109 protein-coding genes, 4 pseudogenes and 1 riboswitch (2 of these 114 only partly in view) are annotated in these 114,279 nt (G+C 55.1%); of the genes and pseudogenes, 62 read left to right on the forward strand and 51 right to left on the reverse strand.

All coding sequences use genetic code 11. The annotated features are described in order from the left end of the window. A protein-coding gene (hppD, locus tag ACZ1HV_RS15535) for a 4-hydroxyphenylpyruvate dioxygenase (RefSeq protein WP_472715673.1) crosses the window boundary here: on the forward strand, positions 1-431 show its final stretch. It extends 682 nt beyond the left edge of the window; 431 of the gene's 1,113 nt are visible here — the last part of the coding sequence; the start codon falls outside the window, past its left edge; it ends in the stop codon at positions 429-431. A 395-nt stretch (positions 432-826) separates the two neighbouring features. On the opposite strand, the gene gshB is transcribed toward hppD, so the two are convergent. The 3 genes from gshB to rsmI form a co-directional block, all read right to left on the reverse strand. Then, positions 827-1,771 carry a glutathione synthase gene (gshB, locus tag ACZ1HV_RS15540; protein WP_298812266.1) on the reverse strand — a complete coding sequence of 315 codons (945 nt, stop codon included), beginning with the start codon at positions 1,769-1,771 and terminating at the stop codon, positions 827-829. Between the two features lie 176 nt (positions 1,772-1,947). After that, on the reverse strand, positions 1,948-2,364 hold the full coding sequence (locus ACZ1HV_RS15545) for a YraN family protein (RefSeq protein WP_298984132.1): 417 nt from the start codon (positions 2,362-2,364) through the stop codon (positions 1,948-1,950). Then, on the reverse strand, positions 2,364-3,278 hold the full coding sequence (gene rsmI, locus ACZ1HV_RS15550) for a 16S rRNA (cytidine(1402)-2'-O)-methyltransferase (protein ID WP_472715674.1): 915 nt from the start codon (positions 3,276-3,278) through the stop codon (positions 2,364-2,366). The genes ACZ1HV_RS15545 and rsmI overlap by 1 nt, the downstream gene beginning before the upstream one ends. A gap of 86 nt (positions 3,279-3,364) precedes the next feature. Here rsmI and ACZ1HV_RS15555 point away from each other — a divergent pair, with 86 nt between their 5' ends. Beyond that, positions 3,365-4,699 (forward strand): penicillin-binding protein activator, encoded by a 1,335-nt coding sequence (locus tag ACZ1HV_RS15555; RefSeq protein WP_472715675.1) that lies wholly within the window; start codon positions 3,365-3,367, stop codon positions 4,697-4,699. Positions 4,700-4,753: 54 nt separating this feature from the next. Next, positions 4,754-5,977, forward strand: a complete 1,224-nt coding sequence (coaBC, locus tag ACZ1HV_RS15560) for a bifunctional phosphopantothenoylcysteine decarboxylase/phosphopantothenate--cysteine ligase CoaBC (protein ID WP_472715676.1) — start codon at positions 4,754-4,756, stop codon at positions 5,975-5,977. Between the two features lie 24 nt (positions 5,978-6,001). Here the strand turns inward: coaBC and ACZ1HV_RS15565 are convergent, their stop codons facing one another. The 3 genes from ACZ1HV_RS15565 to ACZ1HV_RS15575 are packed head-to-tail and all read right to left on the reverse strand — an operon-like array spanning position 6,002 to position 7,964. Then, positions 6,002-6,892 (reverse strand): DODA-type extradiol aromatic ring-opening family dioxygenase, encoded by an 891-nt coding sequence (locus tag ACZ1HV_RS15565; RefSeq protein WP_472715677.1) that lies wholly within the window; start codon positions 6,890-6,892, stop codon positions 6,002-6,004. Between the two features lie 53 nt (positions 6,893-6,945). Beyond that, positions 6,946-7,527, reverse strand: a complete 582-nt coding sequence (locus ACZ1HV_RS15570) for an OmpA family protein (RefSeq protein ID WP_298812280.1) — start codon at positions 7,525-7,527, stop codon at positions 6,946-6,948. Between the two features lie 20 nt (positions 7,528-7,547). Next, the gene (locus ACZ1HV_RS15575; protein WP_298812282.1) at positions 7,548-7,964 is read right to left on the reverse strand and encodes a hypothetical protein; all 417 of its coding nucleotides are present in this window, start codon (positions 7,962-7,964) and stop codon (positions 7,548-7,550) included. A 204-nt stretch (positions 7,965-8,168) separates the two neighbouring features. Here ACZ1HV_RS15575 and dut point away from each other — a divergent pair, with 204 nt between their 5' ends. The 3 genes from dut to cysK all read left to right on the forward strand — a co-directional run bounded on the left by dut (position 8,169) and on the right by cysK (position 10,401). Then, a complete protein-coding gene (dut, locus tag ACZ1HV_RS15580; RefSeq protein ID WP_472715678.1) occupies positions 8,169-8,618 on the forward strand; it encodes a dUTP diphosphatase in 450 nt (149 codons plus the stop codon). Between the two features lie 20 nt (positions 8,619-8,638). Continuing rightward, entirely contained in the window at positions 8,639-9,298 is a 660-nt protein-coding gene (locus ACZ1HV_RS15585; protein ID WP_472715679.1) for an HAD family hydrolase, read from the forward strand. A 143-nt stretch (positions 9,299-9,441) separates the two neighbouring features. Continuing rightward, positions 9,442-10,401: a cysteine synthase A gene (gene cysK, locus ACZ1HV_RS15590; protein ID WP_298812286.1), complete on the forward strand. Its 960-nt coding sequence runs from the start codon at positions 9,442-9,444 to the stop codon at positions 10,399-10,401. Positions 10,402-10,451: 50 nt separating this feature from the next. Here the strand turns inward: cysK and ACZ1HV_RS15595 are convergent, their stop codons facing one another. Beyond that, positions 10,452-11,042, reverse strand: a complete 591-nt coding sequence (locus ACZ1HV_RS15595) for a GNAT family N-acetyltransferase (protein ID WP_472715680.1) — start codon at positions 11,040-11,042, stop codon at positions 10,452-10,454. A gap of 8 nt (positions 11,043-11,050) precedes the next feature. Beyond that, positions 11,051-11,368, reverse strand: coding sequence for a heavy metal-binding domain-containing protein (locus ACZ1HV_RS15600; protein ID WP_298812290.1), 318 nt, complete (start codon positions 11,366-11,368; stop codon positions 11,051-11,053). Positions 11,369-11,593: 225 nt separating this feature from the next. Here ACZ1HV_RS15600 and ACZ1HV_RS15605 point away from each other — a divergent pair, with 225 nt between their 5' ends. Continuing rightward, the gene (locus ACZ1HV_RS15605; protein WP_472715681.1) at positions 11,594-12,634 is read left to right on the forward strand and encodes a zinc-dependent alcohol dehydrogenase family protein; all 1,041 of its coding nucleotides are present in this window, start codon (positions 11,594-11,596) and stop codon (positions 12,632-12,634) included. A 38-nt stretch (positions 12,635-12,672) separates the two neighbouring features. On the opposite strand, the gene ACZ1HV_RS15610 is transcribed toward ACZ1HV_RS15605, so the two are convergent. From ACZ1HV_RS15610 to ACZ1HV_RS15625, 4 genes are all read right to left on the reverse strand, one after another. Further along, on the reverse strand, positions 12,673-14,199 hold the full coding sequence (locus ACZ1HV_RS15610; RefSeq protein WP_472715682.1) for a YifB family Mg chelatase-like AAA ATPase: 1,527 nt from the start codon (positions 14,197-14,199) through the stop codon (positions 12,673-12,675). 88 nt (positions 14,200-14,287) lie between these two features. Beyond that, complete coding sequence (locus ACZ1HV_RS15615) at positions 14,288-14,518, reverse strand: hypothetical protein (RefSeq protein ID WP_298984144.1); 231 nt, start codon at positions 14,516-14,518, stop codon at positions 14,288-14,290. Between the two features lie 114 nt (positions 14,519-14,632). Continuing rightward, a complete protein-coding gene (locus ACZ1HV_RS15620) occupies positions 14,633-15,832 on the reverse strand; it encodes an MFS transporter (RefSeq protein WP_472715683.1) in 1,200 nt (399 codons plus the stop codon). After that, positions 15,792-16,850 carry a hypothetical protein gene (locus ACZ1HV_RS15625; protein ID WP_472715684.1) on the reverse strand — a complete coding sequence of 353 codons (1,059 nt, stop codon included), beginning with the start codon at positions 16,848-16,850 and terminating at the stop codon, positions 15,792-15,794. The genes ACZ1HV_RS15620 and ACZ1HV_RS15625 overlap by 41 nt, the downstream gene beginning before the upstream one ends. Before the next feature lie 84 nt (positions 16,851-16,934). Between ACZ1HV_RS15625 and ACZ1HV_RS15630 the strand changes: the two genes are divergently transcribed. After that, positions 16,935-17,918, forward strand: coding sequence for a LysR family transcriptional regulator (locus ACZ1HV_RS15630; protein ID WP_472715685.1), 984 nt, complete (start codon positions 16,935-16,937; stop codon positions 17,916-17,918). A 56-nt stretch (positions 17,919-17,974) separates the two neighbouring features. On the opposite strand, the gene ACZ1HV_RS15635 is transcribed toward ACZ1HV_RS15630, so the two are convergent. After that, a complete protein-coding gene (locus ACZ1HV_RS15635) occupies positions 17,975-18,754 on the reverse strand; it encodes a LytTR family DNA-binding domain-containing protein (protein ID WP_472715686.1) in 780 nt (259 codons plus the stop codon). Between the two features lie 41 nt (positions 18,755-18,795). Between ACZ1HV_RS15635 and ACZ1HV_RS15640 the strand changes: the two genes are divergently transcribed. Together ACZ1HV_RS15640 and ACZ1HV_RS15645 are read left to right on the forward strand one after the other, a co-directional pair. Next, complete coding sequence (locus ACZ1HV_RS15640) at positions 18,796-19,941, forward strand: linear amide C-N hydrolase (protein ID WP_472715687.1); 1,146 nt, start codon at positions 18,796-18,798, stop codon at positions 19,939-19,941. A gap of 71 nt (positions 19,942-20,012) precedes the next feature. After that, positions 20,013-20,834 (forward strand): cyclase family protein, encoded by an 822-nt coding sequence (locus ACZ1HV_RS15645; RefSeq protein ID WP_472715688.1) that lies wholly within the window; start codon positions 20,013-20,015, stop codon positions 20,832-20,834. A 33-nt stretch (positions 20,835-20,867) separates the two neighbouring features. Here the strand turns inward: ACZ1HV_RS15645 and polA are convergent, their stop codons facing one another. After that, positions 20,868-23,840: a DNA polymerase I gene (gene polA, locus ACZ1HV_RS15650; RefSeq protein ID WP_472715689.1), complete on the reverse strand. Its 2,973-nt coding sequence runs from the start codon at positions 23,838-23,840 to the stop codon at positions 20,868-20,870. 161 nt (positions 23,841-24,001) lie between these two features. Continuing rightward, positions 24,002-24,228, forward strand: a riboswitch (cobalamin riboswitch). A 33-nt stretch (positions 24,229-24,261) separates the two neighbouring features. Here polA and ACZ1HV_RS15655 point away from each other — a divergent pair. The 3 genes from ACZ1HV_RS15655 (at position 24,262) to ACZ1HV_RS15665 (ending at position 25,735) form a co-directional block, all read left to right on the forward strand. Beyond that, a complete protein-coding gene (locus ACZ1HV_RS15655; RefSeq protein WP_298812315.1) occupies positions 24,262-24,432 on the forward strand; it encodes a CbtB domain-containing protein in 171 nt (56 codons plus the stop codon). A 1-nt stretch (position 24,433) separates the two neighbouring features. Further along, a complete protein-coding gene (locus tag ACZ1HV_RS15660; RefSeq protein ID WP_298812318.1) occupies positions 24,434-25,132 on the forward strand; it encodes a CbtA family protein in 699 nt (232 codons plus the stop codon). Between the two features lie 78 nt (positions 25,133-25,210). Then, positions 25,211-25,735 (forward strand): hypothetical protein, encoded by a 525-nt coding sequence (locus ACZ1HV_RS15665; protein WP_298812321.1) that lies wholly within the window; start codon positions 25,211-25,213, stop codon positions 25,733-25,735. Here ACZ1HV_RS15665 and ACZ1HV_RS15670 read toward each other — a convergent pair. The 3 genes from ACZ1HV_RS15670 to ACZ1HV_RS15680 all read right to left on the reverse strand — a co-directional run bounded on the left by ACZ1HV_RS15670 (position 25,732) and on the right by ACZ1HV_RS15680 (position 27,745). Next, positions 25,732-26,076: a DUF1636 family protein gene (locus ACZ1HV_RS15670; RefSeq protein WP_298812324.1), complete on the reverse strand. Its 345-nt coding sequence runs from the start codon at positions 26,074-26,076 to the stop codon at positions 25,732-25,734. The two genes, ACZ1HV_RS15665 and ACZ1HV_RS15670, sit on opposite strands and share 4 nt — an antisense overlap. Beyond that, positions 26,073-27,104, reverse strand: a complete 1,032-nt coding sequence (locus tag ACZ1HV_RS15675; protein WP_472715690.1) for an acyltransferase family protein — start codon at positions 27,102-27,104, stop codon at positions 26,073-26,075. The genes ACZ1HV_RS15670 and ACZ1HV_RS15675 overlap by 4 nt, the downstream gene beginning before the upstream one ends. A gap of 119 nt (positions 27,105-27,223) precedes the next feature. After that, a complete protein-coding gene (locus ACZ1HV_RS15680) occupies positions 27,224-27,745 on the reverse strand; it encodes an FxsA family protein (RefSeq protein ID WP_472715691.1) in 522 nt (173 codons plus the stop codon). 238 nt (positions 27,746-27,983) lie between these two features. Between ACZ1HV_RS15680 and ACZ1HV_RS15685 the strand changes: the two genes are divergently transcribed. From ACZ1HV_RS15685 to ACZ1HV_RS15735, 11 genes are all read left to right on the forward strand, one after another. Continuing rightward, complete coding sequence (locus ACZ1HV_RS15685) at positions 27,984-28,715, forward strand: Tim44/TimA family putative adaptor protein (protein WP_298812333.1); 732 nt, start codon at positions 27,984-27,986, stop codon at positions 28,713-28,715. Between the two features lie 62 nt (positions 28,716-28,777). Further along, positions 28,778-29,905 carry a murein transglycosylase A gene (gene mltA / locus ACZ1HV_RS15690; RefSeq protein WP_472718457.1) on the forward strand — a complete coding sequence of 376 codons (1,128 nt, stop codon included), beginning with the start codon at positions 28,778-28,780 and terminating at the stop codon, positions 29,903-29,905. Positions 29,906-29,908: 3 nt separating this feature from the next. Further along, the gene (locus tag ACZ1HV_RS15695; RefSeq protein ID WP_298964321.1) at positions 29,909-30,478 is read left to right on the forward strand and encodes a Smr/MutS family protein; all 570 of its coding nucleotides are present in this window, start codon (positions 29,909-29,911) and stop codon (positions 30,476-30,478) included. Between the two features lie 3 nt (positions 30,479-30,481). Next, positions 30,482-30,853 (forward strand): helix-turn-helix domain-containing protein, encoded by a 372-nt coding sequence (locus ACZ1HV_RS15700; RefSeq protein ID WP_152499120.1) that lies wholly within the window; start codon positions 30,482-30,484, stop codon positions 30,851-30,853. Between the two features lie 183 nt (positions 30,854-31,036). Then, positions 31,037-33,871 carry a [protein-PII] uridylyltransferase gene (locus tag ACZ1HV_RS15705; protein ID WP_472715692.1) on the forward strand — a complete coding sequence of 945 codons (2,835 nt, stop codon included), beginning with the start codon at positions 31,037-31,039 and terminating at the stop codon, positions 33,869-33,871. Between the two features lie 33 nt (positions 33,872-33,904). Continuing rightward, positions 33,905-35,467 carry a murein biosynthesis integral membrane protein MurJ gene (gene murJ / locus ACZ1HV_RS15710; protein ID WP_472715693.1) on the forward strand — a complete coding sequence of 521 codons (1,563 nt, stop codon included), beginning with the start codon at positions 33,905-33,907 and terminating at the stop codon, positions 35,465-35,467. Between the two features lie 120 nt (positions 35,468-35,587). Continuing rightward, positions 35,588-36,667 carry a tryptophan--tRNA ligase gene (trpS, locus tag ACZ1HV_RS15715; protein WP_298984170.1) on the forward strand — a complete coding sequence of 360 codons (1,080 nt, stop codon included), beginning with the start codon at positions 35,588-35,590 and terminating at the stop codon, positions 36,665-36,667. 40 nt (positions 36,668-36,707) lie between these two features. Beyond that, on the forward strand, positions 36,708-37,187 hold the full coding sequence (locus ACZ1HV_RS15720) for a hypothetical protein (RefSeq protein WP_472715694.1): 480 nt from the start codon (positions 36,708-36,710) through the stop codon (positions 37,185-37,187). Between the two features lie 90 nt (positions 37,188-37,277). Continuing rightward, complete coding sequence (locus tag ACZ1HV_RS15725; RefSeq protein ID WP_472715695.1) at positions 37,278-39,692, forward strand: ATP-binding protein; 2,415 nt, start codon at positions 37,278-37,280, stop codon at positions 39,690-39,692. 401 nt (positions 39,693-40,093) lie between these two features. After that, on the forward strand, positions 40,094-40,924 hold the full coding sequence (gene olsB / locus ACZ1HV_RS15730) for a l-ornithine N(alpha)-acyltransferase (RefSeq protein ID WP_472718458.1): 831 nt from the start codon (positions 40,094-40,096) through the stop codon (positions 40,922-40,924). Positions 40,925-41,437: 513 nt separating this feature from the next. Continuing rightward, entirely contained in the window at positions 41,438-43,354 is a 1,917-nt protein-coding gene (locus ACZ1HV_RS15735) for a transglycosylase domain-containing protein (RefSeq protein ID WP_472715696.1), read from the forward strand. 57 nt (positions 43,355-43,411) lie between these two features. Here the strand turns inward: ACZ1HV_RS15735 and ACZ1HV_RS15740 are convergent, their stop codons facing one another. From ACZ1HV_RS15740 to rph, 9 genes and pseudogenes are all read right to left on the reverse strand, one after another. Next, positions 43,412-43,846: a hypothetical protein gene (locus ACZ1HV_RS15740; protein ID WP_472715697.1), complete on the reverse strand. Its 435-nt coding sequence runs from the start codon at positions 43,844-43,846 to the stop codon at positions 43,412-43,414. Positions 43,847-43,909: 63 nt separating this feature from the next. Further along, positions 43,910-44,646: pseudogene (locus ACZ1HV_RS15745) on the reverse strand (M48 family metallopeptidase). Positions 44,647-44,855: 209 nt separating this feature from the next. Continuing rightward, positions 44,856-45,266 carry a DUF2852 domain-containing protein gene (locus ACZ1HV_RS15750; protein ID WP_472715698.1) on the reverse strand — a complete coding sequence of 137 codons (411 nt, stop codon included), beginning with the start codon at positions 45,264-45,266 and terminating at the stop codon, positions 44,856-44,858. A 178-nt stretch (positions 45,267-45,444) separates the two neighbouring features. Beyond that, positions 45,445-46,140, reverse strand: coding sequence for a glycosyltransferase (locus tag ACZ1HV_RS15755; protein WP_298816533.1), 696 nt, complete (start codon positions 46,138-46,140; stop codon positions 45,445-45,447). A 143-nt stretch (positions 46,141-46,283) separates the two neighbouring features. Next, positions 46,284-46,508, reverse strand: a complete 225-nt coding sequence (locus ACZ1HV_RS15760; RefSeq protein ID WP_472715699.1) for a hypothetical protein — start codon at positions 46,506-46,508, stop codon at positions 46,284-46,286. Beyond that, entirely contained in the window at positions 46,505-47,842 is a 1,338-nt protein-coding gene (locus ACZ1HV_RS15765; protein ID WP_472715700.1) for a polyhydroxyalkanoate depolymerase, read from the reverse strand. Before ACZ1HV_RS15765 ends, ACZ1HV_RS15760 begins: the two co-directional genes overlap by 4 nt. Positions 47,843-48,125: 283 nt before the next feature. Continuing rightward, positions 48,126-49,280 carry a radical SAM family heme chaperone HemW gene (gene hemW, locus ACZ1HV_RS15770; RefSeq protein ID WP_472718459.1) on the reverse strand — a complete coding sequence of 385 codons (1,155 nt, stop codon included), beginning with the start codon at positions 49,278-49,280 and terminating at the stop codon, positions 48,126-48,128. A 15-nt stretch (positions 49,281-49,295) separates the two neighbouring features. Then, complete coding sequence (rdgB, locus tag ACZ1HV_RS15775) at positions 49,296-49,934, reverse strand: RdgB/HAM1 family non-canonical purine NTP pyrophosphatase (protein ID WP_298816537.1); 639 nt, start codon at positions 49,932-49,934, stop codon at positions 49,296-49,298. 21 nt (positions 49,935-49,955) lie between these two features. Next, complete coding sequence (gene rph, locus ACZ1HV_RS15780; protein WP_298816539.1) at positions 49,956-50,669, reverse strand: ribonuclease PH; 714 nt, start codon at positions 50,667-50,669, stop codon at positions 49,956-49,958. A 176-nt stretch (positions 50,670-50,845) separates the two neighbouring features. Here rph and hrcA point away from each other — a divergent pair, with 176 nt between their 5' ends. Both hrcA and ACZ1HV_RS15790 read left to right on the forward strand, forming a co-directional pair. Further along, positions 50,846-51,895: a heat-inducible transcriptional repressor HrcA gene (hrcA, locus tag ACZ1HV_RS15785; protein WP_298964341.1), complete on the forward strand. Its 1,050-nt coding sequence runs from the start codon at positions 50,846-50,848 to the stop codon at positions 51,893-51,895. Between the two features lie 58 nt (positions 51,896-51,953). Then, positions 51,954-52,756, forward strand: a pseudogene (locus tag ACZ1HV_RS15790) (HesA/MoeB/ThiF family protein). A 19-nt stretch (positions 52,757-52,775) separates the two neighbouring features. Here ACZ1HV_RS15790 and ACZ1HV_RS15795 read toward each other — a convergent pair. The 8 genes from ACZ1HV_RS15795 to ACZ1HV_RS15830 all read right to left on the reverse strand — a co-directional run bounded on the left by ACZ1HV_RS15795 (position 52,776) and on the right by ACZ1HV_RS15830 (position 65,293). Beyond that, entirely contained in the window at positions 52,776-54,572 is a 1,797-nt protein-coding gene (locus ACZ1HV_RS15795; RefSeq protein ID WP_298816545.1) for an IlvD/Edd family dehydratase, read from the reverse strand. A 109-nt stretch (positions 54,573-54,681) separates the two neighbouring features. Next, the gene (locus tag ACZ1HV_RS15800) at positions 54,682-56,247 is read right to left on the reverse strand and encodes an HAD family hydrolase (RefSeq protein ID WP_472715701.1); all 1,566 of its coding nucleotides are present in this window, start codon (positions 56,245-56,247) and stop codon (positions 54,682-54,684) included. Positions 56,248-56,908: 661 nt separating this feature from the next. Then, positions 56,909-58,630, reverse strand: coding sequence for an ABC transporter ATP-binding protein (locus tag ACZ1HV_RS15805; RefSeq protein ID WP_298816548.1), 1,722 nt, complete (start codon positions 58,628-58,630; stop codon positions 56,909-56,911). Between the two features lie 7 nt (positions 58,631-58,637). Next, positions 58,638-59,615, reverse strand: coding sequence for an ABC transporter permease (locus ACZ1HV_RS15810; protein WP_298816550.1), 978 nt, complete (start codon positions 59,613-59,615; stop codon positions 58,638-58,640). A gap of 15 nt (positions 59,616-59,630) precedes the next feature. Then, the gene (locus ACZ1HV_RS15815; protein WP_298816551.1) at positions 59,631-60,605 is read right to left on the reverse strand and encodes an ABC transporter permease; all 975 of its coding nucleotides are present in this window, start codon (positions 60,603-60,605) and stop codon (positions 59,631-59,633) included. A 71-nt stretch (positions 60,606-60,676) separates the two neighbouring features. Further along, the gene (locus tag ACZ1HV_RS15820) at positions 60,677-62,260 is read right to left on the reverse strand and encodes an ABC transporter substrate-binding protein (protein ID WP_472715702.1); all 1,584 of its coding nucleotides are present in this window, start codon (positions 62,258-62,260) and stop codon (positions 60,677-60,679) included. A 132-nt stretch (positions 62,261-62,392) separates the two neighbouring features. Continuing rightward, positions 62,393-63,550 carry an acetylornithine deacetylase gene (gene argE / locus ACZ1HV_RS15825; protein ID WP_472715703.1) on the reverse strand — a complete coding sequence of 386 codons (1,158 nt, stop codon included), beginning with the start codon at positions 63,548-63,550 and terminating at the stop codon, positions 62,393-62,395. Between the two features lie 18 nt (positions 63,551-63,568). Then, the gene (locus ACZ1HV_RS15830) at positions 63,569-65,293 is read right to left on the reverse strand and encodes an adenylate/guanylate cyclase domain-containing protein (protein ID WP_472715704.1); all 1,725 of its coding nucleotides are present in this window, start codon (positions 65,291-65,293) and stop codon (positions 63,569-63,571) included. Between the two features lie 211 nt (positions 65,294-65,504). Between ACZ1HV_RS15830 and ACZ1HV_RS15835 the strand changes: the two genes are divergently transcribed. Then, on the forward strand, positions 65,505-65,864 hold the full coding sequence (locus tag ACZ1HV_RS15835; protein WP_298816560.1) for an ArsC family reductase: 360 nt from the start codon (positions 65,505-65,507) through the stop codon (positions 65,862-65,864). Between the two features lie 9 nt (positions 65,865-65,873). Here the strand turns inward: ACZ1HV_RS15835 and ACZ1HV_RS15840 are convergent, their stop codons facing one another. Then, on the reverse strand, positions 65,874-66,290 hold the full coding sequence (locus tag ACZ1HV_RS15840; RefSeq protein WP_472715705.1) for a YcbK family protein: 417 nt from the start codon (positions 66,288-66,290) through the stop codon (positions 65,874-65,876). Between the two features lie 193 nt (positions 66,291-66,483). Between ACZ1HV_RS15840 and ACZ1HV_RS15845 the strand changes: the two genes are divergently transcribed. Next, positions 66,484-67,800: an aspartate aminotransferase family protein gene (locus ACZ1HV_RS15845; RefSeq protein WP_472715706.1), complete on the forward strand. Its 1,317-nt coding sequence runs from the start codon at positions 66,484-66,486 to the stop codon at positions 67,798-67,800. A gap of 9 nt (positions 67,801-67,809) precedes the next feature. Next, on the forward strand, positions 67,810-68,655 hold the full coding sequence (locus tag ACZ1HV_RS15850; RefSeq protein WP_472715707.1) for a beta-keto acid cleavage family enzyme: 846 nt from the start codon (positions 67,810-67,812) through the stop codon (positions 68,653-68,655). On the opposite strand, the gene ACZ1HV_RS15855 is transcribed toward ACZ1HV_RS15850, so the two are convergent. Beyond that, on the reverse strand, positions 68,648-70,897 hold the full coding sequence (locus tag ACZ1HV_RS15855; protein WP_472718460.1) for an NADP-dependent malic enzyme: 2,250 nt from the start codon (positions 70,895-70,897) through the stop codon (positions 68,648-68,650). The two genes, ACZ1HV_RS15850 and ACZ1HV_RS15855, sit on opposite strands and share 8 nt — an antisense overlap. A 192-nt stretch (positions 70,898-71,089) precedes the next feature. On the opposite strand from ACZ1HV_RS15855, the gene mutS reads away from it, so the two are divergent. After that, positions 71,090-73,819 (forward strand): DNA mismatch repair protein MutS, encoded by a 2,730-nt coding sequence (gene mutS, locus ACZ1HV_RS15860; RefSeq protein WP_472715708.1) that lies wholly within the window; start codon positions 71,090-71,092, stop codon positions 73,817-73,819. Between the two features lie 88 nt (positions 73,820-73,907). Further along, positions 73,908-75,095: an MFS transporter gene (locus ACZ1HV_RS15865; protein WP_298964365.1), complete on the forward strand. Its 1,188-nt coding sequence runs from the start codon at positions 73,908-73,910 to the stop codon at positions 75,093-75,095. A gap of 8 nt (positions 75,096-75,103) precedes the next feature. Here the strand turns inward: ACZ1HV_RS15865 and ACZ1HV_RS15870 are convergent, their stop codons facing one another. Further along, positions 75,104-75,625 (reverse strand): DUF2244 domain-containing protein, encoded by a 522-nt coding sequence (locus tag ACZ1HV_RS15870; RefSeq protein WP_298816573.1) that lies wholly within the window; start codon positions 75,623-75,625, stop codon positions 75,104-75,106. Between the two features lie 22 nt (positions 75,626-75,647). On the opposite strand from ACZ1HV_RS15870, the gene nth reads away from it, so the two are divergent. Both nth and ACZ1HV_RS15880 read left to right on the forward strand, forming a co-directional pair. Continuing rightward, positions 75,648-76,463, forward strand: a complete 816-nt coding sequence (nth, locus tag ACZ1HV_RS15875) for an endonuclease III (protein WP_472715709.1) — start codon at positions 75,648-75,650, stop codon at positions 76,461-76,463. Further along, positions 76,460-77,008, forward strand: a complete 549-nt coding sequence (locus ACZ1HV_RS15880) for a GNAT family N-acetyltransferase (RefSeq protein ID WP_472715710.1) — start codon at positions 76,460-76,462, stop codon at positions 77,006-77,008. The genes nth and ACZ1HV_RS15880 overlap by 4 nt, the downstream gene beginning before the upstream one ends. Here the strand turns inward: ACZ1HV_RS15880 and irrA are convergent, their stop codons facing one another. Further along, complete coding sequence (gene irrA / locus ACZ1HV_RS15885; protein WP_298816579.1) at positions 77,009-77,440, reverse strand: iron response transcriptional regulator IrrA; 432 nt, start codon at positions 77,438-77,440, stop codon at positions 77,009-77,011. Between the two features lie 340 nt (positions 77,441-77,780). Here irrA and fabA point away from each other — a divergent pair, with 340 nt between their 5' ends. The 3 genes from fabA (at position 77,781) to fabI (ending at position 80,472) form a co-directional block, all read left to right on the forward strand. Continuing rightward, positions 77,781-78,287: a 3-hydroxyacyl-[acyl-carrier-protein] dehydratase FabA gene (gene fabA / locus ACZ1HV_RS15890; protein ID WP_152499150.1), complete on the forward strand. Its 507-nt coding sequence runs from the start codon at positions 77,781-77,783 to the stop codon at positions 78,285-78,287. 138 nt (positions 78,288-78,425) lie between these two features. Beyond that, a complete protein-coding gene (gene fabB / locus ACZ1HV_RS15895) occupies positions 78,426-79,649 on the forward strand; it encodes a beta-ketoacyl-ACP synthase I (protein ID WP_472715711.1) in 1,224 nt (407 codons plus the stop codon). A gap of 10 nt (positions 79,650-79,659) precedes the next feature. Next, positions 79,660-80,472, forward strand: a complete 813-nt coding sequence (gene fabI / locus ACZ1HV_RS15900) for an enoyl-ACP reductase FabI (protein WP_152499152.1) — start codon at positions 79,660-79,662, stop codon at positions 80,470-80,472. 97 nt (positions 80,473-80,569) lie between these two features. Here the strand turns inward: fabI and ACZ1HV_RS15905 are convergent, their stop codons facing one another. After that, a complete protein-coding gene (locus ACZ1HV_RS15905; protein WP_472715712.1) occupies positions 80,570-81,109 on the reverse strand; it encodes an SH3 domain-containing protein in 540 nt (179 codons plus the stop codon). A gap of 247 nt (positions 81,110-81,356) precedes the next feature. Between ACZ1HV_RS15905 and ACZ1HV_RS15910 the strand changes: the two genes are divergently transcribed. Beyond that, positions 81,357-82,343 (forward strand): 2-hydroxyacid dehydrogenase, encoded by a 987-nt coding sequence (locus ACZ1HV_RS15910; RefSeq protein WP_152499154.1) that lies wholly within the window; start codon positions 81,357-81,359, stop codon positions 82,341-82,343. Positions 82,344-82,364: 21 nt separating this feature from the next. Then, entirely contained in the window at positions 82,365-83,246 is an 882-nt protein-coding gene (locus ACZ1HV_RS15915) for an aminoglycoside phosphotransferase family protein (RefSeq protein WP_472715713.1), read from the forward strand. 161 nt (positions 83,247-83,407) lie between these two features. Here the strand turns inward: ACZ1HV_RS15915 and dnaQ are convergent, their stop codons facing one another. Further along, entirely contained in the window at positions 83,408-84,121 is a 714-nt protein-coding gene (dnaQ, locus tag ACZ1HV_RS15920; RefSeq protein ID WP_472715714.1) for a DNA polymerase III subunit epsilon, read from the reverse strand. 64 nt (positions 84,122-84,185) lie between these two features. On the opposite strand from dnaQ, the gene ACZ1HV_RS15925 reads away from it, so the two are divergent. Then, the gene (locus tag ACZ1HV_RS15925; protein WP_472715715.1) at positions 84,186-84,626 is read left to right on the forward strand and encodes a hypothetical protein; all 441 of its coding nucleotides are present in this window, start codon (positions 84,186-84,188) and stop codon (positions 84,624-84,626) included. Between the two features lie 6 nt (positions 84,627-84,632). On the opposite strand, the gene coaE is transcribed toward ACZ1HV_RS15925, so the two are convergent. The 4 genes from coaE to ACZ1HV_RS15945 are packed head-to-tail and all read right to left on the reverse strand — an operon-like array spanning position 84,633 to position 87,572. Then, entirely contained in the window at positions 84,633-85,220 is a 588-nt protein-coding gene (coaE, locus tag ACZ1HV_RS15930) for a dephospho-CoA kinase (protein WP_472715716.1), read from the reverse strand. Further along, positions 85,217-86,065, reverse strand: a complete 849-nt coding sequence (locus ACZ1HV_RS15935) for a shikimate dehydrogenase (RefSeq protein WP_472715717.1) — start codon at positions 86,063-86,065, stop codon at positions 85,217-85,219. Before ACZ1HV_RS15935 ends, coaE begins: the two co-directional genes overlap by 4 nt. Further along, positions 86,062-86,655, reverse strand: coding sequence for a Maf-like protein (locus ACZ1HV_RS15940; protein ID WP_472715718.1), 594 nt, complete (start codon positions 86,653-86,655; stop codon positions 86,062-86,064). Before ACZ1HV_RS15940 ends, ACZ1HV_RS15935 begins: the two co-directional genes overlap by 4 nt. Positions 86,656-86,681: 26 nt before the next feature. After that, entirely contained in the window at positions 86,682-87,572 is an 891-nt protein-coding gene (locus ACZ1HV_RS15945; protein WP_472715719.1) for a pyruvate, water dikinase regulatory protein, read from the reverse strand. A 382-nt stretch (positions 87,573-87,954) separates the two neighbouring features. Between ACZ1HV_RS15945 and hemE the strand changes: the two are divergent. The 18 genes and pseudogenes from hemE to ACZ1HV_RS16035 all read left to right on the forward strand — a co-directional run bounded on the left by hemE (position 87,955) and on the right by ACZ1HV_RS16035 (position 104,902). Then, positions 87,955-88,982 (forward strand): annotated as a pseudogene (gene hemE, locus ACZ1HV_RS15950) (uroporphyrinogen decarboxylase). Positions 88,983-88,985: 3 nt separating this feature from the next. Next, complete coding sequence (gene hemJ / locus ACZ1HV_RS15955) at positions 88,986-89,414, forward strand: protoporphyrinogen oxidase HemJ (RefSeq protein ID WP_298816606.1); 429 nt, start codon at positions 88,986-88,988, stop codon at positions 89,412-89,414. A gap of 296 nt (positions 89,415-89,710) precedes the next feature. Beyond that, positions 89,711-90,976 (forward strand): transcription termination factor Rho, encoded by a 1,266-nt coding sequence (gene rho, locus ACZ1HV_RS15960; protein ID WP_152499163.1) that lies wholly within the window; start codon positions 89,711-89,713, stop codon positions 90,974-90,976. A 115-nt stretch (positions 90,977-91,091) separates the two neighbouring features. Then, positions 91,092-91,664, forward strand: coding sequence for a GNAT family N-acetyltransferase (locus tag ACZ1HV_RS15965; protein WP_298984220.1), 573 nt, complete (start codon positions 91,092-91,094; stop codon positions 91,662-91,664). A gap of 422 nt (positions 91,665-92,086) precedes the next feature. After that, on the forward strand, positions 92,087-93,436 hold the full coding sequence (gene mnmE, locus ACZ1HV_RS15970; protein WP_472715720.1) for a tRNA uridine-5-carboxymethylaminomethyl(34) synthesis GTPase MnmE: 1,350 nt from the start codon (positions 92,087-92,089) through the stop codon (positions 93,434-93,436). Between the two features lie 298 nt (positions 93,437-93,734). After that, on the forward strand, positions 93,735-95,624 hold the full coding sequence (mnmG, locus tag ACZ1HV_RS15975; RefSeq protein ID WP_472715721.1) for a tRNA uridine-5-carboxymethylaminomethyl(34) synthesis enzyme MnmG: 1,890 nt from the start codon (positions 93,735-93,737) through the stop codon (positions 95,622-95,624). Beyond that, positions 95,624-96,280 carry a 16S rRNA (guanine(527)-N(7))-methyltransferase RsmG gene (rsmG, locus tag ACZ1HV_RS15980; protein WP_472715722.1) on the forward strand — a complete coding sequence of 219 codons (657 nt, stop codon included), beginning with the start codon at positions 95,624-95,626 and terminating at the stop codon, positions 96,278-96,280. Before mnmG ends, rsmG begins: the two co-directional genes overlap by 1 nt. Positions 96,281-96,300: 20 nt before the next feature. Next, complete coding sequence (locus ACZ1HV_RS15985) at positions 96,301-97,125, forward strand: ParA family protein (RefSeq protein ID WP_298816617.1); 825 nt, start codon at positions 96,301-96,303, stop codon at positions 97,123-97,125. Positions 97,126-97,220: 95 nt separating this feature from the next. Then, positions 97,221-98,126, forward strand: a complete 906-nt coding sequence (locus tag ACZ1HV_RS15990) for a ParB/RepB/Spo0J family partition protein (protein WP_298816619.1) — start codon at positions 97,221-97,223, stop codon at positions 98,124-98,126. A 179-nt stretch (positions 98,127-98,305) separates the two neighbouring features. Then, the gene (ccmA, locus tag ACZ1HV_RS15995) at positions 98,306-98,995 is read left to right on the forward strand and encodes a heme ABC exporter ATP-binding protein CcmA (RefSeq protein WP_472715723.1); all 690 of its coding nucleotides are present in this window, start codon (positions 98,306-98,308) and stop codon (positions 98,993-98,995) included. Then, on the forward strand, positions 98,995-99,666 hold the full coding sequence (ccmB, locus tag ACZ1HV_RS16000) for a heme exporter protein CcmB (RefSeq protein ID WP_472715724.1): 672 nt from the start codon (positions 98,995-98,997) through the stop codon (positions 99,664-99,666). The genes ccmA and ccmB overlap by 1 nt, the downstream gene beginning before the upstream one ends. Before the next feature lie 104 nt (positions 99,667-99,770). Further along, positions 99,771-100,538 carry a heme ABC transporter permease gene (locus tag ACZ1HV_RS16005; protein ID WP_298964401.1) on the forward strand — a complete coding sequence of 256 codons (768 nt, stop codon included), beginning with the start codon at positions 99,771-99,773 and terminating at the stop codon, positions 100,536-100,538. A gap of 4 nt (positions 100,539-100,542) precedes the next feature. Beyond that, on the forward strand, positions 100,543-100,716 hold the full coding sequence (ccmD, locus tag ACZ1HV_RS16010) for a heme exporter protein CcmD (RefSeq protein WP_298816628.1): 174 nt from the start codon (positions 100,543-100,545) through the stop codon (positions 100,714-100,716). Positions 100,717-100,720: 4 nt separating this feature from the next. Continuing rightward, a pseudogene (locus ACZ1HV_RS16015) lies at positions 100,721-101,308 on the forward strand (DsbE family thiol:disulfide interchange protein); the annotation flags it as partial. Between the two features lie 193 nt (positions 101,309-101,501). After that, a complete protein-coding gene (locus tag ACZ1HV_RS16020; RefSeq protein ID WP_298816633.1) occupies positions 101,502-102,275 on the forward strand; it encodes a DUF1223 domain-containing protein in 774 nt (257 codons plus the stop codon). Positions 102,276-102,436: 161 nt separating this feature from the next. Then, positions 102,437-103,324 (forward strand): cation diffusion facilitator family transporter, encoded by an 888-nt coding sequence (locus ACZ1HV_RS16025; protein ID WP_298964486.1) that lies wholly within the window; start codon positions 102,437-102,439, stop codon positions 103,322-103,324. A 45-nt stretch (positions 103,325-103,369) separates the two neighbouring features. Continuing rightward, positions 103,370-104,197 (forward strand): ABC transporter permease subunit, encoded by an 828-nt coding sequence (locus ACZ1HV_RS16030; RefSeq protein WP_472715725.1) that lies wholly within the window; start codon positions 103,370-103,372, stop codon positions 104,195-104,197. 24 nt (positions 104,198-104,221) lie between these two features. Next, positions 104,222-104,902 (forward strand): HAD family hydrolase, encoded by a 681-nt coding sequence (locus ACZ1HV_RS16035; protein WP_472715726.1) that lies wholly within the window; start codon positions 104,222-104,224, stop codon positions 104,900-104,902. A 50-nt stretch (positions 104,903-104,952) separates the two neighbouring features. On the opposite strand, the gene ACZ1HV_RS16040 is transcribed toward ACZ1HV_RS16035, so the two are convergent. Beyond that, positions 104,953-106,173 (reverse strand): ammonium transporter, encoded by a 1,221-nt coding sequence (locus ACZ1HV_RS16040; protein ID WP_472715727.1) that lies wholly within the window; start codon positions 106,171-106,173, stop codon positions 104,953-104,955. Positions 106,174-106,459: 286 nt separating this feature from the next. Here ACZ1HV_RS16040 and ACZ1HV_RS16045 point away from each other — a divergent pair, with 286 nt between their 5' ends. Beyond that, positions 106,460-107,575, forward strand: a complete 1,116-nt coding sequence (locus tag ACZ1HV_RS16045) for a methyl-accepting chemotaxis protein (protein WP_472715728.1) — start codon at positions 106,460-106,462, stop codon at positions 107,573-107,575. A gap of 111 nt (positions 107,576-107,686) precedes the next feature. Here the strand turns inward: ACZ1HV_RS16045 and ACZ1HV_RS16050 are convergent, their stop codons facing one another. The 3 genes from ACZ1HV_RS16050 to ACZ1HV_RS16060 form a co-directional block, all read right to left on the reverse strand. Next, complete coding sequence (locus ACZ1HV_RS16050; protein WP_298816642.1) at positions 107,687-109,021, reverse strand: ammonium transporter; 1,335 nt, start codon at positions 109,019-109,021, stop codon at positions 107,687-107,689. A 20-nt stretch (positions 109,022-109,041) separates the two neighbouring features. Next, complete coding sequence (locus ACZ1HV_RS16055) at positions 109,042-109,380, reverse strand: P-II family nitrogen regulator (RefSeq protein WP_173005836.1); 339 nt, start codon at positions 109,378-109,380, stop codon at positions 109,042-109,044. Between the two features lie 428 nt (positions 109,381-109,808). Next, positions 109,809-110,360 (reverse strand): DUF924 family protein, encoded by a 552-nt coding sequence (locus tag ACZ1HV_RS16060; RefSeq protein ID WP_472715729.1) that lies wholly within the window; start codon positions 110,358-110,360, stop codon positions 109,809-109,811. Positions 110,361-110,510: 150 nt separating this feature from the next. Between ACZ1HV_RS16060 and ACZ1HV_RS16065 the strand changes: the two genes are divergently transcribed. Beyond that, positions 110,511-110,738, forward strand: a complete 228-nt coding sequence (locus ACZ1HV_RS16065) for a sulfurtransferase TusA family protein (RefSeq protein WP_298816647.1) — start codon at positions 110,511-110,513, stop codon at positions 110,736-110,738. Between the two features lie 229 nt (positions 110,739-110,967). Here the strand turns inward: ACZ1HV_RS16065 and ACZ1HV_RS16070 are convergent, their stop codons facing one another. Further along, the gene (locus tag ACZ1HV_RS16070; protein ID WP_472715730.1) at positions 110,968-111,264 is read right to left on the reverse strand and encodes a 4a-hydroxytetrahydrobiopterin dehydratase; all 297 of its coding nucleotides are present in this window, start codon (positions 111,262-111,264) and stop codon (positions 110,968-110,970) included. 160 nt (positions 111,265-111,424) lie between these two features. Here ACZ1HV_RS16070 and ACZ1HV_RS16075 point away from each other — a divergent pair, with 160 nt between their 5' ends. Then, a complete protein-coding gene (locus ACZ1HV_RS16075) occupies positions 111,425-111,886 on the forward strand; it encodes a low molecular weight protein-tyrosine-phosphatase (RefSeq protein ID WP_472715731.1) in 462 nt (153 codons plus the stop codon). A 96-nt stretch (positions 111,887-111,982) separates the two neighbouring features. Beyond that, positions 111,983-112,240 carry a hypothetical protein gene (locus tag ACZ1HV_RS16080; RefSeq protein ID WP_298816657.1) on the forward strand — a complete coding sequence of 86 codons (258 nt, stop codon included), beginning with the start codon at positions 111,983-111,985 and terminating at the stop codon, positions 112,238-112,240. A 27-nt stretch (positions 112,241-112,267) separates the two neighbouring features. Here ACZ1HV_RS16080 and ACZ1HV_RS16085 read toward each other — a convergent pair whose 3' ends face one another. Next, entirely contained in the window at positions 112,268-113,125 is an 858-nt protein-coding gene (locus ACZ1HV_RS16085; protein ID WP_472715732.1) for a phosphatase PAP2 family protein, read from the reverse strand. A 75-nt stretch (positions 113,126-113,200) separates the two neighbouring features. On the opposite strand from ACZ1HV_RS16085, the gene ACZ1HV_RS16090 reads away from it, so the two are divergent. Next, complete coding sequence (locus ACZ1HV_RS16090) at positions 113,201-113,875, forward strand: DsbA family protein (RefSeq protein WP_472715733.1); 675 nt, start codon at positions 113,201-113,203, stop codon at positions 113,873-113,875. On the opposite strand, the gene ACZ1HV_RS16095 is transcribed toward ACZ1HV_RS16090, so the two are convergent. Beyond that, a protein-coding gene (locus ACZ1HV_RS16095) for an ATP-binding response regulator (protein ID WP_472715734.1) crosses the window boundary here: on the reverse strand, positions 113,859-114,279 show its final stretch. The gene runs 743 nt beyond the window's last position; the window shows 421 of its 1,164 coding nt (coding positions 744-1,164); the start codon falls outside the window, past its right edge — the gene reads right to left on this strand; it ends in the stop codon at positions 113,859-113,861. The genes ACZ1HV_RS16090 and ACZ1HV_RS16095 overlap by 17 nt on opposite strands.

Consider the following 114,279-nt stretch of genomic DNA (forward strand, 5'->3'; position numbering starts at 1 on the left):
AGGACGATACCAGTCAGATCGAGGAATACCTGAAAAAATATAATGGCGAAGGCATCCAGCACATCGCTGTAGGAACCGACGACATTTACGACAGCACGGACCAGCTTGCCGCAAACGAGCTGAAATTCATGCCCGGTCCTCCCGACACCTATTACGAACGATCTTCCGAGCGCGTTCAGGGTCATGAAGAGCCGATCGGCCGTATGAAGAAACATGGCATTCTGATCGATGGCGAAGGGGTGATCGATGGCGGGACCACCAAGATCCTGCTGCAGATTTTTTCAAAGACCGTAATCGGTCCGATATTCTTCGAATTTATCCAGAGAAAGGGCGACGAGGGTTTCGGCGAAGGTAATTTTCGCGCGCTCTTTGAGTCCATCGAAGAAGATCAGATCCGCCGAGGTGTGATTAAGACCGAAGCCGCCGAGTAATCCCACTTGCCGGTCGCTTTGGAAGGCCGCTTTCTCCTGACGAGAGAGCGGCCTTTTTCGATGCAGGCCTTCTTTAGAAAGCTCCACCAAGTCCTTCCTGAAACAGCAACTTTCGGTATATCTCGGGGGCGAGTTTACGGTTATCAGTTTTTTTGCCGATTTTTTTGCAAAAAAATTTTACATCATAACTTGCTGAGAAATATACGTTTTTTCAGACAACTTCAGCCTTCGGAGACATTCTCAAGACATTTTTCGAAAAAGTTCGGGAACAAGCCCGTTTCAGACGGGTTTTACTGTCAGAGGCTGCCGAGTAGGCCCTCTGTTGCATTGTCTAAGCACAAACTTCTAATACCTCTGCGCATTGCGTAGAGGTTTTTTTTGCTCGTGCAGTTTTCCTATGATTTGACCTTTGCTTCGAGCACGTCCCAGACCTTGGCCGCGACATCAGGACCGCCAAGATTGCGGATTGCCCTGATGCCCGTGGGCGCCGTGACGTTGATCTCTGTCAGCAAGCCGTCAATGACGTCGATACCGACCAGAATGAGACCTTTCTCGCGCAGGGACGGGCCGAGACGCGCGCAGATTTCGCGCTCGCGATCCGTCAAGTCACTGTCGGTCGGTGCACCGCCACGAACCATGTTGGATCTGAGATCACCCTCCGCCGGAACGCGATTGACGGCTCCTGCGAATTCACCATTGACCAGCAGGATACGCTTGTCGCCGTGTTTTACATTCGGCAGGAATTGCTGGATCACCCAGGGCTCCCTAAATGTCGCATCGAAAAAATCATAGAGGGAGCCGTAGTTGAGGTCGTCGTTGGTGATGCGGAACACTGCTGCGCCCCCATGGCCAAACAGCGGCTTCATGACGATGTCACCATACTCCTGGCGGAACAGGTCTATTTCCGCCCGGTCCTTGGTGATCAGCGTCGGTGGCATAAGGTCCGCAAATTCGGTGACAAACAGTTTTTCAGGTGCGTTGCGCACTTCCCTGGGATCATTGACGACCAGCGTAGAAGGATGGATTTTTTCAAGAATGTGCGTTGCCGCGATATAAGACAGATCAAATGGCGGGTCCTGACGCATCAGCACAACGTCCATGTCGCGCATGTCGACGCGCCGCCGTTCTCCAAGTGTAAAGTGATTTCCCTTCTGATCGCGAACCTCGACATGTTCCAGCGCGCAGAAAACCTCATCACCCCGCAATGCCAGCCGTTCAGGCGTATAGTGGTAAAGCTCATGACCCCTGGACTGAGCCTCAAGCATCAGTGCAAAAGCACTGTCCCCTGCAATATTGATGGTCGAGATATGGTCCATCTGGACCGCAACTTTCAGAGCCATGAGATAACTTCCGGCGGGCGCGCTTCAGCGCGAAGGGATTTTAGATCGGGTGGTCCAGATATGCGTTCGGTTTACGGCTTTGTCCAGAGGGGGTCTCGTTTGCGACGACGCTCCACCGAGATGAAGGTTATCGGAACCGGATGGACAGCGTTCGGTCAGCGTCGCCAGGGCGTCGGTCAATCCCGAGCTTCAAACGCGTTTTCAATCCGCTCCGGCAAGGCCCACGGACGAACAACGACAACATCGAAGCGGAGCGTAAAAAATCCTGCCTTGGGATGTTTCGAGACAAAAATCCTTGCTGCCTTGGCAATACGCCTCTGGCTGGCCGGGGTCACGGCTTCCAGCGCCGCATCGCGGGTCTTGCGCGCTTTGACCTCAATGAAGGCAACCGTCTTGCGTTTCTTGGCAATCAGATCGATCTCGCCTGCCTTTGTCTTGTAACGACGCTTCAGGATTCGCCATCCCGTCAGGCGCAAATACCAGGCAGCCCAGGTCTCGGCTGCCAATCCGCGCTTGTGCGCCTTTTGCCGCTTTGCCGTTTCGCTCTTTTGGCTCTTTTGGCTCTTTTGGCTCTTTTGGCTGGGGGCAGCCATCAGTTGCCGGTCTCCTTCAGTTCAAGTGCGCGCTTGTAAACATCGCTGCGCTCAAGACCGGTCGCCTTGGCAATTTTCTTTGCTGCAGCGCTTACCGGCATTTCAACGAGTGCTTCGCTCAAGAGTGCGTCCAGATCGTCAGCGTCTTCTTCTGGCGCCGCTTCCGGTGGGCCGACAAGGATAACAATCTCTCCCTTGAAGACCGTATCCTCAAACCTTTCGGCAAGCTCACCAAGTGTTCCGCGCTCAAATGTTTCGAAGCGTTTGGTCAATTCGCGCGCGACCACAGCGTCACGTCCCTGTCCCAAAGAGGCTGCCATCGATTGCAATGTGGCACCGGTCCGGTGTGGAGACTCAAAAAAGATCAACGTCGCCGGGATCTTCGCCAGTTCTTCCAGTCTCCTGGATTTTGGCCCGCCCTTTTGCGGTAAAAACCCGGCAAAAAGCACCGTGTCGCTTGGCAGGCCAGAGGCTACCAGCCCACTGAGCGGCGCGGAAGCTCCAGGGATAGGAATGACCTTGTGTCCGGCAGCGACAACGTCACGAACCAATCTGTATCCAGGGTCTGAAACAAGTGGCGTTCCGGCGTCGGAAACAAGCGCCACCGCCTTCCCGCTTTCCAATGTGCCCATGATCTTGGGACGCTGTTTGTCAGCGTTGTGCTCGTGATAGGGCATCAACGGTGTTTTCAAACCGAATTTCTGAGTAAGCGTGGACGTAACACGCGTGTCTTCACAAGCGATGACGCTGCTCGCGGCCAGGGTTTCCAGTGCTCGGACGGTAATGTCACCCAAATTGCCGATCGGCGTTGAAACGATATAAAGCGCCGGTTCCAGATTGGGGGCGGAAAAGACGTGTTCGGAGAGGCTGTAGCGGTTTTTGTCCCCGGACGGAGCAGGTAAATCTGTCGCCATGGCAGGTCCTTTCCTTCCGGCAGCACGGGGAAGGGTCCTGCCGCTGGAATGATTCATATCCTTGCGCTATCGCCTGAGCGCACCCGATGCAAGGCAAATCCACCGTTGATCAGATGGATATGCTGTTGAAACGCCATCAAAACTGGACAGGTTCGAAACGAATACGTAAGTCTTTCCCAAAGGGTGGATTGACAGATATGGCAAGCGGAATGCGGGGCGACGACGCGCAACAGCGCAGACGGTTATTCTTGAAAACGGCACTGGCCGGTACCGGCACGATGCTGCTTGGCGGGTGCGTGGGCTCGAACCTCGGATCTTATCCAGGCAATCAGATACAACCTGAAGCACAGCCACAGATCTCAGGCGAGGTGATCGGGTCCGGCTCGGTCCGCATCGGTCTTTTGTTGCCGCTGGCAAGTACCAGCACCGACGCATCTGTCGGCACAGTCTTTAAAAATGCTGCCGCTCTGGCCCTTCAGAATTTTCCAAGTGCCGATCTGCAGCTGCTGGTCAAAGACACGGGCGGAACGGCCACGGGAGGACGCGCTGCTGCCCAGGCTGCCATTTCCGAAGGTGCAGAACTCATCCTCGGCCCCGTGTTTTCTGCCGCGGTTTCAGGGGCCGCGCAGGCAGCTAGATCCAGTGGCGTTCCAGTGATCGCGTTTTCAACCGACACGTCCGTTGCTTCACGAGGCATCTATCTGCTGAGCTTCTTGCCTGAAGGCAACGTCAAGCGCATCATCGGATACGCCAACAGCCAGCGAAAAAGCTCTTATGCAGCCCTCATTCCGGAGAGCCCCTACGGTGCCGTGGTCGAAGCAGCATTCCGCCAGGAAGTCGGCCGAGGTTCGGGACGGATCGCCACAATCCAACGATACAAGCAAACCGGCTCGGATACCTCCGATCTGGTCGCCAAGACGTCGGCCTTGACATCGGTCCTCAACAATATCGATGCGTTGTTCGTGCCCGCTGGAGGGTCTGCACCAAGCACTGTCGTTCAGACACTCGTTGGGCAAGGCGCTGATTTCGGCAGGATCAAACTGCTGGGAACCGGACAATGGGACGTTGGCCAGATCAAAAGCAATCCAGCTCTCGCCGGCGCATGGTTCGCCGGCCCTGAAGATCAGAACTTCACCACTTTCGCGCAGCAATACCAGAAGACCTACGGCTCCGGACCGCCACGCAACGCCAGCCTTGCATATGATGGTGTGACGCTGTGCGCAGGTCTCGTGCGTGCGGCAGGCCAGCAGCGTTTTCAGCAGAATATTCTGACCAACCGCGACGGATTCATCGGTATTGACGGGCTGTTCCGCTTTCAGTCCAATGGCCTCAATCAGCGTGGACTCGCCGTCTTCCAGCTCACCGGCGCGGGTGTACAGGTGATATCGCCAGCGCCAAGGGACTTCAGGTCCGGCTTCTAGCGTGCTGCACACGTTCAGAACACGCCGCGCATTCGTCGGGGGTAGAAAGTCAAGATGCTGAGCGGCAAACAAATCGTATTGATCATCAGCGGTGGTATAGCCGCCTACAAGTCACTCGATCTAATCCGGCGCCTTAAAGAACGCGGGGCGCGTGTCGTTCCGGTCATGACAAGAGGCGCACAGGAATTCATCACACCTCTCTCCGTCGGAGCTCTGTCAGCCGAAAAGGTGTTCACCAGCCTTTTTGACCGGGAAGACGAACACGACGTTGGTCACATCCGGCTTGCCCGCGATCACGACATGATCCTGATTGCGCCAGCCACTGCCGATCTCATGGCAAAAATGGCGCATGGTATTGCCGACGACCTGGCAACTGCAGTTCTTTTGGCAACAGATGCACCCGTTCTGGTCGCTCCGGCAATGAACCCCAAGATGTGGCAGAACACTGCAACCCAGCGAAATTTCAAGACGCTGAAACAGCGTGGCTTGACCTTTTGCGGTCCTGCGTCGGGCGAGATGGCTGAAAGAGGAGAGGCCGGCGTCGGGCGAATGAGCGAACCGCTTGAGATCGTTGCGGCCGCAGAGGTTCTGCTGCGGGACATGGACGCCAAGGCCGGGAACCTGCCACTTACCGGCAAGCATGTTTTGATCACTTCCGGGCCGACCCATGAACCGATCGACCCCGTACGCTATATCGCCAACCGTTCATCCGGCAAGCAAGGTCACGCTCTGGCGAAGGCCGCCTTTGCAGCAGGTGCACGCGTCACGCTTGTGTCCGGACCTGTGACATTGCCCGATCCGGACAACATTGAAATACACCATGTTGAGAGCGCTGCGGAGATGCTGGAGGCCGTCAAGGCCAGCCTTCCCGCCGACATTGCGATCATGGCGGCCGCTGTCGCTGATTGGCGCGTGACATCCGAAGGCAAGCAGAAGATCAAGAAAGATGGGAGCGGCAGGCCTCCCATGCTGGATCTTGCCGAGAACCCCGACATCCTTAAAACCATCGGGCACCATTCTGACATGCGGCCCAGGCTGTTGATCGGCTTTGCCGCCGAAACGCAGGACCTTGTTGCCAATGCGCGAGCCAAACTGGAGCGCAAGAATGCCGACTGGATCGTTGCCAATGACGTCAGTCCCGAAACCGGCATCATGGGCGGTGATGCCAACACGATCCGGCTTGTCAGCAAGGACGGAGTGGAGGACTGGCCGCAAATGAGCAAGTCGGACGTTGCAGCCAGGATCATCGCACGCGCCGGCGCCGCCTTGACCTCCTGAGCTCGTTCTGAACTTGCGCTTCTGTTATGCGTCGAAGTTCATATAGCTCATGCTGATCGACCCATATTCATAACTCCGATGCAACAATTTGGGCCTAGCATTGGGCTCACCGGCCCCAAAGGCAAAGAAGAGCGGTAGAAGGTGTTCCTCGGTGGGATGGTTCCTGCGGAAGTCAGGCGCGGCTTCCAGATCTTCAAAATATTCGATGGAGCCTGTTTCCAGTCCCTGGTCCAGCCATCTGTCGAAGCCGGACACCCAATCGGGTGCCGGAGATCCCTGAGGCGCGATGTGGCGCAGATTGTGGGTCGTGCTGCCGGAACCGATTATCAGATACCCTTTTGTCTTTAACGGAGCGAGGCCTCTGCCAAGCTGAAAGAGCGAGGCTGGTGTGCTTCCGAAGGGCAAAGACAGCGCGATGACGGGAATATCCGCTTTGGGATAGGCAAGGGACAGCGGCACCCAAGCTCCATGGTCGAGACCCCATTCGCTGTCGAGGACGACGTCGTGACCTTGATTTTCAAGCAGACGAGCAACTTCGTCTACCTGATCCTCATCTGCAAATGCGGGATAGTCGATGCCGTAAAGCGGCTTCGGGAAGCCTTGAAAATCACGGTAAGTTCGCAGGCGGCCCGGAGCAGAAAGCTTCAAGCCTTGCGTTTCCCAGTGAGCCGACAGGATGATAATGGCTTCCGGAGTGGGCATGTCATCCGCGAATGACTTCAAAAATCGGCTGGCCGCCGTATCTTCCAGAGCAAGGGTCGGTGCGCCATGTGCGAAAAACACTGACGGCGTCTTGATCTCCTGCATCTCACACGCTCCGCTCATCCGTTCAGTTTGTTCAAGATGAACATAGGCGCAGTAGGCATCTTCATTAATGCCCTGATCGGAGAAGGCCTGTTCCCGGATCGTGAACAATAAAAAACCGCCTCCGGATGACCGGAAGCGGCAATTTTGCAATGCGATGATTGTTATCTGTAGCCGACATTGATCAGCTGAACACGGCGGTTGATCGCCGCATCCGGCTTGGATGGCTCGCGAAGCTGCTCTTCGCCCATACCCACGGCGAACAGATACTGGCTGGGAACCTGGAAAGTGGTGACAAGCGCTTCCCGTACTGCCTTTGCACGCCTGATGGAGAGTTCGAGATTATACTCGCGATCGCCCTTGGCATCGGTGTGCCCGACGATAAAGAAGGTCTGGCCTTGCAGATATGGCGTGTGCAATGCGTCCGCGATCAAACCGACTGTCTCATAGGACTCAGGTTTAATGCGCGCAGAATCAAAGTCGAAGGTAATTTCGATGTTGAACTGCCGCAAGGAAGCCAACTTGTCCCAAAGAGGCACGCCTTGTGGCGAGTTGGCGCCTGGATACTTCTGGATGTTTTCAAATGCTGCCTTTTGCAACGCATCTGCGCTGACATCTACTTTTTGCTGAGCACCCTGAAGTGAGTTGATGATCTCGTTCCGGTTCAGTTGTGTCTGCGCCGATGAACCCACGACCGCTGTCGTCATAACGGCGGCCGAAAGACCTGCCAAAAGAAGCTTTTTCATTTTAGTCTCCCAATCCGGTCTTAGCGGTAGCCAGCAAGATCAATTGCTGTGTTGCATTTTTCGCCGACAGAACGCTGTGCCTTCAAAAGGCAGCGCAAGACATGACCTGCGCCTTCCTTGACACCCTTGCACAGACGGCGGGCGTCATTGGTGCAGATCTTGGGAGCTGCGGCCTGTGCAGCAAGACGTTCCTGAATGAGGGATGCGACCACTGCGCGGTCGGCATTGCATTTTTGTGAGACTTTTGCCTCGTTTTGAGCAAGGCATTGACCGATGCCGTTATCCGCGAGCGTGGCACTCTTGCAGTATTTATCGATGTCCGCTCCGCAGCTTGCAGATAGTATTTTAATAGCTTCCGCAAAGCCGACGGTTTGGGCGGCAGCAGGAGCGTTCGCCATCAATAGCGTGGCCGTCAATGCAAAAATCAAACGTTTCATGTTGTGAATCTCCCAACCAGGGGCAAAAGGGAAACGACCGCTCACCCCAGACAACATTCCGACACGCCAGAGTGTTTCAGGAGATTTCTGCGACCGCAAGTATATCTTTGATTTTTCTGGTTAATGAGCTTTTCACCATTGCCAATCTTGACAGCGCTTTGCGAATGTCGTCCCTCGGCACAAATCAACATCCGGAACCTAATGATGCCCGTTACGTTGGAACTCAAGCGCCTGGACCATGGGTTGGACCTGCCCTTACCCTCCTATCAATCAGAACTTGCCGCCGGCCTCGACCTTTTGGCGGCGGTTGATGACCCTGTCACCCTGGCACCGGGTGAACGTATGCTCGTGCCGACAGGACTTTCCATGGCGCTGCCGGCAGGTTTCGAGGCGCAGGTCCGACCACGCTCGGGCCTTGCTGCAAAACATGGAGTTACGGTCCTCAATACGCCGGGTACCATCGACGCGGATTATCGCGGCGAAGTGAAGGTCATTCTGATCAACTTTGGCCAGGAGCCCTTTCAAATTTCCCGCGCCGATCGGATCGCGCAGATGGTTATCGCACCGGTGTTGCAGGCCGCGATTACGGAAGTTGATATTCTGTCTGAAACAAATCGTGGAACCGGCGGCTTCGGTTCAACGGGCCGCAGCTAAGAACCGGGAATGACAAGCGCATGACCCCCAGTCTCGTAATTTTCGATTGCGATGGTGTTCTGGTCGACACCGAACGCATGACCAATCAGAACATGGCAGATCTGGTCTCCGCACTTGGATTTGAAATCAGCGGCGCGGAATGTCAGCGCCGCTTCATGGGTCGTACGCTGGAGAACGTGAAGGAGATGGTCGAAGATCTGATCGGGCACAAGCTGCCTGACGACTGGCCAGATCAGGTTCGCATGCGTGACCTTGAAAGCTTCAAGTCCGGTGTTCCAGCCATCGAAGGCATCGAAGGCGTTCTGGATGAGCTGGACAGACGCGGGGTCCCCTACTGCGTCGGGTCTTCGGGAAAGTATGAAAAGATGCACGCAACGCTTGGCAGTTCCGGCTTGCTGCCTCGCGTCAAAGACCGTCTTTTCTCCGCACAGGACTGCGAACGTGGCAAACCTTCACCGGATGTCTTTTTGCTCGCCGCGAAAACAATGGGGCACCCGCCTGAAACCTGCGTCGTCATTGAAGACAGCCTGCCCGGCGTCCGGGCTGCCGTCGCTGCCGGAATGACCGTTTTTGCGTTTGCGGAAGATCCAGCGTCTGACAAAGAGGCACTGCGCTCGGCCGGTGCTGTTCTCTTTGAAGAAATGGCCGACCTTCCCGATCTTCTCTTTTCCAATACTTAGGTAATTCCTAGAAAATGGTTCCGCGGTCCACCGCGGATAGGCGATCTGCACCCCTTATATCTTTGCTGGGCGCATACTATCTTATCGCACCAGACCAAGGATACTGCCGGAAACGCGAATGCCCGGCAAACAGGGAGATTGCCATGTCCATGACGACCAGCGGCCGCGGAAAGATCTATTCCTCGATTACCGAAACCATTGGCGATACACCGATCGTGCGGCTCAACCGGCTTGCCCAGGCTCACGGCGTCAAAGGCAACCTTCTGGCGAAACTTGAGTTCTTCAATCCGATCGCAAGCGTCAAGGACCGCATTGGCGTTGCCATGATCGAAGCGATGGAAAAAGACGGCAAGATCGCTCCAGGCAAGACCACACTTGTCGAGCCGACCTCCGGCAACACAGGCATTGCATTGGCCTTTGTCGCAGCGGCCAAGGGATACCGACTCATTTTGGTGATGCCTGAGACCATGTCTGTCGAACGCCGTAAGATGTTCAAGATCCTTGGCGCCGAACTGGAACTGACAGAGGGTCCAAAAGGCATGAAGGGCGCAATTGCGCGCGCAGAAGAACTGCTTGGCGAAATCGACGGTGCCGTTATGCCCCAACAATTCGAGAACCCCGCCAACCCCGAAATTCACCGCAACACGACTGCGCAGGAGATCTGGAACGACACCGATGGCAAAATCGATGTGTTTGTTTCAGGAATTGGAACCGGCGGTACAATTACAGGCGTAAGTCAGGTTCTGAAGGAGCGCAAACCGGACCTTCACGTGGTTGCCGTCGAGCCGTCAGACAGTCCGATCCTGTCGGGTGGCAATCCTGGCCCGCATAAAATCCAGGGCATTGGAGCGGGCTTCGTCCCGGGTGTCCTTGAAACATCGATCTATGACGAAGTTCAAACCGTCGAGAATGACGACGCTTTTGCGATGGCCCGCGAAGTTGCCAAGCTTGAAGGCGTGCCCGTCGGTATTTCCTCCGGAGCTGCGCTGACCGCGGCCATTCGTGTTGGGAAACGTGACGGGATGGAAGACAAGAACATTGTCGTGATCATCCCGTCTTTTGCGGAACGCTACCTGTCGACAGCGCTCTTTGACGACGTCTGATAACATCCGTCCCGCGGCAACCGCCGTGGGGCGGCCTGCCGGGAAGAACGTCAGACCTGCCTCTCCATTCTGGTTGCTGAGGAAAACCCGAACACATATTTGAGCGGTCCTGTTTCCTCGCGGCTCAATGGCATGAACCCCTGCCTTTCGTAAAGAGCACGCGCGCGGGGATTTGTGTCGATCACGTCAAGGCGCACCCGAGACAGTTGCTGTCTTTGTGCTTCAATGCAAACTGCGTCCAGCAGCTTTGTGCCGATGCCCTGACCTCGCGCCCGCTCGCTGACGAAAATACCATCCATCAACAAGATCCCTGGCTCCACGTCACGCTCGAGCACATCAAGCACCATACCACGCCAGAAGCCCCCGAAGGGGCCGAATACGGCCGTCATGTCCGACAGCTCACCGGCAACCAGAGCTCCTTTGGCGGTCTTGAAACCGGCGAGACCAAGCAAGTCTCCCTCTCGGCCGAGTGCGCTGATGGCAAAGTCCGGATCCAGGATCCTCTCGATCAACTGCATCGCTTTGCGTTCAGGTGACAGGACCTTGCCGAGCTTTCCCCTGAAGGCCTGCCAGAAAAGGCCTGCTGCAACAGGCCGCTGGTCTTCCGGAAACCCCGGAACAATTGTTATGCCATCCGACATAAACAGGCCTAACGAACGATGACAGCTGTTCCCGTTGCGCTGACCATGAGCATCGATCCGTTCTGGCCAACCGTTTCGTAGTCAAGATCAACCCCGATGACGGCATTTGCACCAAGTGCCTGGGCTTGTTGACACATTTCATCAACGGCAATCTTGCGCGCCTTGGCAAGTTCTTCCTCGTATGCACCGGAGCGACCACCGACAATATCTCTGATGCCTGCGAAGAGATCCTTGAACAGGTTGGCTCCCAAAATCGCCTCGCCTGTCACGAGACCCTTGTAGTCCAGGTCCCGGCCTTGAATTGTGTTGGTGGTGGTGACAAGCATCCTGTTTCTCCGTTTACGGCATCCGCGCAATGACATGGGTTGGCCGATCGAGCATTGCAAGGAAATCGGGCAATTGCCAGATGCCGTTGGTTGTCCCTCTGGGCACGGGAATACATTTGAAGATCCTAGGCCTGATCAAGACCAAACAATTCTTCAAGTCTTTTCCGATGAAAAATGTAGTCTGGCACAAAGCCGTCAATTCCTCATTCCTCAAAAGGAAACGCCATGAAGGCCGTGTTCTTTGAAGCCTTTGCCCGGACACCGAAACTCGCCACCCTCCCGGATCCGGCACCGGAGGCACACGGTGCTGTTTTGAAAGTTGAGGCGACAGGTGTCTGCCGAAGCGACTGGCACGGCTGGATGGGCCACGATCCGGATATCGTTTTACCGCATGTTCCGGGCCATGAACTTGCCGGCATCGTTATGGAGGTTGGAAAGGACGTCCGCCGATGGAAGCCGGGTGACCGGGTAACGGTGCCCTTTGTCGGCGGATGCGGCACTTGTTCCGAATGTCACGCAGGTCATCAACAAGTTTGCGAGAACCAGTTTCAGCCAGGGTTTACACACTGGGGGTCATTTGCGGAATACGTGTCCATTCACAACGCCGACCTCAATCTCGTTGCTCTGCCCGATGACATGGCTTTCGCAACGGCCGCAAGTCTTGGATGCCGCTTTGCCACGTCATTTCGCGCTGTCGTTGATCAGGCAAGAACATCTGCTGGAGAATGGGTTGCCGTTCATGGGTGCGGCGGTGTCGGTCTCTCGGCTGTCATGATCGCAAATGCCATTGGCGCTAACGTTGTGGCAATCGATATCGCGGATGAGAAACTTTCCCTTGCCCGAGATCTTGGCGCCGTTGCCACGATCAACGGCGCTTTGGAACCAGATGTCGCCGGCGCGGTCATTGAGCTCACGCGCGGCGGCGCTCACGTCTCGGTCGACGCCCTTGGCCATCCAACGACCTGTTTCAATTCCATACAGAACCTGAGGCGCCGAGGACGGCATGTCCAAGTCGGCCTGATGCTGGGCGACCAGAGCACCCCGCAGGTTCCGATGGCGAAGGTGATCGGGCAGGAACTGGAAATTTTGGGCAGCCACGGCATGCAGGCTCATCGATATGACGCCATGCTGGACATGGTAACAACCGGAAAACTGCACCCCTCCCGCTTGGTTGGCGAGGAGATCAGCCTCGAACAGTCAATTGCGGCACTCACGTCGATGGACCGCTTTCAATCCGTCGGCGCGACTGTCGTGACTCAGTTCTGATCTTTGGAAGCACAGCCGCTTGAGCGCGCTATTCCTGCTCAGGCCGCACGGCGCGACATGTCCTGGCCACGATAACTGAGGGCTTCCGCAAGATGGATACGGCCAACGCTGTCCATGCCGTCCAGATCGGCCAGCGTACGGGCCAGCTTGAGAACGCGATGATAGCCGCGTGCACTTAGATGCAGCCGTTCGGCGATTTCGTGCAGGAAAGCCAACCCTTTGCTGTCAGTTTGGGCGATTGTCTCAACGGCAGAAGCCGGAGCCTGGGCGTTGGTCCGGCAGGGCAATCCCAATGCCAGAAACCTCTGCTCCTGTATCCGGCGCGCCTCTGCCACCCTTGCTGCAACTGCCGACGACGCCTCACTTACGGCGGGACCAATCAGATCAGACGCAGTAACGGCCGGCACGTCGATCCGCAGATCAATCCGATCAAGCAGCGGCCCGCTGACCCTGGCCTGATAGTCGGTCACACACCGCTCGCCGCGCCGGCACTGGTGGCCGGGCTCCCCAGCATGCCCGCAGCGGCACGGGTTCATCGCGGCAACCAGCTGAATGCGGGCAGGATAGGTAACCCGGTGGTTGGCCCTGGCAATGACGGCTTCACCGGATTCAAGCGGCTGGCGCAAACTGTCGAGGACCTGGGGATTGAACTCCGGCAACTCATCCAGAAAGAGCACACCATTATGCGCCAGAGACACTTCTCCGGGTTTTGCCTTCAGGCCGCCACCCACAAGTGCGGCCATGGACGCTGAATGGTGCGGTGACCGGAAAGGCCGCCTGTCGGTCAGTTTCCCTTCCGCAAGCTCTCCGGCCAAAGACGCGATCATCGAGACCTCCAGCAGTTCGCGCGGTGTCAACGCGGGCAGTATGGAGGGCAGACGACTGGCCAGCATGGATTTGCCGGAACCGGGCGGGCCGGTCATCAGCAGGTTGTGGCCCCCGGCAGCTGCAATTTCCAAGGCCCGGCGTGCACTTTCCTGACCTTTGACTTCGGCAAGGTCAGGCATGATGCCTGCATTGCTGTGCAGCTTTGCGGTCGGTCGGGACAGAACCTGGGTTCCCTTGAAGTGATTGGCCAGCTGAATGAGCGATCTGGGTGCAAGAACATCCATGTCCTTGTCCGCCCATGCGGCCTCACCTCCGCTTGCCTCGGGACAGATAAGACCCTTGCCCAGTGCATTAGCGCCCATCGCGGCAGGCAATACGCCCGTGACCGGTGCTAGGGTTCCGTCGAGCCCAAGCTCACCAAGTACGACATAACTTTCCAGGAATTCTGCCGGTATCGCACCAATTGCCGCCATGATCCCAAGGGCGATGGGAAGGTCATAATGTGATCCTTCCTTGGGCAAGTCCGCAGGCGCCAGGTTGACCGTCACCCGCTTTGCCGGCAGTGCAAGACCGGAGGCGCTGAGCGCTGCCCGCACGCGTTCCCTGCTTTCAGCAACTGCCTTGTCCGGAAGACCGACAATATTGAACATCACCGCGCCCGGTCCGACATGCACTTGCACATCCACCGTCACTGCATCGATGCCCTGAAACGCGACTGTCGCTATCCGGCTGACCATAACCTGCTCACTACCTTAAGATGCAACGCATCGAAGCATATCCGTGATCAGGATTCAAGAACAGAAGAAGAACAAATTATCCTGACAGTCAGCAAACCATTGCAGGCCGTCCAGGATAATAGTTGCAGGGCCGCTCCACGCCGGAGAGAACGTCCTGCAAATAGGGCGGAACGCAATAGTGTTCATCCAAAGTCAGACGGTTCGCCTCAAGCCATTGAGAGACAAGCTCGATCAGCATTTCCGGGTCTTTTTCAAACATCGCCCGGCACACTTCCATCTCGAGCTGCGCACTTGTCTTCACCGCCTGTGTAATAATCATTGGCCCAATCACTGTTCTTTATTATCAATTTATACGTGCTTATATCGTGCCTGCAATTTTAGGAGTTTTCCAGCAAATAGCAGTTATGCGCACATCCGGCGCCATAACTGAGTGTTATGCATGCGGTGGCATCACGGCTTTGCCGCGAACGGCAATCACGGCGAGACTGCAACAGAGTAGACCGGCTGCCATAAACAGGCTTGAATGACCGGTTGCCGGGATAAGGAACCCGCTGATGACCGGCCCGATACCTTGTCCTAGCGAGATCAAAAAGAAGGTGAAGCCGAAGCCTATTGACGGAGTTTCGAAAAAGATACGCATGCTCCACATGCCAAATAGCGCCGTCATCACGATAAAGCCTGCACCGAAACACGCCGCAGACACATAGATACCGACCTTTGTCCCGATCAAAAGCGGCAGCGTTCCGACCGCAGCGCCGACGATCAGAGACAGCATCACGTAGGTTTGGCGAAGGCCCCAACGGTTCACCAGTCCGCCTGCAAAGCAGCCCGTAACGCCAGCTATGCCAAGCACGATCCAGAACAGCACTGCATCGCGCGGGTTGCCGGTGAGCATGTAAAGAAGTTCAACAGCGTAGGTCCAGTAGACCGCAGTGATGATGCCGAACAGAAATGCGGCTATGAATAGCGGCCGGGCGGTCCGTTCCCCGAGCAGTCTGAAAGAGACCGTCAATGCTGCGGGTTTTGTCTGCGCGCTGCGCTGTGGCAATGCCAGCAAATTCCAGACCGTGATAAGCAATGCCAGTGCTGCAAAGGCCATCCAGGCAAGCCGCCAGTCTTCCCCGGCATAAAGGGCAAGAGGCCCCGCAATGGCGACACCGAACCCGGTTCCGGAGTTGATCCAGGCATATACCGTGTTCTGACGGCCGGGTGCGGTGTGACGGACAATGACATCGGAGAACGGCGGATAAGCAAGACCCGGGCTGGTGCCGGCCACAAAGACCCCGAAGGCCAGCGTCCAGGGGTCCGGCGCCAAGGCGATGATCGCCATGCCGAGAGCCGCTGCAAGGCCGCCAAGCAAGATGGGAAGGCGTGGCTCGACAAAGGTCGACAACCAAGATCCGGCGAAGGTCGCCGCCAGATACCCCAGATAGGAAGCACCGGCGATCAGCCCGATAGTCTCGGGAGAGAGGCCGAATTCCTGGCGAATGTCGGGGAGAAATAATCCGAAGCAGTACCTGGCCAGTCCGTAAGTGACGGCAACAATGGCTAGTCCCGCGGCGGTCAGGCCACGGGTTTGTGCTGCGGACACCTCACACCCGGCGGGAGAGCTGGAAATGAAGTGTCTGGTCATCGGTCATGGTCTCACCGGTGATTTCGAAATGACCGCCAAGCTGTCTGTAGTGGCGATACTGCTCAAGTGTAAGTTTCAGGCAGAAGTTGGAAACATGCAAGATTCTTCCATTGATTGCATCCTCAAACTCCTCACCCAGAATGGCGACGAAGGCACTTTCCCCATCATGAAACGCCACGGGCAGCAGAAAGAACCGATTCAAGCTTGGCAAATCCCTATGGACGGCCCGCTCAAAAGCAATCCTCGAAAAGCGCTGCATGGCGGCATGGGCATAAAACCCCGGGATCTTTTCAATCTGTCCGGCAGCATAAAGCTGGCTCTCGGACAGAAGAAGATCACCCGAACGCGCAATCGATCTGAGCCACTTGTTCACCACATATGGGTCGTCATTGCCTTCCTGAAAGCCGAGCATGGTAACCAGTGCCGTAGGCGCGCCCGGTTCCAGAATGTCCGTGAGTCGAAAGGCTTCAAACGGTGCTGTGATGAATTGCATCGGCAGATGAGGCAGCATCTGTTTCAATACCGACCGCATCGGGGCTGCCGACATAGGGTTTATATCGACGGCAACATAGCGATCGATTTCAACTCCGAGCTCGGTCAAGGTGCTCAGAATAAATGCGGTTTTGACCGGTTCCGGACCCAGTTCGACATAAACGAGACTGTTGCCGTTCAGCGACGAGACAACAAGGTTCAGGCATTGCCGCAATGCCAGTTTGAACGACATGCCGTCGTCGTGCAGGCGACCCAGGTCGTCGGAACCGACGCCAAATTGGTTAAGCTGGCGCATAAGCTGGAACACTTCGTCGAGATGTTCGGTTGCTGTCTCCGCACTACCGGCATTTGTGTACTTGACCCGATTGTCCTGGGTGAGGATGCGCTCGGGGCCAAATTCCGTATGGGAGGCGATGGACTGATGAACTCTGTGCTGCAACGTCAGCGTCTGGCCCTCAAAATTCAATAGATCAGGCTGGCTTTCCGCCTGTCGGCCTGGAGTGTCGATCGAAAAGGCAAAGGTCATGGAAGTTACTCGAATTGACTGTACCATTTCCCGGATTACGGGATATTGAAGCGCTTTCTAAATTTATAATTGAACAAACTCATAATGAAACGTTATGATTGTCCTGCGCTGGAAGAGAGGCTTGGAGAACGGGTTCCGCGCGAAAACGGAGGCAGGGACGTGACCATCGGCCGATTTAATATCGAGTTGCTGGAGGCCTTTGTGGCGGTTGCCGAGGCCGGCAACGTGACCCATGCGGGATCGAAGCTGAACCGGACGCAGCCCTGTGTCAGCACCCAGTTGCGACGTCTAGAGGACCGTGTTGGCAAACCTTTGATCGAGCGCACGGCCCGCACAATGAACCTGACACCCGCCGGACGCATTCTCTACCAGCATGCCACTGAAATTCTGCGGTCACACGAAGAAGCCCGCCTTCGCCTGTCAGCACCTGAATTGACCGGAACTGTGCATGTTGGCTTGCCCGAATGGTTTGCGACCGGTCAGCTACAGTCGATTTTCTGCAATTTTGTGCGCATTCACCCCAACGTCAAACTCGAGATGACCGTTGCCGACAGCGCAACGTTGCACGATATGCTGTCAGCCAACGAGATCAATCTGGCCATCGCATTGGTATCGCCTGTGAAACCTTCACCGAACGGCTTGGTTGAAGAACCTCTTTATTGGGCCGTCAGTGAAACCTGCGCATTGGCCGACCCTTTGCCGTTGATCCTGTTTCCAGAACCCTGTCCTTTCCGCGAGCTTGCCTTCAGCGCATTGGCGCGGGCCGGCCGGCAATGGTATGAGCGCATTACCACGACCAGCGTTGCCGCGGCACAGGTTGCCGTGCGATCCGGCGCAGGTCTTTGCTGTTTTCCCGCAGGAGCAATTGTCGACGGGATCAAGATACTGAGAGAGCAGGACGGCTTTCCAGATCTGCCTGCGAGCCAACTGGCGATCTATACACCTTCCAAAACACAGTCTCCTATTGTCGACTATCTGGAAGAGCATCTGACCGCTCTGCTTCAAAACGCGATTTCGCCAGGGTCCGCCCTGGCGGGCAAGATGCAACCGGACCTAAGAGTGGTGTGAGTCCTTTGTTCCTGACAGGATCAGGAACTTGTCGGCTCTAGCAACGATGGCCAGCATCATTTTCGGGGCGTTCGATTTTCGACAGCAGCCCTGAACGTCCGTCCAACCGGCACTTCGTGGCCATTCTTCAACAACAACACAGTCCTGCCGTTCAGCCGGCTGCGTCCCGTCACGGCGTGCAAAGCCACCCAGTGAGATCTATGTGTCTGGACACCTTTTTCGCCTGCCGCCTCTGAAACGGCATCCCGAAAACGCATAGCAAGAAGTGCGGAACCCCTCTCGGTTTCAACCTCGACATAGTGGTCTCGTGCCGTCAAACGCAGGAGACGACCGCGAGTGTGCAGCGGCAATCTGTCCAAAAGCTTTGGACGGGACCACTCTTTGGTGGTGATCACAGGTGCTGCGAAAATATGAAAAAAGACGGTCAGGCATCCAATCGCGAGAACGCAATGCCCATAAAGTGGCAACAAGTGGCCATTGAGCGGGTTGGTGCCGAAAAGTGCCCACACCAGGGAAACCACAAGACAAACGGGTATCGCGGTCAACGCTGAAACGGCAAAAATCTCCACGAAAACCGGAACATTCCTGCACCTTAGAAATCTTTCGATTGCCGTTGCGGTCGCGTGTCCGATCGAAGCGGTTCCGATGACGATCATACCCCAATAAAGCAACCGCATGGCTGGTGCATATGCGCCATAGGTCCCAAACGGGCCAATCAACGCGAGAAATACCGCCACCGTGACCAGGAGCGCCAGTGTCTGCCTCGAAACAAACGGCGCCGCGCAATCGCGCGCGAAGTGGCGCAACAAGGCGTCGTTCGCGAAATCTGGCTGCATCTGGCGAAATCCTCCTTGTTACAAGCTTTCTGGCGCGGTCAATGACGAAACAGGAAGTTTACTTCAGAAGCGAGAGAGAGGCCATGTTCCCGATCCGTTCGAAGCCGTTTATGGCGATGATTTTGCCGGTATTTTTTTGTTTGACCAGCCTTTCCTTAACCGAAGGCGCTCCAGCCTGCTCGACCGTTGCCTTTGAAAGCGCTCAACGTCCGATGCTCGCCTACAATTTTGATTTTGAAGCCACCGGCGCAGGTTTTCTGACCGTCAACTCCTCAGGCAGCAGAAGGCAATCCATTACCGAAGGCCGTCCTGCAAGCTGGACAGCCGAATATGACAGTTTGACCATTAATCAGGTTGGCCCGGGCATGCCCGCCGCCGGGATGAATACGGCAGGACTTGTCGTTACCTTGATGTGGAACAAAGAAGCCGTTTTCGGAGGGCCGGAAGACCTGCCTTCGGTCAGCGAACTGGAATTCATTCAGCGCTTGCTTGATCTTTCAGGATCCGTGGAAGACGCTCTGCAGCACGCAAACGACGTTCGGATCGACGGACTTGTGCCGATCCATTATTTCCTTTTTGACCGGACAGGAGAAGCTGCCGTTCTCACCCCTGGAAAATCCGGTTTGCTTGTTCATCAGGGCGTCGACCTGCCTGTACCTGCATTGACCAACACGCCTTATCCGGAAGCTCTCCTTCATCTGGGTCAATCGAGAGGATACGGCGGCACATTACCGGTTCCTCAGAACCAAAGCCTGGGCACCCAAAATAGCCTTGACCGCTTTGCAATCGCGGCCAATGCGGCACGTCAGTCCAAAGGTCGGACAAGCACAGACGAAGCCTTTAACCTGCTGAACAAACTGGCCAACTCGGAAACACGCTGGCAAATGGTGTTCGATCCGAAGGGCCAAAAGATCTGGCTGCGCATTACAGGCTCATCACTGGAACACCTGCTTGATCTCTCAAAGCTGGACTTTGCTTGCCAGGTACCGCCCCTTGCTATCGATTTGCGTCAGTTGAGCCCGGAGTTTAAGGCGAGGAACCTGTCGCCAATTCAGCCAGATACTCTCGGCGAAAGTCTCGCCGAAGTGCTTTCCTCCATGCGTCAGACGGCGCATCTTGGCCGCGCGGAAATTGCCGGCGCGATCGCAACCGGTTTGATTTTCTCATCAAGCTGCACCGCAAAGTGATTCCTGCTAAAGTTGACGTTGCGTAGGGTCAGCGCGCTGCCCAGCGCTGCGTCAACCGGAGGGGACTAGCCATGTGCGATTTCTGCGTTATCAATTCCGTCAAACAGCGCATGCTGTCCCGACGCGACTTCTTCAAGACGACTGCCGCCGGCGCCGGTGTTGCAGCCGCGACGGCCCTTTCCGGCGCTATGCCGGCCATGGCGCAAACGCCGACAACCATTTCAGACATGACCCACGAGCTGCACCCAGCCTTTCCGACTTTCGGCGGCGAGCCGCAATTCGAACTGAACCGGATCTTCGACTTTGCAAAGGACGGCTACAATTTGTTCGAGATGCGCGTCAACGAGCATACCGGTACCCATCTGGATGCACCGCTGCATTTTTCCGCGGACGGACAGTCGGTTGCCGAAATCCCTGTCGAAAACCTGGTCGCACCACTTTGCATCGTCGATATTCGAGCCAAAGCGGCAGAAAATCCCGACGCGCAAGTGACGCCGGACGATCTCAAGGCCTGGATGTCCTCGAATGGCGATATTCCGCAAGGGGCTTGCGTCGCAATGAATTCCGGCTGGGCCGCCCATGTCGATAGTGACAGGTTTCGCAATGCCGATGCCGATGGGGTCATGCATTTTCCCGGCTTTCATGTTGAAGCCACCAAAATGCTGATGGAAGAAGCCGATGTGGTCGGCATCGCGGTTGACAGTCTGTCGCTTGACCACGGCATCTCAAAAGATTTCGCCGTCCACTACGATTGGCTGCCGAGCAATCGCTGGGGCCTGGAATGCATCGCCAACCTCGATGCGCTTCCCGCCACGGGAGCGACACTGATCGTTGGTGCGCCCAAAAATCGGGGAGGGACCGGTGGACCCTCGCGCGTTATGGCGATGGTGTAACGGCTCCTAAGCTCCGAGTTACAATGACAGCGTTTAGTGCGCATCGTCCCAGTTGTCGGCCGCGCGGGCGTCGACCTGCAGCGGTATGGAGAGAGTGAGCGCTGGATCGCAGGCATTTTCCATGACGTCCCTGATCACCGGGATCGTCTCGTCAACCTGCGCATCCGGGACCTCAAAAATCAGTTCATCATGCACTTGCAGCAGCATTTGAGCATCCAGCTTGGCGCCATTCAGTGTGTCTTCCATGCGCACCATCGCGCGGCGCAGAATGTCGGCGGCTGAACCCTGGATCGGAGCATTGATGGCCGCGCGTTCATAGAAGGCTCGCATGTTGGGGTTCTTGGTGTTCACTTCAGGATAATGCGCCTTGCGGCCGAATATCGTCGCCACATAACCATCTGCATGAACCTTCTTTTTGGTCGCTTCCATATAGTCCCGGATGCCCGGGAACCGCTCAAAATAGGTTTTGATGTAGTCACCGGCTTCGCCACGCGATATGCCCAGCTGATTGGCAAGACCAAAGGCAGAGATACCGTAAATAATGCCGAAATTGATGGCCTTTGCCTGACGGCGAACCATCGGGTCCATGCCCTCAATCGGCGTGCCGAACATCTCGCTGGCCGTCATGGCGTGAATATCGAGCCCGTCTTCAAAAGCCTTCTTGAGCTGAGGGATATCTGCAATATGGGCGAGAACCCGCAGTTCGATCTGGCTGTAATCGGCCGAAACCAATTTATGTCCTGCTTCAGAGACAAACGCCTGGCGGATCTTTCGCCCCGCCTCGGTCCGCACCGGAATATTCTGAAGGTTCGGTTCAGAGGAGGACAGCCGGCCCGTTGTGGTCGACGCGAGCGCGTAAGACGTATGCACCCGTTTGGTCTCGGGATTGATGTAACCCGGCAATGCATCGGAATAGGTCGACTTCAGCTTTGACAGCTGGCGCCATGCGACAATTTTCGACGGCAGTTCGTGCCCTTCGGTAGCCAGGTCCTCAAGGACCTGAGCCGAGGTTGACCAGGCACCCGTTTTAGTTTTCTTGCCACCGGGCAATCCCATCTTGCCGAACAGAATGTCGCCCAGCTGCTTGGGTGAGCCAATATTGAAAGTCTCACCCGCCAATTCGTAAATCTCAGATTCCTGCGCGGCCATGCCCTGCGCAAAATCGCCGGAAAGCCTGGACAGCATTTGCCTGTCGACGGAAATGCCGCGTTTTTCCATGCGCGCCAGCACCGGAACCATTGGTCGTTCCAGTGTTTCATAGACTGTCGCCATGCGATCAGACGCTAGGCGCGGCTTGAGGATCATCCAGAGCCGTAAGGTCACGTCGGCGTCTTCCGCTGCATAAGCTGTCGCCTTGTCGATAGCTACCTTGTCAAAGGTGATCATCGACTTGCCGGAGCCGCAGACTTCCTTGAACGGGATCGGCTTGTGGTCGAGCCATCGCTCCGAAAGCTCATCCATGCCATTGCCGCCCTTACCGGCGTCAACCGTATAGGAGAGCAGCATCGTGTCGTCGAACGGACCGATGTCGACACCGTAGCGGGTCATGACCAGCCAGTCGTATTTGAGGTTCTGAGCGATTTTCAGCACCGACGGGTCTTCGAGCATCGGCTTCAGAACGTCCAGTGCGTCCTGAATGGGTATCTGGTCCGGCAAAAGACCTCCGCCACCTAACAGGTCGCCTTCGCCGTCAACATGGGCAAGCGGCACGTAGCAGGCTTTCCCGGGTTCGGTGGACAGTGACAGGCCGACAAGATCCGCCTGCATGGCGTTCAAAGACGTGGTTTCGGTGTCGAAGGCGACATAGCCTTTTTCAAAGGCAGCTTCACACCATTCTTTCAGGCGGTCGATCGATGTGACGGTTTCATAGGCACTGGAATCAATCGCGATTGCCTTGACGCTTTCGGCACGCGCATCAGCAACCGCCTGCGGCACCATCATGCCTTCAACGCCAGCTGCACCGTCACTCGGAATCGCACCAGAGCTTGTGTCGACGCGTTCAGCCATCCGGCCCTTGTGATCAGGAACATCCCATCCCGGAACCTGGAACTCACTCGCCTCGACATTGGTAACGTCGGCCCCGGTTGTTTCAGCAACCCGTTTTGTGAGCGTGTTGAAGCCCATGGCCTTGAGAAAACCAACCGCTTTGGGGCCATCCATTTCGATGACAGAGAGATCACCGACAGGTGTTTCCACCGGAACATCCTGTTTGAGCGTCACGAGTTCCTTCGAGACACGGGCCTGATCCGCAAACTCAATCAGGTTTTCACGGCGCTTCTTCTGCTTGATCGTATCGGCCTGGGCAAGGAGTGTTTCCAGATCGCCGAATTCGTTGATCAAAAGAGCGGCGGTCTTAAGGCCAATACCCGGGACGCCCGGAACGTTGTCGACACTGTCTCCGGCCAGCGATTGAACCTCGATGACCTTGTCCGGACCAACGCCAAATTTTTCGAAGACTTCGGTCTCGCCGAAGACCTTGTTTTTCATTGTGTCGATCATGCCGACTTTGGGACCGATCAATTGCATCAGGTCCTTGTCGCCCGACACAATCGTGACCTGTGCACCCTGTTCAGCCGCCTGACGGGCGTAGGTCGCGATCAAATCATCTGCCTCGAACCCTGCCTGCTCTACGCAATGCACCGAAAATGCGCGCGTTGCCTCGCGGATCAGCCCGAATTGCGGCACCAGGTCTTCCGGTGGCTCGGGCCTGTGGGCCTTGTATTCGGGATAGATCTCGTTTCGGAACGTTTGTGCGGAATGGTCGAAGATGACAGCAAAATGAGTCGGTTCATCGCCTTCTTCCGGGGTCAGGCCCTCCTGCAACAGCTTCCAGAGCATGTTGCAGAAACCCGAGACCGCCCCAACCGGCAGTCCGTCCGGCTTACGCGTCAGCGGTGGCAACGCGTGGTACGCACGGAAAATGAATGTGGAACCATCGACCAGAATCAGGTGGTCGTCAGCGGTGAGGGCGGGGGAAGAGCTTTGCGTCGACATGGCGCGGATCATGCCCGGAGCGTGCGCGAGAGAAAAGTCCTAATGTCAAAAATTCAAAGGGCGTCCCGACACGCGCTGGCAATCCAACGCTTTCGCACAAGTGAACCGCACCAGCTTCTCGTTCAAGCGCGCATAAATGTCGGATTTTTGCTTTCACGTTGAAAATAAATGGGTCATTATAGTCATTGCTTGGTTTTCCATTCGGCACAAAGTGCCGGGAAACGAACAGGGAATTCGGACGCGGCGGACCCATATCGGGCGCTGAATGCCGAAGCCGCCCCCGCGACTGTGTGCGGAGAGCGCTGACCGGATATGCCACTTGCAGCAAAAACTGCAGGGAAGGCCCGGCCAAGTGCCTTGACCCGCAAGCCAGGAGACCTGCCAGGCATATCTTGCAAACCGGGCCGTCGGGTGTGACGGCGACGAGGACATCATGACGACACAAACTTCAAAAGCCACGCTTTCCCTGACAAAGATCGTACCGCTCGCTTTCGCAGCGGTTCTGGGAATTGCAATCATTTCGATTACCGGTCACGTGCAGGCGAGCGCCTTGCATGACGCGGCACACGACGTGCGCCACGCGACCGGATTCCCGTGCCACTAAAATGCTATCGCGATTGTTGATCAGCGGCTTGTTCGCTGGCGCTGCTGCCGGGCTTATTGCGGCCCTGCTGCAGCTTTATTTCGTGCAACCCGTCCTTCTGCATGCTGAACTTTATGAGTCCGGCGAGCTGGTGCATTTCGGTGCCCAGGCCGTCAGTGCGCATCAGGACATTGGGGGCATTGATCTCGTGCGTGACGGGCTGAGCGTGGTGTTCACGATGCTCACTTATACAGGATACGCCTTCATTCTGCTGGTTCTGATGGCCATTGCTGAAATGCGCGGTGCGACAGTGAACGGGCGTACCGGACTGATCTGGGGTCTTGCAGGCTTCGTGGCATTTCATTTTGCACCAGGCTTTACGCTGGCGCCGGAAGTGCCGGGTGTTGCGGCAGCCGATGTCTATGCAAGACAGATCTGGTGGTGGGCAACAGTCCTTTCGGCGAGTGCCGGCCTTTGGCTGATTGCATTTGGCGGCAATTGGCTGGCTTGGGGTTCAGCTGCGGTTCTTTTGTTGGCTCCGCATGTGATCGGTGCTCCTGAGCCGGATTCTTTTACAGGGCCGGTTCCAACAGAAATTGGTGCGCTCTTTGCCAGCCGCGCCTTTGGCGTCGGAATGGCCGCCTGGCTGCTGCTTGGTTGCTTTGCGGGATTCTTCTGGCAGCGCGAAGGTGCCAGGATCAGTTCAATCCAGACTGCCTGAACCCGATCTCAGACAAGAAACGACCGGGCGGAACCAGGTGTTTCGCCCGGCTTCTTTTTGCAGAAACAAGGGACACGAATGGAACGTTCACTCGCACTTTTCGTCATCGGCCTGATCTTTGGTGGCGGCATCGGCTTCGTTGCAGCAGCCAGCAACGGCATCACGCTGGACGGGCACGACCATTCCGATCCGAATGCTCACCAGCTGCACGCAGCGTCAAATCAGCGCGATTCCGATCACTCCGGTCACCACGCCGGGCACAACCACGACGAAATAGTTTCCGTGCCTTCTGGTCCGGAGGCACCGACACTCGAGATCAGCGTCTCACCTGATCCGGCGAGCGGCTTCAATCTTCACATCAAGACCGAGAATTTTACCTTCGCCCCCGAGCGGGCAAGTCTTGATCACGTGCCGGGCGAAGGCCATGCGCATGTTTATGTCAACGGTGCGAAAGTCACCCGGCACTATAGTTCCTGGCTCCATTTGCCGACCCTGCCGGAGGGAGACACCACAATTGAAGTGACGTTGAACACCAATGATCACCGCATGCTTGGCGTCGACAACAAACCGCTCAAGGCTACAGCGATTGTGCCAGGCAATTAAAGCGCCGGTATACGCGCCCGCAAACAAAATCGAAGCCGTCCACAGGGCCGGGCGTCTTCGATCCACCCGTCCTTGGCGTCCAGGTAGGCACGGGCAGTTGCGACAATGTCATCGAGATCATCCGGGATAGTCAGGCCTGCAAAGAGATAGGCTGCGCGTGCCTTGCCCTGAAAGGCCAGGGACACAGGCTGTTCACAAGCTCCCATACAATCGACGGTTTCGATCTTGAACACTTCGTCAAGCGCAGCGTTCTGCATGGCTTTTGTGAGTGAGATAAGCGCAGCTTCTACCGGTCTGCCGTCCTGTTGCTTGCACGTCCGGCAGATAAGAATGCGGTTCATTCAGCCGCCTGCGGCTGCCGTTTCTTACCGAAAGTTCCGGTCAGATAAGCCCATTCGGGACGGCGGAACAGGAACCAGCCAAAGCCGGTTTTCCGGATCAGCCAGAAAAGGATCATAGGGCTGACGGAAGCGACAATGGTTACGATGAGTGAAACTGTTCCGATATCCAGGATACCCAGTTTGAGCAGGATCACACGACTGACACCCATTGGAAAGAAGAACGCCAGGTAGATGACGATCGAGTTTTCGCCAAAGTGGCGGAGAAAATCCAACCGGCCCAACTTAACGATCAACGCGCTTGTCAGGATGATTGCACCGGCACCGGCAGCACCAAGTGCAAGGGCCACCACAGGAAGCGCCGCCCAGCCGAGATAAACCAAGCTGCCATTTATGACGCCCCAACCTACCAGATAGGCAAGGCTGATGCCGATCCGTTCCCGCGCCCAGGCAGCAAGGTGGAATATCTGCGGCGCAAAGATGTAACCAGCGTAGAAATAGACGAACCTTGAAGCGAACTCGTCCACCAACAGCCAACCGGTATGGATCGGTGCAATTTGCAAAAGAGCGCCTACTGCCAACATGACCTGCCAGGGAATTCCCTTGTCGTGGGCCAGCTTACAGACAAGGAAGAACACCGGCAGCATGTAGATGAACCACAAGGTGCCGAAGGGCTGCACAAAGCTGAGGAAATAGAATTCCAGAGTGCCTGCTGTGCCCATTTCTCCGACAAATACCGGAGCTTTGACGGCGAACTGAATGGTCATCCAGAGGATATAGAAATAGGCGAAATGGACGACTTTGCGGTCCAGATAGAGCTTCCAGTCACGGGTGATCACATTGGAGAGGAACAGACCGGAGATCAGAAAGAAGTCCGGCATGCGGAACGGTGCCGCAAAGGCAACTACGGCATGCATCCAGCCGGTGTCGCCGGCTGCAGCCTCAACGCCCAACACCGAGTGCATCATCACAACAAAGATGATGCAGATGCCTTTCGCCGTATCCACCCAGTCGATGCGTGCCGCGCTCATAGTCCGTTTCCTCCGCCTCCACGGGCTATTTCCCGCAGATTTCAGAGGACTCCTAACTGAAACTGGTAAAAATTCAGCATACACCCGGTCTCACGATTTGGTGACCGGATTAAGGTTTATCAGGGCTTTGTGTCGTCCGGGTCGTCCTTCCACGGACTGATCCGGGGTTGGCCGGTGCCGGTTGGCCCACCTTCAGTTCCGTCGCCTTTTTCTGACCAGTCGCCGGCGTCCAGATCGACAACCCCTTCACCGGACGTCCTGCCTGTCTGGCCGTTTTGGACAATTACAACGTTCGATCGCGAGATGATGAACCTTGCAAGAGCCTCACGCACCGGCGGAACGAACAGCAACAAACCGATGGCATCCGTGACAAAACCCGGAATCAGCAGGAAAATGCTGGCCAGGACAATCATTGCGCCCTGCATCACTTCGTTGCCGGGTGAGCGGCCCGCATCGAGCTCCTGTTGCATGCGCATAAGCAGGGATAGCCCCTGCTGACGCAGCATAAAGGTGCCGGCAAGTGCCGTGATCACAGTCAGCAATATGGTCGGAATCACGCCGATCAAACCGCCGACCCAAATGAAGACCGCGATCTCGATCAGGGGCAGCAGAAGAATGGCTGCAATGATATAAAGTCCCACGGGACCTCCATCGTCTGATAAGCTTGTTTGGGATAAGTTAGGCGTTCGTTGCTAAAAATGCGAGCAGACTGACATGGGAAAGAGCGACTTTACGCAAATTCAGTCTTGCTCTTGGGTCTGGATGCTGGTTCAAGGACCCCCTAAATAGGATAGTAACAGACTTTGCGTATGGGGCGGCGTGCACCTTTCAAGATCAAGGGGCGGCGCTAAGGCCTGAGAAGGGTAACCGGAAGCTAAGATGAACGAGATTTTTGACCCGTTAAACCTCCTCCTTATGGGACTTGCGGTTTTCATTCTGTTCAGACTGCGGTCTGTGCTTGGCAAACGCACCGGCAATGAACGTCCGCCTTTCGATCCATATTCGAAACCGGAACAAAAGCCGGGCGATCAGGTTAATGGCGGCGACCAGGATAACGTGATCCCGATGCCGGGCCAGACCCAACAGCAGCCTGAGCAGATGGAGCAACCCTCTGCTGATGGTGACGTCGTCATCGACAAGGTCGCTCCCGAGGGCTCAGCGCTCAACAGCGCCCTGAAGCAGATCCTTTCGGTTGATCGCAGCTTCGAGCCCGAGCCGTTCCTCGAAGGCGCGCGAGCAGCTTACGAAATGATCGTGATGGCATTCGCTGATGGCGACAAGAAAGCGCTGAAGAACCTTCTTTCGCGCGAAGTCTATGAGGGGTTTGTTGCTGCAATCGACGACCGTGAGAAACGTGGTGAAACCGTCGATTCGACCTTCATTGGCATCGACAAGGCCGAAATTGTTGAAGCGGCGCTGAAAGATGCCACAGCACAGGTGACTGTGAAGATCCACAGCCAAATGATTTCCGCCACGCGGGACAAAGACGGCGAAGTCGTCGACGGCGATCCGGCGAAAGTTTCCGAAGTGGTCGATATCTGGACGTTCGCACGGGACACAAGCTCCCGCGATCCCAACTGGAAGCTGGTCGCGACCGAATCCGCTGAATAGCAATGACGTGGCATGGGACGGGGTCCCGCCTCTTCGCCAGGTGCAGGGGCGCGGCTTTGGCCGTGCCGCTTTTCTTTGTCGGAGCCGCCGCAGCAATGCCGCAGACCCCGCAATTTTCTGAACGCCTTGAGAGGCTCTCGTTTGACGCTTTGCCTGGCTGGGCGGCGGACAACCATCAGGCTGCGCTGTCAAGCCTTCAGCGTATTTGCTCCAAACCAGAATTGCTGAAGAACACAAGCGCGGACCTTGTCTGGAAGACTGACGATTTCAAGGCGCACTGCCCTGAAATCGAAGCCGCGCTGAAAACGACGAAGGCCGCGCGCACCTTTCTTGAAACCCACTTCGCACCTTACCGGGTCGTTCGGAAGGGGTTCGTCACGGGCTATTTCGAACCTGAACTTCGAGCGTCTCGCCAGAAAACAGCAGGCTTTCAAACACCGCTTCATAGAAAACCTTCAGGCCTCGAAGCCGTTTCGGCCGAAAATCGACCGCACGATTGGCCCTCTAGTCTCAGCCATGGCCGTCTCCACAACGGCGTCTTGACCGAAATGCCGGATCGCGGTGCCATCATGGACGGAGCTCTGGACCGGGAAGCGCTCGAGCTGGTCTGGCTGGAGAGTCCGATCGACGCATTTTTCGTTCATGTTCAAGGATCTGCACGCCTGCGCCTGGACGATGGTTCTGTCATGCGTGTCGGCTATGCAGGAAAGACCGGGCATCCCTATACGGGGGTTGCTCGCTTGCTGGTCAAGCGCGGAGAAGGAACTCCGGAGGACTTCACCATGTCCGGATTGCGCACGTGGCTGGAGGTCAATCCGGACAGGCGGGATGCGCTCTTGAAGGAAAATCGTTCCTACATTTTTTTCCGGGAGGTTACGGGTGCGGCGCCGGAACAGGGTCCTGTCGGTTCTGCAGGTATCGCTTTGAGTGCGGGCAGGAGCCTGGCGGTCGACCCGTCACATATTCCATTTGGTGCGCTTGTGTTTGTTTCCGCAGATTTCAAAGACCCAGAAACGCCGGCGCGCTCTTTCGCCCGCCTCATGGTTGCCGACGACAGCGGCTCTGCAATCAAGGGACCCGTTCGAGGCGATATTTTTGCAGGATCGGGACAGGTTGCGGGCGATGTCGCCGGCGACATCAGGCACGAGGCAGAATTCGTCTTGCTTCTACCCAACGCCCTAACGGACTGACACATGGGAAAGCGGGGCAAAAAGGGGGCGCTTTCCCCGGAAGATCGTGAACTTTGGGGCAAGGTTGCCAAAACCCTGACCCCGCTTCATCCGGAGCGCGCCCAGGTTCTGGAAGCCGAGCTTGCAGACGCTGTCAAAGACACCCCGGCCAAATCCGTCAAGGCACCCAAAACAGCCACGGCGATCAAAGCGCCCCCGGAGGAGCAAAAAGCCAAGGCTCCCATGCCGCTTCACCAGCTTGAACACCGGTTCCGGCGCAAAATCGTACGTGGCGTCAGGGCAATTGATGCCCGAATTGACCTGCATGGGCTGACCCAGAACCAGGCACATGACAGACTGTTAGGCTTCCTCTATCAGGCACAGGCTAGGCGCCACAAAGTTGTTCTGGTGATTACGGGAAAAGGTGGCGGAGACTCGCGCGCCTATATGGACGAGCGCGGGATTTTGCGCAGAATGGTTCCACAGTGGCTGTCCATGCCTGACATGCGCCCCGTCGTCCTTGGTTATGAAGAGGCGCATGCGAGCCATGGCGGAGCAGGGGCGCTTTATGTCCGGATTCGGAAGAAAAGGTAGATCGTGACACCGCTTGGGGCAAAAATCCGGGAACTGAGGACAAAGCAGGGTGTATCGCTGAAAGAAATGGCCGCGGCACTCTCTGTTTCCAGTGCCTATCTTTCCGCACTTGAACACGGCAAGCGTGGCAAGCCCACCTGGTTTCTGGTGCAACGGATCATTACCTATTTCAATGTGATTTGGGATGAAGCGGAAGAAATCCAACGCCTTGCAGAGCTGTCCGACCCGCGCGTAACCATCGACACGGCAGGCATGGACCCCAAGGCAACCGAACTTGCCAACCAACTCGCCTTGAAGATTGGCGGATTGTCGGAAGAGTCCCTGAACGGACTGCTGCATCAGTTGCGCGTCGCCGCCGTGAAGGACGACATCTAGCTTCGCAGACCCTGCCAGAACGTGTCACGCCGCAACGCGACTTTCCTGGCCATGGCCGTGGGTGCCGCGGCGGGTTTCCGACTGTCCCTCAGATCAGGATTTACGTGTCCTTAGACGGAGTTCCCTATATAACCGGCAACCGACAATGACACCCGCATTTTTTGAACGGACCTGCATACCAGCATGAAACTCTCTCAAGAAGACCTTGCCGGACTGATTGACTCGGACGCGTTGCGTACCCGTTTGAGCGCGCTGACAGAAAAGCATGACGGCGACGGATCGGACATGAAGATCCGGGCCGAAGTTCTCAAAGAGCTGAAATCACAGGTCAAATCCGCTCGGTCTGACGCACAGAAGCGCCTGAATGAAGACGGTGGCGGAATATTGTGTGCAGGGAGACTGTCGTTCATCCAGGACGAACTGATCCGCGTGATTTACGACTTCGCGCGTCATCATGTCTATCGGATCAAAAACCCGTCTGCTGCCGAACGCATGTCGATTGCCGCTGTCGGCGGATATGGCCGCGGCACGCTCGCACCGGGCTCAGATATCGATCTGCTGTTTATTCTGCCTTACAAGCAGACGCCCTGGGGCGAGCAAGTGGTGGAATACATCCTCTATATGCTCTGGGACCTTGGCTTCAAGGTCGGACATGCAACCCGCAATATCGACGAATGCATTCGTCTCGCCAAGACCGACATGACCATTCGGACCGCTATTCTGGAAGCCCGGTTCATCTGGGGCGACAGGCCACTCTACGACGAAATGGAACAAAGGTTCGATGCTGAAGTCGTCGATGGCAGCAGCTCGGAATTCATTGCTGCGAAACTCTTAGAGCGGGACGAGCGACATCAGCGACAGGGCACCTCACGATATCTGGTTGAACCAAACATCAAGGAAGGCAAGGGAGGGCTGCGAGACCTCAATACCTTGTTCTGGATCGCCAAGTATCACTACCGTGTCGAGCGACAGGCCGAGCTGGTCAAGAAAGGCGTCCTGACCCGGTCGGAATATGCCCGTTTCAAAAAATCGGAAGATTTCCTTTGGGCTGTGCGCTGTCACCTCCATTTCCTGACCGGCAGGCCGGAGGAGAGGCTTTCCTTTGATGTACAAAGAGAAATTGCCATTCGGTTGAGCTACACACAGCATCCCGGCATGAAAGATGTCGAGCGGTTCATGAAGCACTATTTCCTTGTTGCGAAGGACGTGGGTGATCTGACCAGGATCATCTGTGCGGCGCTGGAAGAAGAGCATGTGAAGGAACCGCGCGGCAAAGGGCTGACCGGTATGATGCGCCGCCTGCGCAGCGGTCGAAAGTCAAATACGGTGACGCCCATCAAGGGCGCTCCGGGCTTCGTGGTGGAGAACAACCGCATCAATGTGACGGCCGACACGATCTTTGAAAGCGACCCGACCAACTTTCTGCGTGTGTTCCAGGTCGCCGACAAGCACGACTACAACTTTCACCCTCGCCTAACGCGTCTGATCCGGCAGTCCCTTAAACTCGTCGACAAGGATCTGCGAACCAACCCCGAGGCGAACAGGCTTTTCCTGTCGGTTCTGACCTCCCGGTATCAGCCGGAAAAAACCTTGCGGAAGATGAACGAAACCGGCGTGCTTGGCCGGTTTGTTCCGGAGTTCGGCAAGGTCGTCGCGATGATGCAGTTCAATATGTATCACCACTACACCGTGGATGAGCATCTGATCCGGTCCATCGGCGTTCTGGCGGAAATCGAGCGCGGCAATTCGGGTGACGACCACCCGCTTGCAACTGATCTGATTTTGACCCTGCAGAATCGCAAGGTGCTTTTCGTTGCCATGTTCCTGCACGACATTGCCAAGGGACGGCCGGAAGATCATTCCATCGCGGGCGCCAAGGTTGCGCGGAAGATCTGCCCGCGCTTCGGTTTGAATGATGCGGAAACGGAGACCGTCGCCTGGCTGATCAAGCACCATCTCGACATGAGCACAATTGCGCAGTCTCGCGACCTTTCAGACCAGAAGACAATTCAGGACTTTGCGCAGACGGTTCAATCACTTGAGCGATTGAAACTGCTGCTGATCCTCACCGTTGCCGATATTCGCGCCGTCGGCCCCGGGGTTTTCAATGGCTGGAAGGGTCAGCTGTTGCGCACACTCTACTATGCGAGTGAACCACATCTTTCAGGTGGTCACACCAAGATGTCGCACAATGCGGCCATTGCCGAAGCCAAGGAAGGCCTCAGTAAAAAACTGGGACACTGGCCAGCAAAGGACAGGAAAGCGTATCTCGACCGGCACTATCCGGCTTATTGGCTGCGTACCGAGCCGGATCGGCTGGTCACACACGCAGAGCTGCTTCATCAGGCTGACAAGGAAGGCAAACAGCTGGCCTTCCAGGTGATCCCGCGCGCCTTTGAAGGCGTGACGGAACTGAACATCATGGCGCCCGACCATCCGCGATTCCTGTCGACCATCGCAGGAGCATGTTTTTCGACCGGCGCCAACATTGTTGATGCGCAGATCGACACCACGACCGACGGATTTGCTCTTGATACGATTTTCATCGGCCGGGAATTGCCGGACGATGAGGATGAGCGCCGCCGAGGCGAACGGATTACCGCGCTTATTCTGAAGACCCTGCGCGGAGATGAGCGTTTGCCGGAGCCCGTGTCCAAAAAGGGCTCCATGAAAGGGCGCGTCAAAGCCTTCAAGGTTGCAACGGAAGTGCTGGTGAACAATGCCCTGTCAGATGACTATACCGTGCTGGAAATATCCGGTCTTGACCGGCCCGGCCTGCTCTATGACCTGACACGGAGCATTGCCACACTCAATCTCAACATCGGTTCTGCTCACATTTCGACGTTCGGCGAGAAGGCCGTCGACGTTTTTTATGTGACCGATCTGACCGGTCAGAAGATTGCCAATATTGGCCGTCAGGACATTATTCGCGAGCGGCTTGCCAATGCAGTTGAAGGTGAGGTCGAATTGGACCCCGCCGCGCCGGTTGCGCGCAAAGTCCAGCGACAGGCCTCCTGACTTGTGCTGCCTTAACACAGGAACCAACCCGGCATGAGCCTTGTCCGCAATTTCGCTACAGTCGGCGGCGCGACGCTTCTCAGCCGCCTGCTTGGATTTGTGCGCGATGTGCTGCTTGCCGCAGCTGTGGGGGCCGGACCTGTCGCAGATGCCTTCGTGGTGGCATTCCGGCTGCCGAATTTGTTCCGGCGATTGTTCGCCGAAGGTGCGTTCAACTCCGCTTTTATTCCACTGTTCGGCAGAAAAGTGGAAGAAGAAGGTGACCAGGGAGCAAGGCAGTTTGCCGGTGAAATCGGTGCAGCGCTACTGCTTTGCCTGCTTGTCCTGACGGCACTGGCGCAAATCTTCATGCCCTTTGTTGTCTGGGCCTTGGCACCCGGTTTCGTGGCAGATCCTGAGAAATACGACCTGACCGTTCTTATGGCCAGAATCGCCTTTCCCTATCTCATTTTTATGTCCCTGCTTGCGTTCATTGGCGGCATTTTGAACACTTATCACCGCTTTGCCGCCGCGGCTTTCGCACCTGTGATGCTCAACGTTGTCATGAGCCTCGTGTTGGGCAGCGTTCTCCTTACCGGTGTCGACGACAACATGACGCTCGGAACCATTCTCGCGATCGGCGTGACCGTTGGCGGCATTGTGCAGCTTCTGGTCGTGATCATTGATCTGAAACGGCTCGGCTTCCGCATCCCGGTCTTTCGCCCACGCTATACCAATTCGGCCAAACGCCTGCTGGCACTCGGAATTCCGGGCGTCATTGCCGGTGGTGTCACGCAGATCAACATTGCCGTCGGGCAGATCATCGCGTCCATGCAGGAAGGCGCCAATGCGCTGCTTTATTTCGCGGATCGCCTCTACCAACTGCCGCTTGGCGTGATCGGAATTGCAATCGGCGTCGTGCTCCTGCCAAGCCTGACACGACAATTGCGGGCCGGCGAAACCGCCGCTTACCAGCACAGTCTGAACCGCGCACTTGAATTCTCGCTGGTACTCACCTTGCCTGCTGCCGTTGCCCTGGCTGTCGTGCCACATGAAATCGTTTCCGTGTTGTTTCAGCGGGTCCGGTTCGATGCGCAAGCGGTGGACGGAACTGCGGCAGCGCTTATGGCTTTTTCCTTTGGGCTACCTGCCTTTGTTCTCAACAAGGTTTTTTCACCCGGCTACTTTGCCCGCGAAGACACAAAGACACCGATGAAATTTGCTGTGGTCGGGATGGTCGTAAACGTGATTTTGTCGATCGTGCTCTTTCCCTGGCTCATGCATGTCGGCATCGCTCTGGCCACAACATTGGCAGGGTGGGTCAACACGGCCCTGTTGATCGCTGTTCTTTGGAAACGCGGTCACTTCAAGCCCGATTTTTCACTGCTACGGCGCCTGTTGCTTGTGCTGATGGCAAGCGCCGTGATGGGCGTGAGTGTTCATTTCACCGCCATTTTCCTGGCGCCGTATCTCAGCGACGGCTGGCTCCTTGTACGTGCCGCAAGTCTGGGTCTTCTCGTTCTTGTCGGGGTAGTGACATTCGCGCTTATCGCCCAGCTGAGCGGCGGTGCCGACCTTCTCGGCATGGCCAAAGCGTTGAGAAGGCGCAACACCTAGCCGCGAAACGCCACAACTTGATCATTCCAGCTTGCATCGAGGCATTTGCGGGCTTAAACCCGGCGCGCCCAAATGTTCACAGCGCCCTTCCAACCGGCCGCACTAAAAAAGGGATTGATCATGGCGGAGTTCCAGCCCCGTGTATTTTCAGGCGTTCAGCCAACCGGCAACCTCCATCTAGGAAATTATCTTGGCGCGGTTTCGCGTTGGGTCCCGCTACAGGACCAAATGCCGACGATCTTCTGTGTTGTCGACGCTCATGCGATCACTGCCGGTTTTCCAAACCCCCAGGAAATGACCGATGCGACTCGGGAAGTGACCGCAGCCTATATGGCGGCTGGTATTGATCCGAAAAAGTCGATCATCTTCAATCAATCCCAGGTCCGCGAACATATGGAGCTCGCGTGGATCTTCAATTGCGTGGCGCGGATGGGCTGGCTCAACCGCATGACCCAGTTCAAGGAAAAGGCCGGCAAAAACAAGGAAAACGCTTCCGTTGGCCTGTTCGCCTATCCAAATTTGATGGCTGCCGACATTCTGGCCTACCGGGCAACCCACGTACCGGTTGGCGATGACCAGAAACAGCACCTTGAATTGACCCGCGACATTGCTGCCAAATTCAACAATGACTTTGGCGACAGGATCAAGGAACTGGGCGTCGGTGTACCGAACCCGACGCCTTCCCCTGAATTGCCGGAACAGCTTTATTTTCCTCTGACAGAGCCAATGATCGCCGGTCCGGCGACCCGGATCATGTCTTTGCGTGATGGCACCAAGAAGATGTCCAAATCCGACCCTTCGGATCTGTCACGGATCAACCTGACCGACGATGCGGATCTGATCGCCAAGAAGGTCAAGAAAGCCAAGACCGACCCTGATGCACTTCCCAGCGAGACAGACGGTCTCGATGGCCGGCCCGAAGCAGACAATCTTGTGGGTATCTATGCGGCACTCGGCGGGACCAGCAAGGAAGACGTGTTGCGGGAATTTGGCGGTCAGCAATTTTCGGCCTTCAAACCGGCTCTGTCCGATCTTGCCGTCGCGAAACTGTCGCCCATGACAGACGAAATGCGCCGGTTGATGGAAGACAAGACCCAGATCGATGCCGTTTTGAAAGACGGTGCGGAAAAGGCATCTGCCATTGCTGAGCCGGTCCTGAAGGACGTGAGAAAAATCATAGGTTTTCTCGAAGTGCGCTAGATCCTGTTAGGGTTCAGCACACACCAAGCAGGCTGAATTCATGCAGAAATCTATTCAAACAATCGATCTTCAGCGTTACCCGGAACGGACTGTGTCTGTTCTGGGTACGATGCCCTTTGCCGCCTTTAGCCTGAAAACATACGTGCTTTGTGTTGACGACAACTCTTTAAGCGATGAGGAACTTGACCGCGCACGCGGCGTTTTTGCTTCACGTCTGGCCGATATTTCCACTACCGAAGGTGGAAATTATCTCGGTTTTGCCCTGATACACAAAGGAACTGAAGGGCTGACAGTATCATCCTTCTGGTGGGTTCAGGGATGCGTATTGTGTCATGATCACGTGCGAATTCCTTTTAACGGCGTCGACCCAATTTCGGGCATCCGTGCTCATGTGCTCGGATGCGTTTGGGAACTCGATTTGATTCATTTCGAACGGAACGCCTGGCAACAGTCGATGATGCAGCCACAACCAAACGCAAAAGACTATCTGAAAGCCTGGTTCAAGCCGGCTGATGCCTGATTTCGCATATGTTTGAACGATCAGTGAAACGGTTTCTCAAAGATTAAGCGGCACTCTCTCATCACTTGGGGTCTTGATGAGAGTTTGAACTTGGCCAACCGTAACAGTGACCGCGCCGCAGATACCGAGGTCGGCGGTAAAAACACTCAGAACGAAAGAGGTCGCGGCGAAACCGCGCAGCCTTCGCAGGGTTCCGCAACCGCTTCTTCGACAGAAAGACGTTCTCGGGCAACCGATGCAAACGAGCTCGGGCCCGATGTTGGCCCTGGCCGCCGTGCCACTGACCGGCCTGTGTCGCCGCCGGCCAAATCATTGCAACGCCTGGCCGTGGTCGCTTTGGTGGTGGGGCTCACCGCAGGTTTCCTTCTGGTTTCAGCTGATGGAATGAACCGCTTTTTAGGCGTTGGACTGGCATTTTTCGCTGGAGGTCTGGCTGTGTGGCGCCTGCTGGCTGACGACATGCACCGGTCGGTTGCGGCAATTCAGGTCAAGGACGACAAGATCCGCAGGCTCATGGCTCGCTGCGAGGAACTTGAAGACCGGGCATGGGAGTTAGGAGAATCCGACGAGCGGCATGCCAGTATATTGGCGACACTCGGCGATGTAGTGATCCGGCGCGATCAGGCCGGTTTGGTAACATATGTGAATTCAGCAGCCGACGATGTCTTCGGCTCAAACCATAGTTTGCAAACTGGCAACGCGTTGCAATTTCCGCTTGTTGAAGCCACGGTGACCGATGAGAAACACCCCCACGAGAATGCCGCAAGAATGGGCGGTATGGGCTTTGAGGATCTTCACATTGAAACGTTGCAAGGCAAGCGCTGGTTTTCGCGAATAGACATCCCGGTGCGCGATTCGTCGACAGATCGTCAGCTTGTTCAGACCGTTTTACGAGACGTAACGGAACGCCGCTTGATCGAAGAGGACTTGTTGGCAGCCCGGCACTCAGCTGAAAACTCCAACGAGGCCAAATCCAGGTTTCTGGCAACGGTGAGTCATGAGATCCGAACGCCTTTGAACGGCGTTTTGGGCATGGCAGCCCTATTGCGCGACACGCGTCTTACAAAAGAGCAGCATGCCTATATCGAAGCGCTCGAAACGTCCGGTGAAACCCTGCTCCTGCTGATTGATGAAGTGCTTGACTTCTCCAAGGTTGAAGCCGGCAAACTGGACATTCATGCGGCCCCAACACCACTTGGCACTCTGGCTGAAAGCGTTGTTGAACTTCTGGCGCCCAAGGCACATGCCAAAAACCTCGAAATCGGGGCAATTTTGGCAGCAGATCTACCAGCCGAAGTAACAATCGATGCCACCCGTGTCCGGCAAATCCTGTTCAATCTGATCGGCAATGGCGTCAAATTCACGGATCAAGGCGGCGTCGCCGTGGACATTTCTGGGCAACCGAATCCGGCTGGCGGCAGTTTCTTAAATATCGAAGTTCGCGATACGGGTATCGGTTTTGACGAAGCAGAGGCTGAACGCCTCTTTCGCGAATTCGAACAGGTTGATCACGGCCCCGCCCGAAAATTCGGTGGCACAGGTCTCGGTCTTGCCATTGCGCAAAAACTGGCGGGTCTGATGGGTGGATCCATTTCTGCCGGACCAAATGCCGACGGCGGCGCTGCCTTTTGCGTCAAATTGCCAATTCCCGAAAGTTTGGAGTGCGGGTCCGATCCCCGGTTTACCGCCTTGGACCGGCACAATATCGTGTTCGTCAGCAACAGTGTTGTCGAAGGCCCGTTGCTCGCCAAACGCCTTGATCAGCACGGCGCTGATGTTGCAGTTCTCGCACCCGGCGACTATGCGCTTGAAGACAGGCTCGCATCTGCAGATCTGCTGGTAGTCGACAATGCAGCCCTTTCAGACAGCGGCGGCTGGCTTGCTACGGCGCGGCTGGCGGGATGCGAGGCGCCTGCCATAGTGATGATCGCTCCACCCGAACGGGATCGCCTCGAGCACCTGCGCGCAGCAGGATATGCCGCTTATCTGATCCGGCCTGCCCGTATTGAGACAGTCGCCCAGATTTTTTCTGGTCTTCTGGAAGGCACCGGTATTGAGAGCGCCTGGGATGTCAGTGCAGAACCGGCCAGTAACGGACTACTGGCAAATCGCGCTGCTATACCGGCAAGACCATTGCGTCTTCTGGTGGCTGAAGACAACGATATCAATCGACTTTTAAGCGAAGCGCTGCTTCGCAAGCTCGGCCATGTCCCCATAATGGTCAACGACGGCGAAGAAGCCGTGGAAGCAGCGGCACATGGCTCCTTTGACGCCATCTTGATGGATCTGCATATGCCAGGCCTTGATGGGTTTCAGGCAATCGCCAAAATTCGCGAGGACGAGAAGGCAGCAGGCAGAACACCAGTCCCTGTATTGATCGTTACGGCCGACGTGATGAAAGACGCCAGAGACAAAGCAAAGGACGTCGGCGCTGCCGGATACCTTACCAAACCACTGTCGGTGGATGCGATTTTTGATGCTCTTTCTGAGATCACCCGCAATTGACAGCAGAGCGAGGAAATACCCGCCGGCCGCCTCATCAAGAGAACATGAACCACGACTTGCCAAATTTCACAATTTCACCCTATTCGGCTAAGCTTGCCCTTGATCAAAACAAAGTAAATACACACGTGTCATCCAGCTGTCGGAAAACTATGGTCTACGGCAGCTTCGAAGCACATAACCTGACACCGGAATTGGCATTCCGGCAAAGGCAATACGATTGGTGAAACAGCCGCCAAACTGTAAAACCGGACGTAGTGCGCTTGAGAGGAATTCGCGAGGGTGGAATGTCCATAATGCGGCAAGGGCTTTTTTCTCCCAGAAAACTGGTGAGGAAGTTCACTCCAGGCATGCGCCCGGGCGCACCAATCAGCGTGGTTCCAGCGCGCGCAACCTCTCAGCGTATGCCAGCAAAAACCGGAGAAACGCTGGGTAGAATCGGTTCTTTGGAAGTGCGTATGGCGCGCAATTTCAAGGAAGTCAAAAAGGCCCAACACTTGCGCTATCAGGTGTTTTACGAGGAAATGTCGGCGATTGCCGATGCGAACACCTTGGCCACACGGCGCGATGCTGATCCGTTTGATGCCTATTGCGATCATTTGCTGGTGGTCGACCACGCCTCGATGAAGCGAAACAAACTTGGACGCCTGAAACCGGAAATCGTCGGAACATACAGGATCCTCCGGCAGGAAATTGCTGATCAGCATGCCGGGTTTTACACGGCTGCCGAGTATGACATCCAGGCCTTGATTGATGCCAACTCGGGCAAAAGGTTCATGGAACTTGGGCGGTCTTGCGTCTTGCAGCCTTATAGAAACAAAAAAACCGTCGAGCTGCTTTGGCACGGCATCTGGGCCTATGTCCTTCGTTACAAGATTGACGTCATGCTTGGTTGTGCGTCGATCGAAGGTACAGATCCGGACGCGCTTGCCGGCCAATTGTCCTTCTTGCACCACAACGCACGTGCGCCTGAGAAATGGCGCGTTCGGGCCGTTGAGCACCGTTACATTGAAATGAACAGGCTGCCGTCGGACCAGGTCAATTCCAAACAGGCTCTTCGCACGCTGCCACCACTGGTCAAAGGCTACCTGCGTCTTGGAGCTTTCATAGGCGATGGCGCCGTCATCGACCCCCAGTTCGGCACCACCGACGTTTTGATCATCATGCCCGTTTCCGAATTGAACACACGCTACGTGAACTACTACGGTGCAGATGCCAGCCGGTACTCCAGCTGAATTTGACAAACCTTGTGACCGCGCGTGACCGGCTGAAATGCTCAGCCGGTTTTTTGGAACCGCCAAGCAAGTCTTAACGCCCCCTTAAATTGCCCATTCTAGGATCATCTCCGGGAGCCGGCGCGTCTGACGGGTTGAGACCCGTCTGGACCGGTAAGTACGGGACGGATGATCTATGGCGACACGGGCGAAACGCCAGCCGCGGATTGAACCGACATTTGGAGAAACGGGCAGCAGTCTGCTCGACCTGCGTCTTGGGCCGCAGGACCGTCCTTCTGCGCCTTCAGGAAAGAAAACAAGCAAAACCAAAGGCCGAAAGTCCTCAAAGACCAACAGCAACAAAAAGCCCGCCGCAAAGAAATCCTCCCCTTCACGGCGCGGACAGCCAAAAAAAGCACAACATCTCGGCGAAGCGGACGGTCAGGTTCCAAGAGGCGAAGCCAAAAACGCAAAAATCGTTTTCAGGCACGCACTGCGTTTGGACGCCTGCTCAAACGCGGCCTTTATTGGAGTATGGTTCTAGGGATCTGGGGCTCAATCGCCGTTGTTTGCATTATCGGTTACTATGCGGCCTTTCTGCCGCCAACCTCCGAGTGGCAGGTTCCGGCTCGCCCTCCCAATGTCAAGATCGTTGCGTCAAACGGCGGCCTGATCGCCAATCGTGGCGACACAGGCGGCGAAGCCGTGCGCCTCGAACAGTTGCCGCCTTACCTTCCAAATGCCGTCATAGCCATCGAAGATCGGCGCTACCGATCTCACATTGGCGTCGACCCCATCGGACTTGCGCGCGCGCTTTATACCAACGTCACTGCAGGTAGATTGACACAGGGCGGGTCAACACTCACCCAGCAGCTCGCCAAAAACCTTTTTCTGGAACCCGATCGAACCATCAAACGAAAAATCCAGGAATTGGTGCTGGCCTTCTGGCTGGAGGCTGAATACTCCAAGGATGAGATCCTGGAGATGTATCTCAACCGGGTTTATCTCGGCTCGGGAGCCTATGGCGTGGATGCCGCTGCACGACGCTACTTCGGCAAGTCCGCTCGGTTGCTCACCATTCCCGAGGCGGCCACCATTGCCGGCCTTCTCAAAGCGCCATCCCGCTATTCGCCTGCACGAAATCCAGATCTTGCCGAAGACCGTGCCCAGCTTGTTCTCGCCGCCATGCATGAAGAAGGATACATTACCGCAGGTGAGGCAAAGAATGCTCTTGCGGCGCCTGCACAGGTCGTCAGGCGCTATACCACCGCCAGCGAGAACTACGCAGCCGATTGGGTGATGGACGTTCTACCGCATTTCGTCGGCTCCATTGAGAAAGACATCATCGTTGACACGACCATTGACCCGGCCATGCAGAGTGCTGCCGAAACAGCGCTTCGCTCAGCACTTGAAGAAAACCGGCAGACACTCGGCGTCAGTCAGGGCGCTATAGTCACCCTTGATACGGCAGGTGCGGTGAAGGCCATGGTAGGGGGTGCAGACTATTCAAAGAGCCAGTTCAACCGTGCCGTTTATGCCAAGCGCCAACCGGGTTCGGCCTTCAAGCCGTTTGTCTATCTGGCCGCGCTCGAAAACGGGTTGACTCCACAATCTGTGCGCCAGGACAAGCCGATCACAATTGGTGGCTGGTCCCCGAAAAACTACACCAAACAACACTATGGCGCAGTAACACTGACACGTTCGCTCAGCCTCTCGCTCAACACCGTTGCCGCACAATTGGCATATGAAGTCGGCGTCGGAACTGTCGCAAGCACTGCGCAACGGCTCGGTATCACTTCAGACATGAAGAAAAACCTGTCCCTGTCCCTTGGAACTTCTGAAGTGACCCCGCTGGAAATTGCATCTGCCTACGTGCCGTTTTCCAACGGCGGATATGGCGTCCTGCCGCATATAATTCGCCGCATCCGGACGGTGGACGGCAAAACCCTTTATTCGCGTTCCGGTGATGGCCGCGGGCGCGTCGTGGCGCGCGGTGCCGTTGGCAACATGAACCTCATGATGGCGGAAACTCTGATGACGGGAACCGGCCGTAAGGCCAGACTGGACAGCGGGCGGCCGGCAGGAGGGAAAACCGGCACCAGCCAGGATTTCCGCGACGCCTGGTTCATCGGTTACACCGGCAATCTCACCACAGCCGTTTGGTTCGGAAACGACAACAATTCACCAACCAAGAAAGCGACCGGCGGCAGTTTGCCTGCAATTGTCTGGAAAGAGGTCATGGACAAGTCGCATGATGGCCTGCCTGTTGCAGACCTGCCAGGTGTTCCAAACCTGCCGGCAAGCGTGTCGGCACCTCGAAAGCCTGTATCTGATGCGACCGTTGGATCAGGCAGCGAACCCATACCGCCAGCACCGATAGGCGGTGACCCAGAGCCAGGTGAACGCCGCGGGCCTTTGAACCTTTTGCGCAACCTTTTTGGCGGCGGCTAACCGCGTCTTTGAAAACTCAGTTCAGCTGGGTTCGTTTAAAACGGCAATGCGCTTTCATCAGCACTGGTGGCTGTAGGTAAAGACCAGCGTGTCAGTGGTGTACTGTCCCGTCGGACGGCACCGATTAAAGACTTCGCGTGTTCCCGTCACTGTCACCTGCAACTGGTCCCCACGGACTGGACCCTCGACGGAATACTCTAGAGGCGAACCAGGGCAGAACTTTGAGAATACGCGCGCTGTTCCAGAGTACCAATTGCCATTCTTCACGCCGCTGAATAGCAGAGTTCCACGCTGGACACCTGCATTGCGCAGAACATTTCTTGGAACTTCATAAGACAACCATCGTTGATTGCCCTGCGCTTGCAATCGCATGAGGGATCCATTGTGATTCCAGCAGCTGTCGGCAAACGCTTCGCCTGAAATAGCTGTGACAAGTCCAACCAGCACGGCCAGGCTCAAAACTTTGGCCCACAAAAACTTCAGATAAAACATGGATCGCCTCCCAATTAAGCCCGGGAAAGCGAAACATATTCTCTGAATTTTGCAATTGGCAAATTAACCGAACCCGTGAAGGTGGAGCCCGTTTTCTTTCAACCATACTCTGGCGCGCGGCGTTTGAGGGGCCAAGCGCTCACACAAACGCCAAAATCGGGTCGAGTGATTCATTTCGCGCAAGTGTGCCACTTCGTGCGCTGCGACATAGTCCAGGATGTCGGGGGTGCCAATATCAGACGCCATGAAAAGGAAAGCCGCCCATTGGACGCGCAAGAACCCCAACGGCTCTTTGTATCGCGAATGCTGATTGCCGCGATCTTCTCATCAATTGCCGCCGCGTGAATCCTTGCCCGATCTGTCAAGTCGGCACGCGCCTGCGCCTTCAGCCAGGTCGTGACCTTTCGTGGAATGTGGTCCTCCGCGCCCGGCACAAAGAGAGCAGGGAACGCATCTTCCGTTGCACCGACCGACACCAAACCTCGCAATTTGCCAGTCGACACAATGACATGGTCCTCTCCGCGCAATGGCAGAATATCGCCAGTTTGAAAAGCAACATGATCCGGCCGGTCCTGAAGCCGTGCGACCAGCCAATCGATGTGCTGTCTTGCGAAATGCTCCGCACGAGCGAGATTGCCGCCTCCCGGAACCGTGAGAACAGGTCCTGAACTGTCAGCCGGAAGCCGGAGCAGATATCGTTGAGCCCTCGGATTGGCACGCAAACGAATGCGCACTTCGCTCGTTTCTGTTTGAATATCGATGTGTTCCGGCAGGCGCTTTTTACCGAGGCGTGAAAACATGCTGTACGTGTATCCGGCGAATCATAGGCTTCGATCTTAAGACGTTTTTGCATGCAATTCTCGCAAGAAACGCAGCCGTTTTAGCGTGGCGATGGTATCTGATTGATAAACAGGACTGACCGAACCAGGCACAGAAACGACGAAAGCGGCGCTTCAAAAAAGCGCCGCTTTCGGTCAGGCCGCCCGGAGGCGGGTCTGGGAGGAAAGACTTACAACGGTGCGGGTTCCGCGCCGCCGGTGTTCCGTCCCCGGTTGGCCATGAAGCGATCGAATTCTTCCTGATCACGTGCCCGACGCAACTCACGAAGAAAATTGTCGAATTCAGCACGCATCTCATCGAGTTTGGCGCGTTCTTCTTCCAGCCGTTTCAGCTCAGCTTCGCGGTAGTCATCGAACGCAACATTTCCGGTGCGCGCGGTGCCAGTCGAGTTTGACATTTGATCAAATGCTCCCTTTAGCGGACTCCCCGCCATTGATCTTTCGCATCGCGGAACATTCCCTCGAAGCGATCGCCCCAGAGAATATAGGCGAGCATAGCCAGGCCAAGTGGCCAGAAAACCACGAACCCCAGAACCATCAGGCCGATGGTTGCAGGCGTCCAGGCAGGTTTGATCATGCAACTTTTGGTCGTCGTCATCATCCTATCCATTTAAGACATCCACGATCAACAGGTGGGGATTGTCGTCGCACGCTTCAAGGATTTGTGATGTTCAACACAGGTCAAAAGACAACAGAAAACCCGGTCACCCTTGCAGAGGACCGGGCTTAAGATACTCAAATGATTGAGGTTAATTTGACCTAGTCTTCAAAAGGACCATCGATCACATGTTGGGCGGAATAGTTTGCCAACAGCTTTTCCCGATGCCATTCACCCGCCATCGGCGCGTTGGCATATTCATGAAAACACGGTGTTCCAAGAGTGAAATGGAGCAGTTTCGCATCCGGGTTCGGACCCAGCTCGTCGGGCAGCCAGTTCCATTCGATCGGCAACTCGCCAATCAGGTCATCTTCAAGCCAGGTGAAGCGATGAAGCTGTGCACCGGTTGCACTCATGACGAAGTCCGGCGTCACGGCCCGGTTAGCCGGGTGCCCACAATTCCAAAGAACGACAGAAGACCAGTTCTTGCGAGGGTAATTCTCGTTTTTCGATCCAAGGTATTTTGTTGTTTGCTTGGTCTTGTAGTCATGATGCACACACATGACCGCTTTGCTCTCGTCGCGTAGCGCGAACAATTTGGCGATGTCATCCCGGACAATCATATCCCCATCCATGAACAACGCCCAGCCGTTGTAGTTCATCAGGTTTGGAATGAGAAACCGGGTGTAGATGAAATGGTTCGAACCGTCCGTGTGCGTTTCGTTGTAGGTTTTCAGGTTGTGCAGCGACAGAGGCGTGATTGCCAGAACATCGCTGGACTGCCGTGTGAGACTGTTGGCACAAACATGATAAGCGACCGCCTCACGCGGATCGAAACCAATGAAAATATTCAGCACTTGGGGAACCTCCGACCTTGCATCATGACCGGTCTTGTATTGGTCAAAATGGGTGGAATCAACCACGGCCATCAGCAAGTCAGAAAATACTGGACTTTTAGAGGCAAGTTTCAGGCGTCTTGAAGACGCCTGAAACAGTTCAATCAGCCGACAGCTTCAGACAACTGCTTGGCTTGTTTGATCCAATTGTCACGTGCAATCCGGCCTCGAAAGTCGAGTTTGCCATCCAAGGCTTGGATCTGCTCTTTGGTCAACGAGGCGATTTGCCAAAAATGAAAGATACCTGCCTCGTTTAGTGCCGATTCCAGTTTGGGGCCGACCCCTGTGATTTCTTTCAAGTTGTCCGCAACTCCATCTGGCTTGGTCAACAGGATTTCTTCCAGCGGACCAGCTTTTTGCCAGCGGTCTTCTTGGGTTTCGGCGGCGCAGGCGAAGTCGCTTTCTTGATCGGCTTCTGTTTCGGCGCCTGGTGCCCGTTCCTGTTTGAGCGGATGAAATCCATAACCCTCGGCGCGATCTCCGAACGCCATCGTGAACCATTGAAGACACCATAGTGGCCCACATTGGGTTGCTCGTAATGCGCTTTCATGGAATCCGGCAAACTTACGCATAGGTCATGAGCCGCACGGGTCTGACCGCGTCCGGTGATATCGTCTTTCTCGCCTTCTACCGTAAGAAGGGCTGTCCGCGTGATCTTGCTGCAATCAACCAGTCGGCCGTTATGCGTCATGGTTCCGTTCGGCAGTGCGTGCTCAATGAAAACGGTTTCGACGGTCTGAAGATAGAATTCTGCCGTCAAATCCATGACCGCAAGATATTCATCATAAAACTCCCGGTGTTTTTCAGCGCTGTCACCATCACCTTCGACCAGATGCTGGAAAAACTCTCGATGGGCTGTGAGATGCCGATCGAGGTTCATGCTCATGAAACCTGACAGCTGAAGAAATCCCGGATAGACGTCGCGCATGAATCCCGGATGCGGGAAGGGCACCTTCATCACGACGTTTTTCTTGAACCAATCAAGACCTTTGGCGACCGCCAGATCGTTCACAGCCGTCGGTGCCACCCGCGTATCGATTGGGCCACCCATCAGTGTCATGGTTGATGGGATATAGGGATCCTCTCGATCTTCCATGACCGCAACCGCGGCCAGCACCGGAACAGATGGCTGACAGACGCCCAGAACATGTGCATCGGGTCCAAGGAAATGCAGGATCGAAATTATGTAGTCGATATAATCGTCCAGATCGAACTTGCCCTCTTGCACAGGCACCATACGGGCATCGATCCAGTCGGTGATGAAGACATCTGCATTCGGCATCATTGCTTCGACAGTGCCACGCAGAAGCGTCGCATAGTGCCCGGACATTGGCGCAACAATCAGCACCTTCGGATCATTCCGATGGGACGTTACGCCCCGTTCAAAATGAATGAGATCGCAGAACGGGCGGCTCCAGACAATGTTCTCGCGCACCGGAACCCTGACGCCACCAACACTGGTTTCCTTCAGGCCGAAATCGGGTTTTCCATATCGACGAGTTGTGCGTTCCAGAACCTCACACCCAGCAGCAATCTGGCGCCCGTAACTGGTGTGCGTCAACGGATTGAGCGGGTTCTGAAAATAGAGCCGTGTCATGTCGGCGACCGCACGCCACGGTGCCATCGCCGCGTGGTTCAACTCGTAAAGGTGATAAAATGGCAAAGGCGCATCTCCTTGGTTTACGAAGCCGCCGCCTGCCCCTTTGTTGAAATCAAAAAACATCTTGCCCACGGCCCGTCTGTTGTTGCACCATCTATTGCATCGCAACAGGATAGCTAGGTGCGCTGCCACCCGCAATACTGCTAATTGTTAGGCGGTTGCGGTGCTAAGTCCAAAGAATAACGGCCAAACTTGCGCGCTCGGGCTGCTTTTTCGCACCGCAAAAACACAGATTAGGCTGTGATATCATACCGGTAGGACTTGGTGTCGCTTTTGGATTCAACGCTCAGGCAGCCAAGTCGGCGACAACGGCATCGAGCACAAAAAAACCTTCCCGCGTCGCACGTACCCGGTTTTCCCCTACTCGTTCCACCATATTATGCTCAAGAAGCGCATTCAGGCGTTTAGGATCGATGGATCTGTGAGCAAATCGCTCATACCGGCCAAGGTCGATGCCTTCTTTAAGTCTCAGGCCCATCAGTAGAAACTCGTCGCCCTGTTCCTCTTCCGAAAGGCCGGAATTCTCCACCAGTGCATGGCCGACCTGCTCGACATTTTCAAGCCAAGTTTCCGGGTGCCGCTCGGTCGCCGTTGCGAGCCTGTTGACCCCGACAGTCAACCGGCCATGCGCTCCAGGACCAACACCGACATAATCTCCATAGCGCCAATAGACCAGGTTATGCCGGCATTCAGCGCCAGGTCTGGCATGGTTGGACACCTCATATGCCGGAAGACCGGCTGCGGTTGTCACGTCTTGGGTCAGTTCATAGAATTCTGCGCCCAGGTCAGGTTCCGGCATCTTTAGTTTGCCAGCCTGGTAAAGATTGAAAAACGGCGTCCCTTCTTCAATCGTCAGTTGATAGAGCGACAGATGATCGGCAGCCAGCCCGATCGCCTCTTCGAGTTCTTGGCGCCAACCATCAGGTGTTTGGCCCGGCCGGGCATAGATCAGATCAAATGAAAGCCGCGGGAACGTTGCTCGGGCGGTTTCGATCGCATTTCTTGCAGTTCCGGCATCGTGCAGGCGGCCAAGAAGTTTCAAGTCCGCGTCAATCAACGATTGAACCCCAAGCGACACCCTGTTTACACCTGAAGCGCGATAGCCCTTGAAGCGGTCTGCCTCAACGGAAGAAGGATTGGCCTCCAGGGAGATCTCAGCATCAGCGTCAAGGGACCAGAGCTCTGAAACCTTATTCAGAATACGCCCGACTGTTTCGGGCTCCATCAAAGACGGTGTTCCCCCACCCAAGAAGATGGATTCAACGGTCTTACCCTTTGTCAATTCTGCAAAGTGACTGAGTTCCCGCTCAAATGCCGAGGCAAACCTCGCCTGATCGACACCTTGATGGCGCACATGCGAGTTGAAATCGCAATACGGGCACTTTGCTGCACAGAAGGGCCAATGCACATAAATGCCGAAGCCGCCTTCCGTCTCCCCCAATCCCCTCACTTTGGTCTAGCCCTCCAGGCAGTTTGCCGCGAATGTCTGAAAAGCACGCGCTCTGTGGGACAAAGCTGGTTTGTCTTTTGACCAGCCGTGCTTTTCCTCAGATGACATTTCACCAAAGGTTCTGGTGTGACCGTCCGGCTGGAACACCGGGTCATATCCGAAGCCCTGAGTACCGCGCGGCGGCCAGACGATTTCGCCTTCGACTTCACCCCTGAACGACTCTTCGTGCCCATCAGGCCACGCCAAACACAGGACCGCAACAAAGGAGCTGCGCCTTTGAGCCGCCGATCCCCCTCCTGCGGACTGAAGTTTTTCCTCAATGGTGCGCATCGCCATGGCAAAATCTTTGTCCGGGCCTGCCCATCGCGCTGAATAAATACCTGGATCACCACCCAGTGCCTCGACGCAGAAGCCGCTGTCATCTGCAAGCGCCGGCAGCTGAGAGGCCTTTGCAGCTGCATGCGCCTTCAATGCAGCATTTTCCTCAAAGGTGACACCGGTCTCTTCCGGCTCCGGCAGATCAAGATCGGAGGCTGAAACCACATCAAACCCGTAGGGCTGAAGCAACTCGTTAATTTCCCGGATCTTTCCCTTGTTGTGGCTCGCCACGACAAGTCTGCCTGGATCCAGTTTCCGGTGACCCATGTTCAATACCCTTCAAGGCTCCTAGAGAATGGCCATCTTCTGGAGATCGACCAACCGTCCAATTCCCGACTTTGCGAGGCCGAGCAGTTGACCAAATTCTTCTTCCGAAAATGGTGCACCTTCTGCAGTCCCTTGGATTTCAACAATCCCACCGGAGCCGGTCATAACAAAATTGGCGTCGGTTTCCGCTGTGCTGTCTTCCGCGTAATCCAGATCAAGCACTGTTGCGCCTTCATAAATTCCGCAGGAAATCGCGGCGATGTGGTCTTTCAGAACCTCACCTGAGACCATATCCCGTGCCTTCATCCACTCAACACAATCCCGCAATGCTACCCAGGCACCTGTGATGGAAGCCGTCCGTGTGCCGCCGTCCGCCTGAATAACATCGCAGTCGACACTGATCTGAGCTTCGCCAAGTGCTTGCAGATCAACGACTGCGCGCAGCGATCTTCCAATCAGACGTTGGATTTCCTGGGTGCGGCCAGACTGTTTTCCGGCGGCCGCTTCTCTGCGCATACGGTCACCGGTGGCACGCGGCAACATTCCGTACTCAGCGGTTACCCAACCGCGATTCTGACCGCGCAACCAGGGCGGTACACGCTCTTCCAAGCTGGCGGTGCACAGAACGTGCGTGTCACCGAATTTCACCAGGCAAGACCCTTCGGCATGTTTGGAGACGCCCCGTTCCAGGGTGACTGCCCGCAGTTCGTCGGCTGCACGTTTTGACGGACGCATGGATTTCCTTTCAAGCTTGGCGCATTCGTTCTGCGCCTTGTAGACCTCAACTTTGTTCGGCGTAAAGGCCTCGGTCAGATCTTGTTTTACGCTTGGAGCATTTTGCGCCTATATCTATGGGTCAAAGGCAGGCGTCAAACAAAGACGTCAGCTGTCTGACCTACGGAGAACAAACCTTGAGCTTGAGCGACCTCGACAAGAGATCACGCGAAATCTTCCGCTCGATCGTTGAAACCTACCTTGAGACCGGAGAACCGGTAGGTTCGCGAAATGTTTCTCGCAGTCTTGCCATGTCACTTTCGCCCGCTTCGGTAAGAAATGTCATGTCAGACCTTGAACACCTGGGCCTGTTGCATTCACCTCACACAAGCGCCGGACGACTGCCAACCGAAATCGGTTTGAGGTTTTTCGTGGATGCGCTTCTGGAAGTCGGCGACCTGACCCAGGATGAACGCCAACAGATCGATGTGCAGGTGAGGGCCTCGCAACAGACAAATTCAGCCGAGCAGGTCCTGACCGAGGCCAGTCAGATGCTGTCGGGTCTTTCGCATGGAGCGGGAGTGGTGCTGACTCACAAGTCAGATATGCGTCTGAAACACATCGAATTCGTGCGCATCGAACCTCAAAAAGCGCTTGTCATTATGGTCAGTGAAGACGGGTCGGTAGAAAACAGGGTCATCGATTTGCCGGCGGGTCTGCCCTCTTCGGCGCTGGTCGAAGCGACAAACTATCTTAACGCGCAGATCCAGGGCCGCACTCTTTCCCAGATCCGAACCAAACTTGAAAAAGTCAGAGACGCAGATCAGGCGGAGCTCGACCTGCTTAGTCAGAAGGTGATTGATACGGGTTTGGCTGTCTGGAGCGGCGATGGCGTCAACGATCCGGGAACATTAATTGTCCGGGGCCGCTCAAATCTCCTTACCGATCTCGACGCCGTGGAAGATCTGGAACGCATCCGTTTGCTCTTCGACGACCTGGAGAACAAGAAAGACCTCATTCAACTGCTTGGTCTTGCCGAGAAAGGCGATGGTGTCCGTATTTTCATCGGATCGGAAAACAATCTCTTTTCCCTGTCAGGATCTTCGCTTGTCGTTTCTCCCTATCGGGACAGCAGCCAGCGCATTGTCGGCGTTCTTGGTGTTATCGGTCCGACCCGGCTGAATTATGCTCGCGTCATCCCTATGGTGGACTATACAGCGCGGCTAGTGAGCAGGCTCCTGGGCTAGACACTTGTAAGATGCACCCTCGTTGATATGACGTTTTGCACCCCAAACAGGACTAGACATGCTTTCACCTGCAGAACTTGAGCGCTACGCCCGCCATATTGTCATGCGCGAAATCGGAGGCGCAGGACAGCAGAAGCTCAAAAATGCGCGCGTTCTGGTGATTGGGGCCGGCGGCCTTGGAGCACCGGTTCTTCAGTACCTTGCCGCAGCAGGGATTGGTACACTTGGAATTGTCGATGATGACACGGTATCTTTGTCCAACCTCCAGCGACAGGTTATTCACGATACCGACCAACTGGGTGAACCGAAGGTCGCGAGCGCGGCCGAAGCCATTGCCAGGTTAAACCCGAATGTAAAAGTGGAACCGCATCCGACCAGAATTGCCGGCCACAATGCCATTTCTCTGATCAGCGGATATGACTTTGTTGTCGATGGTTCGGATAACTTCGATACACGCTACCTTGTTTCAGATGCGTGCTTTTTTGCAGAAAAACCACTGATAACAGCCGCAGTCGGGCAATTTGACGGATCCATCACGACCTTGCGTCCATTTGAGGACAATAAGGACGGCGAGGCAAATCCGACCTATCGCTGTCTCTTTCCTCAGAAACCACGTGATGGACTGCTGCCCACTTGTGCCGAAGCCGGAGTTCTTGGTGCGCTCACAGGTATTGTCGGGGCGATGCAGGCCATGGAAGTGATCAAGGAAGTTACAGGAACTGGGGATAGCCTGGTCGGCCGTATGATGATGTTCGACGCCAGAGCGTTTCGAATGGAGACCATTCGCTACAAATGGTCTCCAAAAATCCGCTCAACGGTATCTCACGCAAGAGCTGGTCAGAGATGCTGGAAGACACCTGATCAACTGCCGGGGATGATATCAGTGATTGTCCCGCGGCAGACCTTTGTGCGCAACGTCCTGATATTTCACCGCGGGCTCAAGGACCATGCCCTTGTCGAATTGTCCAATCATGGACCGCTGGATCTCTTGCCAGGGCGTCTGACTTTCAGCAACCTTGAACCCACCCGCAGCTTCCAGATCTGCGCGGCGTTTGGCCAGTTCCTCCTCCGAAATCAGAATATTTGCGGCGCCTTTTCTGAGGTCGATCCGGACCGGATCGCCGGTCTTGAGCAAGGCCAGCCCACCCATGGCAGCAGCTTCTGGAGATGCATTCAGGATCGATGGTGATCCCGAAGTGCCGGATTGGCGGCCGTCACCAATGCAGGGCAGCGAGGTGATGCCGCGTTTGATCAGCGCTGCAGGCGGCTGCATATTGACAACTTCAGCACCGCCCGGATAGCCGATCGGACCGGTACCGCGAATGAAGAGCATGCAATGCTCGTCAATCTCAAGATCGGGATTGTCGATGTTGTGATGGTAATCTTCCGGCCCTTCGAAAACGATGGCCCGGCCTTCAAAAGCTTCAGGATCATCTGGATTGGACAGATACCTGTTCCGGAACTCTTCCGAAATGACGCTTGTCTTCATGATCGCGCTGTCGAACAGGTTGCCTTTGAGATTTAGGAAACCGGCTTTTTCTTTCAGTGGCGCGTCATAAGCCTTGATTACATCCGGCAGATCCGTGGTGATGCCTTCACAGTTTTCTGAAATTGTTTTGCCATTGGCAGTGATTGCACCAGGATGCGGCAGCTTGCCGTTTCGGATCAACTCGGCAATGACGGCCGGAACGCCGCCCGCGTGAAAATAGTCTTCACCAAGATATTCACCGGCCGGTTGCAGGTTCACCAAGAGAGGGATGTCCTGACCAATCGCCTGCCAGTCATCATTGTCCAGTTCGACACCGAGATGCCTGGCAATTCCGTTCAGATGGATCGGCGCGTTGGTCGACCCGCCAATCGCCGAGTTGACGACAATCGCGTTTTCGAACGCTTCGCGGGTCATGATATCCGAAGGCTTCTGATCGGCCCGCACCATCTCGACAATCCGCTTGCCCGTTTCATAGGAAATCGCACCGCGCTCACGATATGGGGCCGGTATCGCAGCAGAGCCAGGCAGTTGCATGCCCAGCGCTTCAGCCAGCGAATTCATGGTCGTCGCCGTGCCCATGGTGTTGCAGTAACCAACTGACGGCGCCGAAGAAGAAACGAGGTCCATAAAGCCATTGTAATCGATCTCGCCTGCAGCCAGCATCTGGCGTGCTTTCCAGACAATGGTGCCTGAGCCGGTCCTTTCACCTTTGTGCCAGCCATTCAGCATAGGCCCGACCGAGAGTGCAATTGCCGGGATATTTACGGTTGCCGCAGCCATGAGACATGCCGGTGTCGTCTTGTCGCAACCGATGGTCAAAACGACGCCGTCGATCGGATAGCCATAAAGGAGTTCAACAAGGCCCAGATAAGCGAGATTGCGGTCCAGCGTCGCTGTTGGACGTTTCCCGGTTTCCTGGATTGGATGAACTGGGAATTCAAACGCAATTCCGCCTGCTTCGCGAATTCCTTCGCGAATGCGATTAGCGAGTTCCAGGTGGTGTCTGTTGCACGGAGAAAGATCAGATCCCGTCTGTGCAATACCTATAATCGGCTTTCCAGACTGCAATTCTTCCCGTGTGATTCCAAAATTGAGATAGCGCTCGATATAAAGCGCAGTCATGCTTGGATTGTCCGGATTGTCGAACCAGGCGGCGGATCGCAGACCTGCTTTTTTTGTGTCGCTCATGGCGCCTCGTCCCTCATTAATTCGCTTCAAGCGTTGCGACCGATAAACACCAGCTCACGGTTGCTGTAAAGGCAAGGACAGCTCCAATTGACACTCCAACAACGGGAAATCAGGCGAGTGCCGAAGATTTCTTCAAAGTATCTGCGACCGAAAATCGCGCGAAGACCCAAAGGATTGCAAGACATACTCCGAGAAGCATTGGCGCTGCTCCCAATGGAGCAAGAAGAAAAACACCGCTCAAACCTGCAAGCGCCCAAAGTGCGGTCAACAGCCTTTTTGCCTGAACCGCCAGCGTCTTTCGCCGGGTTGCCAGCGCCTTCAATGCCGGAAAAGCACCGATATCATTGGTGTCACTGACGGCGATTGGTTCAATCGAAACTCCATTTCCCTGCGCAGTGCCGGTGGCGCACACACTCAACTCCAGTGCAGACCTATCCTGCGACAAGCTCAAAACAAGCGGATGCGTGTCGGTCGCTGATCTGGCAGCGGCTTCTTGTACCTTTTCGCCAGCCAGAGGGTCATCCATCAGCTCCAGGCCCAGCATTCCGGCAAGCGCTTCCCGGGTCTTGTGGCTATCGCCGCTGAACAGTCTTGGTACAAGACCTTCCGCACGAAGCATTCTGCCAGCAACCCCCGCATCCTGACGCAGTGTGCCTTCCAGCCCGAGAACACCCACGACACGGCCCCCTACGGCTACTCTTAGAACCGTCTTCCCATCCGCTTCCAGTGACCGCGCAATTGCATCAGCTGTGAAACTATCGATTTTCAGCTCTTTCAGAAGATCCGTGGTCCCGATCACAACGGTCTGACCGCCCAACAGTGCAACGACACCCAGACCCGCAGCGGGTTTGAAGCGATCCGGATCTTTCACAGCTACATGCCATTGAGCGGCCAGTTGCCGAAGCGCATGTGCGACGGGATGATCGGACCGGGCTTCGGCCGAAGCCGCCACGGCAAGAAGTGTCTTGGGTTCATTGTTGAACGCCATCACATTCGTCACCACAAGGTCCGGTCCAGACATCACAGCCGCCTTGTCGATAACAATTTCCTTGGCATTGGCGATCCTGCTGAATGCATCTGGTGCCAGTTCACGAGCGCCCGACGCAAGTGCAGCCTTTTGAAAGACCTTGTCCGCAAATGCATTGATACCGTCGATCAAGTTTGGCCAGGACATCAGAAGCGTAACCGACGCTGCCATGGGAGCCGACGCAGGATCAATGGCCCACCAACCGAGAGCTGTTGCAACGGACAGCCCGATCGAGCCAGCGGCCTCTTTGAGGCCGCTAATATCCCCACGAGGCGGCAGCACGGCCACTCCGAGAGAACGCAGCAACATGAGAAAAGCCGCAGCCAGCGCTGGCCAGTTCGCCGATACCGGTTCAGCACCGGCCAGGACAAGCAGCGTTGTAACCGTCAACAAAATTGTGCTCACGAACAACGTTGTCAGCGTCAATGGACGGCCCACGACGCGATTTATCGAGTATGACAGCGCAAGAAACGAAAAAATCACCGAGAAACTGCTGAAAATCAGTGCACTGTACTTACCGAATACAAGAACCGATGACGTCGGGCTGATCAAATCAGGGGGCGCTGCCTGCAAAGCCGCCACGAGCATGCAAAGTGACAGGCTCATAAAGGTGAGCCAGAAGACAGATATCAAAGGGGTTTTCGGCATGGCCGGAGGCTTTCGTGCGCAGGGTTCCTCGAATGTTCGGAGAAGCCACTTGCCGGGATGGCACACTTGAGTCTGCCTCTGAACACCTTCAAAAGTGCTGGACAGCTTTCAAGACCGCAATGGCTTGAAACCACTTGAACAGGTGGAATGCCCGGCCCAACGGCAGTTCTTAAGCAATCTTGCCCATGTTTTGGGCGGCCGGCCAGTTGAAGCGATCAAACATCATGATAGTGTTCGCTCGCATCTTTTAATACTGGCTCGCCGATTTTGAGAGCCTCACCCAATATTGACTAGGGTTCTTTTCAAATACTTCGGGGCATATACTTTAAGTGGAGGGCACAATTGCCCTCCTTTTTTGTGAATGTTCCAACTTGCGACAAAAGGCCAGGGCATCCACACAATTCTATTTCCAATGACACGTTTTCAACTTGGTTTTTTTCAAGCAAAAAACTTGCTTTGCCACCTTGTCGGATTCAGACGGCAGAAACTGCCGGGCAGACACTCCCTTGTGGTTATCCAAAAGCGGCAAGGTCGGGAATCAGGGGGTGTCTACGAGTCAAGCGCTGGCTCGCAGTGACCCAGAAAAAAGACCCCCATTTAATCGCCTGACAGATTCGCAAAGTGTTGCGATCGCCAAGGATTGCCGCAGCACTTTCAGGATCTAGGCGCTTTCGAGATTGGCGCGGGAAAGAAGTTCCATAGATGGCATAAGGTCCAGCAACTCCCGCGTATAAGCGTGTTGCGGTGCTTCAAAGAGCTGATCGCAGTCTGAAACCTCACACAATTCGCCATTTCGCATGACGCCGATGCGGTTGCACATCTGCCGGATTACAGCGAGATCATGACTGATAAACAGCATGGTCAAACTCAACTCCTCCTGCAGGTCTTTCAAAAGGTTGAGAATCTGGGCCTGGATCGAAACGTCGAGAGCCGATGTGGGTTCATCGCAGATCAAAAACCGCGGACGCGTGGCGAGTGCCCTTGCGATGGAAATACGTTGGCGCTGCCCGCCGGAGAACTCGTGCGGATATTTCTGACCAGCAGCAACACCCAAACCCACATGGTCGAGCAGATCGTCGACAATCTGGCGAACCTCTGAATTGCCGGAAGCCAGCCGGTGAAACTTGATTGGTTCCGCGATGATATCCCTCACGCGCATGCGCGCATTCAAGGAGGAGTAAGGGTCCTGGAAAATCATCTGCATCTGGCGACGCATTGCCAGGACGTCTTTCCGGTTTTTAAGTGATGTCAGTTCCGTTTTGCCGAAAAGGATGGACCCGCCCGTCGGGTGATAGAGACCGGTGACCAAACGGGCAATGGTCGACTTGCCGGACCCGCTTTCACCGACCAGACCGAAAGTTTCGCCTTCCTGGATGTCGAAACTGACCTTTTTGACCGCCTGAAAATATTTCCGCCTTGATGGAAACACCGAACCTCTTGTTTCAAAGCGCATATCAAGATCACGGATTTGCACCAGCGGTCCCGTAACCTTGTCGTAGTCTCGTGCTTTGCCAAGCCAGTGGGTCGAAATGTCGATCTGCTTTTGAGGCGTTCCTGCTTCTTCAATGTAGTTCACAACCGGGAAGCGCTCGACCTTTATGTCCGGCCTTGGAACCGCGGATATCAGGCTTTGCGTGTATGGATGATTGGGCGCTCCGAGCACTTGGCTGGTTTCGCCATATTCCACAAGCTCGCCACGATACATCACCGCGACATGGTCGGTTATGTCTGCAATGACCCCCATGTCATGTGTGATGACCATCATTGCGACGTTGCGTTCGGCGCACAATGATTTCATCAATTCAAGGATTTGCGCCTGAATTGACACATCAAGAGCTGTCGTCGGCTCATCGGCAATCACGAGTTCCGGTTCGGCACAAAGCGCGAGCGCAATAACAACACGCTGCCGCATACCACCAGAGAACTGGTGAGGATACTGCTTGATCCTTTCGCCAGCGTCGGGAATCCCAACCGCATCGATCAATTCAACAGCCCGCTTTTGCGCATCGGAATTCGACAACGGCAAATGAGTCTTGATCGTTTCAACCAATTGGGATTCTACCGTCTGCAATGGATCGAGCGACGTGAGCGGGTCCTGAAAGATCATACCGATCTTGCGTCCCCTCAGGCGGCGCTTTTCCTTGTATGGCAGTTGGTCGATCCTCTTGCCATGCAGATAGATCTCACCTTCAGCGATACGACCGGGTTCCTGCAGCAGTCCGATTACGGCATTGCCGACGGTCGACTTGCCGGCACCCGATTCACCGACCACACCGAGGATCTTGCCCGCTTCCACGCTGAGATTAACATCGTCAACCGCCACGAAGACAGAATTGCGACCTGGAAATTCCACCGTCAGGTCTTTGACATCAAGAACACTCATACCGCCCTCACCGCAATTTCGGATTGAGCGCGTCGCGCAGCCAATCGCCCAGAAGGTTGACGTTCAAAACCAGAAGCGCCAAGGCCAGACCAGGGAAAATGGCAATCCACCATTCACCCGAATAGAGAAAATCATTGCCGACGGCGATAAGAGTGCCGAGCGAAGGTTGGGTGGGCGGCATACCGACACCAAGGAAGGAGAGGGTCGCTTCGGTCACAATGGCGAGCGCAAGGTTGATCGTCGCGATAACCATCACCGGTCCCATGACATTGGGCAGGATATGGCGCGCCATGATGATGACAGATGGGATACCGATAACGCGCGCGGCCTGAACATATTCCTTGTTCTTTTCAACCATCGTGGAGCCGCGCACGGTACGGGCATATTGCACCCAGAACGACAATGCGAGCGAGACGATCAGAATGTAAAACGCGAAGACTTCCCGATCGAGCGAGCCGAAGATGCCGTTTGCGACACCGTCAATCAGCAGTGCGATCAAAATGGCCGGAAAAGTGAGCTGGACGTCGGCGATACGCATGATGACGGCATCCGTGCGTCCGCCCATGTAACCGGCGACAAGGCCGAGTGTGATCCCAAGGACCGCTGCAGCAATTACCGAGCAAAATCCGACGATAAGCGAGATCCGCATACCGTAAAAAATACCGGACAGCAGATCCCGTCCCTGATCGTCAGTGCCAAGCAGAAAGCGCGGATCGGAGTATTCCATCCAGACCGGTGGAACGCGGGCATCCATGATGGAGATGGAGGCAAGATCGAACGGGTTGTGAGGTGCGACCCAGGGCGCAAGGATAGCCAGCAGGAACAGGATAAATGTCCCGCAGGCCGCGACGACCGTTACCTTGGACCTTAAAAAGGAGTGGAACAGATCACTGTCGACAATCTTTGATAGCCGTCCGGGAGCCTCTTGGGAACCGGACCGATCGGCAACCGCCGCTTTTGCTTCTTCGTTGGAGACATAAGGCATGGTCGGTCAGTCCCCTTATGGCCGGCCAACCCGCAGACGCGGGTCGATGAAGAAATAGAGCATGTCGACAATGTAGTTGATTGCGACAAAGAGAAATGCCGTCAAAAGCAGGTAGGCCGACATGATCGGGATATCGACGTTTTGCACCGCCTGCAGGAACATCAGACCCATGCCGGGCCACTGGAACACCGTCTCGGTGATGGTCGCAAAGGCGATGATCGCACCAAGCTGCAGTCCGGTGATAGTAATCACGGGAACCAATGTGTTCTTCAGCGCGTGCCGGAAATGGACCAGCCTGTCCGGCAGGCCGCGCGCTCGGGCAAACTTGATGTAGTCGGTGCGGATAACTTCCAGCATTTCTGCCCGGATAAGACGCATGATAAGCGTCATCTGATAGAGGCCCAAGGTGATGGATGGCAAAATTAGCGCTTTGAGGCCGGAAACGGTCAAAAACCCGGTTGTCCACCAGGAACCTATCTGGACGGTCTCGCCGCGCCCGAAACTTGGTAGCCACTGAAGCGTTACTGAAAACAGGAAGATCAACAATATACCGATAAAGAAGGTCGGCAACGATATCCCGACCAAGGACACGGACAGGAACAATTTCGAAATGGGCGACTCTCGGTTAAGACCGGCATAAATGCCCATTGGAATGCCGACAATCAGTGCAAATAGGGCGGAGGTCAAACTGAGCTCAAGCGTCGCCGGAATGCGTTTGGCGAAGAGCTCGGATACCGGCTGCCGGAACTGGTAGGAGGTTCCGAAATCAAACCGGGCCGCCTTGGAGATGAAGCGATAGAACTGAACCGCAATCGGATCGTTCAGACCGAGCCTTTCCCTCAAGGCTTCCCGTTCCTCGATTGACGTTTCGATCCCGACCATCTGATTGATGGGGTCTCCGACGAAACGGAACATGGTGAACGCAAGCAGTGCGACCACCAGCATGACAATCACCGCCTGAAGCAAACGGCGTGTTGCAAAACCAATCATTACGGCTCTTTGGGTTCAGAAAGGAAAAAACGCCCCCGGCAATGCCGGGAGCGCGCGTTGGCAATGGCCGATCAGTTCTTGGTCACAAAGCGGAACTTGAACTGGTTGTCGGCCCGCTGAACCAGCTCGACATTATCAGCGACACCCCAGGCAAGGCCCTGCTGGTGAAGCGGAACGTAGTACGCATTGTCGTGGCTGATCTGATAGGCATTCTGGATCAGGCCATCTCGCTTTTCCGGATCGACTTCAACAAGGATTTCCTTGGTCAGGCTGTCGATTTTCTCGTCGCAGAAACCGCCGAGATTGAAAGGAGAACCGGTTCCGGCTTCGTCGCGGCAGTTCATCAGGTTGGACAGCACGTTCCAGCTGTCCAGGGAGCCGGGTGTCCAGCCCAGCAGATAGAACGACGTGTCGAAATTGCCTGATGCAAGAACCTTGGCAAAGTACTTTGCCTTCGGCTGTGCGTTCAGATCAACTTTCACGCCGATGCGCGCCAGCATGGCGGCCACTGCCTGACAAATTGCTTCATCGTTGACATAACGATCATTCGGACAATCCATGCCAACTGTAAAGCCGTCCGCATAGCCTGCCTCTGCAAGAAGAGCCTTTGCAGCATCCGGATCATAAGGATAGCGCTCGAATGCGCCCGCCTTCGAGAACAGGAACGGCGAAATCATGATCGCCGACGGTGTCGACAGATCCCGCATGACCTTCTTCTTGATGCCTTCAATATCGATCGCCTGATAGAAGGCCTTCCGTACCTTGGCATCTTTGAACGGGTTCTTGCCCTTTACGTCCGAATAAAGCAGCTCGTCACGCATCTGATCCATACCGAGGAAGATCGTGCGCAATTCGGGACCGGTCAGTGCAACGGTCCCGGCGTTGTCGTTGATCCGTTTGATGTCCTGAACCGGGATCGGGTACACCATGTCCAACTCACCGGACAACAAGGCGGCAACCCGTGTTGCATCAGAAGAGATCGGCGTAAATTCAACCGTGTCGAGATTATGCGTTGGGGTATCCCACCAACCGTCGTTTTTCGCATAGACCGTTTTCACACCGGCTTCATGGCTGTCTACTTTGAACGGACCGGTGCCGTTGGCATTGAGAGCCGCGAAGTTTGCCGTGGAATCGGAAGCGGAGGTCACCTTGACCGCGTCGTTCTCGACCGTCCACTCCTTGTCCATGATGTAGAAAGTATCCCACTCATAATGCAGGATGGGATTTGGACCTGAGAGAACAAAATCGACGGTGTGGTCGTCGACAATCTCGACCTTTGCGTCGGCAGGTACACGGGTCGTCAGATCAGACCCCTCGGACTGAACGCGCTCGACCGAAAATGCCACATCTTCTGCCGTGAAGTCGTTGCCGTTGTGAAACTTCACGTCTTTGCGCAAATAGAAACGCCAACGGTTCGGTTCCACAATCTCCCATCGTTCTGCCAACGCTGGCTCGATAGCCAGATCTGAACCTCTGCGTGTCAAACCCTCATACACATTGCCAAGCGACGACAATGTGAATGTCTCGTTCAAAGTATAAGGATCCAGGTTGTTCAAAGTGCCCTGAAACGCAAACTTGAGTGTTTCAGCCTGCACGGCCGAACCTGCTCCTGCCGTCAGCAATGCTGCGGCGGCCACGATTGATTTGGTTTTCATTTTCCCCTCTTTTTCTTCCGAAAGCCGGAATTCACAGATGCGCGGCTACTGGTTTCAGTATTGTCCGCACGCCTGAATTGATCGAACTATGACACTGTAACTGTCTGTGTTCAAACCCGTTTGGGCAGGAATTTAGTTCAACTCTCCCACCAGCCTGTCCAGAAAGGCCGAACATCGATCGAGTTCGGCCAGCTCAATATACTCGTCGGCCTGATGCGCCTGGTCGATCGACCCCGGGCCACAGACTACTGTTGACAGTCCATGTTCCTGAAAAATACCACCCTCCGTGGCATAGACCACGACATGCCGGGCGTTGTCGCCAGTCAGCCGCCGCACTGTCCGTTCCGCCAAACCGTCGTCCTCCTCGGTCAGCCCCGGAACATTGGCGATCAGCTCGATATTGATCCGGCAATTTTCTGAAACGGCCTGCATACCCGGCAGGACATCAGTCTCGATAAAGCCGCGATAAGCATTCAACCAGTTTTCAGCTTGGTCCCCTGGAAGCAGGCGGATGTCGGTCACAAACTCGCAGCGTTCCGCGGTAATATTGTGTGCTTCTCCGCCAGCAATCTGTCCACTGTGCAGCGTTGTGTAAGGAGGCTCAAAGGGACATTCGGGATCGGCCGCAGCCTTGTTTTCAGCCGTCTTGGCATCCATCCAGGAGATCAGCCGAGCTGCCGCGGAAATTGCCGATACGCCGCGATGAAGCTGGCTGGAATGAACCGGATGCCCTTGAATACTGGTTTTAAAAACCACAATCCCCTTGTGACCTGTGACGACTTTCATATTTGTCGGCTCGCCAACGACAACGAGATTGGGCCGCGGTCCCCTGGACATAATATCCTGAATAAGAGGCGGTGCACCGAGGCAACCAACTTCCTCATCATACGAAAGCGCAATGTGTATAGGACTTTTGAGATCCGACGCCAGGAAGTCCGGCACCTTTGCAAGAACAGTCGCGGCAAAACCCTTCATGTCAGCTGAGCCCCGGCCAAAAAGCCGATCACCATCCACCCAGGCCGCAAAAGGATCCTGCGACCAGGTCTGACCTTGCACCGGCACCACATCCGTATGGGCGGACAGAACGACACCGCCGTCCCGCTCGGGACCTATGGTGGCATGGAGGGCTGCCTTTTGACCGGTGTCATCCGGCACCCGTGTCGACGAAACCCCATGGCTTGCCAGATAGTCTTCGACAAAGGCAATCAAACCAAGATTGCTTTGATCGGATACGGTGTTAAAGGAGATCAGCTTCTCCAGCATCTCCCGCGGCGTATAGATACGGCTCACGTAACCTCCGGTTTGTCGTCAGGCATCGGCGGGAGCATCCCCCGGCAATCTGAGTCCATCTAAACTTTTCATAGCAAAGATCTGCAAGGGAATTTCCTTGCCTCTGAGCTTGATTTCCGCTGTTTCTGCACCGGTAATGCCAGCTTCCGCAGCGTCGACGACGGCTTTCGAGACAGCCAGAAAACTGCCATGGTCCTTGTTTGCGGTCTCCAGGCGGCTTGCTGTGTTCACAACGTCACCAAGCGCGGTAAGGCCGCCGGCTGAACCGGCCGAACCGATGCGCCCCAAAATAGCCGGTCCGAGATGAAGTCCGATGCCAAGTCTGATCGGGTCATGAAACTGCGGCCCCTTTTCGGTGTCCAGCGATTGCATCACCGCTTCTATGCGCCTTGCTGCCCGCAGCGCCTGGCAGGCGCCCGTTTGCGGTCCGGTGTCCATTCCGAAAATCGCCATGATGCCATCGCCAATAAACTTGTCGACATAACCGCCTTCCGCACGGATGGCTGCAGACGCCTGATCGAGGTACTCGTTCAGAAGATGCACAACATCATATGCCAATTGGGATTCGGTAATGCCGGTGAAGTTGCGCAAGTCCACAAACATGACCGCGACTTCCTGTTCAACGCCCCAGTAGTAAGCATCCTGAAGGTTTTCGCCGCTTGTGCCTTGGGCTTTGACAGGAACCAGGGGCTGCACCGAAATATTTTTCTGTGGCCGGACCTGGCATGCCAGCCTTACATCCTCGTTTGCGCCAATCCTTGCCAGAACGGACGCCTCGGCATCGCTCGGCTGGCCAAGGGCTGATGCCCCCTCCAGCACCTTGACCCGGCAGGTGGAACAGCGCGCCCGTCCTCCGCAGACCGAGGCAATCGGAATATCATTCATGCGGCTGATTTCGAGGAGCGTCGCACCCGGCTGCGCCTTGATGGAGAGTCCACCGGGATAGTCGATCGAGAGGTTTCGCGCCCTCAAGCTGAGAAGATAGCGGATCAGGATCGCCAGCAGACTGACGGCAATCAGTCCAAAGACGATTGAGCGAAGTTGCACAATCGCCTCTCGGGCCCAGAGCTGCTGCTCTTCGGTGATCTTGACCGCGATGTCCTGGGTCAGGGCCAGCCGACGCGCTGCTTCAATCCATCCCCAGATCGAGGCAACCGGCAAAGCAACTGCAAAAACGGCAAATGCGGGCATCACACGAGAATAAAACGGATAAAGCCTCAGCCAGAAATGCAATCCCAGCATTGAGTGGATCCAGACAATCAGCAACAGGATTGACTGCCCGAGAGCGTGATTGGGCCAAAGCAAGGTGAGCATTTGCGAATAGGTCGGAGAAAAGTCAAATGCGTTCGCAAGGCCCATGGTTGTCGTGATGTGCGGTATCAGCAGCCAGGGGATGTAAAGACCGAGTGTGAGCTGCACGAACTCCCAGCGCGACATCTTCAACGTCCGCCTTTTGCTCGTCCGCCACAAGGCAAGACCGACATGGGTAAGCGCGGCGACGCTGAGTACACTTTCGCCAAGCACGCTGCGCCAGACCCAATAGTGCCAGAAAGACGCCTTGTTCATCACATCAAATGAGATAATGCCGAGGGCATGATTGATGAAATGGCTCAAGCAAAAGGCGAAAAGGATCAAACCGCTCCACAGCTGCAAGCGTTGTGGCCAGGTACCCGATCCCGGGGTTGCCGCATCTTTGGGTGTTTGCGAGTTTTCGGAAACAGATGTTGTTCCGGGAACGGTCATCGTGCCGTAACGTCCTCTCCGCTTGATAGTCTTGATCCAAAAAGGCGCAGGCAAAGCGCCTGAATGCTTCGCGTCTAAAGATCAGTGACCTGAGAGCCAGGTTCGGTCAAGCCGGATAGTGGAAAGATTTCAGCAACAAACGTTGCCCACTTGAAACGTGCTTCTTTACCGGCAAGTGTCCTGCATAGCGAATATACAGGGACACCTTTTCATGAAGCTGTACGGAATCAAGAACTGCGATACGGTCAAAAAAGCGCGGAAATTTCTGGAAGAAGCCGGAGTTTCCTATGATTTCCACGACTACAAGAAAGACGGTGTGGATGCGGACAAACTTGCCAGATTCGTCGGTGAGTTTGGCTGGGACACCATCTTGAACAAGCGTGGAACCACTTGGCGCCGTCTCGATGAGGCAACCCAGGAAGGCGTGACAGACGCCAAAAGCGCGCTCGATGTCATGATCGAGCACCCGTCGGTCATCAAACGCCCGATTGTTGAAGGCGAGGCGAAGAACTTTGTCGGATTTGACCCCGTAGCCTGGGAAATGGCCCTTGAGCTCGGCGAACTGAAATAGCTGCCAAGGTTACCAGGTGCGGCGTGGACCGGTGTCGATGTGATAGTGACCGGAAGAATAGTGCTTGTAGCCGCCAACTTCCCTTTGCGATTTCAGGAATGCAATAACCGAGGACGGGCTTCCGGCCACTGAAAAATCTACGGCCTGACAATTCAGGTGATAGGAATCCTTCGCACCGCCCTTCCACCAGTTTTCCAGCCACCACCGCTTGGTGGAATGTACCGTGACCTTGCCATACCGCTTGGCAACGCGGTTCAGCACCTTTTTGAGCTTGCGCGGAACGCACCACGCAGTGTCGACATAGTTGATCGAATTGTGGGAGGCCGTCATCCAGCCCATACCGGAGACACCGGCGACGGTGCCGCAACCTGCTAGAGCGGTGATCAATCCGAGGAAAACTGTCCAGGCTAAGAGGCGCTGACGCATAACTGGCGGGCCCTGTCGATTGTCGGTTGTAATACACTCCCCCGCGCCAAGTTCCCGGAATTTGATTAAAATTTGAATGAAAAACGTGGTTAACGCGGGCAAGAAACAAATGTTTCAGCTTTAGGTCTTTTCTGATACAAATGTCACAGATGCGCCTATCATGCTTTCTGACCCACCTTCCGGAATATGAATTATGTCCCATGTTTTTCCCCGCCATACCAAAGCCGAGCCACCAGTCGCCACTCGAGGTGATGGGTGTTACATCATTGATAAAAATGGGAAAAATTACTTTGATGGATCCGGAGGTGCGGCGGTTTCCTGCCTTGGTCACAGCGATCCGGACGTGACGCGGGCCATCAAAACGCAGGTCAATCAAATAGCCTTCGCTCACACAGGCTTCTTCACATCCGAACCTGCAGAGGATCTCGCAAACCACCTGATTGACGCGGCTCCCGGAAGCCTCGACCGGGTATATTTCGTCTCTGGCGGATCTGAAGCGATGGAAGCCGCCTTGAAGTTAGCGCGGCAGTACTTTCTGGAAAAAGGCGAAACCTCCAGGCACCGCGTCATCGCACGTCGTCAAAGCTATCACGGCAACACTCTGGGCGCGCTCGCAACAGGAGGCAATCAGTGGCGGAGAGAGCCGTTTGCACCGCTGATGATCGAAACATCTCATATTTCGGCCTGTTACGAATACCGGGGGCGCCGCGACGACGAGACAGCATTTGACTATGGACAGCGCGTTGCCAATGAGCTGGAAACGGAGATCGAACGCCTTGGTCCAGAAAATGTCATGGCATTCGTTGCAGAACCGGTTGTTGGAGCGACTGCCGGTGCCGTGCCGCCCGTCGACGGATATTTCAAACGCATCCGCGAGATCTGTGACCAACACGGCGTTCTTCTGATCCTGGACGAAGTCATGTGCGGTATGGGCCGAACCGGAACGCTTTTCGCCTGCGAACAAGATGACGTGGCCCCTGACATTTTGTGCATAGCCAAGGGCCTTGGAGCCGGTTACCAGCCAATTGGAGCCATGCTCTGCACGCGTGCAATCTACGAAGCCATCCAGGACGGCACTGGGTTCTTTCAGCACGGACACACCTATATCGGTCATCCAACAGCTTGCGCGGCGGCACTAGCCGTATTCAAGAAACTGCAAGGAGGTGTCGCTGATCGTGTCATGCCAATGGGCAGGAAGCTGGATGCCGCGCTCAAAGACGCCTTCGGCCAGCATCCCAACGTGGGTGATATTCGCGGCCGAGGTCTTTTCCGCGGATTGGAAATCGTCGAGGATCGCGGCACCAAGGCCCCCTTTGCACCGGCGCGAGGCATTAACAAGGCACTGAAAAAGGCCGCTTTCGAAGCCGGTCTCATTTGCTATCCAATGGGTGGAACCATTGACGGGGTTCAGGGCGATCACGTGCTTCTGGCGCCTCCTTTCATCATGGATGATGCTCAGGTGGACGAAGTCACCGGCAAACTGAATCAGGCGTTCAAAGCGGTCTTCTGAAAAATGGTCATGGAAGGTTCTCACACTGCGCTGCCGATGATCATGGCGGCGCCAAATGGTGCTCGCCGTACAAAAAGGGATCATCCGGCTTTGCCGGTAACAATTGCGGAAACCGTTGCAGCAGCCAAAAGCTGCTTTGAGGAAGGTGCCGGTGCAATTCACGCCCATGTCCGCGGACCGGACGGGACCCATGTTCTGGATGCCGGGCTCTACCGCGAGCTCTTCGCTGAAATGCGCTTCGCTGTCCCAAAGATGCAGGTGCAAGTCACGACAGAGGCGGCAGGGATCTATGACAACAAGGCCCAGCGCCAACTTGTTGATGACCTCAGGCCAAACTGGGTTTCGATCGCAGTGACGGAAATGGTCCCGCAAGAAGCCGATGCAGAGGTGCGTGCCTTCTATGAGCGAGCGCGTGGTAACGGCATAACCATCCAGCACATCCTTTACCGCACCGAAGACATGGTGCGGTTTTTCGAACTCGTAACTGACGGCGTCATTCCGGGTGAACAGCACCAGTTGCTGTTTGTTCTTGGCCGATATGCCGGCAATCAGGAAAGTGACCCATCAGATTTGGAACCTTACCTGAAAACGTTTGAAACGCACCCGGAGGGTCTGGAACTCGATTGGGCCGTATGTGCCTTTGGCCATAAGGAAACCGATTGTCTGGTCTCGGCAATCAGGAATGGTGGTAAGGCACGTATCGGACTTGAGAACGGACTTTGGAACCGCGACGGCCGTCTCGCAGCTGACAATGCGGATCGGGTTCGCGATCTCTTAAACGCTCTTGAGAATGAGCGCTGGTTCGAGCCGGAAAAACTCCGGCCCGAACTGACGAGACCTGAAGCTATCAGGTGACGTTGAACGCGGCGATCGCAGCCATGTTGACGATGTCGCTGTCTTTTGCGCCAATCGGCAAGATCTGGATTGGCTTGTCGAAACCAACCAGAAGAGGACCGATAACCGTGGCGCCGCCAAGCTCCTGAAGCATCTTTGTTGAAATCGAAGCGGAGTGGAACGCCGGCATGACCAGCACATTGGCCGGACCCGACAAGCGGCAGAATGGATAGGCCGCCATGCGTTCCATGTTGAGTGCGACATCCGCTGCCATGTCGCCGTCATATTCAAAATCGACACGGCGGCGGTCGAGGATCTTCACAGCCTCGATCACCTTTTCAGAGCGTTCGCCCCGCGGGTGACCGAAAGTCGAATAAGCGAGCATTGCCACTTTTGGCTCATATCCGAGCTTGCGGGCGACATGTGCCGCTTCTTCAGCGATATCGGCCAGTTCTTCGGAGTTTGGCATGTCGATCACCGCCGTATCGGCGATCAAAACCGTACGGCCGCGGACAAGCGCAAGCGACACACCGATCACCCGGTGACCCGGCTTCGGGTCAATTGTTGCCTTTACCGTATCGAGAGCAACGGAGTAATTCCGGGTGAGGCCGGTCACCATGGCATCCGCGTCGCCACGTGCCACCATAATTGCTCCCCAGTAGTTGCGGTCGTTATTGACCATGCGTTGGCAGTCGCGCAGCAAATAGCCTTTGCGCTGCAAGCGCCCGTAAAGATACTGGGCATAATCCGCATTCCGGTCGGAAAGACGGGCGTTCTGGATCGAAACGCCGGACTTGTTAAGGTCAATTCCGGCTTGTTCCGCGACGCTTTTGATCTCATCTTCGCGGCCGATAAGGATCGCTTCTCCAAGGCCCTGTGACACGAAACTGGCGGCCGCACGGATCACCGGCTCCTCTTCGCCTTCCGCAAATACAACACGTTTGGGCTGCTGGCGAACCTTCGTAAAGATGCGTTGCAACGTCCCGGCAACCGGATCGCGACGGGCGGAAAGCTGATGCTTATAGGCCTCCATGTCGACGATCGGGCGTCTGGCGACACCCGAATCCATCGCTGCCTGCGCAACAGCGGGCGGAATCGCATGAATGAGACGTGGATCGAAGGGGACGGGAATGATGTATTCGGGACCGAATTTCGGTCGGTTGCCGCGGTAGGCTGCTGCCACCTCGTCCGGCACTTCCTCGCGGGCAAGATCCGCCAACGCATTGGCGCAGGCTACCTTCATCTGATCGTTGATGGTCGTTGCGTGAACATCGAGCGCACCCCTGAAGATGTAAGGAAATCCGAGCACATTGTTGACCTGGTTCGGATAGTCGGAGCGGCCGGTCGCAACGATGGCATCGTCCCTGACAGCAGCAGCTTCTTCAGGCGTGATTTCCGGGTCCGGGTTGGCCATGGCGAAGATCACCGGATTGGGTGCCATGACCCTGAGCATGTCCGGGGTCAGCGCGCCCTTGACGGAAACACCGAAGAACACGTCGGCACCTTTCAGGGCATCGTAGAGCGAGCGTGCGTCCGTCTCGATGGCATGCGCCGATTTCCATTGGTTCATGCCTTCAGGGCGTCCCTTGTAGATGACACCTTTCGTGTCGCACAGGGTTACATTTTCATGCGGAATGCCCATGGCCTTGACGAGTTCTATGCAGGCGATGCCTGCGGCACCGGCGCCATTACAGACCACCTTGGTGTCCTTCATGTCGCGGCCCGTCAGATGCAGCGCATTGATGAGGCCCGCGGCGGCAATGATGGCCGTTCCATGCTGGTCATCATGGAATACCGGGATGTCCATCAATTCTCGCAGCCGCTGCTCGATGATGAAGCAGTCCGGCGCTTTGATGTCCTCAAGGTTGATGCCGCCAAAAGACGGACCGAGATAGCGGACTGAGTTGATGAACTCCTCGACTTCACCCGTATCCACTTCGAGATCGATGGAATCGACATCAGCGAAGCGCTTGAAGAGCACAGATTTGCCCTCCATCACGGGCTTTGAGGCCAGCGCGCCCAAATTGCCAAGCCCCAGAATGGCTGAACCATTTGAGATGACTGCGACCAGATTGCCCTTGGTGGTGTAGTCATAGGCCCGGCTCGGATCATCCGCGATAGCGAGCACCGGTACGGCCACGCCAGGGGAATAGGCTAGGGAAAGGTCACGTTGGGTTGCCATGGGCTTGGTCGGCGTGATTTCCAATTTTCCAGGCCGGCCTTCCTGATGGAATTGCAGCGCTTCCTGATCGGTGAAGCTGATGTTTGTTTTGGGCGACTTTTTTCAGCTGACATGACGCGGGCGGTTCCTCTCCGTGATGCGCGGGCACGCGTTTGCGGGTCGAAACTGACCCTTGGGCGGGTCTTGGACCTTATCCCCTGGAAAATGAAGCCTCAAGCCAAGATGCCTTACGCCCTTGGTGGAATGGGAGGCGAGGTTTGCTAGGTATCGGACATGAATGGGATGAGCGTACAAAAACCGGTTCAGGCTGACGGCAAAGTCACGCCAATGATGGCCCAGTTCCTGGAAATCAAGGCAGCCAATCCAGACAGCCTGCTGTTTTACCGGATGGGCGATTTCTACGAGCTTTTTTTCGAAGACGCCGAGATTGCTTCGGCCGCATTGGGCATTACGCTGACCAAACGCGGCAAGCACCAGGGCGACGACATTCCAATGTGCGGTGTCCCCGTACACGCCGCCGACGACTACCTGCAGAAGCTTATCGCCAAGGGATTCCGCGTCTCCGTATGCGAACAGACCGAGGACCCGGCCGAGGCCAAGAAACGAGGATCCAAATCCGTTGTCCGGCGCGACGTGGTTCGGCTGGTTACCCCGGGTACGCTGACCGAAGAACAGCTTCTTGATGCAGGTTCGAACAATTTCCTGATGGCCCTGACCCGGCTGAAGGGAGGATCACTGGAAGGGACCGCGGTCTATGGCCTTGCCTGGATCGATATGTCGACCGGTTCGTTCCAGGTATCGGAGACAGATCAGCTACGTCTTGCCGCCGACTTGGCTCAAGTTTCGCCTCGCGAACTGATCCTGGCAGACAATCTGCTGCAGGAAAGCGAGTTACGCCTTCTGGCCGAACAGGCTGGTGGTGCGCTGTCACCCGTGCCACGCGCCTTTTTCGACAGCTCGACCGCTGTGGATCGCCTCGCACACTATTTCGGGGTCAAGACGCTCGACGGATTTGGGACATTCACCCGCGCCGAGCTGTCGGCTGCTGCCGGGATCCTGTCCTATATTGAAAAGACCCAGTTGGGTGAACGGCCTCCGCTGGACCCTCCAATGCGCGAAGCAGGCGCTGGCCGCATGCTGATCGATCCGGCAACACGGGCCAATCTCGAATTGTCTCGCACGCTTTCAGGCGAAAAACAGGGCTCTCTGCTTGCGACTATCGACCGGACGGTTACGGGTAGCGGTTCCCGACTGCTTGCCAGCCGCCTGGCAGGTCCGCTGGTCAATGTCGATGCGATCCACCAACGCCACGACGCGGTCGAGCACTTTCTCGAAAACGAAATCATGCGAGAGGGACTGCGCCAGACGTTGAAAGGCGCCCCGGATATGGCAAGGGCGCTCTCACGCATTGCGCTCAACCGGGGCGGTCCCCGCGATATTCTTTCGGTGGCGCAAGGCTTGGCATCCGCACGTGCCGTTCTGGACCAAACCGCGCATTCGACGGACGACATTCCGGCCGAAATAGCTGCTGCCCGTACAAGTCTTGAAAATGCGCCGCATGAACTAGGTGCCGAGTTGGTTCGGGCGATCAAGGAAGATCCGCCCTTGTTGAAGCGGGACGGCGGCTTCATCGCGGCTGGCTACAATGCCGATCTTGACGAATTAAGGTCGCTGCGCGACGAAAGCCGCAAGGTGATCGCAAAGCTGCAGGCCGATTATTCAGAAGAACTCGGCCTTCGATCCCTCAAGATCAAACACAACAACGTGCTTGGCTGGTTCATCGAAGCACCTACGGCGCAAACCGAAAAGCTGACGGCAGACCCGGGCCGTTTCATTCACCGCCAAACCATGGCAGGTGCAATGCGCTTCACGACCACCGAGCTGGCGGACCTGGAATCCAAGATTGCCAGCGCTGGTGAACGTTCACTTGCCATTGAGTTCGACATTTTCGAACGGCTGGCGGCTGCAATTATCAATGCCGGTGAGGCGATCAAGGCGGCTGCGCACGGCCTTGGCATACTGGATGTCACGGCAGCGCTCGCAAAACTGGCCCAGGAAGAAAACTACGTTCGCCCATCGGTCGACAAGAGCCGGGCTTTCGATATCAGGGGCGGCCGACATCCGGTCGTTGAATTGGCCCTGAAAAAGTCCTCAGGTGACAGCTTTGTCGCCAACGATTCCAATCTTGGACCGGATCAGGACGAAGATATCGGCCATATCTGGCTGATCACTGGTCCGAACATGGCTGGTAAATCAACCTACCTGCGCCAGAATGCGCTGATCGCCGTTCTTGCCCAAATGGGCGCCTTTGTGCCGGCAACTGCTGCGCATATCGGTGTCGTCGACCGCCTGTTTTCGCGGGTTGGAGCCGCCGATGATCTTGCCAGAGGCAGATCGACCTTCATGGTGGAAATGGTTGAAACCGCAGCCATTCTCAATCAGGCCGGTGATCGCTCGCTGGTAATCCTGGACGAAATCGGGCGCGGCACAGCAACATTCGACGGATTGTCGATCGCGTGGGCGACAATTGAACACCTTCACGAGGTCAACAGGTCCCGTGCCCTATTTGCTACCCATTATCATGAGTTGACGGCGCTGTCGGCCAAACTCGAACGCCTGTCCAACTCAACGGTTTCGGTGAAGGAATGGAAGGGCGACGTCATATTCCTGCACGAAATCGTGCCTGGCGCAGCTGACAGGTCTTACGGGATTCAGGTCGCCAAACTTGCAGGACTGCCGGGGAAGGTGGTTGAAAGATCCAGGCAGGTGCTCAGCCAGCTGGAAGAGCAGGACAGGCGCTCACCTGCCGAAAGCCTGATCGATGAATTACCGCTCTTTGCCAGTATCACCACGCCCGCACCAACCTTAGCCGGGGGCTTTGCAGAAGAAGACCCGCTTGACGATGCCTTAAAGGAAATCGATCCGGACGACATGACACCGCGTGAAGCTCTTGAAGCTCTTTATCGGCTGAAGGCCTTGCGGGCGAACAAAGCGGCCGATTGAAGGCCGGTGCGGAAACAGGTGACGGGTCAAGCGAACTGAACTAATCTGTACAACCTTCGCAAGAACACCGTTCGTCCGGCCCTATTTCATGATTTCATTTCCACAGCTGCCCCGTCAGGTGGTGCTGATTCTACTGCTGCAGTTCACCAACAGCCTTGGTGTCTCATCCCTCATTCCCTTGATGAGCTTCTTTATTGTCGAGGGGCTCGGGTCGGAGCCTTGGCAAGTAGGGCTTTATACCGGCCTGCTCATGCCCATGACGCTTGCCGCCAACCGATGGGCTGGAGAACGGCTCGACCAGGGTTATCGGGTTAAACAGCTGTTGCTGATTTCCGTATGCGCCTTTGTTCTAGTGACGGCTCTCTTAACGCAAGTCACAAGCCTCATGATGCTGATCCTTCTCATCGCACCGCTCATGAGCCTGACCAATATGGGTGGCGGCACCATCTTCACATTTTGCCGCGTCTATTCGGAACGCGAAGGCCTCGACATCACGCGCATCAATTCGTGGCTTCGCATGACAGTTTCGCTCGCATGGATGATTGGCCCTGCTGTTTCATTCACGCTTGTCTCCCTGTTCGGGTTTTCGTCCGCGTTCATGGCCGCGTTTGTCGTATCACTTTTCTACCTGCTGCTTTGGGCAACCGTCGTGCCAAAGTCCTTCAGGTCGAAGCGAAAACCGAAATCCGAAGATCAGAATGATCCGATCAACTGGAAATTACTGGTCGCAGGGCTGATCTGTCTTGGATTTGTCATCACCAACTCGCTTTTCGTCTCTGCCATGCCATTGTTTTTTGTGCAGGAGACCGGCCTTCCAGGTGCGACCCCTGGCCTTTCCTTGTCGATCAAGTGCGTGGTCGAGATCTTTGTCATTTTCGGCTCCGTGCGCTTGGCCGAGCGGATTGGCACCAGACAGGTCCTGCTCCTGGCAGCCTGCCTGGCGGCAACCAGCATGGTCCTGTTCGCACAGGTCACAGAGATCTGGCACGTCATCATAGTTTCAGTGCTTGAAGGCACGTACTATGGCTTGTTTGCCGGTATTTCGATCACCTTCGTCCAGAGCTTTGCACCGGATCGACCAGGCCGCGCGACAGCTGTCTACATGAACAGCCTGTTCCTGGGCGGCATGATTGGCAGCGTTTCCATGGGGTTCATCGCGAGCGCAGGAGATTTCAGGACCGTGCTCTATGTTGCTGCCGGAAGCGCTATGCTCGCGCTATTGGTGCTGATCGCAACGCTCAAGGTTCAGCCCGCTCCTGTCGAAGAACACAACTGAAAAAGTCGTCAGACACCACCTGATCTGGCGACGCTCAATGCATTGGCCATCGCACCGGCAAAACTGGTTCGGTCATCCGGATTGAGAAAATTTCCGAGGTCGACTGTCTCTCCGCGGCTGTTCAACTGGATTTTGACCACACCCTCGTCTTCAATCCTGTCAACACTCAGCCGCACCCAGAACGGATTGAAACGATATTCCTGGTAGCGGCTGCCCGGACCAACTTTACGGATCGCAATTTCGTTGCGCGAAACAACAACCTCTTCAAAAGCGCGTGCCGAGCGGTAGTTCATGCGGAACGCAAACCAGAGAATGGCAATATCAAGACCGAAAAATCCGAATACAGGCCAAGCACCTATCCGCCAGAACAAAACACCCGCCACGAAGCAGACAAGGCCAAAGACGATCATCAAGATCATGAATCCTTTGGGGCCCAGTGACCGATGAGGGGTAAGCACGGCGGTGAAAAACGGCCGATCCATCTCCTCAAAATCCGCGTCGCCGTCGGTTTTCGGATTGTTCTCGCTCATAGTGCGAGATTATAGAGAGGTTATGACGCAAGCAAAGAGTTCAAGCGCCCGAAAAAGTGGCAGCAAGGCAGCCAAGACGGCGAAGCAAAGCAAAAAGTCGCCTTCGGTTGACAACCCAGGCAAGGTCTTGAAGCGTTCCCGCTATACCAAAGCGGAGACCTTCGCGATCTTCAAGCGGTTCCACACCGACAATCCTGAACCCCAGGGAGAACTGGATTACGTCAATGTCTATACGCTGCTTGTCGCCGTCGTGCTGTCTGCACAGGCGACGGATGTCGGCGTCAATCGGGCAACGAAGAACCTGTTTCAGATCGCCGATACGCCTGAAAAGATGGTCGCGCTCGGAGAGGACAAAGTTCGCGAAGAGATCCGAACAATCGGTCTTTACAAAAACAAGGCGAAAAACGTCATACTTCTGTCGCAGCAATTGATCCGTGACCATGGCGGCAACGTTCCTGAAGATCGCGAAGCTCTGGAAATGCTTCCAGGTGTTGGACGTAAAACCGCGAATGTCGTTTTGAACATCTTCTTTGGGCATCCTACCATTGCGGTCGATACGCATCTGTTTCGCTTAGGCAACCGGATCGGGCTGGCACCCGGCAAGACCCCTCTTGATGTTGAAAAGGCCATGGAAAAGGCAGTGCCGGAGGAGTTCGCGCTGCACGCACATCATTGGCTGATCCTGCATGGTCGATACATCTGCAAGGCACGCAAACCCGAATGCCGACGATGCGTCATCTACGATCTGTGCAAGAGCCCGGAGAAGGAAGAATTCGATTCCATACCGGAAATCGCCGTACGCACCCGTGCCTTGGCCGAAAAGGATGGTCGCTCTTGAAATTTCCCGTTGGTTCCCTGCCAAAATGTGACAGGCTAAATTTCAGATTGCCGTCGCTGGACGATGCCGTCTTTTATCTGCAGCTAATGAAAGATCCTGATTACATCCGCTTCATTGCTGACAACGGTATCACTTCTGAAGAAAAAGCCAGGGAGTACATCAAAGACAAACCTCTGGCACGATTTGCGCAATTCAATGTGGGGCTCTGGGTTGTCGAACTGAAAGAAACCGGTCAAGCGACCGGCGTCTGCGGGTTGGTAGTGCGCGACGAATTGGAATACCCGGATCTCGGGTACGCCTTTCTGGAAGAATTCAGAGGAAGAGGGATTGCACGGGAAGCGGCAAGGGCCGTTCTTGAACACTCGTACCTGGACCTGAAGCTCGAGAAGCTCTGTGCGATCACGGCACCAGACAACAAGAGGTCCGCCGATCTCTTGAAAAAGATCGGCTTCAAGGCTCAAGGCCAACGCTTGTTGAATGAAATTGGCGAGACGTCCGACTATTTTATCTTTGAGCTTGGAAGCGTCCCGACGAACGTTTCCTAATCAGCGCTTTTCGCGCACGCGCACCACGACTTCGACGCGCACAACTTCCATGCCTTCCGGGGCAATCGGCAGCTTGTCGATACCGACGCCTTCTCCTGGAATATCGATCACCCGATTTTCGCCTTCGATAAAGAAGTGATGATGGTCGGAGGTGTTGGTGTCGAAGTAAGTCTTGTTGCCGTCAATCGCGACTTCTCGCAGGAGCCCGGCTTCAGTGAATTGGTGCAGCGTGTTGTAAACGGTCGCCAACGACACCGGAACATCCGCGGCAACAGCTTCTTCATGAAGCAACTCCGCAGAAATGTGCCTGTCTCCTCGGGAGTAGAGAAGTTCCGCTAGGGAGACACGTTGACGCGTTGGCCGCAATCCGGCACTTCGCAGCATGTCGGTGACATTTTTACCGGCAGTTACGCTTGCGATATGTGTCGTCATTCCCATCCGGTCCAAGTCTAAAACTTTGTTTTCAAACGACTTTCAGGTATTCTTTCGACGAGATACCAACAGCCGTTTCCCTCAGTATTGGCCTATATCTGCCATTTCTTGTACCTAATATGCAAGTTTTAAACGCCAAGGCACCTTATCCCGAGATCGATTTATCTGTTTGTGACAGCACGAAATCATGCCAACCCGCTAGAAAAAACAAAGTCATTTGGCTCAACTGACATCTTTCAGTCATGGTTCCCCTGTGTTAGGAAGGCGCCTCAAATAAACGAAAAATGACTCAATCCCGCCTCAGGGAGCCCGGGGCAGGAAACAAAAAGACGGATCTTGAATGACCGAGCGCCGCTCCAGCTACGACTATGAAGCTCTTCTCGCCTGCGGCCGCGGCGAGCTGTTTGGCCCGGGCAATGCCCAACTACCTCTTCCGCCAATGCTGATGTTCGACCGGATCACGGAAATTTCCGAAACCGGCGGCGAGTTCGACAAGGGTTTTGCCCGCGCCGAATTCGATATCAAGCCTGATCTGTGGTTCTTTCCCTGTCACTTTCAGGGCAACCCGGTAATGCCAGGCTGCCTTGGCCTTGATGCCCTTTGGCAGCTGACCGGTTTCTGCCTCGGCTGGCTCGGCCTGGAAGGCAAGGGCATGGCGCTTTCTACCGGCGAAATCAAATTCAAAGGCATGGTCACTCCGGACGTGAAGCTGGTTGAATACGGCATCGATTTCAAACGCATCATGAAAGGCCGCCTGGTTCTTGGTATTGCCGATGGCTGGCTCAAGGCCGACGGGCAGCAGATCTACAAGGCCACCGATCTACGTGTGGGTCTGGCCAAGACCTAACGCCAGTCCACATGGACTTCATTTGTAGCCGGTGCTTCTTTGTTGTTGGGAGCGCCGGTTTCCGCATTATGTATAGGCATAAGACCCGGTCTCATTCGACTTAGTACCGGCAGTGTCAAAGGAAAGTAGGAGACCGCAATGAGACGCGTTGTCGTCACCGGCATCGGTATCGTGTCATCCATCGGATCGAACGCACAAGAAGTGCTGGCAAGTCTGCGGGAAGGCAAATCCGGTATCAGTTTTGCTCCAGATTATGCGGAGCATGGCTTCCGGAGCCAGGTTCACGGCATGCCCGATGTCGATATTCCGTCCCTCATCGACAAGCGCCAGCTTCGTTTTATGGGCGACGGTGCGGCCTACAACTACATTTCCATGGAACAGGCGATTGCCGACAGCGGACTTGAGGAAAAGGACGTTTCCAACAACCGCACAGGTCTGATCATGGGCTCCGGTGGTCCGTCCACCAAGAACCTGTTTCAGGCTCATCAGATCGTTCTGGAAAAAGGTGCCCCCAAACGCATGGGTCCCTTCATGGTGACCCGTGGCATGAGTTCGACGAACTCGGCGTGTCTGGCGACGCCTTTCAAGATCAAGGGCATCAACTATTCCATCACGTCGGCCTGTTCGACCTCAGCACACTGTATCGGTGCTGCCACCGAACAGATCCAGTTCGGCAAACAGGATGTGATGTTTGCAGGCGGCGGCGAAGAACTCGACTGGACCCTTTCCTGTCTGTTCGACGCCATGGGCGCCATGTCTTCAAAATATAACGATACTCCGCAAACCGCAGCGCGGGCATACGACTCGACCCGCGACGGTTTCGTTATCGCTGGTGGCGGCGGTGTCGTGGTGCTTGAAGAGCTCGAGCACGCGAAAGCGCGCGGCGCGAAAATCTACGCCGAAGTCACCGGATATGCCGCCAACTCCGACGGCTACGATATGGTGGCACCGTCCGGTGAAGGCGGTGAGCGCTGCATGCGTCTTGCTATCGAAACCCTCGGTGATCGCAAGGTGGACTACGTCAACACCCACGGCACATCAACGCCGGTAGGTGATGTGGGCGAAATCGAAGCGATTCGCCGGGTCTTCGGAGAAATCCAGCCACCGGCTTCGTCCACAAAGTCGCTGACGGGCCACAGCCTTGGCGCAACCGGCGTTCAAGAGGCTATCTACTGCCTGCTCATGCTGCAGAATGATTTCATGACTGCATCCGCGAACATCACAGAACTCGACCCTGCCATTAAACCCGAAGAAATTGTCACCGAGCGGGTCGACAATGCCGGCCTTGATACCGTGCTTTCCAACAGCTTCGGTTTCGGCGGAACCAACGCGTCGCTTGCCCTGTCGCGCTATCACGGCTGAGGAGAACTGAATGTCTGAATTGATGAAGGGCAAGCGCGGCCTTGTGATGGGCGTTGCCAACGATCACTCAATTGCCTGGGGGATCGCCAAAGCACTCGCCGATCACGGTGCGGAACTTGCCTTTACCTATCAAGGCGAGGCGTTCGGGCGACGGACGAAGCCTCTTGCTGAATCGGTCGGCTCCAACATTCTGCTGCCTTGCGACGTTGAAGACATCGATTCCGTCGATTCCGTCTTCAACACGTTGAAGGAAGAATGGGGCAGCATCGATTTTCTGGTCCATGCCATTGCCTTTTCCGACAAGACGGAGTTGCGCGGAAAATACGCCGATACGACGCGGGACAATTTTACCCGCACCATGTTGATTTCCTGCTTCTCTTTCACGGAGATCGCCAAACGCGCGGCCGCCCTCATGACGGACGGGGGATCCATGATCACCCTGACTTATGGCGGTTCGACCAAGGTCATGCCGAACTACAATGTCATGGGCGTTGCCAAAGCTGCTCTGGAATCTTCAGTGCGCTATCTGGCGGTTGACTATGGCGAACAGGACATTCGCGTCAACGCCATTTCGGCCGGCCCGGTCCGGACACTGGCCGGCTCCGGCGTGTCCGATGCCCGTTTGATGTTCAATTTCCAGAAACGAAACTCGCCGCTGTGCCGGACGGTTTCTCTGGATGAGATCGGTGGCACGGGTCTCTACTTACTGTCGGACCTTTCCGGCGGTGTGACCGGTGAAGTTCATTTTGTCGACAGCGGCTACAACATCATGTCCATGCCGCGTCTTGACGAATTGAAAGCTCAGGAAACCAAGACTGACTGAGTTTCGCTGACATCTAACGAAAAGGCGGCCGAATGGCCGCCTTTTTTATTTGGTCTATGACGTTTTCGGCTCGATTGCTCAACACATGCTGGAGCGATCAATCCTCGATCAGCTCATCCGGATAGACACCAAACAGCCGGGTCTGGTCGAGCCAGCCTTCATAGTTCGTACCATTCACCTTGCACCATCCGCCAGCACATTGGTCAACGGATGTCAGCACAAAGGGCTCGAGCTCAGCGACAATCACGGCATCCGATCGCGACCGGTTGCGAAGCGGCGTGCGGTCATTTTTCTCCCAGGGAGTGATCAGGGCCGTGCGACGGCCGGAAAGCAAAGACTTGAACACCCAGCCCTGCTTGCCTTCCCAATCGCGGATCCGGCGCCAGTTTTCAAATTCCTGAATGATCTCGACGGGCAAGCCCGATTGCACAAAAGTCCAGGCAACAGCGTGTTCACGCGACGGACCAAGCCGTACATTCACCCTGTCTGACTTCAAGCTTACAAAGCGTGGAAGCGGCAATCCCGTCGTCCCGTTGCTCGTGTCCTGGGCCTTTGCGGGCACGGTCGCGACCGACAACCCGGTAAAAAGGATCATCAAGCACACAAGGAGGCGGGTACCTTTAGTCAAACGAGCCATATCGTCCGGTTGTCCAATTGTTTTAGATCATTGCTTTGAGGCAAATCTGTACCGAAATTCGCATGCGAAAACCAGCGGGTCAGATTTGGCCTTTGGGCAATACATGTCGATTGAAACCGATCCCTTGTTTCTGCCGGACCATCTGGTATGGAAAAGGGAGTGGTCTCCTCCGCGTGCGCACTGCGCAGCGTTAAGGTGAAACCGTTGTGGTTAACAAAGCCTCAACGAAGCGCGAAAGGCAGTTGGTATGGCGAAAAAGAAGCCTGTCGTTGTTGTGACCCGGAAGCTCCCGGACGTCGTTGAAACGCGGATGCGGGAGCTGTTTGAAACCCGACTTAACGAAAATGACAGGCCTTTTAGTCAGGCAGAGCTCGTGGAGGCTGTCAGAACTGCGGATGTTCTTGTTCCGACGGTGACGGACCGAATCGATTCTTCCGTTTTGTCGCAAGCAGGCGAGAATCTAAAACTGATCGCCAACTTCGGAAACGGTGTCGACAATATCGACGTCGTCACCGCCAACAATCGCGGCATCAATGTCACCAATACGCCCGGTGTTCTGACCGAGGACACAGCTGACATGACCATGGCGCTGATCTTGTCGGTGCCGCGGCGTCTTGCCACAGGCATCAAGGCGATCGAAGGCAGCGACTGGGCTGGATGGTCACCGACGTGGATGCTGGGACACCGGATTTGGGGCAAACGACTTGGAATCATCGGCATGGGCCGCATCGGTCAGGCCGTTGCGCGCCGCGCCAAGGCATTCGGGATGTCCATACATTATCACAACCGCCGCCGCGTTGCCGAAGACATCGAGGAGGAGCTGGAAGCGACTTACTGGGAAAGCCTGGACCAGATGCTGGCGCGTATGGATGTGGTCTCCATCCACTGTCCACATACGCCGGGCACCTTCCACCTGCTGTCAGCACGCCGTCTGAAACTGCTGAAGAACGATGCTTATGTCGTCAACACAGCGCGCGGCGAGGTCATTGACGAAAATGCTCTTATCCGGTTGCTGGAGGCAGGTGAACTTGCCGGAGCCGGCCTAGATGTGTTCGAGCACGAACCCGCGGTCAATCCAAAGCTGGTCAAACTCGAAAACGTGGTCCTATTGCCGCATATGGGTTCAGCAACCATTGAAGGCCGGATTGAGATGGGCGAAAAAGTCATCATCAACATCAAGACCTTCATGGATGGTCATCGGCCGCCGGACCGGGTTCTGCCCTCCATGCTTTGAACCAAAAACAAAGGCTGGATCTTGCCGCAATCAGGGCCCGAGTTTCAGATCCCCAATGCGCTACTTTGGTTGAACCGTCGTGAAGACGGTAGCAATTGGCTGCGTTCGCTTCCGGATCTTTTGGCGGCAGCACAAAGCAGCTTCGATCTGGAGCTGAGCGAGCCGCCGTTTTCCGGTGGCAACGTTTCCTATGTGCTGCCCGCGAAAAAAGACAACAATGATGTTGTCCTGAAAATCGCCTTTATCGACCGAGAGTCCCGCCATGAAGCCGACGCGCTGAAGCTTTGGAACGGCAATGGAGCGGTGAAGCTGCTGGCGCACAACGCAGAGCTCGGTGCCTTGGTGCTGGAGCGATGCAGTCCCGGTGCCCTTCTTGCCGGCACACCTGGCATCGACCAGATAGGTGTGCTTTCTGGGTTGCTGCAAAAACTTCTCGTTCCGGCAAATACCCCTTTCACACCACTTGCCCGGGAAGCGGAAATCTGGGCAGAGGCGATGCATTCGGACTGGCTCAAAGCGGGAAAACCATGCGAAAAGCGCCTCGTCGATGTTGCGGTCGATGCGCTAAAATCGCTCTCTCAGGACGACACCGAAACAGTCCTGCTTCATCAGGACCTGCACGGACACAACATTCTCTCCGCAGACCGAGAAGCCTGGTTGGCTATCGATCCGAAACCTCTGAGCGGCGACCCCGCCTTTTGCCTTAGCCCGATCGTGCGCAGCTTTGAATTCGGCCACACGAAAGAGGCGGCGCTTCATCGTCTGGACCGGCTATCTGCAGATCTCGGCCTGGACCGCGAACGCGCCCGTTTCTGGACCATCGGCCAGACCATGGCCTGGGCCTTTAGCAGCGACCACGCCTACAGGCACTTCGATACGACGAGATGGCTGTTGGCGTCTTGATCCCGAAGCTATCAAGCATTTCTTTTTGCACCTCAATCAGGCTTTGGAGGCGGTGGGGGAACAATCAGAACTTGGGATCGTTTCGCAGATCCGGCTTATGAAGCTGGCAGCGTATCAGGTGACGGAGTTGCAGTTGAAAGATCCGTTCTGCCCGGTTCAGACTAACCGTTGTATTTCCGCCAAATCGCTTCGTCGCCCATACCTTGCACGAAATTCTTGTGAGCCTCGTGTTCGCTGTTGGCCAGAAAGGAACCGAGCGGCGCTGGCCGTGGCCTGGCGTTGAAGCTTCCGAGTTCGCCGATTTCAAGCGAGGGTCCACTTGAGGCGCTTGCCCCTTCCTCCGGCATCAGACCGAGAGCCGTCTGCCGTCCACCGATCAACTCAAGATAGACTTCAGCGAGAATTTCCGCATCGAGCAGCGCGCCGTGCTTCACGCGTTTGGAGTTATCTATGCCATAGCGTGAGCAGAGCGCATCGAGAGAGTTTGGTCCTGTCGGGTGTTTGCGCCTTGCTATTTCAAGCGTATCGATCACCTGCGCATTTGGGATCGGCTTTCTGCCGATCTGCGCCAGCTCATGGTTGATGAAGCCCATATCAAAAGCGGCGTTGTGAATGACGAGTGTCGCATCTCCGACAAATTCCAGAAACGCATCAGCAACCTGCTTGAACAGCGGCTTATCTGAAAGAAATTCTTCGGACAGGCCATGAACTCGAAAGGCCTCTTCCGGCATGTCCCGTTCAGGATTGATGTAAACGTGGTAGGAATTTCCTGTCGGGATGTGGTTGATGAGTTCAACCCCGCCAATTTCCACCAGGCGGTCGCCACCGCGGGGGTTAAGACCCGTCGTTTCCGTATCAAAAGAAATTTCGCGCATTTGTTAAGCCTTTGCCTCTTCGATTCACTGTGCAGGTTGACGTTCTAGAGGCAAGGCGAAGGTGATGTTTTCCACGTTGTTCAATCTCTGGAACATCCGAACGCCAGAATTCACGCAGAAAGTGGCGACTGAAAGGAAATCAAAAATGCCGATTGGCCGTTCAATTGCTGGTTTTTTTGTGCTCGACACTTTCTGGTCCAGTGCAATTGCCGGTGGATGGCAAACCGACAAGGGTCCAGATTGCATCTTGATCGACAAGCAGCAACGGAAAGTGGGCAAATGTCATTTGAACCATGGATCCGCCATGGGGATTTCCACCCTAGTCTTTACCTGGGGTGACGGGATCAGGACAACTCTTCGTCAACAGAATGGCGAAGCAAGACTGAATGGTGTCCCGGTCACGCAAATCCAAGTAAACGGTAAAAATTCAATAAAATCAACAAATCGCTACAGGACTTGGTCTTCTGAAACTGTGTTTTGTGCTCGAGTTTTAGGATTGTACTGACGCTGTTTACTGGCAGGCCGCCAGTGCCCTCAAAATTGCTCTGACCTGTCGTCGGGCCAGTTCCATGCCTAGCCCGGTATCAATCAGAAAATGTGCCCGTCTGCGTTTTTCGCCATCCGGCATTTGGCGTTCGAGAATTGCCTGAAACCGATCTTTGGTCATATCGGCGCGAGCCAGAACCCGCTGTTTCTGAATGTCGGCGTCTGCGGTAACCACAACAGCTATATCCACGCGGTTTTCGCCTGCCGTTTCAAAAAGTAGGGGAATGTCCATCACGACAATGCGGCGCCGAGCAAGACGAGCCGCAGTAAGAAAGGCCTCTTCTTCCTTTCGAACAAGTGGGTGCACGATCGCTTCAAGTCGTTTCATTACCTCCGGTTTGCCCAGAACGTGCGGCGAGAGCCGTTTCCGGTCGACCCGCCCATCAACAACAGTTCCGGGAAACGCAGCTTCGATAAGCGGAGCGGCCCGCCCCGCATAGAGCGCATGAACAGTGGCGTCAGCATCGTGAACCGGAACACCGGCAGCTGCGAACATGTTCGCAGTCGTTGATTTTCCCATGCCAATGGAGCCGGTCAATCCGATCTTGATCACCCGGCTACTCCGAGATCTTCAAGTATGATGGCACGTAATGTGTCGTCGACTTCCGGCCGAACCCCAAACCAACGTTCGAAACCCGGAACAGCCTGATGCAACAGCATTCCCAGACCGTCGACGGTCGGATTGCCGCGCTCCGCGGCTCTTTTCAGCAGGCTGGTTTGCAAAGGAACATAGACAATGTCGGTCACAAGCGCTGACGTCGGCAATGGCTTTAAGTCGATTTCAAGCGGCGGCTTACCTGCCATGCCCAAAGACGTCGTGTTGACCAGAAGATCTGTTTTTCCAAGCAATGTCCCCAGGCTGTTCAAGTCATGCGCTGTTGTTTTGGAACCAAATTCACCCGCAATTACCTTGGCTTTTTCCAGAGTTCTGTTGACGATATGCACACGTGTGAAATTTCGAGACAGAAGTGCCCAGACAATGGCTCTGGCGGCTCCGCCTGCACCCAATACAACGGCCGATTCACGTGAAACGTCCCAGCCAGGCGCCAATTGGTCCAAATTTCCGAGGAACCCCAATCCATCGGTGTTCGCTCCACAAAGCCGCCCGTTCGCATCAAGCCACAATGTGTTTGCCGCTCCCATCGATTGAGCTGCCTCATCCAACCAGTCGCAAGCTCTTGCTGCAACTTCCTTGTGCGGCACCGTTACGTTTGCGCCAACCAGACCGGAAGCGGCAAAATCACCGAAGAAGGCTTCCGCGGATTCTGGCGCAACATCGATCCGGTCATAAGAACCGGCAAGCCCGTGCTTCTTCAACCAGTATCCATGCACAAGGGGAGATCGTGAATGGGCTACAGGATGTCCTGTCACTGCCGACTTTCTGACTTTTTCATTCATTTTTCAATAACTTGCAATTCTCTCAGCTGCTCAAGAAGCGGCAACAACGGCAATCCGAGAATGGTAAAGTAGTCACCTTCGATCTTCTCAAACAATTGCACGCCAAGTCCTTCGAGCTGGTAAGCCCCGACACTGGACAGAACTGTATCGCCAGCATTTGCAAGATAGTGCCCCACAAATGCCGGACTGAGCTGGCGCATCGTCAGACGCGCCGTAGATACGCTTCGCCAGATCGCCTCGCCGTTTTTGGACAGGACGACTGCCGAATGAAGTTTATGGGTTTTGCCCGAGAATTCCAGAAGCTGACGCCGAGCCGCTTCCATATCTTCCGGTTTGGTTCGACGCTGGCCTTCAAAGGCCAGGATCTGATCAGCGCCGATTACGAGGTCGCCAGAACGGCGAGAGCTGACATTTTCCGCTTTGGCCTCGGCAAGCACGGCTGCCAGGTCTTCAGGCGGAAAATCAGCTTTCAGCAGGGGTGTTTCGACTGCCCGCTCATCGACATCGGACGGATCGACTTCGATCGTCAGTCCCGCATTTTCCAGAAGCTGCGCGCGGATGCTGCTTCCGCTTGCCAAAACAAGTCTCATCAGTCCCTCTTGAGTGTTTTTTTGATTTATACATTTTGTGCATCGGTCTGATCTGCTTTGAAGTCTCTGAAAAGACTCAGGATTTCAGCAGCCGTCTCTTCAACGGACCGGCGGGTGACATCGATCAGAGGCCAGCTCTGCTCCGAACAGAGCCGCCGCGTCATCGTGATTTCCTGCGAGATTTCCTTCCGGTCGACGTAGGTATCATTATAACCCTCTGAATTTAATGATAAAACTCGATTTCGTCGGATCTGCTGGATACGTTCAGCAGATGCGATCAATCCTACGATCATCGGTTTTTCCAGTTTTTTGACATGGTCCGGCAATGGAATTCCTGGAACCAGCGGCACATTGGCAGCCTTGATACCCCGGTTCGCAAGGTAAATGCATGTCGGGGTTTTGGAGGTGCGGGAAATACCGAGCAAAACGATATCGGCAGATTCCAGATCATCCCAAATCTGCCCATCGTCATGCATCATCGTATAATTGATAGCTTCCATACGCTTGAAATATTCTGCATCCAGTTCGTGTTGACCACCGATCCGGTGTGTCTGCGTGACGTTCAGATAAGACTGAAACACCGCAAAAACGGGATCGAGGATATTTACGAACGGTGCGCCGAGTTCGCGGCACTTCTGTTCAAGCCGATTGGCAATCTCTTCATCCACCAATGTGTAGAGAACGATACCCGGGGCCTTTTCGATTTCGCTGATAACGCGATCCAGTTGTTTTTGCGACCTTACCAGAGGGTAGACATGCTCTATTTCCTGGACGTTTTCGTATTGAACCGTTGCGGCACGCGCTACGGTCATCAGCGTTTCGCCGGTGGAGTCGGACACAAGATGCAGATGGAAGTAGTGTCTCGACTTATTCACGGTGTCATCCCCAGGGCTGTTGATCGATTGGGAGTCATTCATGCTTCCCAGTGCCTAGCATGAAGTTTATGCCCGCTCAGCAGGATTTATTAACAATGCTTAAACGCGCGGGAACTGAAACCGAAACGGTTATTGATGGAAGTGGATTCACACAGGTGCTGTGACATATCGACAGATTGTCCACCAGTGCCCAATTTCTTAACGAAAGGTAAACAAACTGACAAGTGACTGTAATTGTGCAGGTAATCCTGTTATCGACTCCTGGGGAGAGATTCAGCTGCACAGGCGATCTGATTTTTCCCGGATAGAATTTGGTGCGCAAGGATTGTGGATAGAAAATGATCCCGGTAATCCACGCACAAATAAAAAAACAGATTCAAAATAAGAATCTTATTTGATTTGAAATGTGGGAAAGGCCAAGCGTATGAAATCCCAAGACAGAGCCGTGATGCGGGTTCTTGCAGGAGAAAAATCTGGCCGCCTCCCGTCTGGATGATGAGACAGGCAGGACGTTACCTTCCCGAGTACAGGAAGGTCAGAGCCCAGGCCAAAAACTTCCTCGATTTCTGCTACTCTCCGGATCTTGCAACTGAAGTCACTCTTCAGCCGATACGCCGATATGGTTTTGATGCAAGCATTCTGTTTTCGGACATCTTCGTCGTACCGGATGCGATCGGGTATCCAGTCCGTTTTGAAGAAGGAAGAGGTCCCGTACTCGAACCTCTCTCATCGGATCTTCTTGATCGCCTGGAGCAGGAAAAGGCTGAGGATCACCTTAAACCGGTCATAGAGACGGTTTCCCGCCTCAGGGCGGATCTGCCTGACGAAACCACCCTGCTGGGCTTCTGTGGCGCTCCCTGGACGGTGGCGTGCTATTCCGTTGCGGGTCACACCACTCAGGATCAGGTTGCTGCCCGTGTCGGGGCTTATAGAGATCCAGATTTGATGCAGCGTTTCATCGATCAGTTGGTCGAAGCTTCAATCAGTTATCTTATTCGTCAACTCGATGCGGGCGCGGATGCCGTTCAAATATTCGATACATGGGCTGGCGTGCTGGACGAAGCAGGTTTCAAGCGTTGGTCGATTGAACCGACAAAACAGATTGTCGACGGCGTGCGTGCGGTTCGGCCGAGTGCGAAGATCATAGGGTTCCCGAAAGCTTCATCGGCACGGATGATGGCTTACATCGATGGTACAGGTGTCGATGCTGTTGGATTTGACTGGACCGCGCCGGACCAGGTGGCACTTGACGTTCAAAGACGTGTTCCGATCCAGGGAAATCTCGATCCCATGCGTTTGGTTGCGGGCGGAAGGGCCCTCGAGGAAGGTGTTGCGCATGTCTTGTCTACTTTTGACAAGGGCCCTCTGATTTTCAATCTCGGGCATGGCGTGACCCCAGATGCGGATCCGGAAAATGTGGCGCGGATGGTCGAGCTGGTGCGCAAGGGTTAGTCAATGGATATTTTTCTCTGGGTTAAATCCTTACATGTCATTTCGATCATCGCTTGGATGGCCGGCATGCTCTATCTGCCGCGGCTTTTTGTCTATCATGTCGATGCGGAGATCGGTTCTGTTCAGTCAGAGACATTCAAGGTCATGGAACGCAGGCTTTACAAGGCGATTATCGGCCCTGCTATGGGTGCGTCCTGGGTATTCGGCCTCTGGGCGGCGTATGAAATACAGGCCTGGCAGGACGGCTGGTTTCACGCGAAACTGACACTTGTTATCGCGATGTCCGCGATGCACGGTTATCTTGGTGGCTGTGTGAGGAAATTCGCAAATGACGAGAACACAAAATCGGCCCGTTTCTATCGACTTCTCAATGAAGTCCCTACGGTTTTGATGATCGGGATAGTCATTCTTGTGATTGTGAAACCATTCTGATGGTTGCCGAATTCTAGTAGCGAACGGCGGCCCGGAAACGGTCCGCCGTTTTGCTTTGCGGCAGTGCGACATCAGCGCATTTGTTCGGCAGATTTGCGGGCTTGCGATTCACTTGAAAACAACGTATCTTCCGCCAACTTCAAAACGGTGATGGTTCGTTCTTATCGCACCTCAGACACCGTACAATCTGGACACATCTAAACGTCTCTCAGATATCTTCTGGCCAACTCATCTTTTCTGGCACAGAACGACCTTCCAAATAAATATCCATAACAACAAGAAGTAACCCCAATTCGATGCGGGAAATGAAACTTAAAGACCTAAAAGAAAAAACACCGACAGAGCTGCTGCAATTTGCTGAAGAGCTTGAGGTCGAAAACGCCAGCACCATGCGTAAGCAGGAGCTGATGTTCGCAATCCTGAAAAATCTTGCTGCACAGGATGTGGAGATTATCGGCGAAGGTGTCGTCGAAGTATTGCAGGACGGCTTTGGCTTCCTTCGATCTCCAGACGCGAACTACCTCCCGGGCCCCGACGACATCTATGTTTCGCCTTCGCAAATACGCCGCTTTTCATTGCGTACGGGCGATACGGTTGAAGGGCAGATTCGTAGCCCCAAGGAAGGCGAACGTTATTTTGCCCTTTTGAAGGTCAACACGATCAACTTCGAAGATCCTGAAAAAGCGCGGCACAAAGTCCACTTCGACAATCTGACGCCGCTTTATCCGGATGAACGATTCCGGATGGAAATCGAAGATCCGACCATCAAGGACCTTTCGTCCAGAGTGATCGATCTTGTGGCACCCCTCGGCAAGGGGCAACGCGCTCTGATCACCGCGCCGCCACGTACCGGTAAAACAGTGTTTCTTCAGAACATTGCCAAGTCGATCACAAACAATCATCCCGAGTGCTATCTGATCGTTCTTTTGATCGATGAGCGCCCTGAAGAAGTCACGGACATGCAACGCACGGTGAACGGCGAAGTGGTTTCTTCCACGTTCGACGAACCGGCTTCCCGTCACGTACAAGTGGCGGAAATGGTTATCGAAAAAGCGAAGCGCCTGACGGAACACGGCCGGGATGTCGTTATCCTGCTTGATTCCATCACGCGTTTGGGTCGCGCCTACAACACTGTTGTACCCTCGTCGGGCAAGGTGTTGACAGGTGGTGTTGATGCCAACGCGCTACAACGTCCGAAGCGTTTCTTCGGCGCAGCTCGTAATATCGAAGAGGGTGGTTCCCTGACGATCATCGCGACAGCACTGATCGACACGGGCAGCCGCATGGACGAAGTTATCTTTGAAGAATTCAAGGGAACGGGTAACTCCGAGATTATCCTTGATCGGAAGATTTCCGATAAACGTGTTTATCCGTCTATCGACATTCAGCGTTCCGGTACGCGCAAGGAAGAGCTTCTTGTGCCGCATGAGCGTTTGAAGAAGACATTTGTTCTTCGTCGTATCCTCAACCCGATGGGTACTGTTGATGCAATTGAGTTTCTGCTCGACAAGCTGAAGCAGACCAAATCCAACGATGAGTTCTTCGATAGCATGAACACTTGATCCCAAACGGATCGAATTTTATTGAAGGGCGCGGTTCCGGGAGGGGCCGCGCCTTTAACGTCTTGTTAAGAATTGTTTCACGTGAATCCACCTGACTTTGATTCGGATCCGTTTCATGACCTCGGATATTTATCTGGAAACTGAAAGACTTTTGCTCCGTGCCTGGCGGGACGACGATCTTGATCCCTTTGCGGCCCTTTGCGCTGACCCTGAAGTCATGCGTTACTTTCCTGATGTCATGTCGAGGGAAAGATCTGAACTTTTGATTTCGAAGTGCCGGGACAAGCAGGAAACAGATGGGTTCTGCATGGCGCCGATCGAGGTGAAAGCGACGGGTGAATTCTTGGGTTTCGTTGGTCTCAACCGCCCCACATATGCTGCGCCACTGCCTTTTGAGCCGTGCGTTGAAATTGGCTGGCGTTTGAAACAATCATCCTGGGGCTATGGATATGCCAGCGAAGCTGCGCGGGAGTGGCTTCGATTCGGCTTTGAAACAATTGGCCTTGATGAGATTGTTGCCTTTACGATCCCTGACAACAAGCCTTCTCAAAAAGTCATGGAGCGAATTGGAATGAGCCGTGATGTTGACGGGGACTTTCTGCACCCGAACCTGCCGGAAGATCACCCGGTTGCACTCCATGTTCTTTACCGCTTGAATAAAGCGGTCTGGGCAAAGCAGGTGCAATAAAGCAGCGGCGGGGTTTTTGGGATTCACGTGAAACGGTCTCAAACTATCGCGCGGCATATCCAGCTTGTTTCACGTGAATCCTGTCAATCGAATCGGCGCCGATTTGATTCTGACTACGGCGCTGATGTTCTGTCAGTAGCTCTGCGCAGGGTGAACATTTCCAGCTATGGGAATGTGTAGAGACGTTCCAAGCCTAAATTCTATGTTCGAACAGGCTCACTCAAGTGTCCTGGAGGAGAGATGTTTGGTTGATTGACGTCTTGAGCTAGAAGAAATTGATTCACGTGAAACAGCCAAATGACAGCAACGGTGGCCTGTGACCTTTCGATTCGCCAGCGGAACATATGACGACCTATCTTCCGCAGGAACACCGGACTTGATAAAGAGGCTTTTTGGCTCAACGATTGCTTGAAGGAACGCACATGGCTGACACGATCTTCGCGCTCTCCAGCGGCGCAGTTCCGTCTGGAGTTGCTGTTATTCGTGTCTCCGGGGCCGGCACGGAGGAGATCGTCAGAAGCCTTTGCGGCACAGTCCCTGAGCCTCGTGTTGCCTCCTTGCTCAAGCTGAGAGACCCTCTCTCCGGAAACCTCTTGGACGAGGCATTGGTGCTTTTCTTCAAGGGTCCGAGGAGCTTTACCGGAGAAGATGTCGCCGAGCTGCATTGCCACGGGGGAAGGGCAGTGGTCTCCGGTGTCCTTTCTGTACTTGGCCAATTTGAAAATTGCCGTCCTGCTGAAGCTGGAGAGTTCACACGGAGAGCCTTCGATGCTGGACGTATGGACCTGACTGAAGTGGAGGGTTTGGCAGACCTGATTGCAGCGGAAACAGAGAGCCAACGGAAACAGGCAATCCGGCAAATGGGGGGCGCGCTCGGTCAACTCTATGAGAATTGGCGCAAACGGCTCATACACATGCGGGCAATGATAGAAGCCGATTTCGATTTCGCGGATGAGGAAGATGTGCCGGGCAGTGTATCTGATCAGGTCTGGGGCCAGGCTTCAGATCTCCACGACGAGATTGCCGATCACTTGATAAGATCAAGGAGCGGCGAGCGTTTGCGATCCGGGTTGCAAGTCGTGCTCATGGGCGCTCCTAACGCCGGCAAATCCAGTTTGTTGAATGCCATTGCGGGCCGGGACGTCGCGATCGTAACCGAGGAAGCGGGAACCACGAGAGATGTTATTGAAGTGCATCTGGATCTTGCAGGGTATCCGGTCACACTGGTTGACACTGCCGGATTGCGCGAGACTGACGGAATTGTCGAACGGGAAGGCATTCGCCGGGCCGAAGCAAAGGGACGCGAAGCGGACCTGATCCTGTGGGCGGTTGAACCGAACGGCGTGTCATTGAAGGAAGCGTCGAGCGCGCTGGCCGCCTATCTCCCGAATGGTGTTCCTGTTTGGACGGTCAATACCAAGCAGGATTTTGAGACTCTTCCGAAACAAGACTCTTCCGGAACAATCGTTGAAATCTCTTGTTCGACGAGATCTCAAGGCGGCATGGCACCGCTTCTTGGCCAGCTTACACGTTTTGCAGAGGAAACAATTTCGGTCAGCGAGTCTCCCTTGGCGACACGTGAGAGGCACCGGCATTATCTCACGGACTGCCTGGCCGGGCTCCGCACAGCTGTTGATTCAGACCATCTCCCAGGTGAATTAAGAGCAGAGGATCTCCGCCGTGCAGCGGATGCACTTGGCAGGATCACCGGACGTATTGACGTCGAAGATCTTCTGGACGTGATTTTCAGAGATTTTTGTATTGGGAAGTGAATTGTTTCACGTGAATCCGCAGCAGACTTTCTGGATTGATTCAGAACCGGAACATGTTTCACGTGAATCACGAAACGTTTCCAATTTATCGTAGGTGCTGATTCTTGCGAGTGTCTCCCGGTCAATTCCACTTTGACCTAAGGATCGGCCCGCTTTATACAAGCAGTGGACATGTGCCGTTCGTTCGGCCGTGTGATAATCTGATGCAGGGCGTCGGATACGGATCCCAAAAATTGAAGATGATGGATTGGCGGGCGCTTGAACAACGCAGTGGCCCCGGTCAAGACGGTGAGACTTTATGAGCGACAAGGGCCTGACATTTGATGTGGTCGTAATAGGTGGCGGTCATGCCGGGTGCGAGGCAGCCGCAGCTGCAGCGCGTGCCGGTGCCAACACGGCTCTCGTGACACATCGGTTCGACACCATTGGAGTAATGTCCTGTAATCCGGCGATTGGTGGATTGGGCAAAGGTCACCTGGTCAGGGAGATTGATGCCCTCGACGGATTGATGGGACGTGTCGCCGATAAGGGTGGTATCCAGTTTCGCATGCTCAACAGGCGAAAGGGTCCTGCGGTTCGAGGGCCGCGTGCCCAGGCCGACCGAAAGCTGTATCGTGAAGCAATGCAGAAAGAGATTGCTGCCATTGATGGTTTGACGGTCGTCGAAGGAGAGGCTTTCAAGATCCTCTTCAGCGACGAAGCTCAGGGCCATGTCGTTTCAGGACTTGACCTGGCAGACGGGCGCAGCGTTTCGTGTCGCAGGATCGTCCTGACGAGCGGAACTTTCCTGCGTGGTCTGATCCACATTGGCGACCGTAAGATTCCTGCCGGCAGGTCGGGTGAAGCTCCGGCTCTTGGTCTGTCTGAATCGCTTGAGCAAATTGGTTTTGAGCTCGGGCGGCTAAAAACCGGAACGCCCGCGAGGCTTGATGGACGGACAATCCATTGGGATCGGCTGGAAGTTCAGCCAGGTGATGAAGAGCCGGTTCCGTTTTCGACGATGACCGAAACGATCACAACGCCTCAAGTGCCCTGCCATATCACGCGGACGACGCCCGAGACTCATAAGATCATTCAAGACAATCTTTCCAGGTCGGCTATGTATTCTGGAGAGATCAGAGGTCGCGGGCCACGATATTGTCCTTCTATTGAGGACAAGATTGTTCGCTTTGGCGAGCGTGATGGCCATCAGATTTTTCTAGAGCCGGAAGGCATTGATGACCACACGGTCTACCCGAACGGTATCTCGACTTCCTTGCCGGAAGACGTGCAGATCGCCTTTTTGAGAACCATCCCCGGCCTGGAAGATGTTGAATACTTCCAGCCGGGATATGCAATTGAATATGACCACGTCGATCCGCGGGAGCTCAGGCCGACACTGGAGGCAAAGCGATGTCAGGGTCTTTATCTGGCAGGTCAGATCAACGGTACGACCGGATATGAGGAAGCCGGGGCTCAGGGACTGGTGGCCGGTTTGAATGCGGCACTGGCAGAAGCTGGAAAGCCGCCGTTCATTGTCGATCGCTCTCAGGGCTATATTGGTGTGATGATCGACGATCTAATCACCCGAGGTATTTCCGAGCCATATCGCATGTTTACCTCGCGTGCCGAGTATCGCTTGTCTTTGCGTGCCGACAATGCCGATCAGAGACTGACGCCTCTTGGTCTGGAGGTGGGCTGCGTTTCAGAAGAACGACGCCTGGCGTTTGAGAAAAAGATGGCGACCATTGGCGAAGCACGTACGCTTTTGAATCAGCTTTCTGTGACACCGTCAGAAGCACAGAAGAAAGGCCTGCCCATCAACCAGGATGGAGTGCGCCGGTCTGCCTTCGATCTGCTTTCCTATCCGAATGTAACCTACGAGTTGCTGACAGGCATTTGGCCGGAGCTCGCAGAGATTGATCCTGTCATCACAGAGCAGGTGGCAACAGACGCGCTTTATGCGGTTTATCTCGACCGGCAGATGGCGGATATCGAAGCACTGAAACGGGATGAAGCTTTGGCGATCCCGGATGGTTTCGACTACGAAGCAATCGTTGGTCTGTCGAATGAAGTGAAGCAGAAACTGACCGACATTCGTCCGGCGACGCTGGGTCAGGCCTCTCGTATGGATGGCATAACACCCGCGGCCCTGACGCTGATCCTGTCTCATCTCAAGCGCGGTAGTCAGAAGATTGGAGCGGTCTGATGGGTCGTTCAATCGTGTTGAACAGCTCTGGAAAGGCTGTGCAAAACTATGGGGATGTTTCACGTGAAACGTTGGAACGACTCCGGATCTATGTTGACCTTGTTCTCAAGTGGCAACCCGCACAAAACCTCATTGCTCCCTCGACAATTCCAGAAATCTGGACGCGTCATGTCGCCGATAGCCTCCAGACCCAGTGGAGTTATCCAGAGGCCAAAACCTGGGTCGATGTCGGCAGCGGTGGCGGGTTTCCCGGTGTGGTGACAGCCATTCTGCTTGCTGAAGATCCCGACGCTCATGTGCACATGATCGAGAGCAACCAACGCAAGGCGGCTTTCCTTCGAACAGCTCTTAGAGAGACGGGTTCCAGCGGAACGGTTCACGCCGGGCGGATCGAATCGGTTGCGAAAGAGTGGCCGCATGGTTCCGTCGATGCCGTTTCCGCACGCGCTTTGGCTTCCCTGGACCTTCTTTTTCAGCTTTCCGAGCCATTTACGGTGACAGGTGCAAAGGCTGTTTTCCACAAAGGTCAGGATTTTCAACGAGAAGTTAACGAAGCCTCTGCCCGTTGGCACTTCGACATGATAGAAAAGATCAGTGTTGTTGATCCTGAGAGCCGGATGCTTCTTTTCTCAAATATTTCTAACCGGCCGGAGTAGCCCAGGAAGGTGTTGTGGCAATGAGCATGCTTCCCGAAATGCCGCGTGTGCTTTCGTTGGCGAACCAAAAAGGTGGGGTGGGGAAAACCACCACCGCAATCAATCTCGGCACGGCGCTTGCTGCGATCGGCGAGAAGGTACTCGTGATTGATCTCGATCCTCAGGGCAATGCCTCGACGGGTCTTGGGATTGAACATCGTGATCGTGGTTTGTCGACTTATGAAATTCTGAGCGGCGACTGTTCTCTGGCTGAGGCGGTGCGTGAAACTGCGGTGCAACGGCTTTGGGTCGCTCCGTCCACCATGGATCTCCTGGGTCTGGAGCTCGAAATCGCATCGACCAGCGACCGGGCCTTCCGGTTGCGGGCTGCAATTGAAAGTCTGACCAGATCTAGGCTGTTTCAGGAAATCGGCTTCACTTATGTGCTGGTCGATTGTCCGCCTTCGCTGAACCTTCTGACGATCAACGCTCTTTCAGCATCTCATTCCATATTGGTGCCGCTGCAATGTGAATTCTTTGCGCTTGAAGGACTTAGCCAATTGCTCAGCACTGTGGAACAGGTCAAGAGCGCATTGAATGCTGAACTCAGTATTCATGGCATTGTTCTCACCATGTATGACAGCCGCAACAATCTTTCCAATCAGGTTGTGGCGGATGTTCGAGAAACGATGGGCGACGCGGTTTACGAAACCATCATTCCACGCAATGTTCGGATCTCCGAGGCACCGTCCTATGGCAAGCCGGCGTTGTTGTATGATCTGAAGTGTGCTGGCAGTCAGGCCTATCTGCGGCTCGCGTCAGAAATCATCCAGCGAGAGCGGCGGTTGCGCAAAGTGGCTGCCTGATAAGATTCGGATCCGATCCGATGGGTTCGTTGCGCAGTGCTTTCACTAGTGCTGGAGAACTAAGCTATTGAATTTTAAGATGAAAAAGGTGCGGCATGGCGGAAAGAGACGGCAAAAACAAACGTTTGGGCCGAGGATTGGCAGCATTGATCGGCGATTCTGCGCCGGAAGCGACCGCAGCACCTGAGAAGATCGTCAGAGATACACGCAAGGTGCCGATTGAGCATCTTGTTCCGAACCCGCGCAATCCCCGCAAGACTTTCACGGAGAAAGACCTTGCCGATCTAGCCGAATCTTTGAAAGCCAAAGGTATTGTGCAGCCCATTCTGGTGCGCCCGGAAGCCGGCAAATCCGATAGGTTTGAGATTATCGCCGGTGAACGTCGGTGGCGGGCTGCGCAAAGGGCGGGTCTTCATGAAGCTCCTATCATCGTGCGGGATGTTACAGACCAGGAAGCTCTGGAACTTGCAATCATTGAGAATGTTCAGCGGGCTGATCTCAACCCCATTGAGGAGGCGATGGGTTATGAGCAGCTGACCGCGGAATTCAGTTATAGCCAGGGTGAGCTTGCCAAGGTAATCGGCAAAAGCCGCAGCCATGTTGCCAATACTATGCGGCTGCTGAAATTGCCTAATTCCGTGAAAGATTATCTCGCGGAGGGGCTGCTTACGGCCGGTCATGCACGCGCATTGATTACAGTTGAGGATCCAGCTGCCCTTGCCGAATTGATTGTCGAAAGGGGCTTGACTGTCCGGGATGCGGAAAAGATTTCCCAGGATCCGGATGCTCTAGCACGATTGAAGGGTAACAAGGCGCCGGCCGTGAAGGCTGAAAAGGATGCCGACACGAAAGCGCTGGAAAAACGCCTGGCCGATACGCTGGGGCTCAAAGTAACCGTCGGTCATAAGTCCGGCAAGGAATCCGGCGACCTGAAAATCAAGTACACGTCGCTTGAGCAGTTGGACGAGTTGTGCAGGAAACTTGGTGTCGAAACCAGATAAGTCTCTGTTTTTGTTTTCTTAAGAAGAAGACCGGAGCATTTGAAACAGCTCTGGTCTTTTTTAATAAGCATCTGCGATAGGCCAATCGATCGCCAAATGACCGAGATCAAGGGCATGGTGGCAAACTGATGCCATTCATTGCGCTCTTGCCAATGGCCTTCACTGCACACTAACAAGGCATGTCCTCTTCAAGAACGCCGGAGTATCTCCTGAAACTTATTGCGGAAAACCTGACCATAGACCGTGGCGGACGCCGTGTGTTTCAGGACCTCTCCTTCACGCTTGAAAGTGGCACCGCGCTCGTCGTCACGGGCGCGAACGGTATTGGCAAATCTTCGCTTCTTCGCACGCTTGCCGGCCTGGTCTTTTTGAGCAAAGGATCAATTCGCCTGGAAGGTGGGCAGGATGACAGACAGCCACAGGAACAGGCGCACTATTTTGGCCATCAAGATGCAGTTAAACCTGCGTTGTCAGTGCTTGAAAACCTTGTCTTCTGGCAGAGTTTTTCTGCGCCTGTATCAGTTTCGTCCTTTGCCGGTCAAAAAATGGAGCCGCTTGAAGCGCTACAGGTTCTGGGTATCGGTCATACCGCGTATTTGCCGGCAGCTTATCTTTCCGCCGGCCAAAGGCGCAGGTTGTCATTGTGTCGATTGCTTGTGACACCGCGCCCTGTCTGGCTGATGGACGAACCAACATCAGCACTCGACAAGGCGTCGGAAGGCCAGTTGCTCGAGCTTATGAACGGGCATATTGCGCATGGGGGGCTTATCGTTACTGCGACCCATACCGACCTGGCGCTCGACAAGGTTCAGATCCTGCACCTGAAAGCGGAAATCGTTGAGGCACTGCTGACAGAGGAGGATTTCTGATGTCATCCTGGGCCATGGTGCTGTTTCAGCGCGATTTGCGCCTGTCCGTAAGGATCGGCGGCAGTGCGATGGTTGGCGTGCTGTTCTTTCTTGCTGTTGTAACCGTCATTCCCTTTGGAGTCGGGCCGGACCTCAATCTTTTGGCCCGAATTGGACCCGCGATCCTTTGGATTGGAGCGCTGCTTGCAACGCTTCTCGGTCTTGATCGCTTGTTCCAGGCGGATCGGGAGGACGGAACGCTTGATCTGATGCTGATGGCAGGACGGCCATTGGAGTTGGTCGTCCTGATCAAGTGCTTTGCCCATTGGGTGGCGACAGGCCTTCCTTTGGTCGTCGCGGCACCTCTTTTGTCGATCTTTCTCAACATCGACCCTGTTGCGATGGGTGCCGTTACCTTGACACTTCTTGTCGGCACACCGGCGCTCACGTTGATCGGAGCGATCGGAGCATCCTTGACCGTGTCGTTGCGCCGGGGTGGCCTGTTGCTGGCTGTGCTTGTCGTGCCACTCGCGATACCGGTCTTGATTTTCGGTGTCAGCGCAGCAGATGCCGCCATCCATGATCCTGTGCCGTTTATGGCGCCGTTCCTGATCCTTTGTTCGCTTTCGCTAATCGCCGCTGTGATCGGGCCGATTGCCGCAGCTCTTGCGCTGCGTTTTGCGGGTGACTGAACTGGATTTCTGCCTTAAATTTTTAGAATTGATCGAAAGCAAGGCGCGATTGTTGTTCTTCGGTGCATTGAAGGACAGCGGAGAGGGAATTAGATAGAGCTTCGATGTCTATTTGGGACTATGCAAATCCGACGCGGTTTTTGAGGCTGGTGCAGATTGTTCTGCCCTGGCTGATCGGTTTGTGTGTGCTGGCCTTCGCTGCCGGTCTCTACATGAGTTTCTTCGTTGCACCTGAGGATTATCAGCAAGGCGACACGGTGCGGATCATGTTCATTCATGTACCGGCCGCCTGGTTGGCGATGATGTGCTATTCGATCATGGCCATGTCTTCGCTCGGGACGCTGGTGTGGAAACACCCGCTGGCGGATGTGTCGGCTAAAAGCGCGGCACCAATCGGTGCGGCTTTCACCTTTATGTCCTTGGTGACCGGGTCTCTTTGGGGAAAACCCATGTGGGGAACCTATTGGGTGTGGGATGCACGTCTTACGTCCGTTCTTGTTCTCCTGATCATGTATCTCGGACTGATGACGCTTTGGCGGACTATGGATGATCCGATCAAGGCAGGAAAGGCGGCGGCGGTTCTCACACTGGTCGGTGCTCTCAACCTGCCGGTTATCAAATTTTCCGTTGATTGGTGGAACACCTTGCACCAGCCGGCAAGTGTGGTGCGGATGGATGGCCCAACCATTCACCCGGACATTCTGTGGCCTCTTGTGATCATGGCCATTGCCTTCACCTTGCTGTTTTTTGTTCTGCATCTTATGGCCATGCGCAATGAAATTATGCGCCGCAGAGTAAGGGCACTGCGTCAACGGGCAGCCAGCGTTTCTTTTCCGAGCACTGCCACAGCTTCCACACAGGCAGCGGAGTAGACCGATGGATCTTGGACCACATGCAGGTTTCATTCTTTCTTCCTATGGCCTTTGTCTTTTGACCGTGCTTGTGCTGATCGCCTGGGTCAGGATCGACCGCTCCAATCAGGAGAAGGCTCTGAAAGAACTGGCGGACCAGGGAATTGCGCGCGCGCGACCGCAGGATGGGAGCAGATAGTTTCATGAGCGCATCCGACACAGAAGCCGACACAAAACAGCCAAAGCGCGGGATTCCTATCCTTGTTCTGTTGCCTCTGGTGGTTTTTGCGGCCCTGGCGGGACTTTTCCTGTTTCAGCTGACGCTCGGTGGGGACCCTCAGAAGATCCCGTCTGCGCTGATCAACAAACCTGCGCCTGAGTTTGTACTTGAACCTGTCGAGGGACTGGAGAAAGACGGCAACGCAGTTGCCGGATTTTCCAGTGATGACCTTCAGGGCAAGGTCTCTGTCGTCAATGTGTTTGCATCCTGGTGCGGACCTTGCCGACAAGAGCATCCGCTTCTGGAAGAACTTGCCAAAGTAGATGGTATCGAAATGGTTGGTATCAACTACAAGGACAAACCTGAAAACGCCCGGCGCTTCCTTGGCAGCCTTGGAAACCCATATGACCGGGTTGGCGCGGATGCTTCCGGCCGGGCAGCGATTGACTGGGGCGTTTACGGCGTGCCGGAAACCTTCATTGTCGATGAAAAAGGTATGATCCGCTACAAGTTCATTGGCCCGCTTGGTCCACAGTCTTACGCTGAGACTTTCCTTCCGGAACTTGAAAAATACTGGCCGGTGGTTGAGTACGGCACTGTTTTTGAATTGCAATTACCTTCCAGTGGGTGCGGTCACTGTAAATTTGGTGAAAGTCACGTTTCTGCGAAACCTATGAATCGCAGGCAAAGTCACTGGCTCGTGACTCGCGATTGAAGGTCTGTTTGCCTATCTTGTCATCAAGCAAATAAGGGAAACGAGCCAAATGGTGGGTCATATTCGCTGGAAAGCCGGGCAGGCGTTCCGGTCCGGGCTGGTCGCGGTTGCTGCGTTAATAGTGACGACAGCCTGGAACACTGCAGAAGCACAGCCGAAAAAAGTCGTTGAACTGTTCACAAGCCAGGGGTGTTCGTCCTGTCCGCCGGCAGACCGGTTGGCAGAGGACCTGGTGAAGAATAACAGCGAAGATACCCTGACGGTTTTGATGCCGGTGGACTATTGGGACTATCTGGGTTGGAAGGACACACTTGCCAGCCCGGTCTATTCGCAGCGTCAGCGCGCTTATGCCAATCAGCGCGGAGATCGATCCGTCTACACGCCACAAATGGTCATTAATGGCGAAGAACACGTGGTTGGTAGCCGGGAAGGGGAAGTCCGCGCAGCGCTTGCGCGCGCCCAACCGTTTACTTCCAAAGTGGATCTGAAAATTACCGACATGGTTGTCGAGGCCAAAGTCGATGGGCTCCTGCCTGAAGGCGCAGAGATGGCGACCGTCTATTTTCTCAACATCCAGGATGAGGCAATGGTGGATATCGGCCGGGGTGAAAATGCCGGTCGAAAGATCAAGTATGTCAACGTGGTGCGTAACCTACAGCCTCTGGGTATGTGGTCGGGAGGTGCTGAAACCTTTCGGATGCCAAAATCCAAATTGATGCTGAAAGGCGACGCGCGGTGCGCAATTCTGGTGCAGGTCGAGGGACCCGATGGACCAGGGGAAATCATCGGAGCTGCGGTGATGGATTGGAACGGCGGTTCTTGAACCGATAGGGCGATGGTTTCAGCTTGTCTGAAACTTTCCCGCGCTGGATTTAATTTCCTGAACCGGGTTGTCACCGACGAAAAAACTGCTACCCCTTGCCAGGTCAACACTGCTGCCTGACCTGACTGTCTTGCAGCTTGTGCCGGGGGACTGGAGTGGACCTGAAACCAAGGCTCAGGATTGCCTTTGCAAGCATTGCCATCGGTATTCTGGTTCTGTGCCTAAAGGTTGGCGCCTACCTGCTGACTGGCTCTGTTGCTCTCTATTCAGACGCGCTTGAAACCATCGTCAATATTGCGTCCTCCATTGCCGCATTGGCGGCGATCTGGTTTGCCGCGAAACCGGCCGACAGCAACCATCCCTATGGTCACGACAAGGCGGAGTATTTTGCCGCTGTTCTCGTCGGCGTCATGATTGTGTTGGCCTCCATCATGATTTTTCGGGCGGCGTGGCTGGGTTTCATTCAAGGCGACAACCCCGAATATTCCCTTGAAGGTATCGCAATGAACCTGGCAGCGGCGCTGATAAACGGCGCATGGGCCAGATACCTGATGCATTTTGGCAGGCAAACCAGATCTCCGGCTCTGGTTGCTGATGGCAAGCACCTCATGACCGATGTCATCAGTTCGGCCGGTGTTCTTGCCGGTGTTGTTCTTGTATTGATGACCGGCTGGAAAATCCTTGATCCTATGTTGGCCGTCGTTGTCGGCTTGACGGTACTTTGGACCGGTTGGGAGCTGGTCAAGGAATCCGTTGGCGGTTTGATGGACGAGGCGGCATCCGGTGATGTTCTTGAAAAAATAAGACTTTTAATCTCAGAACACGGCGAAGGCGCCCTTGAGGCTCATGATCTCAGGACGCGAATTGCAGGCAGATCAACGTTCGTGGATTTTCATCTGGTTGTGCCCGGAACAATGTCCGTTGAGGAGGCGCACGAAATCTGTGACAGGATCGAAGTTGCCATTGCAGAAGATGTACCGGGTGCGCGAATTACCATTCATGTGGAACCTGAACACAAGGCGAAGCAATCCGGTATTGTCGTTCTTTGATGGGGTTGGCGCAGGTCGCGTGAGCGGAGGCTGGAAGAGACACTGATGCATTCATTTCGCCGGTGGCAGGCCTGCATACTTGATCACGCCATACTCATTGCGGGCGCATTGTTCATGTGTTTGCCGGTCTATTCAATTTTTGCGGCAACAACGCATGCACCGGGTGTTCCGGTGGTGCCGCGCCTGGACCCTGGCTCTGCAGTTCTGGAGAATTATGGGACATTGATATCAGCGAATGCCGGATTTACGGGCGATGTCACCGTGCTGACCATGGTTTGGAACTCGTTTCTGCTCGGTGCGGGGTTTGCGGCCTTGAAGGTCGCAGTGTCCTTGTTAGCGGCCTATTCGTTGATTTATTTCCGCGTGAAGTACGCTTCCGCCATTTTCTGGCTGCTGCTGCTCAGTCTTATGTTTCCGCTGGAATCGCGGTTTTTGCCAACTTATGCGGTTGTTGCCGATCTGGGATTGGTCAACACGCGTGCAGGGTTGATCGTGCCGCTTGTGGCGTCCGGATTGGGAACCTTGTTTTTCAGGCAGTTTTTCATGACGGTACCCGATACGCTGATGGAATCCGCGCGTCTTGATGGCGCCGGTGCGATCAAGTTTTTCAAGGATATTTTGTTGCCCCTGTCTGTGCCGACCGCGGCGGCTCTTTTCCTGGTCCTCTTTGTGACCGGGTGGAACCAGTACTTGTGGCCAGTCATCGTCACGTCCGAAGAAAGTACTTATACGCTCGTTCGCGGCATGCAGTTTTTCGGTCGTGCGAGCCTGTTCGGCCTTTCGCTGGCTATCTTGGCAATTCTGCCTCCGGCGCTACTTGTCATCTTGTTTCAAAGACAGGTGGTTAAGGGTCTGTTCGACGGTTCACATTGAGAACGACATAGGAAAGAGAGTTCGATGGCTTTTGAGGCAATCCTGTTTGATTGCGACGGTGTTCTGGTCGATTCGGAGACGATTTATGTTCAGGTGGAACGCGAGCATCTCGCGCGGATTGGTCTTCAATACGATCTGGATGAGTACATGGACCGATTTCAGGGGCTTGGAAGTGAGGACTTCTGGGCGGCGCTTGACCGGGATCATCGTGAACTTGGCAAAGGTCCATTGCCTGAAAATTTCTTCGAAGAGCTCGATATTGCAACGATGCGGCGGATGGAAACGGAGCTGTTGGAAATCTCGGGTATCAAACAGCTTTTGAACGGACACCAGGGCCTTCGGGCAGTCGCTTCCTCATCAAGATTACAGCGGTTGATCCAAAAGCTTCGACACACCGGGCTTTTTTCCTATTTCGATCCGCATATCTATTCGGGCGAACAGGTGAAAAACGGGAAACCGGCCCCCGACCTGTTTTTGTTCGCGGCGCAAAAACTCGGTGTTTCACCCGCGAGAACGTTGGTGATTGAAGACAGTTCAAACGGTGTGAAAGCCGGGCTTGCAGCGGGAATGACCGTCTGGGGATTTGTTGGCGGTGGTCATAGTCATGATACGCATGCTGCTCAGCTTGAAGAAGCCGGTGCGCATCAGGTGGTCGATACTCACCAGAACCTGGCGGAATTGTTGAAAAACGGATCCCTTGCATAAAAACGGCGGCCCGGTGGGCCGCCGATCCAATCCCTAATTTGTCAGTTCAGTCAACGGCCAAGGTCATGCTCCGGATTTGCGCTGATCTTGTGAATCGCGAGATCCGCGCCGAGGTGCTCTTCCTCTTGCGACAACCTCAGGCCCATGGTGCTTTTCAAGATGCCGTAGACCACAAACCCGGCAGCTAGTGCATAGGTCGCCCCGACCACGGTGCCGATGATCTGAGACATCAAGGAAACGCCACCAAGGCCTCCCAGCGACTCGAGACCGAAGATCCCGGCAGCAATACCGCCCCATGCACCGCAGATACCATGAAGTGGCCAGACGCCCAGAACGTCGTCGACTTTCAATTTGTTCTGGCACATCTCAAATCCGGCGACAAAGATAGCGCCGGCACCTGCTCCAACGATCAGGCTGCCGATCGGATGCATGATGTCGGACCCAGCACAAACGGCGACCAGACCGGCCAGTGCGCCGTTGTGAACGAAACCCGGATCGTTTTTTCCCACGACCAGAGCAGCCAGAATGCCGCCAACCATCGCCATCAGCGAGTTGATTGCAACGAGGCCTGAAGCTGCTCCCAGGGAACCAGCGGTCATAACGTTAAAACCGAACCAGCCGACACAAAGCATCCAGGATCCCATGGCAAGCCAGGGCAAGGAAGATGGTGGGATGCCGATCGGACGTCCTTTGGAATCGTAACGGCCCATGCGTGCACCAAGCAGGAGCACGGCTCCAAGTGCAATCCAGCCGCCAACCCCATGAACGACGACAGAACCGGCAAAGTCGTGGAATTGTGCTCCGAATGTTGCTTCCAACCAGGCTTGAAAACCGAAGTTTCCATTCCACACTATTCCCTCATAGAGCGGATAAACGATACCGACCAAGGCTACTGTCGCGATGCATTGCGGCCAGAATTTCATTCGCTCCGCAATCCCGCCGGAGATAATCGCAGGGATGGCTGCCGCGAAGGTGGTCAGGAAGAAGAATTTCACCAGTGTCAGGCCCTGGAGTTCAAATCCTCCACCACCACCGGACAGTGTTGCGGCGTCGACGAGGAATGTCGTGCCATAGGCGAATGCGTAACCAACAAAGAAGTAAGTGACGGTCGATAGCGCGAAATCGACCAGGATCTTCACCAGTGCATTGACTTGGCTTTTATGCCGAACGGTTCCGACCTCAAGAAAAGCGAACCCGCCATGCATTGCGAAGACGAGGATTGCTCCGACCAGCACAAAAAAGACGTCTCCGCCCACTCCAGTTGAATTCATGATTGACCCCCAGTTAGGCAAATTGCCAATTCGTTAAGCGTTTTGGGGAGACTTGCATTCAAGTTGCATGCCAAACGGGCAGAAGGTGAAAGATAAGGCAGAAAACTGCCAATCTTTTGGTCGATTGTTGCTGTGAGTTTGCGTGAACAGCCGTAACAGTGAGACTAAAAAAGCGGCATCAGCTTAATTTATAGTCAGTTCGAAGTCTGTTTACGGACGGCCATTTCTTCAGTGTTAACTATGTTGAGCGACCCTAGCAGGGTACTCACATTGAGAATTGGTTGAAATGTTCAAACGAGCTGTCATTACCGCACTTATTGTCGGATCGATCCTGACCGGCATCAATCAGATCGATGCCTTTATGGGCCATGCAGAACTTGTCATTTGGCAGGCGCTGCTTTCGACAGCCGTGCCGTTCACTGTTTCGATCGTCAGCGCAAAGATGACATTGAGACAGGGGCCAACGGTTCTGCAGCCTCTGGACCAAACAGAGGAGAACACACGTCCGGAGGCTCTAGAGATTGGGGAAACTGATCCCAGCCAGGTCGTAGATAGTGACCGCGACGCATGCGATCAGATTGAAAAGCTGGCGAAAGCCGGCGCTGATGTTTCACAGATTGGCCAGAATGCGAAGGCGGTGAATGCCGCGAGCAAGGAACGGGCGGAATTCCTCGCCGATCTGATTTCAACCGCAGAGCAAATTCAGGAAGATCTTCAGTCCGTCGGCCTGCAAGCCAAGGACTGCACGGACGATTTGGTGAATGCTGGCGGCCGCATGACCAAGGCGCGTGAAAGTATTCGGGGTGTTGTCGAAACCTGCCTTTCAGCAGCAGACCTGATAGGTGAACTGAGTGCAGCCACGGAGGAGCTCGCTGGCCGGTTTGGCGATGTCGAGGCTCTGGCGCAGGAAATTTCCTCAATTTCGGCTCAGACCAACCTGCTTGCCTTGAATGCAACCATCGAAGCTGCACGTGCGGGAGATGCCGGCAAGGGCTTTTCGGTCGTGGCAGGAGAAGTGAAGGTGCTGGCCGGGTCGACCGAAAATGCTGTTGATTCCATTTCCGGTATTCTTTCGGAAATGAACCGATCGATTGCGAGGTCACGTGATCTGATCGAGACAACAACCGACAAGCTCAAGCTTTCCGAATCCCAGAGCGCGGATGGTCTTGAACAGGTTTCATCCGTTGAGGAATACCTGAACGAGCTGACGGCTCGCAATGAGACGACTTTCCGGCAAATGACGGAACGCACCACGGCCTTGGACGAAGTATCTTCCAACTTGCAAAAAGTTCGTCAGGACACCGAAAGTGCGATTACCGGATCTGCCCGGAACATCGAACTGGCCAAGCAAGCCTCCGAAGCGGTGCAGCTGGTCGCAAGCAGTCTGAAAGTGGCCAGCTGAAATGTTGACTGTCAGGTAGGCAAAAAAAGAGCCCGGGGTTGCCCCCGGGCTTTCCAAGTTTGCGGTCTGAGCCAATAGACCGCCTGGGAGATTTTGTGTCAGCGCATCTTGTTAGAGGCGCTGAGAACCGGTGCCGAATTCCGGATAGGCCTCCACACCAACCTCGACCTTGTCGAGACCAAGTGCTTCTTCCTCTTCGGAAACCCGGATGCCCATGGCAGCTTTCAGGATGAACCAGAAGACAGCCGAGGCAATCAGGGTGAACGCGCCGTAGGCAACAATGCCGACGATCTGCGTGCCCCAGGAAGCATCGCCGTTGGAAAGCGGAACAATCAGCGTGCCCCAGATACCTGCAATCAGGTGAACAGGGATAGCGCCAACGACGTCATCTATTTTCAGCTTGTCGAGAAGCGGAACTGTGAAGACAACGATCGCACCACCGACACCACCGATGAAGACGGCCTGCCAGACACTCGGTGCCAGCGGCTCAGCGGTGATGGATACCAGACCGGCAAGAGCGCCGTTCAGGGCCATTGTGACGTCGACTTTCTTGTAAAGAACCTGGGTCAGGATCACGGCGACGACAACGCCGGCAGCTGCAGCCATGTTGGTGTTGGCGAAGATGCGGGAGATGTCGGACACATCACCGATGGAACCCATTGCAAGCTGGGAAGCACCGTTGAAGCCGAACCAGCCGAGCCACAGGATGAAAGTACCCAGTGTTGCCAGCGGCATGGAAGAACCGGGAAGCGGGTGAACGCTTCCGTCTGCACCATACTTGCCCTTACGTGCGCCAAGGATGATTGCGCCGGCAAGAGCAGCCCAGCCACCGACGGAGTGTACCAGCGTGGAACCAGCGAAGTCGGAGAAGCCCATTTCGGACAGCCAACCTGCGCCCCACTGCCAGGAGCCTGCGATCGGGTAGATGAAGCCAGTCAGAACAACAGTGAAAAGCAGGAACGGCCAAAGCTTGATGCGCTCTGCAAGCGTACCGGAAACGATCGATGCCGTGGTCGCACAGAACACCATCTGGAAGAACCAGTCGGATGCTGTGGAATAGCCGGTGTCGAGCGCGTCTCCGCCAACAGCGTCAAAGGAATAGGGGCCGAATGAACCCATGAAGCCACCGTCAACACCGGTGTACATAAGGTTGTAGCCTGTGATCCAGAACATGATGCCCGCGATGGAATAAAGCGAGATGTTCTTCAGGCACTGCATGGAGACGTTCTTGGAACGAACGAGCCCAGCTTCAAGCATGGCGAAGCCGGCTGCCATCCACATGACCAGGAAGCCACCGATCAGGAACAGCAGAGTGTTAAAGATGTAGGCGACTTCTGGCGATACGGCCGGAGCTGCCGCAGCGTCGGTATCCTGGGCGAGTGCCGGAAGAGCCATAAGGCTCAACACGGTCAGCGTCGTCGCGCCCTTAGCGACAAGATTTTTCATGTTACGTTTCCTTACCTAAATCACAGAGCTTCGGCGTCGGTTTCGCCGGTGCGGATGCGCACGACCTGGTCGATCGAGTGGACAAAGATTTTGCCGTCACCGATCTGACCGGTCTTTGCTGCACCTGAAATCACTTCGACGACCTTGTCGACGGATCCGGAATCCACGGCGACCTCGATCTTCAGCTTCGGCAAGAAGCTGACGGCGTATTCGGTTCCGCGGTAGATTTCGGTGTGCCCCTTTTGGCGGCCATAGCCTTTCACTTCGGTCACCGTCAGCCCCTGGATGCCGATGCCGGTCAGGGCATCGCGCACTTCGTCGAGCTTGAACGGCTTGATGATGGCCATCACGATTTTCATTGCTCGTTCCATTCCCCTTATTAGTGCCTCTTCCCGTCGAAGAAGCTCGGCCGACCGTCCCCAACTTGCCGCCTGGTTGATGTCCCCTCTGGAAGGGTCTTTTCAGGTCTTTGGCCTGGCCACAGTGAATGGCGTTGGGTCGGTGTCGGCCTTTCTTAATCAAGGACCGTGCCAACTTGCCCAATTCACCTTGTTTTTCGCGGAGTTCTGCGGACTCTAAGGAAGCTAGGAAGGAAACAGGCGCCAGCGGAAAAATCCGGTGACGCCTTTAGAGGCAGTTTGTCTGCATATTTTTTGTGCAGCGATTTAATCGCTGATGAAAATTTGATCAGATTGAATCGGAGCCGGGCACTCGCTTAAAAAAACGGCAGCCCGCCCGGCAAATCATTTCCATAAATTCAGTAAGGTACCGACCAGCATCAATGCGATCAGGCCGAAAAGCCGCCATCGGCGAGATAGGCTTCTTCTTCCTGGGTGCTTTTTCGACCAAGAACCTTGTTTCGATGCGGAAACCGCCCGAACCTGCGTATGACATCCATATGTATCAGCGCATAGTGGTAAAGTTCTTTGTCGCCCAGCCTGCGACACAGATCGACTGATTTTTCCTGATGTCTCATATCTTCCGAGTGCTCAAAGGGAAGATAGAAAAAGCCTCTGGCCTCTATCGGAAACGCGCGATCGAAGCCGTGAGCAATGGCGTATTCGGCAATTGAGACGGCCTTTTCATCCGCTTCGAAGGCTTTGGGAGAGCCTCTGTAAACATTTCTGGACATCTGATCGAGCAGGAGAAGTAAAGCCAGAGTGCCGTCTGCGGTTTCTGCCCAATGATCAAGTTTGCCTTCCTTGGCGGCCTCAATGGCGGGTAGAAACCGGTCGTTACAGGACTTGTCAAACTTTTCGTCTTTCGCGAACCATTTCGAAGGTCCGGCCCGCCACCAGAAATCGAGAATATCCAGTGCGGAAATTGCGCGGCTTGTCATCTTGTGTCCTGTTCTGAACGTGTTTGAATTCATTGTTCCGGCAGCATCTAATCTTCTGCGAACACTGTCAATTTCGCACTGACGTGACTATCTTATCGAGCTGTTGCCAAGTGCTGGTTCGAATTCGAAGACAAGGGATAGGATCAATCTGTGACGGAAACGCTGCTTGACCTCAAAGGATTGAAATGCCCGTTGCCGGTGCTGAAAACCAGAAAGGCGCTGACGCGTCTGAATTCCGGCGATCAGCTCACAGTATTGACGACCGATCCAATGGCGGAAATCGACATACCGCATTTTTGCCGGGAAAACGGTCACGAGTTACTGGCGGCAGAGAAGCTTGAGGAAGGTCACAGGTTTCAGCTTGCAAAAGGTGGCTGATACTGGAGGCGCGAGGCTTGGCGCCTGGATGACTAGAAAGACCGGGAATTCAAGCTATCGGCTGGCCTTCCTGCTTCATCATCCAGACCGTACATCCCTTGCAACATCAGCGCGGCGACCAGATCGTAACCGCCGATTGGCCAATTCCTGCATCAAGTCACTTATTCCTATGACTCAGCGATAGGCTGCGACCCCAGACCTTCCTGAAATCGAACGCGTCAATTGAGGACTAGCTGTCGCCAGCAATCTTGTCGATGGCACCAGCCAATTCCAGATCGAGAACACTCAGGCCACCAACATCATGCGTTGCCAGCGTTATCTCGACAGTGCGATAGACATTGGACCATTCCGGATGATGATTCATCTTTTCAGCAATCAGCGCTACCTGCGTCATGAACCCGAAGGCTTCGGTGAAGTCCCGGAACCTGAATGTCTTGGTGATTGCCTCGCGGCCATCACAGAGGTGCCAGTCCGGCAGGTCTTGCAAACCGGCCGCCCGGTCCTCCGGCTTCAATCGCTCCACCATCTGCCTCTCCTGCTCAGCCAACACTCTTTCCATATTCTACCCAAAGGAAGAAGCGAAGGCGAACTCAAACAGAACCGGCAAGCACGGCGGTTCTGAAGCGCCCGTTTGCAATTTGGCACACGAGTCCGCACGGTGGACAGATAGATATGGGAGCTGTGCGTTGGTCCAAAGTGTCCTTTTTGTTTGTCTGGGGAATATCTGCCGCTCGCCCCTTGCTGAGGGCGTGTTTCGAAGCCTTGTTTTCGAAGCCGGGCGAAGCGGCGAATTTGAAATTGATTCCGCCGGAACAGGAGCCTGGCACATTGGCGATCCCCCGGACCCGCGATCAATCGAGATCGCTGCAAAATACGGCGTCGACATTACCGGTCAAAAAGCCCGGCAGGTTTCAGATGACGACTTCGATCGATTTGACACGATTGTCGCCATGGATCGCAGCAACCTGAACAAACTAAACAGCTGGAGCAATGGCGGGACGGCGCATATCAGGTTACTGCTCGACGATCCGGTGCAGGAGGTTCCGGACCCATATTGCGGCGGGCCAGACAGTTTTGAAAATGTTTATCAAATGATCAGGGCGGGTGGACAACGGCTTTTGAGCATATTGACGGATCAGTACTCCTAATCGCAGGGGATTCAATTTCGCGGTTTCAGGGTTCATAAATCCGTCTCAGAAATTGCGCTATGGGTGATCGTCGAGATTGCGCTCCATGGTTGATTCATGAAATTCCTATGGTGGTCACTGGCCGCGATTTGCATTCTGATTGGTCTGGCAACCGTTTGGCTGCCGATACCAACCGGTGTTCCGCTGCTTGCACTGGGAATGATCGTGATTGTCGGTACAAGTCGGAGCGCTGCCCGCATGTTGCGCAATCGAAGGCGGAAAACACCCCAGATAAACGAAGCAATCAGTTGGGTTGAGGACCGCTCACCTCTGCGCTTTGCCCGCATATTAAAGCGCACCAGGCCACGCAAGTAACGCACCTGATTTTTGCCGAAAAAGCGCTTACCGGTCGGAGAAAATTCGCACCGCGCCCCGCAAGGACCGACGCAGTCGTACCAGCAGTCGCTGAAAAAGGCGCTGGAGCTTGCGGCCCTTTACAGTGAACCACTCGTCTAGACCCCTGTCTGTGAGTAGGGGTGGCTCCTTAATGTAGAGCAAGTGGTAGACAATCAGGATCAGCAAGAACGTCAAGCCCCAGGAAATCAGGGTGTCAGAGAAAAAGTGACCCCCAAAAGCAACGCGGTTCGCCGACAGGATCAGGCAAAGCGGCAGGACAAATGCGAGGACCGCCTTGCGCCAGCTCGCAGGAACCAGAAAGACGACCGAGACCAGCCATATGCTCGCTGAAGCTTCTCCAGAGACAAAAGAACAATTTTTGTCGCAGTATTCCGTCATTTTCCAGACGGGCTGAAAGGGCAGATCACCGCCGAACTCTTCGACCGAGCGCGGGCGGGGCCGTCCCCAATTGTCCTTCAGGATTGTGTTGACCAGGATTCCCGGTCCGAGGATCAACGTCGTCAAAAGGAAAACCGGCTTGCGCAGGGGCAGGATAGGCGGACGTCCAGGTGCCATCAATTTGACCACGAGAATGAGCACGCAGACAACGGCAATGACTTTTACCAGAAAAGGTCCAAGATGCCTGACGTCTCTCAGGAAAGGCTCGTTCTGAGCCGCAAAACCTGCTTCGCCAAAATAGAAGAAATTGCTGACTTTTAGATCAATGTTTGGAAAGGCCAAAAAAAACAAAGAAACAGCGCCGACATAAACGCTCGCCACAGCTATCGGGTGGGTAACGCACCAGTCACCGGCTTTGCGCAGTCCAGACTTCTGACTATGGTTGGCGGGGTTGTGTCGTTCCATGGCTGCTCTTTAGCGCATCCTGCAAGCCTGTCCAATCCCTCCTTTCCGGCAGGGTTGGCGAAGGTGTTTTTGGAGTTGAATATTTTGCAAAGTGACGATCCGGCAGATCATCCATCAGGTTCGAATATCGTCTCATTGAGGCAGGATCGCGAACCGGTGGTCGAATTTTGGTACGAATTCGCCTCGACCTATAGCTATCTCACAGCCATGCGTATTGAAGCGCTCGCCGCTGATTTTGGTGTCAGAGTTGCCTGGAGGCCTTTTTTGCTTGGGCCCATTTTCAAAAAACAAGGCTGGAATACCTCCCCCTTCAACCTTCAGCCGGCAAAGGGTCGTTACATGTGGTGTGACATGGAGCGCCAATGTGAGCGATACGGTCTGCCATTCCAGATGCCCAGCCCCTTCCCGCAAAACGGGCTTTTGGCGGCAAGAATCGCATTTGCCGGCCGTGATCAGCCGTGGATCGGCGCATTTAGCCGGGCTGTCTATGTTGCAGAATTCGGCCAGGGCCTGGAGATTGAGGACGAAGCCCTGATGGCCGATCTTCTCATTGAGGTTGGCGCACCGGCCAAGCAGGCGCTGGCCGATGCGGTTTCGCCGGAAACGAAAATCGGGCTGCGTGCTGCTGTGACCGAGGCGGAAAAGCTCGGAATATTCGGTGCTCCTAGTCTGGTCGTTCCGAACGGCGGCCTGTTTTGGGGCAATGACCGCCTTGAACAGGCGTTGGAGACCGTCAGGGAGCGAGATTGAGCCGATTTGCCTGTTCAAGGGCTTTGTAAAGCAAGGCAGGGGACAGCGGTTTGGTCAAGACCTCCTGAAAACCGGCCTGTCGCAAGCGCTGATCGCCAATAGACTCAAGTGCGGCGGTGACCGCGATGAGCGGGAGCTCGCCGCCCGGCTCGAGGTTTCGAAGCTCTTCTGCTGTTTCGAGGCCGCTCATGCCCGGCATATGCAAATCCAGAAGCGCGGCGTCATATTTTTCTTTTTGAATCAGAACGATAGCTTGTTCGCCGGAATGCGCGATGTCACATGACATCCCGAAGGATTCAAGCAATGCGGCAAGCAGCCTGCAATTGGTTTCGTTGTCGTCGACCACCAGAATATGCATTGTCATGCCGGGACGGGATGCAACGGGTTCCATGTCGGATGACGGT

The organism is Roseibium sp. JB4-4 (assembly GCF_055693425.1).

Excerpts from the sequence above, each read along its gene's own strand:
- gshB (WP_298812266.1), bottom strand. The coding sequence starts at position 1,771 with ATGGCTCTGAAAGTTGCGGTCCAGATGGACCATATCTCGACCATCAAT.
- ACZ1HV_RS15545 (WP_298984132.1), bottom strand. The coding sequence starts at position 2,364 with ATGGCTGCCCCCAGCCAAAAGAGCCAAAAGAGCCAAAAGAGCCAAAAG.
- rsmI (WP_472715674.1), bottom strand. The coding sequence starts at position 3,278 with ATGGCGACAGATTTACCTGCTCCGTCCGGGGACAAAAACCGCTACAGC.
- ACZ1HV_RS15555 (WP_472715675.1), top strand. The coding sequence starts at position 3,365 with ATGCAAGGCAAATCCACCGTTGATCAGATGGATATGCTGTTGAAACGC.
- coaBC (WP_472715676.1), top strand. The coding sequence starts at position 4,754 with ATGCTGAGCGGCAAACAAATCGTATTGATCATCAGCGGTGGTATAGCC.
- ACZ1HV_RS15570 (WP_298812280.1), bottom strand. The coding sequence starts at position 7,527 with ATGAAAAAGCTTCTTTTGGCAGGTCTTTCGGCCGCCGTTATGACGACA.
- ACZ1HV_RS15575 (WP_298812282.1), bottom strand. The coding sequence starts at position 7,964 with ATGAAACGTTTGATTTTTGCATTGACGGCCACGCTATTGATGGCGAAC.
- dut (WP_472715678.1), top strand. The coding sequence starts at position 8,169 with ATGCCCGTTACGTTGGAACTCAAGCGCCTGGACCATGGGTTGGACCTG.
- ACZ1HV_RS15585 (WP_472715679.1), top strand. The coding sequence starts at position 8,639 with ATGACCCCCAGTCTCGTAATTTTCGATTGCGATGGTGTTCTGGTCGAC.
- cysK (WP_298812286.1), top strand. The coding sequence starts at position 9,442 with ATGTCCATGACGACCAGCGGCCGCGGAAAGATCTATTCCTCGATTACC.
- ACZ1HV_RS15595 (WP_472715680.1), bottom strand. The coding sequence starts at position 11,042 with ATGTCGGATGGCATAACAATTGTTCCGGGGTTTCCGGAAGACCAGCGG.
- ACZ1HV_RS15600 (WP_298812290.1), bottom strand. The coding sequence starts at position 11,368 with ATGCTTGTCACCACCACCAACACAATTCAAGGCCGGGACCTGGACTAC.
- ACZ1HV_RS15605 (WP_472715681.1), top strand. The coding sequence starts at position 11,594 with ATGAAGGCCGTGTTCTTTGAAGCCTTTGCCCGGACACCGAAACTCGCC.
- ACZ1HV_RS15610 (WP_472715682.1), bottom strand. The coding sequence starts at position 14,199 with ATGGTCAGCCGGATAGCGACAGTCGCGTTTCAGGGCATCGATGCAGTG.
- ACZ1HV_RS15615 (WP_298984144.1), bottom strand. The coding sequence starts at position 14,518 with ATGATTATTACACAGGCGGTGAAGACAAGTGCGCAGCTCGAGATGGAA.
- ACZ1HV_RS15620 (WP_472715683.1), bottom strand. The coding sequence starts at position 15,832 with ATGACCAGACACTTCATTTCCAGCTCTCCCGCCGGGTGTGAGGTGTCC.
- ACZ1HV_RS15625 (WP_472715684.1), bottom strand. The coding sequence starts at position 16,850 with ATGACCTTTGCCTTTTCGATCGACACTCCAGGCCGACAGGCGGAAAGC.
- ACZ1HV_RS15630 (WP_472715685.1), top strand. The coding sequence starts at position 16,935 with ATGAAACGTTATGATTGTCCTGCGCTGGAAGAGAGGCTTGGAGAACGG.
- ACZ1HV_RS15635 (WP_472715686.1), bottom strand. The coding sequence starts at position 18,754 with ATGCAGCCAGATTTCGCGAACGACGCCTTGTTGCGCCACTTCGCGCGC.
- ACZ1HV_RS15640 (WP_472715687.1), top strand. The coding sequence starts at position 18,796 with ATGACGAAACAGGAAGTTTACTTCAGAAGCGAGAGAGAGGCCATGTTC.
- ACZ1HV_RS15645 (WP_472715688.1), top strand. The coding sequence starts at position 20,013 with ATGTGCGATTTCTGCGTTATCAATTCCGTCAAACAGCGCATGCTGTCC.
- polA (WP_472715689.1), bottom strand. The coding sequence starts at position 23,840 with ATGATCCGCGCCATGTCGACGCAAAGCTCTTCCCCCGCCCTCACCGCT.
- ACZ1HV_RS15655 (WP_298812315.1), top strand. The coding sequence starts at position 24,262 with ATGACGACACAAACTTCAAAAGCCACGCTTTCCCTGACAAAGATCGTA.
- ACZ1HV_RS15660 (WP_298812318.1), top strand. The coding sequence starts at position 24,434 with ATGCTATCGCGATTGTTGATCAGCGGCTTGTTCGCTGGCGCTGCTGCC.
- ACZ1HV_RS15665 (WP_298812321.1), top strand. The coding sequence starts at position 25,211 with ATGGAACGTTCACTCGCACTTTTCGTCATCGGCCTGATCTTTGGTGGC.
- ACZ1HV_RS15670 (WP_298812324.1), bottom strand. The coding sequence starts at position 26,076 with ATGAACCGCATTCTTATCTGCCGGACGTGCAAGCAACAGGACGGCAGA.
- ACZ1HV_RS15675 (WP_472715690.1), bottom strand. The coding sequence starts at position 27,104 with ATGAGCGCGGCACGCATCGACTGGGTGGATACGGCGAAAGGCATCTGC.
- ACZ1HV_RS15685 (WP_298812333.1), top strand. The coding sequence starts at position 27,984 with ATGAACGAGATTTTTGACCCGTTAAACCTCCTCCTTATGGGACTTGCG.
- ACZ1HV_RS15695 (WP_298964321.1), top strand. The coding sequence starts at position 29,909 with ATGGGAAAGCGGGGCAAAAAGGGGGCGCTTTCCCCGGAAGATCGTGAA.
- ACZ1HV_RS15705 (WP_472715692.1), top strand. The coding sequence starts at position 31,037 with ATGAAACTCTCTCAAGAAGACCTTGCCGGACTGATTGACTCGGACGCG.
- murJ (WP_472715693.1), top strand. The coding sequence starts at position 33,905 with ATGAGCCTTGTCCGCAATTTCGCTACAGTCGGCGGCGCGACGCTTCTC.
- trpS (WP_298984170.1), top strand. The coding sequence starts at position 35,588 with ATGGCGGAGTTCCAGCCCCGTGTATTTTCAGGCGTTCAGCCAACCGGC.
- ACZ1HV_RS15720 (WP_472715694.1), top strand. The coding sequence starts at position 36,708 with ATGCAGAAATCTATTCAAACAATCGATCTTCAGCGTTACCCGGAACGG.
- olsB (WP_472718458.1), top strand. The coding sequence starts at position 40,094 with ATGCCAGCAAAAACCGGAGAAACGCTGGGTAGAATCGGTTCTTTGGAA.
- ACZ1HV_RS15735 (WP_472715696.1), top strand. The coding sequence starts at position 41,438 with ATGGTTCTAGGGATCTGGGGCTCAATCGCCGTTGTTTGCATTATCGGT.
- ACZ1HV_RS15740 (WP_472715697.1), bottom strand. The coding sequence starts at position 43,846 with ATGTTTTATCTGAAGTTTTTGTGGGCCAAAGTTTTGAGCCTGGCCGTG.
- rdgB (WP_298816537.1), bottom strand. The coding sequence starts at position 49,934 with ATGGGTCACCGGAAACTGGATCCAGGCAGACTTGTCGTGGCGAGCCAC.
- rph (WP_298816539.1), bottom strand. The coding sequence starts at position 50,669 with ATGCGTCCGTCAAAACGTGCAGCCGACGAACTGCGGGCAGTCACCCTG.
- ACZ1HV_RS15795 (WP_298816545.1), bottom strand. The coding sequence starts at position 54,572 with ATGAGCGACACAAAAAAAGCAGGTCTGCGATCCGCCGCCTGGTTCGAC.
- ACZ1HV_RS15800 (WP_472715701.1), bottom strand. The coding sequence starts at position 56,247 with ATGCCGAAAACCCCTTTGATATCTGTCTTCTGGCTCACCTTTATGAGC.
- ACZ1HV_RS15805 (WP_298816548.1), bottom strand. The coding sequence starts at position 58,630 with ATGAGTGTTCTTGATGTCAAAGACCTGACGGTGGAATTTCCAGGTCGC.
- ACZ1HV_RS15810 (WP_298816550.1), bottom strand. The coding sequence starts at position 59,615 with ATGCCTTATGTCTCCAACGAAGAAGCAAAAGCGGCGGTTGCCGATCGG.
- ACZ1HV_RS15815 (WP_298816551.1), bottom strand. The coding sequence starts at position 60,605 with ATGATTGGTTTTGCAACACGCCGTTTGCTTCAGGCGGTGATTGTCATG.
- ACZ1HV_RS15820 (WP_472715702.1), bottom strand. The coding sequence starts at position 62,260 with ATGAAAACCAAATCAATCGTGGCCGCCGCAGCATTGCTGACGGCAGGA.
- ACZ1HV_RS15830 (WP_472715704.1), bottom strand. The coding sequence starts at position 65,293 with ATGACCGTTCCCGGAACAACATCTGTTTCCGAAAACTCGCAAACACCC.
- ACZ1HV_RS15835 (WP_298816560.1), top strand. The coding sequence starts at position 65,505 with ATGAAGCTGTACGGAATCAAGAACTGCGATACGGTCAAAAAAGCGCGG.
- ACZ1HV_RS15840 (WP_472715705.1), bottom strand. The coding sequence starts at position 66,290 with ATGCGTCAGCGCCTCTTAGCCTGGACAGTTTTCCTCGGATTGATCACC.
- ACZ1HV_RS15845 (WP_472715706.1), top strand. The coding sequence starts at position 66,484 with ATGTCCCATGTTTTTCCCCGCCATACCAAAGCCGAGCCACCAGTCGCC.
- ACZ1HV_RS15850 (WP_472715707.1), top strand. The coding sequence starts at position 67,810 with ATGGAAGGTTCTCACACTGCGCTGCCGATGATCATGGCGGCGCCAAAT.
- mutS (WP_472715708.1), top strand. The coding sequence starts at position 71,090 with ATGAATGGGATGAGCGTACAAAAACCGGTTCAGGCTGACGGCAAAGTC.
- ACZ1HV_RS15865 (WP_298964365.1), top strand. The coding sequence starts at position 73,908 with ATGATTTCATTTCCACAGCTGCCCCGTCAGGTGGTGCTGATTCTACTG.
- ACZ1HV_RS15870 (WP_298816573.1), bottom strand. The coding sequence starts at position 75,625 with ATGAGCGAGAACAATCCGAAAACCGACGGCGACGCGGATTTTGAGGAG.
- nth (WP_472715709.1), top strand. The coding sequence starts at position 75,648 with ATGACGCAAGCAAAGAGTTCAAGCGCCCGAAAAAGTGGCAGCAAGGCA.
- irrA (WP_298816579.1), bottom strand. The coding sequence starts at position 77,440 with ATGACGACACATATCGCAAGCGTAACTGCCGGTAAAAATGTCACCGAC.
- fabA (WP_152499150.1), top strand. The coding sequence starts at position 77,781 with ATGACCGAGCGCCGCTCCAGCTACGACTATGAAGCTCTTCTCGCCTGC.
- fabB (WP_472715711.1), top strand. The coding sequence starts at position 78,426 with ATGAGACGCGTTGTCGTCACCGGCATCGGTATCGTGTCATCCATCGGA.
- fabI (WP_152499152.1), top strand. The coding sequence starts at position 79,660 with ATGTCTGAATTGATGAAGGGCAAGCGCGGCCTTGTGATGGGCGTTGCC.
- ACZ1HV_RS15905 (WP_472715712.1), bottom strand. The coding sequence starts at position 81,109 with ATGGCTCGTTTGACTAAAGGTACCCGCCTCCTTGTGTGCTTGATGATC.
- ACZ1HV_RS15910 (WP_152499154.1), top strand. The coding sequence starts at position 81,357 with ATGGCGAAAAAGAAGCCTGTCGTTGTTGTGACCCGGAAGCTCCCGGAC.
- dnaQ (WP_472715714.1), bottom strand. The coding sequence starts at position 84,121 with ATGCGCGAAATTTCTTTTGATACGGAAACGACGGGTCTTAACCCCCGC.
- ACZ1HV_RS15925 (WP_472715715.1), top strand. The coding sequence starts at position 84,186 with ATGTTTTCCACGTTGTTCAATCTCTGGAACATCCGAACGCCAGAATTC.
- ACZ1HV_RS15935 (WP_472715717.1), bottom strand. The coding sequence starts at position 86,065 with ATGAATGAAAAAGTCAGAAAGTCGGCAGTGACAGGACATCCTGTAGCC.
- ACZ1HV_RS15940 (WP_472715718.1), bottom strand. The coding sequence starts at position 86,655 with ATGAGACTTGTTTTGGCAAGCGGAAGCAGCATCCGCGCGCAGCTTCTG.
- ACZ1HV_RS15945 (WP_472715719.1), bottom strand. The coding sequence starts at position 87,572 with ATGAATGACTCCCAATCGATCAACAGCCCTGGGGATGACACCGTGAAT.
- hemJ (WP_298816606.1), top strand. The coding sequence starts at position 88,986 with ATGGATATTTTTCTCTGGGTTAAATCCTTACATGTCATTTCGATCATC.
- rho (WP_152499163.1), top strand. The coding sequence starts at position 89,711 with ATGCGGGAAATGAAACTTAAAGACCTAAAAGAAAAAACACCGACAGAG.
- ACZ1HV_RS15965 (WP_298984220.1), top strand. The coding sequence starts at position 91,092 with ATGACCTCGGATATTTATCTGGAAACTGAAAGACTTTTGCTCCGTGCC.
- mnmE (WP_472715720.1), top strand. The coding sequence starts at position 92,087 with ATGGCTGACACGATCTTCGCGCTCTCCAGCGGCGCAGTTCCGTCTGGA.
- mnmG (WP_472715721.1), top strand. The coding sequence starts at position 93,735 with ATGAGCGACAAGGGCCTGACATTTGATGTGGTCGTAATAGGTGGCGGT.
- rsmG (WP_472715722.1), top strand. The coding sequence starts at position 95,624 with ATGGGTCGTTCAATCGTGTTGAACAGCTCTGGAAAGGCTGTGCAAAAC.
- ACZ1HV_RS15985 (WP_298816617.1), top strand. The coding sequence starts at position 96,301 with ATGAGCATGCTTCCCGAAATGCCGCGTGTGCTTTCGTTGGCGAACCAA.
- ACZ1HV_RS15990 (WP_298816619.1), top strand. The coding sequence starts at position 97,221 with ATGGCGGAAAGAGACGGCAAAAACAAACGTTTGGGCCGAGGATTGGCA.
- ccmA (WP_472715723.1), top strand. The coding sequence starts at position 98,306 with ATGTCCTCTTCAAGAACGCCGGAGTATCTCCTGAAACTTATTGCGGAA.
- ccmB (WP_472715724.1), top strand. The coding sequence starts at position 98,995 with ATGTCATCCTGGGCCATGGTGCTGTTTCAGCGCGATTTGCGCCTGTCC.
- ACZ1HV_RS16005 (WP_298964401.1), top strand. The coding sequence starts at position 99,771 with ATGTCTATTTGGGACTATGCAAATCCGACGCGGTTTTTGAGGCTGGTG.
- ccmD (WP_298816628.1), top strand. The coding sequence starts at position 100,543 with ATGGATCTTGGACCACATGCAGGTTTCATTCTTTCTTCCTATGGCCTT.
- ACZ1HV_RS16020 (WP_298816633.1), top strand. The coding sequence starts at position 101,502 with ATGGTGGGTCATATTCGCTGGAAAGCCGGGCAGGCGTTCCGGTCCGGG.
- ACZ1HV_RS16030 (WP_472715725.1), top strand. The coding sequence starts at position 103,370 with ATGCATTCATTTCGCCGGTGGCAGGCCTGCATACTTGATCACGCCATA.
- ACZ1HV_RS16035 (WP_472715726.1), top strand. The coding sequence starts at position 104,222 with ATGGCTTTTGAGGCAATCCTGTTTGATTGCGACGGTGTTCTGGTCGAT.
- ACZ1HV_RS16040 (WP_472715727.1), bottom strand. The coding sequence starts at position 106,173 with ATGAATTCAACTGGAGTGGGCGGAGACGTCTTTTTTGTGCTGGTCGGA.
- ACZ1HV_RS16045 (WP_472715728.1), top strand. The coding sequence starts at position 106,460 with ATGTTCAAACGAGCTGTCATTACCGCACTTATTGTCGGATCGATCCTG.
- ACZ1HV_RS16050 (WP_298816642.1), bottom strand. The coding sequence starts at position 109,021 with ATGAAAAATCTTGTCGCTAAGGGCGCGACGACGCTGACCGTGTTGAGC.
- ACZ1HV_RS16055 (WP_173005836.1), bottom strand. The coding sequence starts at position 109,380 with ATGAAAATCGTGATGGCCATCATCAAGCCGTTCAAGCTCGACGAAGTG.
- ACZ1HV_RS16060 (WP_472715729.1), bottom strand. The coding sequence starts at position 110,360 with ATGACAAGCCGCGCAATTTCCGCACTGGATATTCTCGATTTCTGGTGG.
- ACZ1HV_RS16070 (WP_472715730.1), bottom strand. The coding sequence starts at position 111,264 with ATGGTGGAGCGATTGAAGCCGGAGGACCGGGCGGCCGGTTTGCAAGAC.
- ACZ1HV_RS16080 (WP_298816657.1), top strand. The coding sequence starts at position 111,983 with ATGAAATTCCTATGGTGGTCACTGGCCGCGATTTGCATTCTGATTGGT.
- ACZ1HV_RS16085 (WP_472715732.1), bottom strand. The coding sequence starts at position 113,125 with ATGGAACGACACAACCCCGCCAACCATAGTCAGAAGTCTGGACTGCGC.